Here is a 113630-nt window from a genome sequence, read left to right on the forward strand (position 1 = left end):
GGTGCCCACCGACCCCCTCCGCTGTGCCGGCGCGCTGATCGTCGACGACGACGGCCGCATCTTCGTGCAGCGCCGCGCCCCCGGGCGACGCCTCTTCCCCAACTGCTGGGACATCGCCGGTGGCCACCTGGAGCCGGGGGAGGAGATCGACGACGCGCTGCGCCGGGAGGTCACCGAGGAGACCGGCTGGGCGGTGTCGCACGTGCTGGGCCTGGTCGGCGAATACCGCTACACCGCCGACGACGGGCTGACCCGGGTGGAGACCGACTTCCTGGTCCGGGTGGACGGCGACCTCAGCCGGCCCCGCCTGGAGCCGACCGAGCACACCGAGTTCCGCTGGCTGGCGGAGCGGGACATCGCCCTGCTCGACGAGCACCGCGACGTGAACGACGGGATGATCCGGCGGATCCTGGCGGACGGCTTCGCCGCGCTGCGGTCGATCGGGCTGTAGGGCGATCACGGGCTGCGCCGGGGCCGCCGGGCGGCCGACGATATCCTCGCCTCGTGGAATCGGTCGAGAAGAGGAGCGTGTCGGCATGATCGGGATGGTGCTCGCCGCGGGTGCGGGGCGCCGGCTGCGGCCGTACACGGACACCCTGCCCAAGGCCCTGGTGCCGGTCGACGGGGAGATCACCATCCTCGACATCGCGTTGCGCAACCTCGCCGCGGTGGGGCTGACCGAGGTCGTGATCGTGGTCGGCTACGCGGCCGACGCGGTCCGGCAGCGGCAGGCCGAGCTGGCGGAGAAGTACGGCGTCACGATCACGCTTGTCGACAACGACAAGGCCGAGGAGTGGAACAACGCCTACTCGCTCTGGCTGGCCCGGGAGCACTTCTCCCGGGGCGTGCTGCTTGTCAACGGCGACACCGTGCACCCGGTGAGCGTGGAGAAGACGCTGCTGGCCGAGCGCGGGCCGGGCGTCCTGCTGGCCGTGGACACGCTCAAGCCGCTGGCCGAGGAGGAGATGAAGACCACCTTCGACGCCGCCGGCCAGCTCACCCGGATCACCAAGCTGATGGACCCGGGCGAGGCGTACGGCGAGTACATCGGCGCGACGCTGATCGAGCCGCAGGTGGCCGACGCGCTCGCCGACGCGCTGGAGGCGACGTGGCGGCGCGACCCGAACCTCTACTACGAGGACGGCTACCAGGAGTTCGCCGAGCGCGGCGGCGAGGTGCGGGCGGCACCGATCGGTGACGTCTCCTGGGTCGAGGTCGACAACCACGACGACCTGGCCCGGGCGCGGGAGATCGCGTGCCGCTACTAGCCCGTAGCGTCCTCACCCCGCTGCACATCGACGTGCGGCGGGGCGCGGTGGCGGACCTGGCGGCGATCCTGTCCGACGGCCGGATCTCGGCCGGCGGTGACGTCGCCGTGGTGGTGGGTCCGGGGCAGGGCGAGAAGATCGCCGAGCTGATCCGGCCGTCGCTGCGATCGGCGGACGTGTTCACCGTGGCCGGGGGCACCCTGGACGCCGCCGACGAGCTGGGCGGCAAACTGCGCGCCCGGTCGTACGACGCGGTGGTCGGCATCGGCGGTGGGAAGACCATCGACGTGGCGAAGTACGCGGCGACCCGGCGTGGGCTGCCGATGGTGACGGTGGCGACCGCGCTCGCCAACGACGGGATCGCCTCGCCGGTGGCCAGCCTGATCACCGAGGGCCTCAAGGGCTCCTACGGGGTGCACATCCCGATCGCGGTGATCGTCGACCTGGACTTCGTGGAGGCCGGGCCGGAGCGGCACAACCGGGCCGGCATCGGCGACGTGGTGAGCAACATCAGCGCGCTCGCCGACTGGGAGCTGGCCCGCCAGACACGCGGCGAGCCGGTCGACGGGCTGGCCGCGTCGCTGGCCCGGGCCGGCGCCGAGGCGGTGCTGAACCATCCGGGCGACATGACCGACGACGCCTTCGTCACGGTGTTGGCCGAGGCACTGATCTCCAGCGGCCTGGCGATGGCGGTCTGCGGCACCAGCCGCCCGTCCAGCGGTGGCTGCCACGAGATCATGCACGCGATCGACGCGCTCTTCCCCGGCACCGCCTCGCACGGCGAGCTGGCCGGGCTGGGCGCGTTGTTCTGCACGTTCCTGCGCGGCGACGAGCGCCGGTTCGCCGAGATGTCGGCCTGCCTGGGCCGGCACGGGCTGCCCCGGCTGCCGTCCGAGGTGGAGCTGACCGACCACCAGTTCGTCGAGGCGGTGCAGTTCGCGCCGGCCACCCGACCGGACCGCTACACCATCCTCGAACACCTGGCGATGTCCGCTTCCGAGACCCGGGAGCGGCTGGCAGACTACGCCGGTGCACTCCGCGACCACAGTGGCTGAGCCCCGTCCCACCGTCGCCGACTTCCACCGGGTCAACCGGGGTGGTGGCCTGTTCAGCGAGTCGATCAGCCAGTGGGTCGGGGCGGCGTTCGCGCTCGTCGCCCAGCGGCTGGGGCTGCGCCCGACCGCGTTGACGCTTGCCAACCTGGTGCTGGGGCTGGCCGCCTCGGTCACCGTGGTCGCGCTCGCCGACGACGTGGCCGCCGGCACCGTGCCGGCCTGGGTGGTCGGCCTGGTCGCCCTGGTCGGCTGGCAGATCGCGTACGCGCTGGACTGCGCCGACGGGCAGCTCGCCCGGGTGACCGGTCAGGGCAGCGCGGCGGGCGCCCGGATCGACGTGCTCTGCGACGTGGCCGCCCAGATCGCGTTGGTGACGGCGCTCGGCGCGGTGGCGGTGGCGCAGCGCCCGGCCACGCCGGTGTGGCTGGTGGCGGTGTTCGCCGGCACCTGGATGGTCAACCTGGTGACCTCGGTGATGCAGTCCGGCCCGAACGCCGCGAGCATGGTCACCTCGACGTCGCTCCCGGTCCGGCTGGTGAAGCTGGTCCGCGACTACGGAGCGGTGATCTTCGTGGCCGGTCTGGTGCTGGTGTTCGCGCCCGCGCTGGCGTTCTGGGTGGTGGTGGCGTTCACCGTCGTGAACGGCGGCTTCCTGCTCGCCAGCATCGCCTTCTCCGCCCGCGCCGCGATGTAAGGCGGGGGCCCCGGTTAACGCTTTCGGTAGAGGCGGGGCCCCTTCTTAACACCACCCTGACGGAGTCGCCGGGATCGCTGGCGTGGCAGGCGGCAGGACCCGTCGAGGCCGCTACAAACGGTGTCATGAACGACTCACCGCAGGTACGCCCGCCGCCCCCGCCGCCGAGGTGGCTTAGTCAGCGCGACCCGGACGGCCAACACCCATGACGTTCCACTCGCGGGCCGATTGCGACACGAGTGGAACGTCATGGGTGTCAAAAGCGCGCGGAGACACCCACCGCGTTCCACTCGTGGGCCGACTGGAGCATGAGTGGAACGTCATGGGTGTCTGGAGAGCACAGACCCCGCCGATCGGGGACAGCCTCGTCGGGCAGTGGCTGGCGCCGGGCGGTCAGGTGAGGGCGGCGTAGACGTCCAGGAGGCGCTTGGTGATCACGTCGGGGTGGAACGTGTGCTCGTAGCGGGCGCGGGCCGCCCCCGCCAACGCGGACGCCTCCGCCGAGGCCAGCGGCAGCGCGGCGGCCAGTGCCTCGACCTCCGGCGCCACCACCCAACCGGCCTCGCCGCGCTGCACGCCGGTCGGCAGCGGGACCCGACCGTCGCCGGGCGCGGCGGTGGCCACCTCGGCCGGGCCGGTGCCGGCGGGCTCGCGGGGGGTGTCCGCGCCGACCAGGTACGGGATGCCGCCGAGCGCGGTGCCGAGCACCGGCCGGCCGGCGGCGAGCGCCTCGATGATCACGGTGGGCAGCACGTCGTGCCAGGTGGAGGTGGCGAGCACCACGGCACTGTCGGCGAGCGCGGCGCGTACCCCGGGGCGGTCGAGCTGGCCCAGGTAGAGCACGTCGGGCCGCTCGGCGGCGGCGGCCTCGGCAAGCGGGCGCAACTCGCCGTCGCCGGCGATGCGCAGCGGGCCGAGCGCACCCACCGGGTGCCGCCGCCACGCCGAGAGCAGCAGGTCCAGCCCCTTTTCCGGGCTGAGCCGGCCCATGAACAGGAAACCGTTGCCCGGCGGCGCCGGTGTGCCCGGGTCCGGCACCGCGTTGGGCTTGACCACGATCCGCTCGTCCGGGATGCCGTAGTCCCGCAGGTGGTCGGCGACCGCCGTGGTGAGCGCGATGTAGCGGTCGACCGACCGCCAGGTGGGGCGGTGCACGGCGAGTGTGGTGGCCATCAGCGCGCTCTGCGCCCGGGAGTCGCGGTAGCACCGGTGCACGACCGCCGGCACGCCGAGCGCGCGACCGCGGCAGTCCTGGCAGATCACGCCGTCGCGGAAGTAGAGGCCGGAGGAGCAGACCTGCCGGTAGTTGTGCACCGTCTGCACCACCGGCACGCCCCGTTTGTGCGCGGTCCGCACCACCCAGGGCGAGAGCAGGGGGTACGGGTTGTGCAGGTGCAGCGCGTCCGGCCGGTGCTCGGTGAGCAGGCGGTCGAGGTCGTGTTGGGCCTTCGGGGCCCAGATCGGTGAGATCGGCAGCAGCGCCTTGGCCGCCCTGGACATCGAGGGGATCTCGTCGGAGCTGCGCAGGAACGGCAGCACCTCCACGCCCGCGGCGGTGAGCTGGGCGATCTCCGCGTCGACGATGGTGTTCTCACCGGAGGGCTGCGCTTCCCGGTACCGGTTGTGTGCCACCACGATTCTCACGGGAAAGAAGGCTACCGTTGTCCCGTGCCTGAACTACCGGAGGTGGAAGCGCTCGCCGGTTACCTGCGTGAGCGGGCGGTGGGCCGGCGGGTGGAGCGGTTCGAGGTGGCCGCGATCAACGCGCTGAAGACGTACGATCCGCCGCCGAGCGCGGTCGCGGGCCGGACGGTCACCGGCGCGGGCCGGCACGGGAAGTTCCTGGATGTCCGGTTCGGCGACGACCTGCACCTGGTGGTCCACCTGGCCCGGGCGGGCTGGCTGCACTACCGGGAGGCGTTTCCCTCGGCGGTCCCGCTGCGGCCCGGCAAGGGTCCGATCGCGGTGCGGGTACGCCTCGACGACGGCTCCGGCTTCGACCTGACCGAGGCGGGCACGCAGAAGAAGCTGGCCGCCTACCTGGTCACCGACCCGGCTCAGGTGCCGGGCGTGTCGAAGCTGGGCCCGGACGCGCTGGAGGCCGACCTGCCCACGTTCTGCGAGCGGCTGCGCAGTCGCCGGGGTCAGGTGAAGGGCGTGTTGACCGACCAGGCGGTGCTGGCCGGGGTCGGCAACGCGTACTCGGACGAGATCCTGCACGCGGCGCGGCTCTCCCCGTTCGCGATCACCGACCGGCTCACCGACGACCAGCTCGCCGGCCTGCACGCGGCGACCCGGACGGTGCTCGGCGACGCGGTCCGGCGGTCGATGGGGCAGCGGGCCGCGGAGCTGAAGGGCGAGAAGCGTTCGGGCTTGAAGGTGCACGCCCGGAAGGGACTGCCCTGTCCGGTCTGCGGCGACACGGTGCGGGAGGTGTCGTTCGCCGATTCGAGCCTGCAATACTGCCCGACCTGTCAGACCGGCGGTAAGCCGCTCGCTGACCGAAGGTTGTCCCGCCTCGTACGCTGAGTAACCATCCCGGTTGGTTACTGAGCGGAATCGACCGGGGATCGCGGAAGGTCCCATCCCACGCCTCTACCCGAGCCGTCATCCATCGGTATAGTGGCTCGGTCCCCGGCTTCACATCTGACGCGGAGCCGGCCAGATCTCCGGCGAGCGCGTGGGAGACTGGGACGGTGAGCGACCCGGGTTCTTCACGGCGAGTGAGGGCACGGGTCATGCGGGAGGACATGGGTTGAGGTGACGACAAGCCTCCAGCGCCCGGTAACCGATACAGGCCGGAGCAAGAGCGTGCGGCACGTCGACAGCTTTGAGATCCAGCCGCCGACTCCGCCGTCGCACAACGGCGTACCCCGGTCGGCGTGGGCCCGCGCCCGGCGCCGGGTCTCCCGCTGGCACCGTCCCTACATCGCGGCGCTGCTGCTGCTCGACTTCGGCGCGGCGGCGCTCGCCAGCTTCCTGGCCGTACAGATCTTCGAGCAGGCCAACTCCGGTTTCCGCAACTCGCCCGAGGCGTGGTTCTACACCGTGGCGTTCCTGCTCCTGCCGCTCGGCTGGATGCTGTTCCTGTGGGGCAACCGGGCCTACGACCGGCGCTACCTCGGTCTCGGGCCGGACGAGTTCAAGCGGGTGATCCGCTCCGGTGTGGCGGTGGCCGCCACCGTCTCGTTCCTGGCCTTCGCCACCAAGACGACCCTCTCCCGGTGGACCGTCGGGTTCGCGCTGCTCGGCGCCCTGCTGCTGATCCTGCTCGGCCGGATGATCGCCCGGTCCTGCCTGCACGCCCTGCGCCGCCGGATCGGGCAGGCCGGGCACCGGATGGTGCTCGTCGGCACGCTGCCGGAGTGCCTGGAGGTCTACACCACCGTCACCCGCAACCCCGGCGTCGGCCTGGTGCCGGTGGCCATCCACCTCACCGACGGGTACGCCGCCGCCCGCGGCCTCCAGACCCCGGTCCCGGTGTACGCCGGCCGCGACGTGCTGGCGCTCGTCCGCGAGGTCGGCGGCGACACCATCGCGGTCTGCGGCTCGGCCAGCGCCGAGCCGGGCGAGTTGCGCCGGCTGGCCTGGCAGCTTGAGGGCTCCGGCGTCGACCTGGTGGTCGCGCCCCAGCTCACCGACATCGCCGGCCCCCGGGTGCACATCCGCCCGATCGAGGGCCTGCCGCTGCTGCACGTCGAGGAGCCGACACTCTCCGGGCCGGCGCTGCTGGCCAAGAGCCTGATGGACCGGGCCGCCGCCGGGTTGGGGCTGCTGCTGCTCACCCCGCTCTTCGCCGCGGTCGCGCTGGCCATCCGGATCTCCGACCCCGGGCCGGTGTTCTTCCGGCAGCCGCGGGTCGGGCACGAGGGGCGCACGTTCCGGGTGTGGAAGTTCCGCACCATGTACGTGGACGCGGAGGAGCGACTCGCCGGTCTGGTGGACCGGAACGAGACCGACGGCATGCTGTTCAAGATGAAGCAGGATCCCCGGGTCTTCCCGGTGGGTCGCTTCCTGCGGGCGTCGTCGCTCGACGAGCTGCCCCAGTTGATCAACGTGCTCTGGGGCGAGATGTCGCTCGTCGGGCCGCGCCCGCTGCCCGCCGACGACGGCGACTTCCTGGGCGACGTCCGACGCCGGCTGCTGGTGCGCCCGGGCATGACCGGGCTGTGGCAGGTCTCCGGCCGGTCCGACCTGTCCTGGGACGAGGCGGTCCGGCTCGACCTCTACTACGTCGACAACTGGTCGCTCGCCTACGACCTGAGCATCCTGTGGCGGACCGTCGGGGTGGTGCTGGCGCGCAAGGGCGCGTACTAACCTTCCGGGGTGGGTGGCAACCTCTCGGCGGTCTTCGCCGTCGTCTCGCTGGTCACCGCGTTGGCCGCGGCGCTCTGGGCGGTGCTGCGGCTGCGTGCCCGGCGGGGCATCGCCACCGCGACCCAGCGGGCCACCTACGAGGTGCTGCACACCGCCGGCCTGGCCGCCGAGCCGCTGCGCGCCGGCCTGAGCGCGGCGGACGCGGCGAAGGCCGTACGCCATCTGCGCGCCCTGGTGGGCGCGGCCGGGCTGGCGTTGACGGACCGGGACGCGCTGCTGGCCATCGACGGGCGCGGCGCGCACCACGGCGACCAGTTGGTCGCGGCGGCCCGGCGGGTGGTCGACAGCGGGCGTTCCACCGTGCTGCACGAGTCGGAGCTGCACTGCGACCTGGTCGACTGCCCGGTCCGCGGCGCGGTGGTGGCGCCGTTGGGCGCGGACGGCCGGGTGGTGGGCGCGTTGGTGGCGGTGGCCGACGAGCGGCCGGCGCCGGGCCTGGTGCAGGCGACGCTGGAGACCGCGCACTGGGCGGGTGACCAGCTCGCCCTGGCCGAGCTGGACTCGTCGCGGGAGCGGCTGGCCCGGGCCGAGGTGCGCGCGTTGCGCGCCCAGATCAGCCCGCACTTCATCTACAACGCGCTCACCGCGATCGGCTCGTTCGTCCGGACCGACCCCGACCGGGCGCGGGAGTTGATCCTGGAGTTCGCGGAGTTCACCAGGTACTCGTTCCGGTCGCACGGGGAGTTCACCACGCTCGCCGAGGAGTTGCGGTCGATCGACCGCTATCTGACCATCGAGCGGGCCCGCTTCGGCGAACGGCTCCAGGTGCGCCTGCAGATCGCGCCCGAGGTGCTGCCGGTGACGTTGCCGTTCCTCTGCCTCCAGCCGCTCGTGGAGAACGCGGTCCGGCACGGGTTGTCCCGCAAGCCGGGCACCGGCATGGTGAGCATCGAGGCCCGGGACGCGGGCGCCGAGTGTCACATCACGGTGGAGGACGACGGGGTGGGGATGGATCCGACGACGCTTACCGCGGGTATCGCCGAGGTGTCCGGCGCGGGCAGCGACCCGGCCGAGGACCCGGGGCAGCACGTCGGCCTCTCCAACGTCGACGAGCGGCTGCGGTCGGCCTTCGGGGACCGGTTCGGCCTGGTCGTCGAGACCGGCCTGGGCTCGGGTACGAAGGTCAGCATGCGGGTGCCGAAGTTCCACCCCGGCGTCCGGGTGTCCGCATGACCGTGACCGGTTTCCTCCGGGTGCTGGCGGTGGACGACGAGCCGCCGGCCCTCGACGAGCTGGCCTACCATCTGCGCGCCGATCCCCGGGTGGCCCGGCTGCACACGGCCGGCGACGCGACCGAGGCGCTGCGGGTGCTGCGCGACGACGACGTGGACGTGGTCTTCCTCGACATCCGGATGCCCGGGTTGGACGGCATGGAGTTGGCACGGGTACTGCGCCGGTTCGCCCGACCGCCGGCGATCGTGTTCGTCACCGCGTACGACGACGGCGCGGCGGACGCCTTCGACCTGGGCGCCACGGACTACGTGCGCAAGCCGGTCCGGGCCGAGCGGCTGGCCGAGTCGCTGCGTCGGGTGATCGGCTCGCGGGTGGTGCCGTCGCATCCGGCCGCGCTGGCCCGGGCGGAGGAGGATCCGACCATCCCGATCGAGTTGGCCGGCACCACCCGGATGCTGCCCCGTTCGGCGGTGCGTTGGGTGGAGGCGCAGGGCGACTATGCCCGGCTGCACACCGCGGAGGGTTCACACCTGGTCCGGGTCTCGCTGGCGACGCTCGCGGAGCGCTGGGCGGACGCCGGGTTCGTCCGGGTGCACCGCTCGTACCTGGTGCAGTTGCGGCTGATCGCGGAGTTGCGGCTGGTCAACTCCGGCTACGTAGTGGTGATCGACGAGGCCGAGCTGCCGGTGAGCCGGCGGCACACCCGAGAGTTGAAGGACAAGTTGGTCCGGGCGGCCAAGCAGGACTGGAGCCGCTGAAACCCGACGTACAATGTACGGCAGACCGTACGACAGGGTGGAGGACCGCATGTCCGACGACCACTTCGACGCCGCCGCCGAATTCGACCGCCAGCTCGACCGCCTGGTGCGCCTCGGCTACCCCGCCCTCGCCGGGCAGACCGAGGAGGCGTTCCGCGCCCGGCTCACACCGCTGCGCGACGCGGCGGTCACCGGGGCCGCCGGCCTGACCGGCCCCACCGACGCCCGCATGCCGTTCCTGCTGGTGACCACGCGGGAGCTGGTGCCCGTCCTGGAGCGGATCGCGCTCACCACGCTCGCCGGCAAGCGCAGGCCCGGCGTGCTCGACCGCAACTTCCCCGCCGACGACCTGCCCACCTTCCACCCGATCAAGGAGCTGGAGGTGCCGCCCGGCCCGGCGTACCTGCTTTTCGACGTGGATCGGGGCGAGGAATACCGCGACGTCACGCCGTCCGCCGCGCTCGACGACATGACCGCGCGGGACCGGCTGCCGATCACCATCGACGAGGGCCTGGCCTTCGTCACGCTGCACCCGGAGGCGCTCGCCAGCAACAGGTGCTTCTCGCTCGTCGGCTCCCGCTGCGGCGACAAGCGGGTGCCGGCGCTGTGGATCAGCCAGGGCGCGCCAAAGCTCGGCTGGTGCTGGTTCGGCAACCCGCACACCTGGCTCGGCTCCGCCACCGCCCACCCGGTGCGGGTCGGCCTCGACTGAGCGGTCGCTCAGAAGATGTCGGCGACCGGCAGGACGAGCGGGAACGGGTCGTCGGTGCGGTGGGTGTCGGCGGCGGAGATGACGGCGGACTCGCGGTAGCCGCCGCCGACGTGCTCCAGCACGGTCACGGTCTGCTTGCGCGGCTCCACGAGCCAGTAACGCGGGATGCCTGCCACACCGTATTCGTGGCGCTTGAGCACCAGGTCCCGGCCGGCGTTGCCGGGAGAGACGACCTCGACCACGAGCAGCACGTCGGCCGGGGCGAGCGCCGCCCCGCCCCGGTCCAGAGCGTCCTCGTGGGCGACGAACACGTCGGGCACGAAGTAGGACGAGCGTTTCGCGCTGATCCCGACATCCTGCCCGACGAACAGGCCAGCCGGGGCCTGCCGGTCGAGGAGACGACGGAGACGGTTGGCGATCGCCCCGTGGCGGACGTCCGCGTGCGGAGACACGAGCAGGCTCCCGTCGAAGATCTCGTAATCCTGGCCGTTCTCGGGGAGGTCCTGGAGGTCGTCGACCGTCCAGGCGTCACCGCTGTCGGGCCGTGCCGGGCTGGTCACTGTCACGCCTCCTCTCTATCAGCTCACCCTGACATCCGGCCCGGTCATCCACAACGACATCGCGCTCATCCACCGCGTTGTCCACAGGCACGCGATGTTATCCACAGGTTGTGCACAGGGCCGTCCCGCTGCGCTTGACATTCGCGCCGAGCAGGCGAGACTGCCGGGGATGACCGCAGCCGAGGAACAGCAGCCGGCCGGCCGGCCCGTCGAGGCGGCCCCGGTCCCGGGCCCGCACGCGCCGCAGCGGACCCAGACTGCGCCGCAACGGACCCAGACCCCGCCGCAGCGGACCCGGATCGTGCTGGCCGAGGTCTCCCGGTCGGGCAGCCGGGCCGACCGCACCCGCTCCGAGCTGGCCCAGCAGACCCGGGTCGGCGAGACGCTCGTGCAGGGCCTGATGCGCGCCCAGCTCTCGCTCGCGCTGCGGTTGAGCCTGCTGGTGCTGATCGGGCTGGGCGGCCTGCCCTGGCTGTTCGCCATCGCGCCGACGGTCGGGCGGGTCACCGTGCTCGGGGTCAACCTGCCGTGGCTGCTGCTCGGGGTGGCCGCCTTCCCGTTCCTGATCGTGGTCGGCTGGGCGTACGTGCGGCTGGCGGAACGCAACGAGCAGGACTTCGTCGACCTGGTCCAGCGGCCGGAACGCTGATGACCAACGGGTACGTGGTCCCGGCGATCGTGGCGGTCACCCTGGTCACCGTCGGCATCGGCTTCTACGGGTTGCGGCTGGCCCGGACCACCTCCGACTTCCTGGTCGCCTCCCGGGCGGTCAGCCCGACCTGGAACGCGGCGGCGATCGGCGGGGAATACCTGTCGGCGGCGAGCTTCCTGGGCGTGGCCGGGCTGATCCTCAAGTACGGCGTGGACGTGCTCTGGTATCCGGTCGGCTTCGCCGCCGGCTACCTGGCGTTGCTGCTGTTCGTGGCCGCCCCGCTGCGCCGCTCCGGCGCGTTCACCCTGCCGGACTTCTGCGAGGTGCGGCTCGGGTCGCGCCGGCTCCGCACGATCGCCACCCTCTTCGTGATCTTCATCGGCTGGCTCTACCTGGTGCCGCAGTTGCAGGGCGCCGGGCTGACCCTGGCCACGCTCACCGGCTCGCCGTACGCGATCGGCGCGCTGCTCGTCGCCGTGGTGGTGACCGCGAACGTGGCGCTCGGCGGCATGCGGGCGATCACCTTCGTGCAGGCGTTCCAATACTGGCTGAAGCTGACCGCGCTCGCCGTACCGGCGATCTTCCTGGCGTTGCAGTGGCAGGCCGACGCCCGCCCGGCGGTGACGCCGCCCGACGGGCCGACGTTCCGGACCGCGACCACCGTGGTGGTCGAGCACCGCGCGACGCTCACCCTGCCCGACGGTCACCTCCGGGAGGTACGCCCCGGCGACCGCCTCGACTTCGCCGCCGGCGACCCGGTGCCGGAGGTGTCCGGCGCGGCGATCGGCGCCGCCGAGTGGCTGCTGCCGGACACCGCGGGCGACGACGACCGCAGTCTGTTCGCGACGTACTCGCTGATCCTGGCCACGTTCCTGGGCACCATGGGGTTGCCGCACGTGCTCGTGCGCTTCTACACCAACCCCGACGGGGCCGCCGCCCGGCGCACCACGCTCGTGGTGCTGGCCCTGGTCGGCGTCTTCTACCTGCTGCCCACGATCTACGGGGTGCTGGGCCGGATCTACACGCCGCAACTGCTCGTCACCGGTCAGACCGACGCCGTGGTGGTGCTGCTGCCCGGCGCGGCGCTCGGCGACGGCACCACCGGCCGGCTGCTCGCCGCGCTCGTCGCCGCCGGGGCGTTCGCGGCCTTCCTGTCCACCTCGTCCGGTTTGCTGACAAGCGTGGCCGGGGTGATCTCCACGGACGTGCTCGGCCGCGGCTCGGTACGCGGTTTCCGGCTCGCCACGGTGATCGCCGGCGCGGTGCCGGCGGTGCTCGCGTTGAACGTCTCCGGGCTGGACGTGTCGCAGGTGGTGGGGCTGGCGTTCGCGGTCGCCGCGTCCAGCTTCTGCCCGCTGCTCGTGCTCGGCATCTGGTGGCGCGGCCTGACCGACCTGGGCGCCGCCGCCGGCATGCTCGTCGGCGGCGGCGCGGCGATCGGCGCGGTGCTGCTCACCGTGCTCGGTCCGCCGCTCGCCGGTTGGCCGGCGACGCTCACCACCCAGCCGGCCGCCTGGACGGTGCCGCTGGCGTTCACCGTGATGGTGGTGGTCTCGGTGGCCAGCCGCCGACGCCTCCCCCGCGACGTCGGCCCCACCATGCTCCGCCTCCACACCCCCGAGTCGCTCCGCTTGTAAGGAGGGGGCCCCTATTAACGCCTGCGGTATAGCAGGGGCCCCCGCTTAACACACCTCGGCGTGATCCGTCTCAGGGAGGACGGCAACATCGTCCTCCGGCGGGAGCGCGGGTTGGCCACGGCGGGCTACCGTCGGACCATGACCGATCAGCACCCGGCCCTGCACCTCCGTGGCCTGGCCAAGCGCTTCGACACCAAGGTCGCGGTGGCCGGCGTCGACCTGGCCGTGCCGACCGGCTCGTTCTACGGCCTGCTCGGCCCGAACGGGGCCGGCAAGACCACGACCCTCTCCATGGCCGTCGGCCTGCTGCGGCCCGACGCCGGTGAGGCCCGGGTGCTCGGGTACGACGTCTGGGCCGACCCGGTCCGCGCGAAGAGCCTGCTCGGCGTGATGCCGGACGGCGTACGCCTCTTCGACCGGCTGAGCGGCGCGGAGCTGCTGGCGTACCACGGTCTGTTGCGCGGCATGGACCCGGCGGTGGTCGACCAGCGGGCGGCGGAGCTGCTCGACGTGCTGGCGCTCACCGACGCCGGTCGCACCCTGGTGGTCGACTACTCCGCCGGCATGAAGAAGAAGATCGGCCTGGCCTGCGCGCTGCTGCACGGCCCCCGCCTGCTGGTGCTCGACGAGCCGTTCGAGGCGGTCGACCCGGTCTCGGCGGCGCTGATCCGGGACATCCTGCACCGGTACGTGACCGGCGGCGGCACGGTGGTCTTCTCCAGTCACGTGATGGAGGTCGTCGAGCGGCTCTGCTCGCACGTGGCGATCCTGGCCGACGGCACGATCAAGCGGGTGGGCACGCTCACCGAGGTGCGCGGCGACCGGTCGCTGGAGGAGGTCTTCGTCGAGGTCGTCGGCGGCCGGACCGCGACCGGCGAGGAGCTGTCGTGGCTGTCCCGGTGACCGCACCCGAGCGGCCGGTCCGGACCGTCTCGCCCTGGCACTTCGTCCGGCTGAAGCTGCGGGTGCTCGGCAACAACTTCCGCGGCCAGGCGTGGCGGGTCGCGTTGTTCGTGGTGGGTGTGCTGTTCGCGCTCTGGTTCGCCGGGACCGGATTCTTCCTGCTGGCCGCGCCCGGCCTGACCGGTGAGGACCGGTACGCGCTGATGGCCGCCGCGTTCGGCGGCGGCGTGCTGACGCTCGGCTGGCTGCTGCTGCCGCTCGTCTTCTTCGGCGTGGACGAGACGCTTGATCCGGCCCGGTTCGCGCTGCTGCCGCTATCCCGCCGCACCCTGGTCACCGGCCTGCTCACCGCCGCCCTGGTCAGCGTTCCGGCGCTGGCCACGATGCTCACGGTGGCCGGGTTGGTGGTCACCGCCGGCATGCTGGGCGGCTGGTCCGCCGCGCTCGTCGGCGCGGTCGGCGTGGCCGTCGGGGCGCTCGTGTGCGTGGCCGGGGCCCGCGCGATGACGAGCGCGTTCGCCACCATGTTGCGCTCCCGCCGGGTACGCGACCTGGCCGCCGTGCTGCTCGCGGTGCTGGCCGCCATGCTCGGGCCGTTGCAGTTGTTCGTGGTCGCGGCCGTGCAGCAGGCCGACTGGGACCGGCTGACCGGAGTGGCCCGGGTGATCGGCTGGACGCCGCTCGGGGCGCCGTGGACGGCCGGCGTCGACGTGGCCGAGGGCCGGGCCGCGGCGGCGGTGGTGAAGCTGCTGATCGGCGTGGCGACGATCGGCGTACTCCTGCTCTGGTGGTCGCGGTCGCTGGAGTCGGCGATGGTCGGCGCGGCGAGCGCCGGGCCGGCACGGACCCCGCGCGGCGTGGTCGGCGGCGCGGTCGCGCAGCTCTTCCCCCGCGCGGTCGGCTGGGCCCGGCGGGACCGGTTCGGCGCGCTTGTCGCCCGGGAGTGCCGCTACTGGTGGCGGGACGCCCGGCGGCGGGCCAACCTGATCACTGTCGCCGTGGTCGGCGTGTTCGTGCCGGTGATGGTCAACCTGGGCGGCGCCGGGTTCGTCGTGGAGGGCGGGGCGGCGTTCGGCGAGGCCACCGCCGACTCGTCCCCGGTGCTGGTCAGCATTTCCATGATCTTCGTCGGGGTGCTCGCCTCGGTGACGCTCGCCAACCAGTTCGGCTTCGACGGCAGCGGGTACGCGGCGAACGTGGTCGCGGGCGTGCCGGGCCGGGTGGAGCTGCGCGCCCGGATGGTGGCGTTCTCGCTCTACGTGGTGCCGATCCTCCTCGTGGTCGCGGTCGTGCTGGCGCTCGTGCTCGGCCGGCCGGAATGGCTCGGCGTGATGGCCGGCGGGTTGTTCGGCGCGTACGGCTGCGGGCTGGCGATCAACGGGTTCATCTCGGTGCTCGGCGCCTACTCGCTGCCGGAGACGAGCAACCCGTTCGCCATGAACACCGGGTCGGGGATCGCGAAGAGCCTGCTCGCGCTGCTCTCCATGGTCTCGTCGACGGTGGTCGCGGTGCCGCTGGTGGTGGCCGCCGCCCTGCTCGACGACATCTGGCTCTGGCTGGCGCTGCCGGTCGGCCTGGCGTACGGGTTTGGCGCGGCGATGCTCGGCGCGTACCTGGCCGGGGACGCGCTCGACCGCCGGCAGCCGGAGCTGCTGTCCATGGTCACCCCGAGGCGCTGATGCCTGTCGTCGAAGCGGTCACCACGGTCCCGGTCCCGCCGGAGCTGGCCTTCGCCGTCTCCCAGACCGTCGCCCCGGTGCGCTACCGCTGGGACCCGTTCGTCCGCGAGCAGCATTTCCTCGACGGCGCGACCCGGCCGGGCCGGGGCGTGCAGACCTTCACCCGCTCCCGGCACGGCCTGGCCATGGTCAGCGAGTACGTCTCCTGGTCGCCGCCGACGAACGTGGGCATGAAAATGGTGCGCGGGCCGTGGTTCTTCGAGCGGTTCGGCGGCGGCTGGCGCTTCGCGCCCGGTCCGGAGCCGGGCACCACGGTCGCGACCTGGCGGTACAACTTCCGGTGCCGTCCGGCCCTGCTGCGCCCGGTGGCCGAACGGGTCGGCATCTGGCTGCTCGGTCGGGACATCCGCCGGCGGATCGCCGGTTACGCCGCCGGCTGCACCGACCCCGAGGTGCTGGCCGCCGCCCGCCGCTCGCTCTCTCCCTGAGACGCTCTCCGCCTGACGGTCGTCAGGCGGTGCGGCGCATGGCCGCGTAGACGTGGTGGCCGTCGCCGACGCTGAGCACGTTCACCAGCTCCCAGCCGTAGTTCGACAGGTGCTCGACCGCCTCCATCAGCGGAGGGAAGCCGCTGCTGCCCCACTTGTGCCGAGCGATGATCATCAGGTGCCGGTGCGGGTAGGCGCGCAGGTCGACCTGGCCGCCGAGGATGGCGTCCGCGGTGATGACACGGTCCTGGGCAAGCTTCTGCGGGGGTACGAGGGCCATGCCCCGCAGGGTAGGCGGCTCAGTCGAGCGGTGCCCGGTGGAGGTGCGCGAGCAGGGAGCGCCAAGCGTCCGGGGTGAAGGCGAGGGCCGGGCCGGACGGGTCCTTGCTGTCGCGCACCAGCACCACCCCGGGCTGGTTGCCCGCCACCTCGACACAGTTACCGCCGGAGTCGGTCGATCGGGATGACGTGCGCCAACGGGGCTCGTCGGAGGTCATGGCGTCACCTTCAACTTCCGGACCAGATCCAGGGATGCTCCTGTGGACAGCGATTCGCCGAGGAGGCTATCCCACTTCCGCTCGATCAAGGCGATCGTCTGCGGCTCATCGACGACGTGTCCACGGGCGGCGTTCTCCAGGTAGAGCACCCGCTCCGAGTCCGGCAGCTCGGCAAGCACGAACCCGCCGCCGAGACCGGCGTGCTCGCCGACCGCCAACGGCACCACGTGCAGTCGCACGGCCGGATGCTCGGCCAGCTCCAGTAACCGCGCGAGCTGGCCATCGAGTACCGCCGGCCCACCGACCGGCCGACGAACCGCCGTCTCGTCCAGCAGGAAGACGCAGTGCGGCGGCTCATCGCGGTGCAGTAGTTGCTGGCGCTCCATCCGGAGAGCCACCAGCTCGTCGATCATGGCCGGCGGGTGGAGGCCACCGGTGGAGATGACGGCGCGAGCGTATTCCTCTGTCTGAAGCAGACCCGGAACCAGGCAAGCCTCGAAGGCGCGCAATCTGACCGCCTGCTGCTCGTACCCCCGCCAGGGCACGAACCACGACGGACCGCGCTCCTGATCGGCGGTCTTGAGCAGGCTGGCCAGGAGGCCGCCGGTGCCGAGGGCCTGGTCGGCGGCGATCGCGAACTCCATCGTGGGCCGGCGGCGGCCGGTCTCGATGGCGGCGACCGTCGACGGACTCCACCTGATGGTGGCCGCCAACGCCTCCTGGGACATCTCCGCCCCGGCACGGGCGGCCTTCAACGCCCGGATCCACACCTCGATGTCCATCCTCACCCCGCTGGTAAGTACGCGACTGCGCTCCGTAGTAGCCCCTGGCATCCTCCCCTGCCGGCGCGACCACGTCCAGGGTGGAGACACGCGGCCCGGCCGGTGGAGGCCACGACCCGGCGGCCGGTCCTGCGACGGGTCGCCCCGCCCATCCCCCGGTCGGGGCGACCCCCTTCCCAGGAGGTATCCGATGCGGAGCGAACAAGCAGATCTTGGAGGGAAAGTGCCCCTGGAGGGGCCGAAATCTTCCAAGATCCGGCCGGGACGGGCGCACCGCCGGCCGGGACGGGCGCACCCGCACCTGCCTATGCGGCCGGCGTGGCGGTGTCGGGTGTGCGGGGCGCACTGGCCGTGCCAGCCGGCCCGGCTCGGGCTGCTGCGCGAGTTCCGGGGCGACCGGACGGCGTTGCTGTTCCATCTCGGCACGCTGCTGGCCGAGGCGTACGCGCAGCTCAGCGACGCCACGGACCTGCACGAGCGCTTCCTCGGCTGGGCCCGAACCGCAGGCGGCACAATGTTTCACGTGAATCATGAGCCGGGTGCCGAGATCCACCACACCGATCCGTTCGCGGTGCCGGCCGGGCAACGCTCGCCGGTACGCCGCCTGCGTGGCCGGCTGGCCGCCCCGGTGACGCTCTGGACCGCGCCCGGCCCGGCCGGGCTCACCGTATCCTCCACGCTCGTGGCCGAGGGGGAGCCGGACCGGCTGATCGGCCTGGTCGACCCGGAGTCGGAGCTGTGGGCGGCGGTCGAGGACGCCGGGCGGTTCGCGGTCGCGCCGCTGGGCCCGCGCCACCGGCAGCTCGCCGACCGCTTCGCCGGCCTGTTTCCCGCGCCCGGCGGCCTGTTCGCCCTGGACGCCTGGACCGAGACACCGTACGGCCCGGTGCCGACGGACGCGGGTGGCTGGGCCGGGTGCCGGCTCGACACGGCCCGGGAGTACGGCTGGGGCCTGCTGGTGGAAGCCACCATCGAGACGGTCGACCTGGCCGAGGACACCCCTCCTCTACTGCACTACCGAGGCCGCTACCACGACCTGACCGACTAGACCGCACTGCGTTCCCACGTGGCGATCGCGTCGATCTTGGACTTGTGGCACCTCCGATATCAGACCGAAACCGAAATTTCCTGGCACCACAAGTCCAAGATCGACGAAATGACTGGATCAAGATCCGTCCGCCGCCAAGTTCATGATCAACGCGGGTGGGTGGACCGGTTAGCGGAGTGATCTGGGTCACTGGGCGCAGCGGAAGCGCCGTTGGGCGCACCGGGTGACCGGGACCCGTCCGGGTCTTTCGCGGTGGGTTCGGCGCTCCTAACGTGCGCGGAAATCCCCCCACGCCTGCGAAGGTGGTGATCCACAGATGTCCACGGACACACCCGCGTCCGCACCCTCCGAGTCGACCGCGGAACGGTATCTAGCCGTCCAGCGGTCGGACGAGTTCGCCGGGTTGCGGCGCGCGCTGCGCGGCTTCATCTTCCCGATGACCGTCGCGTTCTTCCTGTGGTACGCGCTCTACGTCATCCTCTCCGCGTACGCGCGGGGTTTCATGGGCACGAAGCTGGTCGGCAACATCAACGTCGCCCTGGTCTTCGGCCTGCTCCAGTTCGTCTCCACGTTCGTCATCGCCTGGTTCTACTCGCGGTTCGCCAACCGGCGGATCGACCCGGTCGCCGACCAGATCCGCGCCGAGATGGGGGAGGTGAACCATGAACACGGTCCTCGCGGCTGAGGCGGGCGGCACCACCGCCCGCAACCTCACCATCACGCTGTTCCTGATCTTCGTGGCGATCACGCTGGCGATCACCGTCTGGGCCAGCCGGCAGACCAAGACCGCCACCGACTTCTACGCCGGTGGCCGCTCGTTCTCCGGCTTCCAGAACGGCATGGCGATCGGCGGCGACTACATGTCGGCGGCGTCCTTCCTGGGCATCGCCGGCATCATCGCCCTCTACGGGTACGACGGCTTCCTGTACTCGATCGGCTTCCTGGTCGCCTGGCTGGTGGCGTTGCTGCTCGTCGCCGAACTGCTACGCAACTCCGGCCGGTACACGATGGCGGACGTGCTGGCGTTCCGGATGCGGCAGCGGCCGGTGCGGACCGCGGCGGCGGTCTCCACCATCACCGTGTCGATCTTCTATCTGCTGGCCCAGATGGTCGGCGCCGGCGCACTGGTGGCCCTGCTGCTCGGCATCAAGCCGGGGACGACGTTCCTCGGCATGGACGCCGACACCGCGAAGGTCGCGACCATCATCATGGTCGGCGCCCTGATGATCATCTACGTCACGGTCGGTGGCATGAAGGGCACCACGTACGTCCAGATCGTCAAGGCGTTCCTGCTGATGACCGGCGCGATCGTGATGACGTTGCTGGTGCTCGCCAAGTACAAGTTCAACCTGTCCTCGCTGCTCGGCGACGCGGCCGACGCCTCGGGCAAGGGGGCGGCCTTCCTCGAACCCGGGTTGCGCTACGGCGTGGAGACACCCGGCGACGCGCTGAAGACGTTCTACAGCAAGATGGACCTGCTCTCGCTCGGCATCGCGCTGGTGCTCGGGACCGCCGGCCTGCCGCACATCCTGATCCGCTTCTACACCGTGCCGACCGCGCGGGCGGCCCGCAAGAGCGTGCTCTGGGCGATCGGCATCATCGGCGCGTTCTACCTGCTCACCCTGGCCCTCGGCTTCGGCGCGGCGGCACTTGTCGGCCGCGAGGCGATCACCGCGCAGGACAAGGCCGGCAACACGGCCGCGCCACAGCTCGCCGAGGCGCTCGGGTTGGACTTCTTCGGCGGGAGCCTGGGCGGCGCGACACTGCTGGCGATCATCGCGGCGGTCGCGTTCGCCACGATCCTCGCCGTGGTGGCGGGGCTGACGTTGGCGTCGTCGTCCAGCCTGGCGCACGACTTCTATGCCAACGTCATCAAGAACGGGCAGACGTCGGAGCGGCAGGAGGTGAACGTCGCCCGGATCTCCGCACTGGTGATCGGCGGGGTCTCGATCCTGTTGTCGATCTTCGCGCAGAGCCTGAACGTGGCGTTCCTGGTCGCGTTGGCGTTCGCGGTCGCCGCGTCCGGCAACCTGCCGGCGATCCTCTACAGCCTGTTCTGGAAGCGGTTCAACACCTCCGGCGCGGTCTGGGCGATCTACGGCGGCCTGCTCGCCGCGGTGGTGCTGGTCTTCTTCTCCCCGGTCGTCTCCGGGGCGCCGACGGCCATGTTCCCCGACCACGACTGGCACTGGTTCCCGCTGTCGAACCCGGGCATCCTCTCGATCCCGTTCGGCTTCCTGTGCGGCTGGCTCGGCACCGTCCTGTCCAAGGAGAGCGACGACGAGAAGTACGCGGAACTGGAGGTGCGCTCCCTCACCGGCGCGGGCGCGCACTGACGGGTAGTTGTTAAGCGGGGCCCCCGCCTCTACCGGAGGCGTTAATAGGGGGCCCCGCCTTACCTGTATAGGGTGGCGGGCATGAACGTCGCTCCCCGGTTTGGGTCCGGGCACCGCATCCTTGTCACCGGCGGTGCCGGCTTCGTCCCGTCCCACCTCGTCGACCGGCTCGTCGAGCGCGGCTGCACGGTGGTGGTGCTGGACAACTTCGTCACCGGTTCCAAGGACAACGTGGCCCACCTGCTGGACGAGCCGACGTTCACGCTCGTCGAGGCGGACATCTCCGACGGCCTGCCCACCCACCACCCGGCGATGACCGAGCGGTTCGACGCGATCCTGCACATGGCGTCCCCGGCCAGCCCGACCGACTTCGAGAAGCTGCCGGTGGAGATCCTCCGGGTGGGCTCGGTGGCCACGCTGGCCCTGCTGGAGCGCGCCACCGACGACGGCGCGCGGTTCCTGATGGCCTCCACCTCCGAGGCGTACGGGGACCCGAAGGAGCACCCGCAGCGCGAGACCTACTGGGGCAACGTCAACCCGATCGGCATCCGGAGCGTCTACGACGAGGCGAAGCGCTTCTCCGAGGCCGCCACCATGGCCTACCACCGCAGTCGCGGCACGGACACCGCGATCGTGCGGATCTTCAACACGTACGGCCCGCGGATGCGCCCGGACGACGGCCGGGCCATCCCGACGTTCATCTCCCAGGCGCTGCGCGGCGAGCCGATCACCGTGCACGGCACCGGCAACCAGACGCGTTCCATCTGCTACGTCGACGATCTGGTGCGGGGCATCCTGCTGCTGCTCGACTCGACGCAGACCGGCCCGATCAACTGCGGCACCGAGCACGAGATGTCGATGCGGCAACTGGCTGAGACGATCGTGTCACTCACCGGAAGCGCCTCCGAGGTGAGTTACATCACTCGTGCCTCGGACGATCCGGAGATGCGCCGCCCCGACCTGACCCTCGCCCGCGAGCTGCTGGGTTACGAGCCGACCGTGGCGCCCGAAGACGGCCTCCGACGCACGATCGAGTATTTCCGTGGGCGGCTAGGGTACTGATCCCCGCTGTCCGCCGGCTGAGTGCCGTGCGCGCCTGAGGACGGCGGTGGACCCGCCGACCTACCCTCGATGACATGTCAGCGACCTCGTCTGCCGGCGCACCCCGCCCCCTGCACCGGGGCGCGGGCCGTGCCCAGGTTCCCGGCTCCGGCCGGGGCGCACCCACGCGCGCCCGCGCTGCGGAAACCCGCTGGTACCCGTCGTACGACGAGGCGCCCCGCTCGGGCGGACGCGGTGGGCCGGGCGGACCGGGCGGGCCGACCGACCCCGGCGGCCCGGGTGGCGGTTCCGGCGGGCCGGGTCGCCGCCGGGGTCCGCGCTGGAAGCGCATCGGCCTGGTGACCGGCGTCGTGGTGCTCGCGCTGGCGCTGCTCGGCGGCGTCGGCGGCTGGCTCTACGCCCGCAACCTCGACGGCGACCTGGCCCGCACCGACCCGTTCTCGGAGATCACCGGCGGGCGGCCGGCCAAGCAGGTCGACGGAGCGTTCAACATCCTGCTCGTGGGCAGTGACTCGCGGGATCCGGACGCCCCGGTCGACGGTGCCGGCAAGTGGCGGGCGGACACCGTGATCGTCATGCACATCCCGGCCGACCACAAGAGCGCCTACCTGGTCTCCATCCCGCGTGACCTGTACGTGCCGATCCCGGAGAAGGCCGACGCCTCCTGCGACTCCGGCTCCCGTAACAAGATCAATGCGGCGTTCGCGTTCGGCGGCCTGCCGCTCGCGGTGCGGACCGTGGAGTGCTTCACCGACGTCCGCATCGATCACGTCATGGCCATCGACTTCGCCGGCTTCAAGGACGTCACCGACGCGCTGGGCGGGGTCGACCTCAAGGTGGACCGGACGATCAAGTCGATCCACAAGCCGTACCGGACGTTCACCAAGGGCGTGAACCACATGGACGGCGCCGAGGCGCTGGACTGGGTCCGGCAGCGCAAGCAGTTCCCGGACGGCGACTTCGCCCGGATGCGCCACCAGCAGGAGTTCCTGAAGGCACTGTTGGACAAGGCGGCGAGCACCGGGACCCTGAGCAACCCGAAAAAGCTGAACGACTTCCTCCGGGCGCTCACCGCCGCCGTCACGGTCGACCAGGGATTCTCGTTGACCGACATGGCGGTGCAGTTCCGCAGCCTGCGCGGTGAGAACCTGACGTTCGTCACCAGCCCGAACCTGGGCGGTCAGACCATCGACGGCCAGTCGGTGGTGGTTTCCGACCGGGAGAAGGCCCTGGCGATGTACCAGGCCATCGCCGGCGACCGGATGGCCGACTGGGTCGGCGCCAACCAGAAGGGCTCGGGCGACAGCGCCGGCGGCTGACGAGACCGGGAGCGGCCTTTCGACCGGCCGCTCAGCCTCGCCCGTTCGGCCATATCTCGGAAACATTGGTCGGGATTGACGGGATTACCCCGCCGCAGAAGGTCGCGAGAACGGGAACAGATACGTAGAGTGGTCCCGCCCCCGATCACCGAGCTGGAGCACGAATGTCGATCCAGACCAGTCGACGCCCGCACTCACCGGCACCCGGTTCAGCCGGGCGGGTCCCTCCGGTCATCCCCACCCAACCCGGCCCCGGCGGTCGCGGTCCCGGCGGAGGTGGCCCCGGTGGTAGTGGCCCCGGCGGCGGGAAGAAGAAGCGCACCAAGCGCAAAGACCCGCTCTGGGCGAAGCTCACGCTGATCCTCGGCGCGGTGCTGATGGTGACCAGCGGCGTGGCGATCGTCGGCAGCAAGGCCGTGATCGGCCAGGCGACGAACAACATCGCCCAGCGCAATCTGCTCGGCGAGGCCGGCAAGAGCGAGGCCGAGGGCGGCAACAGCCTGGACGGCCCGATCGACATGCTGCTGCTCGGGGTGGACGCCCGCGAGCGCTGGGCCGCCGACGACGTCCGTTCGGACACGATCATCATCCTGCACATCCCGGCCAGCCACGACCAGGCGTACCTGATCTCGATCCCCCGGGACACCCAGGCCCGCATCCCGGCGTTCTCGAAGAGCGGCTATCGGGGCGGCACCGAGAAGATCAACGCCGCCTTCTTCCACGGCGCCCAGAACGGCGGCGGCTGGGAGGGGGGTGCCCAGCTGATGGCCAAGACGATCAAGTCGATGACCGGGATCGGCTTCGACGGCGCCGCGATCATCAACTTCGGCGGCTTCAAGAACGTCATCGACGCGCTCGGCACGGTGCGGATCTGCGTCAGCCACGAGGTCCCGTCGCACCACATGTCGATGGTCGAGGGCAAGCCGATGTGGAACGCCGACGCGAAGAAGTCCGGCAAGTCCTACAAGCCGGTGGTGCACAAGAAGGGCTGCAAGGAGATGGAGGGCTGGGAGGCGCTCGACTACTCCCGCCAGCGCTACGGTCTGCCCAACAGCGACTACGACCGGCAGCAGAACCAGCAGCAGCTGATCAAGGCGATGGCCAAGAAGGCCACCGAGGGCGGCATGCTGACCAACCCGATCAAGCTGAACGCGCTGATGAAGGCGGCCGGCAAGGCCTTCGTGCTGGACACCGGCGGCGTGCCGATCGCCGACTTCATCTTCACCCTCAAGAACCTCAACGGGAACGACCTGGTCACCCTGCGCACCAACGGCGGGACGTTCAGCTCGACCGCGGACAACAAGTTCGAGCAGTTCAACGAGACGACCATGGACATGTTCCAGGCGGTCAAGAACGACAAGCTCGCCGACTTCGTCGTGGCAAACCCGGACGTCCTCTCCACTCGTAAGTGACGGAAGCCGGCACCGGCCGGCCGTTCCCCCCGTAGCCTGACGTGAGCAGGTCTCATGTCGTCGCGACGGGGGGATCGTCACGTCCAGGCCAGCACGGAACCGACGCGGGCGGGCCCGACCGGCCCGCTGGCCCCGGTTCCTGCTCGGCGCCGGGCTCGCCCTGGTGCTGCTCGCCACGCTCGGCGTGACCGGCCTGCACTGGCTGACCCACAGGTACGACCGCACGGTCACCAAGGAGCAGCTACTCGACCCCACCGCCCGGAAAAAACGGACGGACCTGGACGGGGCACTCAACTACCTGCTGATCGGCTCCGACCACCGGGCCGGCGCGAGCGCCGCCGACCAGCGCTCGGACACCATCCTGATCGTGCACGTGCCGGCCGGGATGCGGCAGGCGTACCTGATCTCCGTGCCACGCGACCTGCTGGTGGCCATCCCGGCGGCGCCCGGCTTCCCCGGTGGCCAGGACAAGGTCAACGCGGCGTACGAGCACGGCGGCGGTGGCGAGAGCGGGGCGCGGCTGCTCAGCGCCACCCTCGCCCGGCTCACCGGGGTCCGCTTCGACGGCGCGGCGCTCATCGACTTCTCCGGCTTCACGTCTGTGATCGACCAACTCGGCGGCATCCGGATGTGCGTGGACACGCCGGTCCGCTCGATCCACACCGGGACCCGATTCGACCCCGGCTGCCAGCAGATGGACGGGGCCCGGACGCTCGACTACGTGCGTCAGCGCTACGACCTGCCCGAGGGCGACTACGACCGGCAGCGGCACCAGCAGCAGATGCTCCGGGCGGTGCTCGACCGGGCCAACCAGACGCATCTGCGCAACGACCCGGTGAAACTGGACCGGGTCCTGCGCTCGGTCGGCGGGGCGATGACCGTCGACACCAACGGCGTACCCCTGGACGAGCTTGTCTTCGCGCTCCGCGCGCTGCCCGCGGACGCCCTGCGCGGGGTCCGGGTGCCCTCCTACCCGCAGACCATCGACCAGGTGTCGTACGTCGTGTTGGACACCGGCGGCGGCGATCTCTTCACCGCCCTGCGGGACGCCCGGGTGCCGGAGTGGGCCGGCGCGAACCCCCGCTGGGTCAACCGGCTCTGACGCCGACGGGCGACTAGGCTTTGGACCGTGTTCGGAGCCCACCTTCCCAGCGTGCCCGCGTCGGCCGTGCCCGACGACGTCTATCTGCTCGACGTCCGGGAGGACGACGAGTGGGCCGCCGGCCATGCGCCGGCCGCCCACCACCTGCCGATGACCGAGCTGCCGGCCCGGCTCGCCGAGGTGCCCGACGACCGCGAGGTGGCGGTGATCTGCCGCTCGGGCGGCCGTTCCGGGCAGGTGGTCGGATACCTGCTGCGCAACGGCTGGGACGCGGTGCGCAACGTCGAGGGCGGGATGGGCGGATGGGCCGCCGCCGGTCGTCCGGTGGTCACCGACGACGGGCAGCCGGGTCGGGTCCTCTGAGGCACGTCCCGACATGTCCGCCCCCCTGGTCTTCGCCCACCGAGGCTCCTCGTACGACCTGCCGGAGCACACCCTCGCCGCCTACCTGCGCGCCCTCGACGAGGGCGCGGACGGGCTGGAGTGCGACGTCCGGCTGACCCGCGACGGGCACCTGGTCTGCGTGCACGACCGCCGGCTGGACCGGACCAGCAACGGTCACGGGCTGGTCAGCGCGCGTACCCTCGCCGAGTTGGAAGCCCTCGACTTCGGCTCCTGGCACCCGGCCGCGGCGGTGGCCGCCGAGGCCGCGCGCCTCGACGACTCGCACACCCGGCTGCTCACGCTGGCCCGCCTGCTCGACGCGGTGCGGGCCGCCGGGCGGCCGGTCCGGCTGTTGATCGAGACGAAGCACCCGTCGCGCTACCGGGGCGACGTCGAGCGCCGCCTGGTCGACCTGCTGCGCCGGCACGGCCTCGCCGAGCCCGGTCCGGACGAACCGGTCCAGGTGACCGTGATGTCCTTCTCACCGCTTGCCGTACGCCGGGTCCGCGCGCTCGCGCCGGCGCTGCCGACGGTGCTGCTGCTGGAGATGCTGCCGCCCTGGCTGCCGCTGGGCCGGCTGCCCTTCGGCTGCCGGATCGCCGGGCCGGGGGTGGATCTGGTGCGGGCCCGTCCCCATCTCGTCCCCGCGTTGCGTGCCGCCGGCAACTCGGTCTACGTCTGGACCGTGAACGAGCCCGAGGACCTGGAACTTGTGCTGGCCGCCGAGGTGGACGGCGTGATCACGGACCGGCCCGCCCGCGCGTTGACCCGGTTGGGCCGATGATGTCCGTCGATCCGCCTATCGCCCCGTCGACCGACCGGGGGTGTCCCCGGCGCGGCCGGCGGGGCACACTCGGGACATGCCGGAGCGAACCGACTACCCCGCCCTCATCGCCGGCCACACCACAGTGATCAAGATGATCAACTCGGGCGAATCCGGTCTCGCCGTACTCACCCGCCTGCTCCGCGAGGTCCAACCGGCGGTCGGCGCGGCGGGCCTGGTCTTCGTGGAGTTCACCCCGGCGGGCGGGCGGGTGATCGCGGCGACCGGCAGCGCCGAGTTCGTGGTCGGCCGCCCACTGCCGGCCACCGACCCCGCCACCGTCTGCCTGCTGGCCGGTCCGCCGGTGCGGGAGGTCCGGATCGACTCGATCCCGGGCGTGCTCGCCGACGAGATCGCCGGCCGGGGGCTGGGCCGGATGATCGTGGCCCGGGCCGAGATCGGTGGGCTGACCGTCGGCAGCCTGCACGCCCTCTACCCGACGGACGAGCCGCTCGACGCCTCGCAACGCGCCGTCGTCGGATACGTGGCCGCCTGCGTCGCGCACATGTACGGCGACCAGACCGGCCTGCCGGTGCACGGCGACGGTCCGGTCGTGGCCGCGCTCGCCGACGGCCTGGCGGTGGTGGACCGGGACAACCGGGTCCGGCTCTGGAATCCGGCCGCCGCCCAGGTGACCGGCCGCCCGGCGGACGAGGCGCTGAGCCGGTCGTTGCCGTTCCCGCTGCCCCCGTCCGGGCAGGTGCTCGACCACCGGCTGCCGGACGGCCGCTGGCTGCGGATCACCTCCGGCGAGCTGCCCGGCCCGAACGCGCTCCGGGTGGTGACCTTCCGCGACATCACCGACCAGCATCGACGCGACCACGACCGGGACCTCTTCGTCGCGGTCACCAGCCACGAACTGCGCACCCCGGTCACCGTGATCAAGGGCTACGCGGACACGCTCACCGACCACTGGGACTCCCTCAGCGACCACGACCGGCGGGAAGCCGCCCGGATCATCGGGCAGCGCGCCAACGAACTGGCCCGTCTGGTCGACCGACTGCTCACCGCAGCCACCGAAAGCCGTCCCGGCGGCGAACCCGCCGCCCCGTTCGACCTGGTCGACGCGCTCCGAGCGGCGGTGGTCGACCTGCCGGCCGACATCCGGCACCGGATCGTGCTCAACCTCCCCACCGACCTGCCGAAAGCCCTCGGCGACCGGCACAGCCTGGCCACCGTGCTCACCGAACTGGGCACCAACGCCGGGAAATACTCGCTGCCGGACACGCCGATCGAGGTCAGCGCCGACGCGAACGAGCGGACCGTCACGTTCCGCGTCTCCGACCGGGGCATCGGCATCCGGCCGGAGCACGTGGAACGGGCCTTCGACCGGTTCTGGCAGGGCGAGTCCGGCGACCGCCGCCGCTATCCCGGCGCCGGGCTGGGTCTCTATCTCGTCCGGCAGATCGTGGAACAGCAGAATGGATGGGTGTCCCTCCGCCCGAGATCCGGTGGAGGTACGGTCGCGGAGGTGCGGCTGCCCCGGGGGTGAACCGGGCGTCCACGACTGTGGAAGGAACGACGTGTCGACGGGACCGGCTGAACGGTCGTGGTGCGTGGTGGTGCCCCACCACGGGGTCGGCGCGCGCGAGGCGCGGCACCGGCTCGCCGACGAGCTGACCGGCCTCGTACCCCCGGCTCTGCTGGCCGACCTGGTGGCGGTCCTCGCCGAGCTGGTCGGCAACGCGGTCCGGCACGCCGAAGCCCTGCCCGGCGGTGTGGTCCGGGTGGCCTGGCGACTCCGCGTCACCGACCGGGGGCCGAGCGTCCGGCTCCGGGTGACCGACGGCGGTTCCGGTGCCGGCCCGCGGCTCCGGATCGCCGCGCCGGACGCGGTCGACGGGCGCGGGCTGCACATCGTCTCCGGCCTCTCCAGCCGCTGGGGCGTCGAGCGGGACGGCCCGGGGCAGAGCGTGTGGGCGGAGTTCGACCCGGCCGGGTCGCAGCGGCCGGACCTGGTCGCCACCGGCTGACCCGGCCGGGCAGGCGGGTCCGGCCCCCGGGCGCCCCCGCGGGCATCTAGGCTTTCTCGCCGTGAGCAAGCGTCGAAAGAACCAGCGGACCGTCGAAGCCACCCCGAAGCGGGAGAAGGTGCGCGACATCTTCGTCCCCCGACCGTTCGAGGGGCTGGCGGACGAGCCGGAGTGGATCGCCCTGCGCGAGCTGGTGCCGGCCGCGTCCGCGCCGCTGCGGCTGACCCCCGAGCTGGTCGAGGAGCACGGCGACCGGCCGGTCGTCCTGGCCACCGTCCTGCCGATGGCCGCCCCGGCGGTCGCCAAGCCGGACGGGCGGGTCCTCATCGGCCTGCAACGGCACCAGCAGTCCGGCGACGTCTCCCGGGACCTGGCCGACGCGCTGCTCTGCGCGCTGCGTACCGAGCCGGGCGGTCAGGTGAGCGTGCCGCCACTGCCCGGGCCCGGCCCCCGCCTTCAGGACATCCTGGTGGACGGGCCGCTGGAGATCACCATGCACGACGGGTTCGACTTCTGGCTCGACCCGGGCGCCACCGACGACCCGACCGTGCAGGCGTCCCTGGAGCGGGCGAACGCGGCCATCTATCCGACGGTCAAGCTGGACGCGGCGCGGGCGGCGTACTGGTGCCAGGTGCCGGAGAAGGCACACGTGCGCTGGGTGCTGCCGGACGACGAGGACGCCGCGTTGAACGCCCTGGCCCGGCTGGGCGCGGCCGGCGCGCTGACGCTCGGCGACGACACGAAGTTCGCCGGCATGTTCCGCGCGCACGGCCGGCTGGCACCGGTCTGGGACCTGCCGGAGGACACCCCGGCCGCCGAGTGGGAGGGCCCGGTCGCCGAGTTCGCCAAGCGCTACGCGGAGGCGCTCGCGGACTCGGAGCCGCTGGACGGGGACGCCCGCCGCGCCCGCCAGGGCCTCGTCGGCCGCCAGCTCACCCTGCGCTGACCGCCCCGGTGTTAGGCGGGGGCCCCGCTTAACACCGGGTGTTAAGCGGGGGCCCCGCCTCTACCGAAAGCGTTAAGCGGGGCCCCCGCCTTTCTCGCGGACGAGGGGGCAGGACATGCAGCGGGGGCCGCCCCGGCCGGAGCCCAACTCCGAGCCGGCGATGGCGATCACCTCGATGCCGGCGCGCTCCAACTGCGCGTTGGTCTCCACGTTGCGTTCGTAGCCCACGCAGAGGCGTGGCGCGAGGGCGAGCGTGTTGTTGCCGTCGTCCCACTGCTCGCGCTCGGCGGTGACCGGGTCCAGGCCGGTGTCGATCACCCGGAGCTGGTCGAGGTCCATCGCGTCGGCGGCGGCCCGCAGGAACGGGGCCGGGCCGTCGACCCGCGGCTCACCGTCCGCGCCGGCGACCACGGTGTACGCGGACAGCTCGCTGGCGATGTTCGGATACATCAGCACGGCGTCCACGTCGACCATGGTGCAGACCGTGTCCAGGTGCATGGTGGCGCGTTCCTGGGCGATCGGCACCACCAGGATGGTGTGCGCCAGCCCGGCGGCGAAGACCTGCCGGGCCAGCCGTTCCGCGCCGGCCGGGGTGGTGCGTTCGCCGACGCCGACGGCGACCACGCCCGGGGCGAGCAGCAGCACGTCGCCGCCCTCCAGGTGCTCCAGTTCGGGGTGGTAGACGAACTCGGTGCCGGCGAAGCGCGGGTGGTAGCGGTAGATCGCGTCGGTGAGCGTGGTCTCCCGCCGCCGCGCCGGCATGGCCAGGCTGGTGACGCCGACGCGGTCGCCGATCCACACCGACGAGTCGCGGGTGAAGAGCAGGTTGGGCAGCGGGTCGATGACGAAGTCGTGCCGGTCCATCAGGGTCCAGACCAGACCGCCCGGCCGCTCGGCGCCGATCCGCAGTTCCTCGTGCGCGAGACCGGCGACGAACACGTCGGCCAGGGCGGCCGGATCGAGGTACGCCAGGTGGTCGGCGACCCGGGCGCGCAGGGTGTCCCCGAGGCGGCGGGACCGCAGCACCTGCTCGGTCAGCTCGGCCCGGGCGTCGGACACGGCGAGCGTCTCGGCCAGCAGGTCGGCCAGGTAGAGCACTTCCACGCCGCGCGAGCGCAGCGCCGCCGCGAAGGCGTCATGCTCCTCCTGCGCCCGTCCCACCCATGGGATAGCGTCGAAGAGGAGGGAGTCGTTGTTGCGTGGGGTGAGGCGGGCGAGCTCGGGCCCCGGGCGGTGCAGCAGCACCGTGCCGAGCCGGGCCACTTCGCTGTCCACGTAGTGCGTCACCCCCGCAGCCTAGGGCAGGCTTCCGCACCATCCGGAAAAGAAGTGTGAATGAATATGGCATTCATCCACAGTCATTCCGGCGGTCCAACTTGCCGGACCCCCGGGTGTGCAACGTAGGGTAGTGGAGACATAACTTCGAGAGACCTTTTGCCGGAGGTCGCGATGACTGTCTTTCCCGCTCGCCGAGCCGTACCGGGCCGGGCACTGCCGCCCCGCACGGCGCATCCCCGGGTCGAGGCCGCCCCGGCGCTCGAGCCGGCGCGTCCCAGTCCCCTGGAATGGGCCCGCCGCCGTCGCGCCGACCGGGGCGCCCGCCGGTTGGAAGCCGCCGGGGCCCGCGCCCTGGGGCAGCTCGACCACCTGGGGCCCGCCTGGCACGTCATCGAGTGGCCACGGACAGAGCTGGCCGACGCGCTGCTCGACCGCGGCCAGGACGACCGGGCCGGGTTCCTCGCGATCGGGCCGAGCGGGCTCTTCGCGGTCACCATCGCCGACCACGGCCGGGCTCGGGTGCTGGTCGCCGGCGACGTCGTGCAGATCAACGGCAAGCGTCCGCCCTATGTGGCCGACGCGCGCCGCGACGCCAAGCGGGCCAGCAAGGCGCTCTCCGACGCGGTCGGCCTGCCGATTCCGGTGACGCCGGTGCTGACGTTCGTCGGCTCCGGGGTGATCAGCGTCTACGGCCTCCCGAAGGACTGCCTCATGGCCACCCACCGGGAGCTGGACCGGCTGCTCGTGGCCGCCGGCAACCGGATCAGCCCGGTCACCGCGGAAAAGTTGTCCCGGGTCGCCCAGGCGCCGTCGACGTGGTTCAACGGCACGTACCGTCCATCAGCCGACTACCGGTGGTATGACGAGGGCCGAACGGCCGCTGACAAGCGGGCCGCCCGCCGGTAACGTCTCGGACGACGCCACGCGGTCCGCGGCACCGCCCCGACCGGTTCCGTCGTTCCGCGTCGTCGCCGGTCGCCCGCCCCCCGGGGCTCCCGTCGCACCGACGCATGTCCCCCGGTCCCGGCGCCGCCCAGCCTCACGGGTGAGCACCGGTGACCGGAGGCGCAGCGCGGCCGGATGGTCGCTGTGCCGACCGGCTAGCGTGGACAGACCGTCGGTGTACATAGGAGGCGCGGTGGCCCACGTCGAGCTCTCACTCTCGGAAGTGTTCGCGTCCCCGGCCGAGACACCCACCGAGCAGGAGTCCGACAATTTCGCGCAGTGGTCCGGTACGGTTTCCCGGGCCGCCGAACCGTGCCTGTTGATCGACGCCGACACCACCGTGGTGGCGATCTCCTCGTCCGGCTGCGACCTGCTCTGCCTGGGCGCGCCGGAGGACGTGGTCGGCCGCCCGCTGCTGGAGGGCGGCCTGCGCCTGGTCGACTTCACCGCCAGCCCCAGCGAGCTCACCGAGCAGGAGACCGACAAGATCCCGCCGCTGCTCGCGTTGCTCTCCGGTCGACTCGCCCGTGGGCTGCTCCGGGTCCAGGGGCCCGGCTCCGACGCCGGGACGACGGTGGACGCCATCTCCACGCCGGTGCTCACCGGCACCGCGGTGGCCGGCTCGCTCACCTTCTTCTGCGTGCTCTGACCCCGTCGGCGGCATTCCGTCGAGCACCCGGCTTCACCCGGGCGGGCGCGCCTCCTACGATGGGCTCGGCCCCCGGCCATGATGATGCCCCTCGATGTCGAGGACTGCACCGTGCCCCGCACCCCGCCCCACCGCCGTCCCCTCCCGGCGACGCTGCTCGTGCTGCTCGTGCTCACCGCCTGCGGGCAGCCGCCCGAGCTGCGCGAGCCGCCCGCCGCCGGCGGCCCATCCGCCTCGGCGTCGGCGACGCCCACCCCGAGCGCGACCCCGTCGGCGCCGGTCAGCCCCGCCATGCCGGCGCGGCCCGCCCCGACGCCCGACCCGGTCGCCACTCCCTGCCGGGGCAAGCCGTCCGGCGACCGCATCGTCGCGTTGCTGCGCGGCTCCGCCGGGGTGCTGCCGCGAGCGGTCCGGGTCACGGTCCGGACCGGTCCGCTCTGCGCGGAGGGCTGGCAGTACACCGTGCTGGCGGTCCCCGGGCACGAGGAACTCCAGGTGGTCACGCGGGGCCGGTCCGGCACACCGAAACTGGTGACCGCCGGCACCGACGTGTGCGGCGTCGAGGTACGCGCCACCGCGCCCACGGGCATCCGCACCCTGGCCTGCGACGGCACCCCCGGTGCGTAGTGTGGTGGCCATGCCGGGAACACCACCGACCCGCTTCGTCTACCTCGGTCCCGAAGGCACCTTCGCCGAGCAGGCGCTGCGTACCCTGCCCGCCGCCGTACGGGGGGACCGCACGCCGGCCCGCAGCGTCGGCGAGGCGCTCGACGCCGTCCGGGCCGGGGAGGCGGACGCCGCCATGGTGCCACTGGAAAACTCGATCGGCGGCGCGGTCGGGGTGACACTCGACGAACTGGCCGAGGGCGACCCACTGATGATCACCCGGGAGGTGGTCCTGCCGGTGGAGTTCGTGCTCGCCGGCCGCCCCGGCGTCACCCCGGCCGCGGTGCGCAGCGTGGCCGCCCACCCGCAGGCGTCCACCCAGTGCCGCGGCTGGCTCCGGGACCACCTGCCCGACGCCGCCGTGGTCGACGTGCTCTCCAACGGGGCCGCTGCGGCCGGCGCGGCGACCGGCGAGTACGACGCCGCCGTCTGCGCCCCGATCGGCGCCAACCGGCACCGGCTGACCGTGTTCGCCGACAAGATCGCCGACCACCCCGACGCGGTGACCCGGTTCGCGTTGGTGGCCCGCCCCGGGCCGCCCCCGCCGCCGACCGGCGACGACCTCACCTCGCTTGCGGTCTACATCGCGCACGATCGGGTGGGCGCGCTGCTGTCCGTGCTCATGGAGCTGGCCGTACGCGGGGTGAACCTGACCCGGATCGAGTCCCGCCCCACCGGCGAGGCGCTCGGGCGTTACGTGTTCTTCCTGGACTGCACCGGGCACGTCGCCGACGTACGTCTCGGCGAGGCGTTGCGCGGGCTGCGCCGGGTCTGCGCCGACGTGCGTTTCCTCGGCTCGTACCCCCGGCACCGCTGGAGCACGGCGTCGGGTGACCGGCCGACGCCCGCGCCGGCCGGTCTCTCCGACGCCGACTACGCCGACGCGGCGGCCTGGCTGGCCCGGCTGCGCGCCGGCGAGCTGACCTAACCGGGCCGGGTGCGTTCCCCAGGAGCGCACCCGGCCCGGAGCTCACTGCAGCAGGCCGCCGAGCAGGCCGCCCTGCTGTTGCTGCTGGGCCCCGCTGCCCGCCACCGGCGGCTCCTCCGAGGGCTGCACCACGACGAAGCCCTGACCGGCGAAGCTCATCGTGAACGCCTCGCCGGTGCTGCGGCCGAGCAGCGTGCCGAGGCCGAGCTGCTCGGCCCGGTGGTAGCCGGTCTGCAGGTTGGCCGACCAGCAGACCGCCGCCTGCGGGTCGACGTACGTCGGCGCGTCCACGTTCAGCACCACCGGGGTGCCCTTGGTGGTGATGGCGATCCGGCCGTGCCCGCTGAAGACGCAGTTGAACAGGCCCGACGAGGACGCCATGCCCATGCCGCTGACCATCTTGATGTCGTACTGGAGGGTGGAGTCGAAGGCGAGCACGCTGGAACCGTTGATGGACAGCGCGTCGCCGGGCTCCAGGTCGATGATGTGCACGTCCTTGGCCAGCTCGGCGAGGAACACGTCGCCGCGCCCGGAGAGCTTCATCAGCGGCACGCCCTCGCCGGTGAGCCGCTGTTTGATGAACTTGCCGATGCCGCCCGAGCCGAGCGCCTGGAACTGCACCTGGCCCTGGTAGGCGACCATCGACCCGACGCGGGCCATCGCCTCGCCGTTCAGCTCGATCTTCAGCATTTTGGAGTTTTGCAGCCGCATGCCCGGCTGCTGGGACTCCTTCTCGAGGTTTTCCGCGGAGAAGAGGGCGCTGCGCATGGGGTTGTTTCCTCCTGCATCGGGATGTGCCTGATCCGGAGGTTAGGGGACGGGCGCAACCGCGGGGATCGGCCGAGCGGGGCGGGCCGGGGCCCGGTCAGCCCCAACCGAGGGCGTGCAGGCGCTCGTCGTCGATGCCGAAGTGGTGGGCGATCTCGTGCACCACGGTCACCGCGACCTCCTCGACGACGTCGTCGTCGGTGTCACAGATCGCCAGGATCGGGTTGCGGTAGATCAGGATGCGGTCCGGCAGGACGCCGGAGTAGTCCCAGCCGCGCGCGGTGAGCGCATGCCCCTCGTAGAGCCCGAGCAGGTTCTCGCCGGGCGGCGGGTCGTCCTCCACGAGGATGACCACGTTGCTCATCAGGCCGAGCAACTCCTCGGGAACCTCGTCGAGCGCCTCGCCGACCAGTTCCTCGAACCGGTCCCGGCTCATCTCCACGGCCACGTCGCCCATCCTCCCCGCTGCCGCCTCCGCCGCCCACCCCTCGAAGATCCGCGCACTTTCCCGGAAAGAGTGGCCATCGGCGCTTCGATGGGCCCTCTTTCCGGGAAAGTGCGGGCAAGGATGGCCAGGCGCGAGCGTCAGGCCAGGCGGGCGGTAAGCGTGATCTGCGCGCCGGGGGAGAGCAGCCGGGAGATCGGGCAGTTCTCCTTGGCGGCCTCGGCCAGCTTGGTGAACCCGGCCTCGTCGAGCCCGGGTGCCTGGCCGACGGTCTCCAGGTCGATGCGGGTCACGGTCATGCCCGCGTCGGTCTTGTCGAAGTGCACCTTGGCGGTGGTCTCCACCGACGTGTCGGTGGCGCCCGAGTCGGCGAGCTGCTTGGAGAGGGCCATCGAGAAGCAGCTCGCGTGCGCGGCGCCGATCAGCTCCTCGGGGTTCGTGCCCTCGCCCTCCTCGAAGCGCGACGTGAAGGAGTAGTTGCCGGACAGGCCGCCCTTGCCGGTGCGGACGGTGCCGGACCCCTCGGCGAGGTTGCCCTGCCAACGAGCGGATGCGGTACGGATAGGCATGGCACCGACGCTAACCGAAAGCGCGCCGCCCCGCACCGTCCCCCCGGCTCCACACACCCGATGCCGGGCGCCGTCTGTGCCATGATTCGACGCAGGCCCGCGAACGGGAAGGGTGGCCGATGTCGCAGGATCTCCCCATCCCCAGGCAGGACAGCCGCTCCGACGGCACCACGGTCGTCGAGTGGGGCGACACCGACACCGGGTCGGAGCCGTCCGGCCGGGTCGGCCGGACGCTTGCCGGTCTGGGCCGGGACCACCGCCTGCCCCCGGTGCTCGCCGGCCTCGGCGCGGTCGCCGCGCTCGCCTCGCTGATCGGCGAGTGGGTGGTGATCGTCATCCCCGAGGGGTCCCGGGCGGAGAACGCGCCGAACGTGCTGGCCAGCGGCATCTCCGAGACCGGTGGCTTCGGGGTGGCGTACCTGGTGGGCCTGCTCGGGCTGTCGGTCGCCACGGCGCTGGCGCTGCGCGGCGCTCCCCCGGTGCGGCAGCACGCCCGGATCGCCGGGTTGGGCCTCGCCGCCGCGCTGTTCGGCGTGCTTGTCGCGACCGCCTCCTCGCTCCAGCAGATCGCCAAGCGCATTCTCTTCTTCCCCGTCGAGCAGAGCATCCAGGCGGAGCACGGCCGAGGGCTGATCACCGCCTTCCTCGCCGTCGTGCTGCTGGCGGCCACGCTGCACCTGACCGGGCGGGTCGGGGAACGGGCCACCGACCCGGCGGACGACACACCGGCGCACGGTCCGGCCGGCCGGCCCGCCCGGCGACGGGGGCGGACGATCGACGACGACGGGCCACCGGCCCCGGCCGACCTGACGGTGGAGCCGACGACGCCGTTCGCCGGCCCCGACCGCTTGCGCTGAGCGGACCGCCCCACCCGTCCACCGGCCACCGGACCGCCGTCGGGGATTCGCGGCCGATTCGCCGGAACGCCATGGATGACCCCTGCGCGGCGAGATACGGTTGCTGCCCGCCGTCCCATGGTCGCGGCACGAAAGACCTGGTCGGCCGGCGTGACGGCGGCGGGGCGAAGGAGGAACCATGACCCGCCCGGGCCTGCCCAAACTGATCGCCACCGACCTCGACGGCACGCTCGTCCGCAGCGACGACACCGTGTCCGCGTACACCCACGGGGTGCTGGACCGGGTGCGGGCCGCGGGGATCCCGGTGGTCGGCGCCACCGGGCGCGGACCGCGACTGGCCGAACTGAGCCGTAACGACATCCGCGCCGCCGACTTCCTGGTGATGGCCGGCGGCGGTTGGGTGGTCGACCAGAGCGACCCGGCCGGCCCGTCGGTGCTGCGTGACGAGCGTCTCCCCGGCGAAGTGCTCACCCGTCTCCTCGCCGACCTGGAGACCGCCGTGGGCCCGCTCACCGTGATGGTGGAGGCGTCCGGCGAGCACGACGCGCCGCTGTGGGGCGACTACCACCCGAGCTGGCCCTATCCGGAGCGGTTCGAGGCGCGCAGCCGGACGGAATGTCTCGCCTGCGACGTGGTCAAGGCGTTCGTCCGGACCGAGGACCACCACGTCGACGAGCTGCTCGCGGAGGCCCGCCGGATCGTGCCGCCGGAGACGGCCACGCTCACCCAGGCCGGGCTCGGCTTCGTCGAGATCTGCCCGCCCGGGGTGGACAAGGCCACCGGGCTCAGCGTGGTCGCCGACCGGCTCGGCGTCGACCCGGCGGACGTGCTTGTCTTCGGCGACCAACCCAACGACCTGCCGATGTTCGGCTGGGCCGGCTGGGCGCGGGTGGCGGTGGCGAACGCCCACCCCGAGCTGCGCGCCGCCGCCGACGAGATCACCCTGCGCAACGACGACGACGGCGTCGCGGTCTACCTGGACCGACTACTCTCCCGGTGATGGGAGAGCCACCTCGACTCGTCGCCACCGACATCGACGGCACGCTGCTGCGGGACGACCGGACACTCAGCCCGCGGACCGCGGCGGTGCTGACCCGGATCGCCGCCGCCGGCACGCCCGTCGTGCTTGTCACCGGCCGTCCGATCCGCTGGCTCCAACTCGTGTACGACCAGCTCCCCGAGCCGTTGCCGGCGATCTGCGCCAACGGCGCGGTGGTGTACGACCCGGTCGCCGACGAGGTGCTGCGCGCCGACCCGCTCGCCCCGGAGCTGCTGGCCGAGGTGGCCCGGCGGCTGCGGGCCGAGGTGCCCGAGGTGAGCTTCGCGGTGGAGATCGTGGACAGCCGGCAGATGCGACACGAGGCGCACTACCCGCTGCGCTGGGACGCCGACGCGGACGCCATCCGGGCCGTCGAGTCGCCGGAGGAGCTGCTCGCCGCGCCCGCGGTGAAGCTGCTGGCGCGGGCCGGGGAGCAGGATCCGGACGTGTTCGTCCGGGTGGTGGCCGGCGCGCTGGAAGGGCTTGCCGAGGCCACCCACTCGTCCTACAGCGGCCTGATCGAGATCTCCGCCGCCGGTGTGACGAAGGCCGCCGGCCTGGCCTGGTACGCCGCCCGGCTGGGCATCGACGAGCGGGACGTGCTGGCCTTCGGCGACATGCCGAACGACGTGCCGATGCTGACCTGGGCCGGTCGGGCGGTGGCAGTCGCCAACGCCCACCCGGCCGTGCGGGAGATCGCGGACGAGGTGACCGGTGCGAACACCTCCGACGGCGTCGCCGCGTACCTGGAGAAGGTCTTCGGGGTGGACTGACCGGCCGGAGCGCGTCGCGCGCCCCGGCCGGCAGGTCACAGGTACTGGCCGGGAGCGTGGCCCTCGCCGCCGGGCATCCCGGGCATCCCCGGGACCATCCCGCCCGGACCGCCCGGGCCGCTCGGCAGCGCCTGCCGGCCGGAGCGCATCTGCTCCAGTTGGACGCGGGCGGCCATCTGCTGGGCGACAAGCGCGGCCTGGATGCCGTGGAACAGCCCCTCCAGCCAGCCGACCAACTGGGCGTGGGCGATGCGCAACTCACCCTCGCTCGGCGCCTGGTGCTCGGTGAACGGCAGCGAGATCCGCTCCAGTTCCTCACGCAGCTCGGGGGCGAGCCCCTCCTTCAACTCGACGATCGAGCGTTCGTGGATCTCGCGCATCCGGTGCCGGCTGGCGTCGTCGAGCGGGGCGGCCTTCACCTCCTCCAACAACTGCTTGATCATGCTGCCGATCCGCATCACCTTGGCCGGCTGCTCGACCAGACGGGTCGGGTCCTCACCCTTGCCCTCGTCGGTCTGCACCGCGCCGACCGGTCGGCCGTCCGGCCCGACCACCACCACGGTGCCGGGGATGCCATCGTTGCCCTGTTCGTCGTGTCCGCCGGGGTGCGCTTCGGTCATGGCAACCATCTTTACCCACGCCGCCCACGTGCACGCGCGCAGGACCGCGCGGGCTACCGTCGCCGCATGTCCAGCGACCCGCGTGACGTGCTGACCCGGCCGGCTCCGCCGCCGGACGCCACCGTCGCCTACGGCGACCACCCGGACCAGTGCGCCGACCTGCGCCGCCCGGCCGGTGACGGTCCGGCCCGACCGCTTGTGGTCGTGGTGCACGGCGGCTTCTGGCGGGCGGAGTACGACCGCGCCCACACCGGCCCGATGGCCACGGCGCTGGCCGCGCTCGGCCACCCGGTGGCCCAGCTCGAATACCGCCGGACCGGCCAGCCCGGCGGCGGCTGGCCGAACACGCTCACCGACGTACGCGCCGGGGTCGCCGCGCTGCCGGGGCTGGCCGCCGCCGCGCTGCCCGGCCGGGTGGCGCCCGTCCCACCGGTCCTGGTCGGTCACTCGGCCGGCGGTCACCTGGCGCTGTACGTGGCCGCGCACGCACCGGACACGGTCGGCGGCGTGCTCGCGCTGGCCCCGATCGCGGACCTCGCCGAGGCGTACCGGCTGGACCTGGACGGCGGGGCGGTGGCCGCGCTGCTCGGCGGCGGCCCGGCGGACGTCCCGGACCGGTACGCGGCCACGGATCCATCGGCGTTGGTACCGGTCCGGGCACGCACGGTAGTGATGCACGGAACGCTCGACCAGCAGGTTCCGGTGTCGACGAGCCGCTCCTGGGTGGCCGCCGATCGGGCCGCCGGCGGCACCTCCATACTGGTTGAGCTGGCAGAATGCGAGCACTTCGGGCTGATCGCGCCGGACTCGGTCGCATGGCCCCGGGTGGTCGAGGCGTTGCGGTCCCTTCACAGTGATCTTCGGGGCATTGACGCAGCGTCGACGACCAGGTAGAACGCCGATGGGGTGTGCACCATGGCCGCCCCGGCGGGGAGGAAGGTCGGTGGCACAGATGAACCGCAGGCGTGCTCTGCAACTGCTGGGCGCGCTCGGCGTCACCGGGTTCGCGGCCGGCTGCGGCTCCGGCGACGACTCCTCGGAGGAACCGGCGGCCGGCAGCCCGATCAAGATCGGATTGATCGTGCCCGGCAGCGGCCCGAACAAGGCCATCGGCGACGACATCACCAACGGCTTCCAGCTCTTCCTCAGCACGCACGGGCAGCAGCTCGGCGGCCACCCGGTCACGGTGGTGCCGGCCGAGGAGGGCGACAGCGCCGCCACCGGCAAGGCCGCCGTCGACCGCCTCCTGAAGGAGGGTGTGCTCGCGCTCACCGGCGTGGTCAGCCCGACCGTCATGACCGGCATCCGGGACGCCGTCGAGGGGGCCCGGGTGCCGCTGATCGGCTCCAACGCCTCCCCCGCCTCGCTCAAGGGCGTCCTCTACATCTGGCGCACCTCGTACGTGCTGGACGAGCCGGGCGTGGCGCTCGGTGAATACCTGCGCCGGATCCTGGACCCGTCGAGCCGGATCGCCATCTTCGGTACCCAGGGCGCCAGCAGCCGGGACGTCATCGACGGACTGCGGCGCGGCTACGAGCTCGGCCGCCGGCTCACCGAGGAGCCGATCTACACCCCCGACTACGCCAACCCGGGCAAGGGCGTCTACGCCGGGCCGATCCGCAAGGCGCTGGGACGCAAGCCGGACGCGGTCTTCTGCCACTACACCGGCCCGCAGGCCGTGCAGTTCGTCAAGCAGCTCTACGACGGCGGCTACCGGGGGCCCATCTACGCGCCCGGGTTCCTCACCGAGGGCACCGTCCTCGACCAGCTCGACGACGGCGAGAAGGGCCGGGACCGGCGGCTGATCGAGCAGCACGGCATCGAGACCGCGCTCAACTACTCGGCCGACCTCAACAACACCGCGAACCGGGTGTTCGCCTCCGCGTACCGAAAGACGTTCAACACCTCACCGACCACCTACGCGATGGCCTCGTACGACGCCGCGCAGGTGCTGGACAAGGCGATCCGGCTGGTCGACGGCGACCCGAACCCGACGCAGGTCAACCTGGCGCTCGGCAAGATCGGCCAGATCGACAGCCCGCGCGGCTCCTGGCAGTTCAACCAGCCGCGTACGCCCCAGCAGAAGTGGTACCTGCGCAAGGTGCAGCTCGACGGCCGGATGCTCTCCAACGTGGTGATCAACGAGCTGGCCACGCTCGGCTGACGTGACGAGGGGCGGCTCGTTCGTGCCGGAGCCGCCCCTCGTTCCTGCCGGGCCTCAGTGCCGCAGCTCGGCGATGCAGCACTTCACGCTGCCGCCGCCCTTCTTCAGCTCGGCCAGCTCCACCGGGACCGGCTGGTAACCGGCCGCCTTCAACGTGCCGGCCAGCCGGGTGGCCTCGTTGTTCAGCACCACGTTGAGCCCGTCGCTGACCAGGTTCAGGCCGAACGCCAGGGCGTCCTCGTCGTCGGCCACCACCGCGTCCGGGAAGAGCTGGTGCAGCACCCGCTGGCTGGCCGCGGAGAAGGCGCCCGGGTAGTAGACGATGTTCCCGTCGTCGATCGAGGCGAGCGCCACGTCCAGGTGGTAGAAACGCGGGTCGACCAGGCGCAGTGAGACCACCGGCCGGCCGAGCGCCTCCTGCGCCTCGGCGTGCGCGGCCAACTCGGTACGGAAGCCGTGCCCGGCGAGGATCAGCCCGCCGTGCGCGTCCGGCAGGTACGCGAAGTCGCCCTCACCCTCGTTGGTCTCGCTCGGCGCGAGGAACCGCCAGCCCTGCCCCTCGTAGAACTCCCGGTGCGCGGCGGCCTCGGCGGACCGCTGCTCGTGCTTGAACCGGGCGCCGTAGACCGTGCCGTCGACCACGAAGGCGCCGTTGGCCGCGAAGACCATGTCCGGCAGGCCCGCCCCGGGGGTCAGCAGGTGCACCTCGTGACCGAGCCCGAGCAGCGTCTCGCGGAGCCGGTCCCACTGCTTGACCGCCAGGTCCGCGTCGACCGGGGTGGTGACGTCCATCCACGGGTTGATCGCGTACTCGACCGCGAAGTAGTCGGGCGAGCACATGAGATATGTCCGCTTTCGCGAGACTCGCTGCTGGTTCACGGTCACCAAGAGTAGGTAGGTTAGAACTTTGGTAACAGCCACGACCATTGCTTCCCAGAGGCGGAACGTTGCAGATAGACGCGGTAGACCAGCGAATCATTGCGTTGCTCGTGGCGGACGCCCGCGCCTCGTACGCGGACATCGGCGCCCGGGTGTCACTCTCCGCCCCGGCGGTCAAGCGACGGGTCGACCGGCTGCGCGCGACCGGGGTGATCCGCGGCTTCACCGCCGTGGTCGACCCGGCCGCCGTGGGGTGGACCACCGAGGCGTTCGTCGAGCTGTTCTGCGCCGGGCGGACCACGCCGGCGCAGATCGGCGTCGCGGCCCGCCGGCACCCCGAGGTGGTCGGCGCCTACACCGTCTCCGGCGAGGCGGACGCCCTCGTACACCTGCGCGCCGCCGACATCTCCCACCTGGAGGACGCGCTGGAGCGCTTGCGGGCCGAATCGTTCGTCACGTCCTCGCGCAGCACCATCGTGCTGTCCCGGCTGGTCGAATCCCCCGGCGTCGGGCCGTCCACAGGCTGACGCCGGTCCGCCGTCGGCGGACCGGCGTCGTCAGCGGCGGCGCTGTCAGAGGTACATGCCGGTGCGGTGCTCCTGCGCCCGGGCCGGCTTGTCGCCCTCGCCGAAGAAACGCTTACCGCCGAACTCACCGTGCAACCGGTCGTCGAGCTCGTCGGCGAGACCGGTCATCACCTGCACCGCGAGCATCAGGTGGGTGGCCTGGAAGTTGCGGCCGAAGACCGGGACGGACGCCCAGACCGTGTCGTCGGCGCAGTAGAGCCGCCCGATCGGCATCCGGTTGGTCAGCTCGGAGAGCTTCACGTAGAGCCGCTCGGTCGGTTCGACCTCGGTCAACACCGGCGAGAAGACGTCGACGAGCGGCGGATTGTCGCGTACCCGCACGAACACCATGGCCGAACCGGCCCGGATGTTGATGTCACCGTCGGAGTCCACCTGCACCTGGTCGGCGTTCGACTTCAACATCGTCGAGACGACCGTCCGGACCCGCTCCTCCAACGCCAACACGTCGTTCTCGTCCGCCTGGGCGGCCACCGCCGCGGCCAACGCCTCGTCGAGGTCGGCGTCGGAGCCCCGGTCCTGGCCGAACTCGCCCCGCGCGGTGCCCAGCGGTTCCACCGCCAGCGGCTCACCGTCGGCGTCCTGCACCAGGTAGACCAGGAACGCGGGATGCGGGGCGCCGTAGACGTCGCGCAGCGTCCGGGAGAGCACGGCGGACAACCGGGTGGCCTCGTCGACGCCACAGTCCAGGCCGAACTGCTCGCCGGAACCCGCCACCACGCCGGGCGGCGACCAGCCCAGCGCCACCATGTCCGCCACCGCCCCCCGGTCCAGCCGGAACCCCGGCGGAAGCGTGGCGTTGCCGACCGCCCGGGCCGACAGGCCGCCCCCCTCGGCGGCGTCGGCGCTCACCGAATAGACGGCGTCCCCGGTGCCGGAGGCGGTCGGGTCGAGCGTCACCTCCAGGTGCCCACCGGCCGGCAGCCCGCGAAGCTGGTCGGCAAGCGCCCGGGCGAAATCCCGCCATGCCTCCGTCACCTTGGCCCGCAGGTCGGCCGTGGTCGGCTCGTCGAGCAGAATCGACTCGTGCTGCTCCGGCGTGCCGCCGGCAGGCTGGTCGACCGGCGCCGAGGGGTGGTCTGCCGTCATGATCGCCTCCGTCCGTTCCCGCCACCCTACCCAGAGGCACTTGCACCGGACCGGGCTACTTCGCCCCGCCGCTCCCGTCCAACTCCACCGGCCAGGAGCCCGCCAGCGCGCTGAGCCGGGCCGCCGCCGCGGTCGGATCCGCGCCGCGCCCCACGGCCACCCCCAGGAGGTACGCGCTGACCGGCGCGCCCGGCCGGAGCACCTGGTGTGCCACGTCCCGCGCCACGTCGAGCACCGCCGACACCGGCACCTCGGCCGGGTCCAACTCCAACTCGGCACAGGCCGCGGTGACCCAGTCGTCCAACAGCGTCATCTCGTCCACTCCTCGGCCCGGCGTACGTCCTCGTCAGTGTCGCAGTCGAACCAGGGCGGCGGCCCGACGCCGGACCACGTCACCTCGCAGACCGTGACACCGGCAAGCAACCCGCGCACCGGCGCACCGTCGACCGTGCCACCCCGCTCCGCCGCCAGGCGATCGAGGGCCGTACGCAGCGCCGCCAACCGCCACACCCCGCAGAGCTGCTGCCGGCGACCGTCGTCGTCCACATAACAGGCCACCCCCGCGGTCGACCCGTCGAGCGCCAGCCGCAGCTCGGCCACCGCCGCGGCGGTGAGCAGCGGCAGGTCGGCGGCGAGCAGGGCAACCGTCGTCGTCCCGGGCGGCAACAGGGCCAGCCCCGCCGCGGCGGCGGCCACCGGACCTCCACCGGGCGGTTCCTCCCGGGTCACCCGCACTCGCGCAGGCCACGGGTCGGAGCTGCCGGACGCGCCGGAGATTCCCGGCGGGCCGGAGCTGCCGGGCGGGCCGAAGCTGCCGGACGGACCCGCGCTGCCCGGCGGGCCGACCACGATCCGCTCGCTCGCGTCGGTCACCGCGGCCAGCACCCGATGCAGCATCGGCTGGCCGCCGACCGCCCGGGCGGGTTTGTCCGTCCCGCCCATCCGCCGGGCCGCGCCGCCGGCGAGCAGCACCGCCGCGTACCCGGTCATCGCCTCACCCTACTCAGGGACCCACGCTTGGCGAGGCGCGCACAGGCGCCGGGGCCGGTCCGCACGCCGGGCCGGCTCCGGCACCACCTGCCTTGATCGAGTCCCTTGCTCCGGATTGGCGCTGCCCCGCGCCATTTGGCCAACTCTCCTCCGCCGGAGTGGCCGCACCCACGAGCTTGATCGACTCCGTACTGCCGGAGTGACGGCGCCCAGTAGCTTGATCGACTCCATCTCGGCGAAGTGGCGGTATCCAGGACTGCCGGATAGCGCCACTTCGCCGAGATGGTGTGGATCGTCGTTGGCTGAGGCAGGACCGACGGTCGAAAGCGGCAGGTTCTTGGGGCTTCGGCGATGGAGTGGTCTCCCGGTCGCCGATCAGGCCGACGAGTGGAACGCCATGGGTCTCTCCGGCCGCTTTTCACACCCTCCGCGTTCCACTCGTCCCTCGTTTCGCGAAACGGAGTTCAGAAAGCGGAAGCGGAAGGCGGAAGGTGGCGGGCGAAACGGGAGCGGAAGTGCGGCGGGGCAGCAGGGTGAACGTGCGGGCGGGGTGACGTGCGGGAGAGGATGGCCGCATGGGACGGGCGACAGACCGGCGTAGCGTGCTGCGGATCGACCTCGGGGCCACGGGTGACCGCCGGCCCCGGGTCCGCCGGCAGGACACCCTGTCGGTGGAGGAGCCGCTGGAGATCCGGGTCGGACCGCCCGGCCCCGGCCGCCGCCGACCGCTCGCCGTGACCATGCGTACCCCCGGCGACGACCTGGACCTGGCGGTCGGCTTCCTGCTCACCGAAGGGCTGATCCGGTCCGCCGAGGACGTGCACACCGCGCAGCTCTGCGCCGGGGCGGACACGCCCAACACCTACAACGTGGTCGACGTGGTGCTCTCCCCCGGCGTACCGGAGCCGGCCATCGATCCGGCGCGCAACTTCTACACCACCAGTTCGTGCGGGGTGTGCGGCAAGGCAAGCATCGAGTCGGTGCGCACCCGCTCACGGTTCGCCGTCCGGGACGATCCCCTGGAGGTCACCGCCGAACTGCTGGCCGGCCTGCCCGACCGTCTACGCGCAGCACAGCGCGCCTTCGACCGCACCGGTGGTCTACACGCCGCCGGGCTCTTCGACGCCGACGGCGAACTGCTGGTGCTGCGCGAGGACGTAGGTCGGCACAACGCCGTGGACAAGGTGGTCGGGTGGGCGGTCCGGGCGGACCGGCTGCCGCTGGCGGGGCACGTGCTGCTGGTGTCCGGACGGGCCAGCTTCGAGCTCACCCAGAAGGCGTGGATGGCCGGCGTGCCGCTGCTCGCGGCGGTCTCCGCGCCCAGCACACTCGCCACCGAACTGGCCGAGGAAGCCGGCATGACGCTTGTCGGCTTCCTGCGGGGTCCGACCATGAACGTCTACGCCGGGGCCCAGCGCGTGGCAGCTTGACCCGACGCCGGGCCAGCGACGTGAGGGAAGGCCGCTCAGCAACCCGGGAGACGGTCCGCTCAGCGACGCGGGGGGCGACGCCGTCGGCGGCGGAGCACTGATGTGCCGGCGGTGCCGGGCCAGCCGGCCAACTCGGACGGGGACACCCCGCGGCGGAGCGTGTCGTCGAGGAACACCGCGAGCGGGTAGTCGGGGTGCTCGGCGAGGACACGTTCCAGGGCGACCGCGGCCAGTGCGCCGTGCCCGGATCGCCACGCGGCGAACGCGAGCAGGGTGCCGGGCGCCGCGGTCAGATCCGGCTCGGCCCGGCGCAGCACATCCGTCCAGAGGCTGATGTCGGCGTCCCGGCCGTCGGTGCGGGACCATGCGTGATCGCGTACCGCGAGGTCGGTGAGGAGAACGGTCAGCCAGGCCACTTCGTCGTCGTCGAGCCGTTCGCCGCGCCGCTGCCGCCGGAACGCGGACCGCACCGCCGCCGTCCCGGCCGAGCGCACCGCCCTGGCCGTCCCACTCCGATCACCGCCGCCCGAAGCACCACCGGGCGGAGCACCACCAGGCGAGGCACCGTCGAGCGGCTCACCGACGAGCGCGGCGAGTCGACGGCGGGCCCGTGCGGTGGCTCGGCGCATGACGAGTCGGACCGGGCCGGCGTACGGCGACACCTGTGCGGCCAGCGCGGCGCGGTCGGGCAGCGCGACCTGGCCGGCGAAGACGGCTGCCGCGCTGACCTGGCTGGCGGCCGGGTCGTAGGGGGTGCCCTCGGCCGGACAGCAGGCGGGCTCGTCGCAGAGGTAGGACCACCACCGACCGTCGGTGACCCGGAGGACGTCGAGGACGATCAGGCCCGCCTCGTCCAGCGCCTCGCCGACCGCGTCCACGGCGCTGGTGACCCGGGTGGCCGGGCCGTAGCCGATGACCGTCGCGACGTCGGCCTCCTGGCGCGTCACCACGAGCGCCAGGTGCCGGGCCGCCGGACCGGGGTGGGTGCCCGGTTCGGGCAGGTCGCCCCGGGCGGCGAAGACCACGCGCCGGCCCCGCATCGCGACCACGACGACGCTGTCGGTGGGATGGAAGCCCAGCAGGTAGGGCACGGCGGCGACGAGGTCGGCCGGCGAGCGGACGGACAGGCGGGGGCGCTCGGTGGAGTTCATGCCGGCAGCGTGCGTCGTCGACGGGGGCCGCGTCCGACCCTGTGGACGACATGCGGTCCGTCCACAGATACGGAGCGTATCGACCCAGGTGGGGGCCGATCGGCCACCGTCGCGGCACGGCAACACCCGCGGGATGTCCCAGCCACCCGCTACCTTGCGCTCATGGACCTGGCATACCTGCGGGCACATCCGGAGCACCTGCCGACCTTCCTGACCCACCAGCGGATCCGGGAGACCCCGGTCTCCGGCGGCGACATCTGCACCGCTTCCCGGCTCACCCTGGACGACGGGCACTCCGTCTTCGCCAAGAAGTGGCCGGATCGGGCGACGCAGCCGGTGCCCGACGGCTTCTTCGCCGCCGAGGCCGCCGGCCTGCGTTGGCTGCGCGAGGCCGATGCGGTTCCGGTGCCGGAGGTGCTTGTCGCGTTGCCGGAGCTGCTGGCGCTCGACTGGGTGGAGCCGGGCGAGCCGAGCCCGGAGGCGGCGGAGGAGTTCGGCCGCGGGCTGGCCGGGCTGCACCGGGCCGGCGCGCCCGCGTTCGGCGCCGAGTGGACCGGGTTCATCGGCGCGCTGCCACAGGACAACACCGTCGAGCCGGGGCCGTGGCCGGACTGGTTCGCCCGGCGTCGGCTCCTGCCCTACCTGCGCATGTCGGTCGACCGTGGCGCGCTCTCCGGGGAGGCGAAAGCGCTGGTCGAGCAGGTCGTCGACCGGATCGGCGAGTGCGGCGGCGACGAGCCGCCGGCCCGGGTGCACGGCGACCTCTGGCCCGGCAACCTGCTCTGGGGGGCTGACGGCCGGGCCTGGCTGGTCGATCCGGCCGCGCACGGCGGCCACCGCGAGACCGACCTGGCGCAGCTCGCGCTCTTCGGTGGCGCGCCGCTGCTGGATCGGATCCTGGCCGCCTACCGGGAGACCTGGCCGTTGGCCGCCGGTTGGCGCGAGCGGGTGCCGCTGCACCAACTACATCTGCTGCTGGTGCACACCGCGCTCTTCGGACCGGCGTACGCGGACGCGGTGGTTTCCGCCGCCCGCGCGGCGCTGGGGGGCGTCCGACGCGCTACGGTCGGGGGATGACCGCCCCCCGGACGACGGCCGACGGGGTCCTCGCCGACCGGTACGGCCGCGTCGCCCGGGACCTGCGGGTCTCGCTGACCGACAAGTGCAACCTGCGCTGCACCTACTGCATGCCGGCCGAGGGCCTGCCCTGGTTGGCCGGTCCGCAACTGCTGACCGACGAGGAGATCGTCCGGCTGGTCGGTGTCGCGGTGCGCCGGCTCGGCATCACCGAGGTGCGTTTCACCGGCGGCGAGCCGCTGATCCGGCCCGGCCTGCCCGGCATCGTGGCGGCCGTCGCCGGGATGTCACCCCGGCCACGCATCTCGCTGACCACGAACGGCATCGGCCTGGCCCGGCTCGCGCCGGCGCTGCGCGCGGCCGGGCTGGACCGGGTGAACGTCTCGCTGGACACGCTGGACCGGGCCCGCTTCGCCACGTTGACCCGGCGCGACCGGCATGACGACGTGCTCGCCGGGTTGACCGGCGCGGCAGCCGCCGGGCTCACCCCGGTAAAGATCAACACCGTGCTGATGCGCGGCGTCAACGACGACGAGGCGCCGGAGCTGCTCCGGTTCGCCCTGGCGCACGACTACCAGCTCCGGTTCATCGAGCAGATGCCGCTGGACGCCCAGCACGGCTGGGACCGGTCGTCCATGGTCACCGCCGACGAGATCCTGGCCGCCCTGTGCGCCGAGTTCGAGTTGCGTCCCGATCCGGCCGAGCGGGGCGCCGCGCCGGCCGAGACCTGGCTGGTGGACGGCGGGCCGGCCCGGGTCGGGGTGATCGCCAGCGTGACCCGGCCGTTCTGCGGCGACTGCGACCGCACCCGGCTCACCGCCGACGGCCAGGTGCGCAACTGCCTCTTCGCCACCGACGAGTCCGATCTGCGGGCCGCGCTGCGCGCCGGTGCCGACGACGAGGAGATGGCCCGCCGCTGGCGCGCCGCGATGTGGGGCAAGCGGGCCGGACACGGCATCGACGACCCGACGTTCCTCCAACCCGTCCGGCCGATGTCGGCGATCGGAGGGTGACGGTGGAGCTGACCGTCCGCTATTTCGCCGGCGCACGCGCCGCCGCGGGCCGCGCCGAGGAGAGCGCGCCCGCGGGCCGGTCGCTCGACGAGCTTCTCGACGACCTGGCCAGCCGGCACGGCGAGCGCCTGGCGGTGGTGCTCGGGGCGGCGAGTTTCCTGGTCGACGGCGTGGCCTGTCATGATCGTCGGGCGTCGTTGCCGGCCGGGGTGACGGTGGACGTGCTGCCACCCTTCGCGGGCGGCTGAGGGAGGCCGACGTGCTGGCGATGGCGACATTCGTGGGTTTCGTCGTGCTCGTCATCGGTCTGATCCACTTCTACCTGTGGAAGCGGCTGGTCCGGGACACCACCCGTCCGGGCCGGTGGCGCCGGGTCGGGGCGGTGGCGGCGCTTCTGCTCGCCCTGCTGGTGCCGGCGACGCTGGCCGGCACGCGCAACGGCTGGTCCTGGCTGGCCTGGCCGGGCTATCTCTGGCTGGCTCTGATGTTCTACCTGCTGGTGCTGCTGCTGGTGCTGGAGGTGCCGACCGCGGTGGTGCGGCTGGTCATGCGCCGGCGCGCCCGGTCGGTCACCGCCGCGGGTCCGAAACCCGAGCCGGCGCTGGTGGGCACCGGCAACCCCGCCGCGCCCGCCTCGACCGGCGACGCGGCTGACGGGCAGCCCGCCGCGGATGCCGGTGGCGCGCGGTCCACCGGCGACCGGCCGCCGACCCCGGACGCCCGCGGCGCGCGGTCCGTCGACGACATCGACCACGCGCCGCCGGCCGGCGTGGCGGCGGGTCACGACCCTTCCCGCCGGCTGCTGCTCGCGCGCGGTGCGGCGATCTTCGCCGGGCTCACGGCCGCCGGCGTCACCGGGTACGGCGTGCGGACCGCGCTGGGGCCGCCCCGGCTGGACCGGGTCCGGATCCCGCTGGCCAAGCTGCCCCGGAGCATGGACGGGCTACGGATCGCGACCGTCTCCGACATCCACCTCGGGCCGCTGCGTGGCCGGGCGCACACCGAGCGCATCGTCGCCATGATCAACCGCCTGGACGCCGATCTGGTGGCCGTGGTCGGTGACCTGGTCGACGGCACGGTGGCCGAGCTGGGCGGGGCCGCCGCGCCGCTGCGCGACCTGCGCTCCCGATACGGCAGCTTCTTCGTGACCGGAAACCACGAGTACTACTCCGGAGTGGAGGAGTGGGTCCGCGAGGTGGACCGGCTCGGCCTGCGGGTGCTGCAGAACGAGCGGCAGGAGATCCGGGCCCGGGGCGGGGTGCTGGACCTGGCCGGCGTGAACGACGTGACCGCCGCCGGCACCGGGTTGGCCGCGCCGGCCGACTACGCCGCCGCGCTCGGCGACCGCGACCCGAGCCGCCCGGTGGTGCTGTTGGCACACCAGCCGGTGGCCGCGCACGAGGCGGCGACGTTCGGCGTCGACCTCCAGCTCTCCGGGCACACCCACGGCGGTCAGATGGTGCCGTTCAACCTGGCGGTGAAGCTCCAGCAGCCGGTGGTCTCCGGTCTGGGCGAGGTGGACGGCACCAAGGTCTACGTGACCAACGGAGCGGGTTTCTGGGGTCCGCCGGTGCGGGTCGGTGCTCCGCCGCAGGTGACCCTGGTCGAGCTGCGCGCCCCGTAGCGCGAGCAGCGAGTCCCGTAGCCCGCCCGGGTCGCCGTGCCCCGCACCGCATTGCTCAGGTCACGCTTATGCGTGGCGGCGGGCGGGTAGGCGACCGGGCATGACAGGATGCGGCGTGCCTCCGTTCAGCGCCGCACCCCCCGGTGGCCTTCCGCCCTACGTCGCGGATCTGCACATCCACTCGAAATACTCCCGCGCGTGCAGCCGCGATCTGACCCTGCCGAACCTCGGCTGGTGGGCCCGGCGCAAGGGCATCGGGGTGCTCGGCACCGGCGACTTCACCCACCCCGCCTGGTACGACCACCTGCGCGAGACGCTGCACCCGGCCGAGCCCGGCCTCTACCGGCTCGCGCCGGAGGCGGAACGGGACATCGCCCGCCGCTTGCCACCCCGGCTGGCCAGTGCGGCCGAGGCGGACCCGGTCCGGTTCATGCTGAGCGTGGAGATCTCCACCATCTACAAGCGGGACGACCGGACCCGGAAGGTGCACCACCTGATCTACCTGCCCGATCTGGACGCGGTGGGTCGGTTCAACGCCGCGCTGGGCCGGATCGGCAACCTCGGGTCGGACGGCCGGCCGATCCTCGGGTTGGACTCCCGCGACCTGCTGGAGATCACCCTGGAGGCCAGCCCGGACGGCTTCCTGGTGCCGGCGCACATCTGGACGCCCTGGTTCTCCGCGCTCGGCTCGAAGTCGGGCTTCGACGCGATCGCCGACTGCTACGCCGACCTGGCCGACCACATCTTCGCCGTGGAGACCGGGCTCTCCTCCGATCCGGAGATGAACTGGCGGGTGGGCAGCCTGGACCGGTACCGGTTGGTGTCCAACTCGGACGCCCACTCGCCGCCGGCACTGGCCCGGGAGGCGACGGTACTCACCGCGAACCGCGACTACTTCGCGATCCGCGAGGCGCTGCGCACCGGCGACGGGCTGGCCGGCACCGTGGAGTTCTTCCCGGAGGAGGGCAAGTACCACGCCGACGGGCACCGGCTCTGCGGGGTGAACTGGTCGCCGGAGCGGACCCGGCAGGCGGGCGGGCGCTGCCCGGAGTGCGGCAAACCGCTGACCGTGGGCGTGCTCAGCCGGGTCGAGGAGTTGGCCGACCGGCCGGCGGGGCACCGGCCGCCGCACGCCCCCGAGGTGGCCCACCTGGTGCCGCTGGCCGAGATCCTGGGTGAGCTCAACCGGGTGGGTGCACGGTCGAAGAAGGTCGAGGGCAAGCTCAACGAACTGGTCGCGGCGCTCGGCTCGGAGCTGGAGATCCTCACCCGTACCCCGGTTGAGGAGATCGGGCGGGTCGGTGGCGAGCTGCTCGCGGAGGGCATCGGCCGGCTGCGTCGCGGCGAGGTGCGTCGGGTGCCGGGTTACGACGGCGAGTACGGGGTGATCACGCTCTTCGATCCGGCGGAACTGGGCGCCCCCGGGGGCGGGGGTGCGCAGGACGCGCTGTTCGACGTACCCGTGCCCGCGCAGCGGCGGCCCGCGGAGCCGGCGCCGAAGCCGAAGGCCAAGCGCCCGCCGGCGGCCCGGCCGGAGCCGAAGCGGACGCCGCCGCCCACGCCTCCGATCGCGCCGCCGCCCTCACCGCACGAGCCGTTCGAGCCGATGCTGGCCGGCATGGAGGAGGTCGGCACCGGCCTGCTCGACCGGCTGGACGCGATGCAGCGGGTGGCCGCGTCCGCGCCCGGTGGTCCGCTGCTCATCGTGGCCGGTCCGGGCACCGGCAAGACCCGGACGCTCACGCACCGGATCGCCTACCTGTGCGCGGAGCTGAACGTCTTCCCGGACCAGTGCCTGGCGATCACGTTCACCCGGCGGGCGGCCGAGGAGTTGCGGCACCGCCTGGACGGGCTGCTCGGGCCGGTCGCCGAGGACGTCACGGTGGGCACGTTCCACTCGCTCGGTCTGACCATGCTGCGGGAGAACGCCGCGGCGGCCGGGCTGCCGGCGGACTTCCGGATCGCCGACGACGCCGACCGGGCGGCGGCCCGCGCGGAGGCCGGCGACGACGACCAGCGGTATGTGGCGCTGCTGCGCAAGAAGGACCTGGTCGACCTGGACGAGCTGCTCACCCTGCCGGTGGCGCTGCTCAACGGTGACCGGAAGCTGGTGCGGGAATACCGCGAGCGGTGGAAGTGGATCTTCGTCGATGAGTACCAGGACGTCGACGCGGTCCAGTACGACCTGCTGCGCCTGCTCAGCCCGGCCGACGGCAACCTGTGCGCGATCGGCGACCCGGACCAGGCGATCTACTCGTTCCGGGGCGCCGACGTCGGCTACTTCCTGCGCTTCTCGCAGGACTTCACCGACGCCCGGCTGGTCCGGCTGAACCGCAACTACCGCTCCTCCGCGCCGATCCTGGCCGCCGCCGTGCAGGCCATCGCGCCGTCGTCGCTGGTCCGGGGCCGCCGCCTCGACCCGGCCCGGCTCGACCCGGAGGCCCCGCTGGTCGGCCGGTACGCGGCGACCTCGGTGTCCGACGAGGCCGACTTCGTGGTGCGTACCGTCGACGAGCTGGTCGGCGGCCTGTCCCACCGGTCCCTGGACACGGGCCGGATCGACGGGCGCGCCACCTCGCTGTCCTTCTCCGACATCGCCGTGCTCTACCGCACCGACTCGCAGGCCGCACCGATCGTGGACGCGCTGGCCCGGGCGAACATCCCGGTGCAGAAACGCTCGCACGACCGGCTGCGCGACCGTCCGGGTGTGGCCGCCATCGCCCGCGAGCTGCGCCACGCCGGCCTCGACGGACCGCTCGCCGCCCGGGTACGCGAAGCCGGTCGGGTGGTGGCCGAGCGCTTCGCCGTGCCGACGCTCGACGGCTCCGGCGCGGTACGCCCCGAGGACGTCCGCACGGCCGTGGACCTGCTCAGCCCGCTGGCCCGGCGCTGCGACGATGACCTCGAACTGTTTCTCAACCAGCTCGCGACCGGCGCGGAGGTGGACGCGCTCGACCCGCGCGCCGAGGCGGTCACGCTGCTCACGCTGCACGCGGCCAAGGGCCTGGAGTTCCCGGTGGTGTTCCTGGTCGGTGCCGAGGACGGCCTGCTGCCGCTGCGCTGGCCCGGCTTCGAGCCGGACGAGGACGCGGTGGCCGAGGAGCGCCGGCTCTTCTTCGTCGGGCTGACCCGGGCGCAGGACCGGCTCTACGTCAGCCACACCGCCCGCCGCACCCGGCACGGCTCGGAACGTCAGACCCGTCCGACGCCGTTCCTCGACGTGATCGACGCGGGTCTGTTCAACCGGCTCGGCGCCGCCGAGCCTCGCCGCCCCAACAGCCACCAACTCCGCCTGATGTGAAAGGAGGGGCCCCCGGTTAACGCCTCCGGTATAGGAGGGGGCCCCTATTAACAACCGCATGCTCAGGTGAGCACGGCGGCGAGCCAGGCGCCCGCGAGAATCGCCGGGCCGAACGGCAGCGGGGTGTCCCGGCGTACCCGGCCGGCGGCGAGCAGCGCGAGCACCGCCGTCCCGGCGAGCACGTGCGGGAGAAGCAGGCCCAGTCGGAGTGTCGGCCAGCCGAGCCAGCCCAGCGGGAACCCGAGGGCGGCGGCGAGCTTTACGTCGCCGAAGCCGAGTCGGGCGCGCGGCAGCAGCGCGAGCAGCACGTATCCGCACAGGGACAGGCCGGCACCGGCCAGGGCGGTGGCCGCACGGCCCGGCTCGCCGGTCACCGTAGCCGTCCCGACCAGGCCGAGTCCGCCGAGCGCCACCGCGCCGACAAGCGGATCGGGCAGGCGCAGCGCGATCAGGTCGGTCACCGCGAGCACCAGGCCCGCCGCCGCGACCAGCAGGAGCACCGGCAGCGCGGGTTCGGCGCCGTGCGTGACGGCCAGCCCGCCGAACACCACGGCTCCGGTCACCGTCACGCTGCCCCGGCGCGGCGAGGCGTACGCCCGCGTCGACGCGCCGGCCCGGTCGCCGGCCCGTCGCGGAGCCCTTCCCCGGTTGCCGTCGCCCGGAACGGTGCCACCGGAACCAACGCCACCGACCGGCCCCTCGTCCGGAGGAACGCCGACGACGTGGCGGCCGAACGGCACCGCGACCAGACCGGCCAGCGCGCCGAGCAGCACCGCCCCCGCCACCGGAGCCACCGACGCCACGGACACGGGCGGGACGCTACCGCCCGTCCGGCGACACGACCGTCCCGCTTACGGCTGCCGGCGCGGTCCGGCGCGGACGCTCCATACTGACCACCACGGCCACGCCGGCCACGATCACCGCGCCGCCGAGCAACACCTGCGCGGTGACCGGCTCGGCGACGAACAACGCGCCGAGCGCCACCGCGACCACCGGGTTCACATACGCATACGTGGAGACCAGGGAGATCGGCGCGTGGGCGAGCAACCAGACGTACGCGGTGAAGGCGACGAGCGAACCGGCCACCATCAGGTAGGCCAGCGCCGCCCAGGACCGCCCGGTCACCTCGGCGGGGGCGAAGTCGCGCAGCTCGCCGCGGAGGGCCGCGAACGCCGCGAGTCCCACCGCGCCGGCCACCATCTCGTAGACCGTCGCCACGAACGGGTCGGCGGGCATCCGGATCCGCCCGGACAGGTACGAGCCGATCGACCAGCTCGTCGCCGCTACCACCACGGTCAGCGCACCGGCCAACGGCACCCCGTCCACGCCGTCCCGGGGCAGCACCAGCAGGACGAGGCCGGCGAAGCCGAGCGCCACGCCGACGAAGGTCCACGGGCGGGGCCGGTCGCCGCCGGCCGTACGGAGCACCACCACCAGCAGTGGCACGGTGGCCACCAGCAGCGCGGCGACGCCCGAGGGCACCGCGCTCCCGGGCGGGCCCGACTCGGCGAGCACCACCAGGCCGTTGCCCCCGGCCAGCAGCAGCACGCCGACGAGCGCGGCGGCGCCGACCCGACGCACCGGCACGCGGAGGGCTCCCGGCCCGTGCCGCAGCCGAAGCACAAGCGCGAGCACACCGGCCGCGGCGGCGAACCGCATCGCGGCGGAGGTGAGCGGCGGCAACGACTCGACCGCGATCCGAATGCCCAGGTAGGTCGAGCCCCAGAGCAGGTAGACCAGGGCCAGGGCGGTCCAGATCAGAGCGACCGGGGCCGGCGACTTCGAGGTGTCGGTGGCGTCCGTCGCACTTGCGGGGCGTGAGCTCATCAGTGGACCACGCTACGGTGGCCAAGGCGTCGGCGTTGCCCCTCGGTGGCCGGCCTCTCAGCATTGGCGTACGCAGGAGGCGTTCATGTCGAACTTCGGACCACCGGGCAGCGGCGCATCCGAGCCGTGGGGTGGACGACGCCCCGGCGACGAGTATGCGCCCGATTCCCCTTACGGCCCGGTGCCCGGCGGCCAGCAGTACGCGCCGCCCACCGAGCAGTTCAGCCGCGAGCCGTACGGCGGCCCGCCTTCGCAGTACGGGCCGCCGGTCCAGCGTTACGAGCCGGCGCCGGGGTGGCCCGCCGGCCCGCCACCGTCCGCCGCTCCCCACCAGGGATACCCGGCCGATCCCGGGTACGCCGGACAGCCCCCGTACGCCGGACAGCCCCCGTACGCCGGGGGGCAACCCCCGTACCTCGAGCAACCGCCGTACGCAGGCGGGCAGCAGCCGTACGACGAGCCGCCGCGGCGGCGGGGTAAGGGCCTGCTGCTGGTGGTGGTGATCGTGCTGGCGGTGCTGCTGGGCGGCGCCGGAGCATACTGGCTGCTCGGCCGGGACGAGGAGAGCCCGGCGTCCGGGACGACGGCGGCCACCGCGCCGGCGGCGGATCCGAACGCGGCGGATCCCACGGCGGCGGTGACGCCGAGCGACGCGGCGGATGCGACGCCCTCGTCCGCGGCCCCGGCCTCGTCGACCGACCCGCGCTTCGTCAAGGCGGGTCAGTGCGTGGCCAACGAGGGCGGCAGTGGCCAGCCGAAGCTGGTGATCACCGACTGTGCCCCGAAGACCTACGAGGTGCTGCGCCGCGTGGACGGCGCGACGAGCGGCAAGAAGGACGCCGAGGCGAAGTGCGGCAAGGTGACCGGCTACACCGACTGGTACTTCTTCGACAGCGAGTTGGACACGCTCGACTTCGTGCTGTGCCTGAAACGCCGCTGAGGGCAGCGCGCAAGCGGCGACCGGGCCGGTAGGCAAAACTAGGGCTGTCTAGCATCCACGCTAGACAGCCCTAGTTCTGGGTCGAGGCCGACACGCGGTAGCTACCTCTACGCACGTCTAGCCTGTCCGCTAGACAACCCGATACGGTGCGATGCGTGGATCCCGTCCGCAACCCGTACGCCCCGGGCGCCGGCCAGCGCCCGCCCGAACTCGCCGGGCGGGGGCGCGAGCTGGACGTGTTCGACGTGGTCCTGGAGCGCATCGCCCGGGGCCGCCCGGAACGCAGCCTGATGCTCACCGGGCTGCGCGGGGTGGGCAAGACGGTGCTGCTCAACACGCTGCGCTCGGAGGCGATCAACCACCTCTGGGGCACCGGCAAGATCGAGGCCCGGCCGGACCAGTCGCTGCGCCGGCCGATCGCCGCCGCGCTGCACATGGCGGTCCGGGAGCTGGCTCCTCGGCACCGCGCGCCGGACCGGATCGACGCCTTCCTGGGTGTGCTCAAGGCGTTCGCGCAGCGCTCCACGCCGGCCGGGCGGGGCGGCGCGGCACCGAGGCTGCGCGACAGGTGGCAGCCGGGCATCGACGTGCCGGCCGCCAGCGGCCGGGCCGACTCCGGCGACATCGAGATCGACCTGGTGGAGCTGCTCAGCGACGCGGCGGCGGTCGCCACCGACGTGGGCACCGGCATCGCCATCTTCATCGACGAGATGCAGGACGTCGGCGCCGAGGACGTCTCCGCGCTCTGCGCCGCCTGCCACGAGCTGTCCCAGCTCGGCGCGCCGCTCATCGTGGTGGGCGCCGGCCTGCCGCACCTGCCGGCCGTGCTCAGCGCCGCCAAGTCGTACTCCGAACGGCTCTACCGCTACCAGCGCATCGACCGGCTGGACCGGATCGCCGCCGACCAGGCGCTCTGCGCGCCGGCCGAGCGGGAGGAGGTCGAGTACGAGCAGAAGGCCCTCGACCTGCTCTATGAGAAGTCCGGCGGCTACCCGTACTTCGTCCAGGCGTACGGGAAGGCGACCTGGGATCATGCGCCCCGCTCGCCGATCACGGCGGCGGACGTCCGGGTCGCCGCGCCGGAGGCGGAGGCGGAGCTGGCGGTGGGTTTCTTCGGCTCCCGGTTCGAGCGGGCCACCCCGGCCGAACGTGAATACATGCGGGCCATGGCCACGTTGGCGCTGGTCGACGGCGAGGAGAGCGCACGGGACGACATGGACGCCGCGGTGCCCACCGCGGAGATCGCCCGCGCGCTCGGCCGCAAGCCGGCCAGTCTCTCCCCGGCCCGGGACGCGCTGATCAAGAAGGGTCTGATCTATTCCGGCGAGCGGGGGACGGTGGCGTTCACCGTCCCGCACTTCGGCCGCTACCTGCGCACCCAGCCCGCCTGATCGGATGAGGTTCAGACCCGCGACCAGGGCGGCGGGAAGACCACCTCGCCGGCCGGGGGGCAATGGCTCCTCGGCGGTGGACGGCGGCAGCACCAGCGCCTGCCACGGCTCCCCCAGCCCGGACCAGGGGCTGCTCAGGCCCAACCGGTCCGCCGGGCCGAAGCCGAACCGCCGGTAGTACGCCGGGTCGCCCAGCACCACCACCAGCCGCTCGCCCAGCTCGGTGGCGGCATCAAGCGCCGCCTGCACCACCGCCGTGCCGTGCCCGACGCGCTGCCGGTGCCGGGCCACCGCCACCGGCCCGAGTGCCAGCGCCGGCCAGGAGCCGCCGTCGGTGCGTACCCGCACCCGGGTGAGCAGCGCGAAGCCCACCACCTCGCCGCCGTACTCGGCGACCATGGCCAGCTCCGGGATCCACGCGGCGCTGTGCCGCAGCTCCTCGACCAGGCCGACCTCCGGCGGGGTGGACACGTCGGGGCGGGCGAACGCGGCGGCGAGCACCCGGGCCACCGGCGCTTCGTCCGCCGGCTCCTCGGGGCGCAGTCGCAGCGTCGTCACCCGCGCGACCTTACCGAACGCGACCGGTCCATCCGCGACGGTCGCTGAAATCGATACCGGACGGACGTCGATACCTTTCGTGTGTTGCAGGGGTGACCGGGCCTCGGACGGGGTAAGACTGAAGCATGAAGCCCGTGCGCTCCCTCGCCCGAGTCATGTTGAGCGGCATCTTCGTGGTCAGCGGCGCCCGCAACCTGCGCAACCCGGAACGGCTGGTGCCCGCCGCGAAGCCGGTCACCGACAAGGTCACCCCGCTGATCCAGAATCTGCATCCGCGCATCCCGACCGACACCGAGACGCTGATCCGGGCCAACGCGGCCACCCAGTTGGTGGGCGGGTTGATGCTGGCCACCGGCCGGTTCAGCCGCCCGGCCGCGCTCGTCCTCGCCGGCACGCTGCTGCCCACGACGGCCGCGGGTCATCCCTTCTGGAACAACGACGACCCCGCCGCCCGCAACAACAACCAGATCCATTTCCTCAAGAACCTCGGCCTGTTCGGTGGTCTCCTCCTCGCCGCCGCGGACACCGAGGGCAAGCCGGGGCTGCGCTGGCGCGCCGGCCACCGGATCCACCACTCGCGCCGGTCGGTCAAGCGCGCGGTCCGCACCGCCCGCCGGGAGGCGAGAATCGCCGTACGCTCCGCGGCGACCGCCCGCCGGATGCCCGGCTGACGTCCACCCGCACGACACCCACCCCCCGCAAGGCCACCAATCACCTGAACCGTCCGACACCCGTTAACGCGGTGGAAATGTCGCAAACACGTGTGGGATCGGACACGGTCATGTAACGCGGGAGGCAGCATCGTGAGGCGCCGTTCTAGGCTCCGTTCTGGACCTGGACGGGCACGACGACCTTGGTACGGGGGTGGCCACGCCATGCCGACGACAGTCGGTAGACGGACCAACCGCCTCACCCCGACCCCCCGCGTCGTCCTCGGGGTCGACCAGCGGATCGCCGTACGCATCGGCGTCGTGGCCGCGGTCTCGTACGCGGCGTGGATCGCCATCGGCGCCTTCGGCCGGCCGTACAACTTCTTCGACATGAAGATCTATCACGGCGCGGTGCTGTGGTGGGCGGGCGGCAACGAGCTGTACGACTTCGTCGCCCCCTCGACGACGCTCGGGTTCACCTACCCACCCTTCGCCGCCCTGGTCATGCTGCCGATGTCCTGGCTCCCGGTGGACCTCGCCGGCTCGGTCAACGCGCTGGCGAGCATCGGCGCGCTCGCGGTCGTGCTGGCGGCGTTGCTGCGCCCGATCGTGGACCGGCTCGGCTGGTCGCTCTGGTTCACCGTCGGCATCGCCACCCCGCTCGCCGTGGCCATCGAGCCGTCCCGGGAGACGCTCGGCTACGGCCAGGTCAACCTGCTGCTCTTCGCGCTGATCATGGCGGATCTGGTGGGCCTGCGCTGGCGGGCCAAGCGGGGCACCCATCACGAGAGCGCCGAGACGCCGATGGCCCGCTTCGTCTACAGCGGCGCCTGGGCCGGGGTCGGCATCGGGCTCGCCACCGCCGTCAAGCTCACCCCGGCGCTGTTCGTGGGCTATCTGATGCTCACCCGGCAGTGGCGGGCCGCGTGGATCGCGGTCGCCACCACGATCGGGGTGACCCTCGCGACGTTCGGCGCGATCGGCGAGGAGTCCCGCACCTACTTCACCAGCGTGCTGTGGCAGACCGAGCGGGTCGGTGCCGCCGACATGACCGCCAACCAGTCCCTCGCCGGCCTGTTGGCGCGGCTCTACGACTCGATCGAGACGCCCGGGCTGCTCTGGCTCGCCTTCTCGGTGCTGCTGCTGGCGCTGGGCCTGTCCCGGGCGGTCAGCGCCCGGACCGACGGTGACGAGCTGACCGCGTTCACGCTTGTCGGGCTCACCGGCAATGTGATCAGCCCGATCTCCTGGTCGCACCACCTGGTCTGGGTCATCCCGGCGATCATCGTGCTGGCCGACGCCGCGGTACGCCGACGCGACGCCAGCCGCGGCCTGCCCCTGCGCGGCAGCGGGCTACCCTCGGCCAACGGCGTACCCACGCTGCGCCCGCCGATCTGGTATCCGACGCTCACCGGTCTCCGGCACGCGGTCGGCGCGGTCGGGCTCTATCTGCTCTTCCTGATCTCGCCGATCTGGCCGTACGAGCACCAACTCCCCGAGGTGTCCCACTACCAGGACGGCCTGTTCGGCGCGCTGATGGAGAACTCCCTGGCGATCGCGCTGATCGTGCTGGTCGCGGCGTTGCCCTGGCGGCCCGGCGCGGAGCCGGCGTTCTACCCCGACCGGCTGGGCCGCACCACCCAGCTCACCGCCCGGCACTGACCAGCCCGGCTCAGGGGCAGTTCACCCACTCCTCGGTGCCGTCGTCGAAGACCTGCCGCTTCCAGATCGGCAGTCGTGCCTTGACCTCGTCGACCAGCCGGGCGCACGCCGCGAACGCCGCCGCCCGGTGCGCGGTGCTGACCGCCGCGACAAGCGCCACGTCACCGATCTCCAGCGGGCCGATCCGGTGCGACACCGCCACCGCGTGCACCGCGGGATCGTTGGCGATCTCGGCGGCCACCTCGCGCAGCACCGCCTCGGCGGTGGGGTGGCCCTCGTATTCGAGCCGGGTGACCGCCCGCCCGTGGTCGTGGTCGCGGACCACGCCCTGGAAGGAGACCACCGCGCCGGCCCGGCGGTCGGCGACCGCCGCCTCGTGCGCGGCCAGGTCGAGCGGCCGGTCGGTGACCGCACCCAGCACCACGCGCGTCTCGGTCGTCACGGGCGCTCCCCGGAGGTCAGCGGCAGGGGTACGAGCGGCACCCGGTCACCTGCCGCACCGCTGGTGCCGGGGCGGATCACCGCGAAGCCGTCCGCGCCGGCCAGCCCGCGCAGCATCGCCGAACCGACGTGCCGCACCGGGTGCGCGGTGCCGGCGACCCGGTCCCAGCGGACCAGGGCGAGGTGCGTCTGCTCACCCCGCCCGGCGACCGGCTCGGCCAGGGTGACCTGCGGCAACACCGGCATCGCGCGGCCGGTGAGACCGGCGAGCAGGGGAGCGACGAGCGAGACCAGGGCCACCACCGCGGACTGTGGATTACCCGGCAGACCGGCCACGAAGCGCACCCGGCCGTCGGCGTCGGCCATCCGGGCGAGCAGCATCGGGAAGCCGGGGCGCACCGCGACGGTGTTGACCACGTAGTCGGCGCCCAACGCCTCCAGCGCCGGGTGCAGGTGATCGACCGGCCCGTGCATGGTGCCGCCGGTGGTGCAGACCAGGTCGGCGTTGGCGAGCGCGCCACGCAGCGCCGCGACGTGCGCGGGCAGCGTGTCGGCGACGGGCCCGACCACGTCGCCGCCGCGTACCTGACAGCCGTAGCGGCGCAGCCAGGCGGGCACCGAGGGGCCGAGCGCGTCGCGCACCCGACCGGCCCCCGGCGGACCCGAGGTGAGCAACTCGTCGCCGAAGACCAGCAGCGCGGCGCGCGGAGCGCGGCGGACCCGCAGCGTGTCGTGCCCGCAGGAGGCGGCCAGGCCGATCACCGCCGGGTCCACGGGCGTGCCGGCGGGCAGCAACTCCTCGCCGAGGCGGGCCTCCTCGCCCGGCTCACGCCACTCCGGCTGCGGCCGGGGCGTGCCGGCCACCCGGCCGTCCGCCGCCCGGGTCGACTCCTCGATCCGCAGGATCCCGGTGGTGCCGGTGGGAACCATCGCGCCGGTGGCGATCTCCACGGTGGTGCCGTCCGCCGCCAGCGGGGGCGCGGTGTGCCCGGCGAGCACCCGGCCGACCACCTGCCACGGCCCTGCCCCGCGCACCGCCCAGCCGTCCACGCTCGACGTGGGGAACGCCGGCAGGTCGGTGCGCGTGGTCAGCGGCTCGGCCAGGGTGTGCCCGTCGGTGTCGGCAAGCGGCCGGGCGACCGCGGGGAGCGCGGCGGAAAGGCCCACCGCGTACACCCGGGAGCGGGCCTCCTCCCACCCGGCCGGCGGGGGCGTGCCCACGTCGACCGCGGCGGCTTCGGTTTCCGTGCTCATCCGGCGAGCCTAGCGCCGGCGCACCCGGCCCGCGGGCTCAGTGGTCGCCGCCGCGGAGTTGGTCGACCGCGTGCCGCAGGATCGGCCCGAGCACGGCCAGCCCGTCCCGCGCCCCGCCGCGCGAGCCGGGCAGGTTGACCACGAGCATCCGGCCGGTGACCCCGGCCCGGCCCCGGGACAGCGCGGCGGTGGGCACCGCGTCGCGGCTGTGCGCCCGGATCGCCTCGGCGATGCCCGGAATCTCGTAGTCGAGCAGCGCGCCGGTCACCTCGGGGGTGCGGTCGGTCGGCGTGATGCCGGTGCCACCGCTTGTCAGCACCACGTCGACGCCCTCGTCGCGGGCGGCGCGCAGGGCCTCGCCGACCGGGTCGCCGTCGGGCACCACCACCGGCGGGTCGACCGTGCAGCCCAGCTCCGACAGGCCGGCGACGAGCAGCGGACCGCTGGTGTCCGCGTAGACCCCGGCGGCGGCCCGGTTGGAGGCCACGATCACCCGGGCCCGGATCACGGCCGGTCCTCCGGCCGCACCCACTCGCCGGTCTTGCCGCCTTCCTTGCGGAGCACCCGCACGGCGTCCACGGAGGCGGCCGGGTCGACGGCCTTCACCATGTCGACCAGGGCGAGCCCGGCGACGGCCACCGCGGTGAGCGCCTCCATCTCCACGCCGGTGCGGTCGGCCGTCCGGGCGGTGGCGGTGATCTCGACGGTGTCGTCGGTGAGGTGCAGGTCGACGGTGACGCCGTGCACGGCGATCGGGTGGCAGAGCGGGATCAGGTCGGGCGTGCGCTTGGCGCCCATGATGCCGGCGAGCCGCCCGACCGCGAGCGCGTCGCCCTTGGGCAGGCCGTCGCGGCGCAGCAGCTCCATCACCTCGGCGGTGGTGCGGAGCCGGCCGGCGGCGACCGCGAGCCGGCCGGAGACCGGCTTGGCGGAGACGTCGACCATCCGGGCGGCGCCGGCCTGATCGACGTGGGTGAGCTGCGCGGGTTCGGTCACCGCCCGACCCTATCCGCCGGGTACGACGGCGCGCGGCCCGTGCCGTCGGTGGGGAGGGACGCCGCGCCGGTGCCGATGATCTGCACGACGTCCCTCCCACACCTTCCCACCGTCAAGTCGCTGGGGAGGCTCGACGGTGGGGGTCTCTGCGGCCGGGTCCGCCCGTGCGGCGGACCCTCCCCGTTGGCCGACGATGGGACGCTAGCGGGCGCCGCGATAAGAAATCGATAAACAGTCGCCGGCCACTCATCCCTGGAGCAGGGTGCGAACGAGTTGCTGTTCCGGACCGCCCGTCCGTTCGAAGATCGCCAGTGCCCTCCGTCTCAGGCGGCGTGCCTCGTCCGGGTCATTCCCCGTCACCAGGTCACCGAGACGAGCCAGCGCGCGACCCTGTTCCTGTGGATGGGCGATGCGGGTGGCCAGCTTGAGAGCCTGGTCGTGCAACCGGCTCGCTTCCGCCGGGTCTCCCTGCGCTTCGGCTGTCGTACCAAGTTCGTTCAATGCCGCACATTGCGCGTGGCGCTCGCCGTTGTCGAGCGCCAGCCGCAGTGCCGTTTCGTGCTGGTGCCGGGCCGCGTCGAACTGGCGCAGTTCGCGTAGGGCTCTCCCGAGCTCGACTCGCAGTTCCGGTTCCCCGTAGCGATGGCCGGTGCGATCCCGGAGGCGGAGCGAAGCTTCCATTATCCGAATGGCTGGCCCATGATCACCCATTCTCGCCCGCACCATTCCGACGTGCCCGAGAGCGTTGAGGATCTGGAACTGATCAGCCTTGATCCTCGCCAAGAAAAGGTGCAGCCGGTGGAGACCGAGCGCTTCAGCATATCTGCCGACCGCCGCCAGCGCGATGCCGTAGTTCGGCAGTACCAGGTCAGCCGGTACATAACCGTTAGGCAATTCTTCTCGCCGCAACTGAGCGCCGAGCGTCACGGCCGATTCAAGCCGGCCGGTCAACCAGTAGATGACCCCGAGATTCGCCCGGAAGCGAGCCGCTCTCCGCACATTGCCCATCCGCTGATCAAGCCCGACGGCCGATTCCACCAACTTGGTCGCTGCGGGATAGTTTCCGGTTCTGACATGGGCGGACGCGAGATAATTCTGCATCTGGGCAACTGCCTCCAGGTCACCGATACGCCGTGCGGCCACCAGGCCGTGCCGATGAGTCGACAATATGTCATCGAAGTATGTCCTGATGTAGAAAAAGCGCCACAGCGCCCGGGCGAGCCGCCAGGCATACCGATCTCGTTCGGCCCGGGTCGCATAAGCCACCATCGCGGTGAGAGTGGACCGTTCGCGTTCCAGCCACTCGACGTCCGGCTCGATCGCCGTCAGCAGGTCGGGCCGGCGCGGTCGCTCGGCGACCAACGTCTTCAAGTCCAGACGCGCCTCCAGCCCGACCGCCACGGACAGCGCGGCGTGGAGACACAGTTCGAGAAGTCGATCCATGGCCTCAAGCGGGACATGCGCTTCGTCGACAGCCCTCGACAGTTCGGCAGCGTACTCCCGGACGAGGTCGTGAAGCCGGTAACGGTCGTTGGCTCTGTCCTCCAACAGATGACGATCGACCAGATCGTCGAGGATCCGCACGGTGTCGGTCAACGGAAGATCGACCAACGCCGCAGCAGTCGGTGAGCTGAAGTCGTCACCTGGATGCAGGGCAAGCATGCGGAAGGCCCGGCGACTCCGGTCGTCGAGCGGCTCGTAGGAGGTGGCGAATGCCCCGGCCAACGTTCGGTCACCCACCGCCAACTGATCGATCCTGCCGCGTTCACCGGCCAGCCGGGACGCCAGATCCGCCACCCGCCAACTGGTGCGGTGCGCAAGCCGGGCGCCTGCTAGCCGGATGGCGAGGGGAAGATGCCCACACCTCCGAACGACCTCCGCAGCCGCTTCGGGCTCCTCTCCGACACGCTGCGCGCCCGCCGTGGATGCCAGCAGACGCACCGCATCTACCCGGGACAACACATCCAGCGACTCCGGCACCCCGAGTTCGCTGGCGAGCAGCCTCGACCGGGCGGTCACCAGCACCACCGTCCCCGCTCCGCCGGGGAGCAACGGAATCACCTGGTCACTTCTCGCCGCGTTGTCCAGTACGAGCACGACCCGCCGTTGCGCTAGTTCACGGCGCCAGAGCGCGGCCCGCTCCTCGACGTCGATCGGCACGCGTCCGGACGGCACACCGAGTTGCCGCAGCAGGGTCGCCAACGCCGCGGCCGGCTCAAGCGGATCAGCCTCCCCATGTCCTCGAAGATCGATGAACAACTGGCCGTCCGGATGGTCCGCCCGCAACATCTCCGCCAGCCGGACCGCGAGGGTTGTCTTGCCGCAGCCCGCCATCCCATCGATCACCTGGACGACCGCCGCTGGGCCCGATCGCGCGGAAATGCTTCCGAGCAACCTCCGCACCACGCCTTCTCTTCCCACGAAGTCGGTGGTCGGTCGCGGCAACCAGTTGACCGTACGAGTTTTGTCGGCCGTGCTCGGTGGCGTCGGGCGGCCGGCGCTCAGCATTGTCGACCTGGTCTCGATCGCCACCTGGTGGAGTTGGTCCAGCCTCGGCCCGGGCTGGACGCCCATCTCTTCGTCGAGGGCCGCACGGGCGGACCGGTAGATGGCAATCGCTCCGGCGGGATCCTCGTTCGCCAGCAGTGCCCGCATCAGGAGCATCTGAAGGCGTTCCCGTGTGGGGTCGCGAACGGCATGCGGCCGGAGCGCCACGACCGCCCGCTCCGACTGTCCGGTCTGCAGATAAAGCTCGGCCAGGAGGATCAGCGCATCTTCACAGTCCCGCTCGACCGCTTCCCGGCGGGCTGCCAGCGTGCGCCCCAGCGAGAGTCCGGCAAGGAGGGGCCCCGGCCACTCGTCGAGGGCATCGGCAAGCACCGCGATCGCAGACGAACACCGATTCGCGCGTGCCAGGGCGCGCCCCTGCGCGAATCGTTGCTGTGACCGGATCAGGTCAACGGCCTCGGGGAGGACGGAGAGCAGGTAACCGCCCTGTTGTCGAACGATCGTCGCGCCGCCGACCTCCGCGAATGCTCGTCGGAGGTTGGCGGCGTAGGTACGAACGTTGGGGATGGCCGACCGGGGTGGGGCGTCGGGCCACAGCTCGTCCACCATCTCCTCGACAGTCACGAGTCGATTGGCGGCCACCCCCAACATGGCGAGCAGAATCTTCTGCTTTGGTGTACCAAGGGGCAATTCGAGACCGCTGACAAGTGCCTTGATGCCTCCGAGGACCCTGATCTCCACCCGGCTCACCCCCAGGGACTGTGAGATTTGGGTGATCACCAAGCGAAGCCTACCGAACACAGAGAACAGCGCCGCCCTCTACACGAGGTGATCCCGCAACCACCCAAAGTCGCACACATATCGTTCTCGACCGACCTGACAACAGATGGAACCATTCCACCGAGGAACCGCTATCCGCATGCTGTCCACAATGGGTCCGCAGGTAGACCTCGGACGACCTCGACGCGCTCCGCTCAGGCGACCTGGACGGAACGTCACAATACGATCCAGCCTTCACTAATATTGCATATTACGACATTAAATGATGCAATTCGGTGAGTTCCCCCCTTAGGCTCCCTCCAGTCACGCGATCCCCGACCCGGGCGATCCGCGAATCCGTGAGCAAACCGCTCGGACTTCGGTCAGGGCGCTCGAGCTGGGGAGAGTGCAATGCGCGGCAACGAGTGGATGTGACAACGAGATCGAGCCTCCCTGGCCGTACCCCATCTGCGCTACCGTTCGTGCAGCACGGGTCTACCGCGGGAGAGGCATGGACACTCCTGTCCAACGACATGGTCATGAGGCCGACCGACGGCTGAGCAGCTTGGTCGGCCTCATCGCCGTTCTGGCCGTCGTGGTATTCGCGATCTCGCTGGGCTTCACGGCGGAGCAACCTCCGGACTCGGTGAGCGACATCGCCACCATCCTCACGCTCACCTTTTTGGTCGCGGTCGGCACGATGGTGACGGCGAAGGTCCGGATCAGGTCCACCACCCATTCCATCACCTGGAGTGAGACTGCGATCCTGATCGGGCTCGCGCTCGCCCCGCCGCCGTGGGTCGTCCTCTCCACCGCGACCGGCGTCGCGGCGGCCTTCGTGATGCTCCGGCTCTCGGCGATCAAGACCGTTTTCAGTACCGGGAAGAACACCCTGGTCGCCGCGGCTGCCGGCCTCACCCTGACCCAGCTCGAAGGGCACTGGCACCTCCCCGGCGTGCTCGCCCTGATCGGACCCGTCGGCATCGCGTACCTCGTCGCCACGTTCCTGGACGAGGTGATGGCCATACCCGTGATTGCGATTGCCTCCGGCAACCGCATCCGCCGACAGTTCCAGTCCAACTGGGACCTCCGAGCCGTCGGCGTGGTGGTGCGGTTCGTGGTCATCATCTGTACCCTGTTCATCCTTCGCGCCGACCCACGACTGCTGCTCGCCGTGCCGCCCCTAGTGCTCAGCCTGCACCTGGCCTACTCCACACGGATCCGTACCCGCACCGAGCAGCAGGCCTGGCAACGACTCGCCCGCGCCACCGACGCGCTCAACGTGGTCGACCTCGACCAGGTGCTGACCACCGCCGTCACCGAGGCCGCCGAACTCTTCTCCGCCGACGAGGTCGAGATCGAGCTGCGCGAGGGCGGGCGCACCGTCCGCGGTGGCGCCGCCGGGGTCGGATACGACGGGACGACGCCACCGCCCAGCGACACCGACGGCCGGATCGTGCCGGTGTCGCTGGAGGGACACGACCGCGCGGAGGACATCGGCATGCTGCGACTCCGCTTCGCCGGGCCGATCGACCTCTCCGAACGGGAGCAGTACACCCTGCGCACGTTCGCCTCCGCCCTCTGCACCGCGGTCCGCAACGCCCAGGCGTACGCCGAACTCGCCCGGATCGCCGACGACAACGCCTACGCCGCCACCCACGACGCCCTCACCGGCCTGTCCAACCGCCGGCACCTGCTGGACGAGGGCACCGCCCAGCTCACCACCCGGCACGCCGACGGCGTCACCGCCCTCGTGCTGATCGACCTCAACCACTTCAAGGAGGTCAACGACACGCTCGGGCACGGCGCCGGCGACCGGGTGCTGATCCAGGTCGCCGAGCGGCTGCGCGACGCGGCCCGCCCCGACGACCTGGTCGCCCGGCTCGGCGGCGACGAGTTCGCCGTACTCCTGCGCGGCCTGCCCGCCCCGGCGGTCGCCGCGCACCGCGCCGAGGCCCTGCTCGCCGCGCTGCACGACCCGCTCGACCTGGACGGCATGCGGATCAGCGTGGAAGCCAGCGGAGGCATCGCCGTCGTCCCCGCCACCGGCGGCATGACCGAACTCCTCCGCCGCGCCGACGTCGCGATGTACCAGGCCAAGCGCGCCGGCCAACGTGTCGCCACGTACGCGGCGAACCGCGACACCGCCGACCTGCACCGGCTCACCCTCGGCGGGGAACTGCCCCGGGCCGTCGCCGACCACGAGTTCACCGTCAACTTCCAGCCCATCGTCGACCTGGGCAGCGGCAAGGTCATCGGCGCCGAGGCGCTGGCCCGCTGGCACCACCCCACCCACGGCCTGATCGACCCACTGCGCTTCCTCGAAGCGGTCGAACGCTCCGGGCTGCTCCCCGCGTTCGCCGAGGCCATCCTCGACCAGGCCCTGATCGCGGCCGGCTCCTGGCACGACGCCGGATTCGACCTGCCCGTCTCGGTGAACGTGTCACCCCGCAGCCTCCTCGACGCCCGCTTCCCCGGTGCCGTGCTGGCCCGGCTACGCGCCCACGACCTCCCGCCGGACCGGCTCGTGCTGGAACTCACCGAGACCCTCACCCTCAGCCAACTCGACGTGGTCGACCGGGTGCTCAGCCGGCTCCGCGACTCCGGTGTCCGGCTGGCCCTCGACGACTTCGGCACCGGCTACTCGTCGCTCTCGCTGCTCTCCCGCATCCCGGTCCACGAACTCAAGATCGACCGCAGTTTCGTCACCGCCATGGAAACCGCACCCGAGGCCGCCGCCGTGATCCGCTCCACCCTCGACCTCGGCCGCAGCCTCGACCTCACCGTGGTCGCCGAGGGCGTGGAGAGCGAGCCGCAACGCCGCGCGCTCTGGGCACTGGGCTGCGCGGCCGGGCAGGGCCACCTGTTCGCCCGGCCGCTGCCCGCCGGTGCCCTGCTCGCCGCCCTGCACCGCGGCGCCGGCGGCCAGCCCGGCGCGCTCGCCTCACCGCTGCACGACGCCGGCGCCGTCATCCGGCTGCCCGGCCGCCGCGCCGGTGGCGCCCGCACCCGCCCGGCGCCGCCCGCCGCCACCGACGCCCACCAGCCCTGACCAGCCGCACCGACCGGGCCGGGCCGCAACCCGGTCTGCGAGACTGGCCCGCGTGACCGCCCACACCGACCCGGCCACCCCCGCCGCCCGTCGCTGGGCGGCGCTCGACACGGCCGCCGGCGGCCTCGCCCTCGACCTGGGCCTCTACGCCACCGCCACCGCCTTCGCCGCGATCACCGCGGCCACCTCCACGCTGCCACCGCACCGCGCGTGGGGCGCGATCGCCACCATCGGGTACGCCCTCGCCACGCTCGCCGCGACCACCCAGATCCTCGCCCGGCACCGCACCCCCGGCGCCCCCCTCGCCGGGCTGCCCGCCCGCTGGACGGTCACCGCGTTCACCTGGGCCACCACCGCACTGCTGCCGATCGTCACGCAGAGCGTCCAACGGGCCGGCGGACGCGCCGACCGGGCCCAGGAGGAGGTGATCGTCGTCGAACACGCCGGCGCCCGCCTCGCCGAACACGGCACCCCCTACCTCGGACCCGACGCGATCGCCGCCCTGCCACCCGGCGAACAACTCCTCGGCTACACCCCGTACCAGCCGGGCATGGCCCTGTTCGGGCTGCCCCGGGCCGCCGTCGACGCCTGGTGGACGGACGCCCGCGTCTGGTTCGCCGTGGCCACCGTGCTCGCCCTCGCCGCCCTGGTCACCACGCTGCGCGCCACCGCCGCCCCGGCCTCGCCCCGCCGCGCCGCCGCGCTGCTGCGCGCCGTCCAGGCCGCCACCGTCCTGCCCGTCGGTGCGCTCACGCTCGCCACCGGCGGCGACGACCTCCCCGTACTCACGCTCTGCCTGCTCGCCCTCGCCCTCGCCGCCGCCGGCCGGCCCGGCCGCGCCGGCCTCGCGGTCGGCGCCGCCGGCGCGCTGAAACTCTTCGCCTGGCCGGTCGCGGTCGTGCTGATCTGCTGGGCCGCGACCCGGCGGGCCGGGTCCCGGACCGCGCTGGGCGCCCTCGGCCTGCCCGTCCTCGCGCTGCTGCCGGTGCTGCTCGTCGACTCCGACGCCCTGGTCGAGAACGTGCTGCGCTTCCCGCTCGGCCACGGCCTGGTCACCAGCCCCGCCCAGTCCCCGTTCCCCGGTCACCTGATCGCCGAGACGGTCCCCGCCGGCCGTGCCGTCGCCGCCGCCCTGCTCGTCGTGGTCGGCCTGACGATCGCCGTCCGGCTGCTGCGCCGCCCGCCACGGACCGCCGCCGCCACCGCGCTCATCTGCGGGTACGGGCTGCTCGCCGCGATCCTGCTGATGCCCTCCACCCGCTTCGGCTACCTGCTCTACCCGATCGCCCTGCTCGTCACCGCCCCGGCGCTGGCACTCGCGGAGAGCCGGCACGGGCCCGGTATTCCCGGCAACCTCCGGGCGGGAACCGGTCGGAAGGCGTACACCTGAGGGATGACCAGCTACCGCGACCGGGCCGAGGCGGGACGGGACCTCGCCGAACGCCTCACCGATCTCGCCGGCCGGACCGACGTCACCGTCCTCGGCCTGGTCCGCGGCGGCGTCCCCGTCGCCCGGGTGATCGCCGACCGGCTCCAGGCGCCCCTCGACGTGCTCGTCGTCCGCAAGCTCGGCGTGCCCTGGGCGCCCGAGGTGGCGTACGGCGCGCTCGGCCCCGGCGGCGTGCAGGTCCTCAACGACGTGGTCGCCGGCCGGATCAGCGAGAACGACCGCGCCCAGGTGCGCCGCCGCGAGCAGGCCGAACTGGACCGCCGCGAACAGCGCTACCGGAACGGACGGCCGCCACTGGACCTGACCGGCCGCACCGCCGTCATCGTCGACGACGGGCTCGCCACCGGCGCCACCGCCCGAGCCGCCGTGCAGGTCGCCCGCCACCTCGGTGCCGCCCGCGTGCTCGTCGCCGTCCCGGTCGGCTCCGAGCAGGCGTACGAGACGCTCGCCGCCACCGCCGACGCTGTCGTGAGCAGCCAACTCCCGCCCGACTTCGCCGCCGTCGGCGCCTACTACGACGACTTCCACGAGGTCTCCGACGACGAGGTGACGCACGCGCTGACCGCCACCGCGTGAAATCACCCGGTACCGTCGATGTCATGCAGCTCACCTGTCCCAAATGCCGTGGAGACATGCGCCAGTACGAGCGCAGCGGAGTGATCATTGACCAGTGCGGCGAATGCCGTGGCATCTTCCTCGATCGCGGCGAGCTCGAAAAACTGTTCGACGCCGAGGCGAACTGGAACCAGAAGCACGGCGGCGGCCCGCAGGCCGCGCCCACCGCGGCCGGTTATCCGCCGCCCCCGCCCGCCGCCGCGCCGCACCAGCCCGGCTACGGCGCCGTTCCCCCGCCCCCTCCGCCGCCGCCACCCGGTCACGGCTACGCGCAGCCCGCGTACGGCCACGGGCAGCAGCACTACGGTTATCACGGCCACTACCGCAAGAAGAAGAAGCACGGCTTCCTCGGCGAACTCTTCGACTGAAGGTAAGGAGGGGCCCCTTTTTACGCCTACGCGATAGGAAGGGGCCCCGCCTAACCGTGCCGACCCTCGCGCGCCGTGGCAGGCTCACCCACATGAGCCCGATCCGGCCGCACGAGGCGCTGGCCCAGGCGTACGCCGGCATCACCGCCGTTGTCACCCCGCTCGACGACGCCGGCCTGCAACGACCGACCCGCTGCCAGGGCTGGCTCGTCGCCGATCTGCTCTTCCACGTGCTCGGCGACGCCCAACGCGCGCTCGTGGCGCTGGCCAGCCCGGCACCCGGTCCGGCCGACGTGGACGACGTCAGCTACTGGCGCGCGTTCACCCCCGGCGACGACGACGCCGGCGCGAAGCACGCCTGGTGGGCCCGCCGTTCGGCCGCCGCCTTCGACCGGCCCGCAGGCGTGGTCCGGATCTGGAACGACACCGCCCCGGCTGCCGTCCGCGCCGCCGCCGCAGCGGACCCGGAGGGGCACGTGACCACCCAGGGGCACGTGCTGCGCGTACCCGATCTGCTGGCGACCCTGACCACCGAGGCGGTCGTGCACCACCTCGACCTGGTGCTGGACCTGCCGGAAGCGCCGCGGCCGGCGGCCGGCCCGACCCGGGTGGCGGTGACCACGATGGACGGCCTGCTCTGCGACGACGCGGTGCGCCCGGCCGGCTGGGACGACCACGAATATCTGCTGAAGGCCACCGGTCGGGTGCCGCTCACCGTTCGGGACCGGTTCGAGTTGGGTGAGGCCGCGGGCTGGTTCCCACTGCTCGGCTGACCGTCCTGGCCTGACCCCTCCTTGATCAAGGCGGTCGCTCAGACGATGGCCATGTCCACGAATCGCGACAGGTGTAGCTGGGCTGCGACCGTCACCGTATCGGTCGGCCCATTTCTGTGCTTGGCGACGATGAAGTCGGCCTCTCCGGCCCGCGGCGACTCCTTGTCGTAGTAGTCGTCGCGGTGCAAAAGGATAACAACGTCAGCATCTTGCTCAATTGAGCCCGACTCGCGCAAATCGGACAACTGTGGTCGCTTGTCGGTACGCTGCTCCGGACCACGGTTCAGCTGACTCACCGCGATCACCGGGCACTCGACCTCCTTGGCCAGCAGCTTCAGGCCACGGGACAGGTCCGCGACCTCCTGCTGCCGGCTCTCGGTGCGCTTCGGTGAGGTCATGAGCTGGAGGTAGTCGACCACGATCAGCTTCAGGTCGTGCTTCTGCTTGAGCCGGCGTGCCTTGGCCCGGATCTCCATCAGGTTCATGCTCGGCGTGTCGTCGACGAAGAGCGGCGCCTCGCTGATCTCGCCCATGCAGCGGGCCAGCTTGGTCCAGTCGTCGTCGGAGAGCTGCCCACTGCGCAGCACGTGCAGCGGCACCCGCGCCTCGGCCGAGAGCAGTCTCATGACGATCTCGACCTTGCTCATCTCCAGCGAGAAGATGGCCGCGGCCTGGTTGGCGCGAATGGCGGCATTTCGGGCAAAGTCCATGCTGGCCGTGCTGTTGTGGGTTGGGATCATCGACCGGCCAGCAAGATACAAGTGGTCGTCGTTGTCTACGGTCACGCACCGCACCGGAACGCTTGCCACCGGCCGTACGTCCACGATGAAGCGCGAGTGGGAACGCACGTCCGAGGGTGTCCGTCGCCGGGCCAGGTGCGCAGCCCGCTTCCGCTCCAGACGGAAGACCGGGTCCGGGGTGGAGAAGTTCACCGTGTACGCGATCGACGAGTCCTCGGTGCGCCCGCGCACCCTCCGTTTGGCGATTGTGCATCGGTAGCCCAGGCTGACCACGAGTTCCCGAACACCCTCGATCAGGCGCTTCGAGGTGGACGTGTACTGGAGGTTCCCAGCCGGCGCCACCGTACCGTCGGTGTCCATCAGCCCGGCGAGGAGTGCCCGACGCTGGACTTCCGAGGCACGGAGGTAGTCCTGCGGAATGTGCTTGTCGTGGGCCACCCCAAGGTGACGGAGCAGCGCCAGGAACGAACCGCTTCGCTCGTGACACTCGGCGCAGCGTCGCACCGCCGGGTTCTCCCGTAGCGCTCGGGTGGAGCCACCGCAGTCGACGCAGGTGCGGTCCACCGTCCCGGCCACGACGGGCAGCAGGACGGTGTAGACCATTGGTCCGCTCCGTCGCACCTGAAAGCCCTCCCTGGCCACCAGGTCGACCATTTCGGCATCCGCGGTGGTGAAGCGGCTGGTCCCGGTATGCCCGTCGCCGAGCCACACGCCGAGGGCGTACGGCGGAACCGCCAGTTCCCGTCCCGGGAGTTGGAGCGGCGCGCAGGTTTCCACGGCGTGGTTGAGGCGGCGGTCCGCCGTGTCGGTACGCAGCGTGGCAGCGATCTGCGCGGTGGTCACCACTCCGTCGTGCACCATCCGGGCACCGTCGTTGATCTGCCGCTCGGCCCGTTCGCGAAGGCCGGACACGAGTGCACCCGCCGGATAGCCGGGCGCGGTCCAGTTGCGTGCCTTGCCGGCCCGGGTCACCGGCCGGGCGACCCGGGCTTTCGCGCCGACCTGGCGGGCCACCGTGTGCAGCACGTTGCGGAACTCGGGACCGACACGCTCAAGCGTCTCCGCCAGGGTGACCAGGCGGTGCGGCTCGGCGGACACCGTCGCTTCGACCGCACGCACCCTCGACAGCGCCGTATCGGACCAGTGCCGCCGCGGACGCGACTCGGGCTGCCGGCGACTGGCCCGGGTGGTGGTCTTCCAGAGATGTTCGGCGTCCGCCACGATGACCGAGCCGTCGGAGAACTCGACCTCGTAGCAGGGGCGGTCGTGCATCACGTCGAAGACGTTGGTGATCGTGGTCGGGTTGCCGTCGGCCGCGAGCAGTTGGTCGCCGACGCGCACCGCCCCCATGGTGGTCCACCCCTCCGGGGTGGGCAGGGGGGTGTCGAGCGCCAGCGCCTTGCCCAGACCAGGCCGACCGGCCACGATGATCAACTGCCCCGCGTGCAGGCCGTTGAGCAGGCGGTCGAGGTCGGTGAAGCCGGTCGGCACACCGGTCATCACGCCGCCCTGGGCACCGACCGCCTCGATCTCGTCAAGCGTCGGCTGGAGCATGTCGGCCAGGATGGCGAAGTCCTCGCTCACCCGCTTCTCGGTGATCTCGTAGACGGCCTGCTGGGCGAGGTCGACGATGTCGTCGACGTCGCGGCTGCCGCCCTGGCCGGTGCCGTAACCGAGCTGCACGATCCGGGTGCCGGCCTCGACCAGCCGGCGGAGCACGGCCCGCTCGCCGACGATGCGGGCGTAGTAGGCCGCGTTGGCGGCGGTGGGCACGCTGGCGATCAGGGTGTGCAGGTAGGGTGCGCCGCCGATCCGGGCGAGGTCGCCGGCGTCGGCGAGCGCCGCCGCGACCGTGATCGGGTCGGCGGGTTCGCCGCGGCCGTAGATGTCGAGGATCGCGTCGAAGATGGTGGCGTGCACCGGGCGGTAGAAGTCGTTGGTCTTGAGGATCTCCACGACGTCCGCGATGGCGTCCTTGGAGAGCAGCATGCCGCCGAGGACACACTGCTCGGCGGCCACGTCCTGGGGTGGTGTCTTCTCGAAGGACGTGTCCCGCCGTGGCGGCTCGGACGGCTGCCCCCCGGCCCGGTCCGCGCGCGTCTCGTCGGTGACCGACACGGGTTCCCCCCTTGCTGCGTCGGATCGTGTCCAGCTCTATCGCCTGGGTGTGACAACTTTCGCCGACCCTCCGGTCGATCGGGGGTCATCGCCCGGCGGTCGCTGGCCACGATACGGAACCCGAGGTCAGCCACCAACAGGGCCGGTGGACGAGCCTCGGGACAACCTGTGGACGCAGAGGGGTCGGCATGTGCGCAGGGTGTGCACAGGGTGTGGAAAAGTGATGGGGAATTCCGGGCCAATCGCTTCTGAGCTGGGCTTTTCCCATCCCCACCCTGTGGACGGAAGATTTCAGGTCGAGCCTTTGCGCCGTTAGTCCCGTACTATCGCTGCGAACGGCTGCACCTTGACAGCGGATTGCACTTTCGGGTTGAGAGAGGTCACGCTCCGGCCGTGAGACACCGGGACTGGGGAAGCGGGGAGGACAGCCCGCGCGAGCGCCGGCCGAGCGGCTCCTGGGACGATTCCGTCGGTCCGCGCCGGGTCGACTCGTACGTGCCGGAACGCCAGCGCACCCCGAGCCGACGGCGGGCGATCGAGCGTGGCCAGGACGAGCCGGTCGACGCCTATCTTCCGCGTTGGGCGGTGGAGTCGGGGATCAGCCGGGCGGACGGCGGCGGGCGTCACGCCGCGCCGGACGACGACGAGACCGACGTCGAGGCGGAGTCGCCGTCCTCGGGTGGCGGTTGGCGGGGCGACGGCGGGTGGCGCCGGGGCGACGACCGGCGTGAGCTGCGGGCCATCGGGGCCGGGCCGGTCTCGGACCACACCGCCGAGTGGACCATCGACGCCCCGCACGAGCGGGGGTACGTCGGGAGCCGGCGGGCCGAGGCGGAGGACGAGCCGGTGTCGGGGACGGCACCGCGCAGCCGTCCCCGTCGGGCGGCCACCCGGCGGCCTCAGGTGACCTGGTCGGGGCTGCCGGAGGAGGCGGCCTCGGAGGGTGACACCGGCGGGCGGGCGGCCGAGCAGCCGACCCGGCGGAGCCGACGGTCGACGACGAGTTCGTCCTGGCCGCCGCCGGCGGTGGACCCGTGGGATCGGGGCCGTTCGGTCGAGCCGGATCCGTGGGACCGGGGTCGGGCCGTCGAGCCGTCGCCGGTGGAGCAGCCGGCGGTCGACCCGTGGGACGCGTCGGGCGTGCACGCGTGGGGCCGGGCTCCCACCGGCAACCGGTGGGAGCAGGCGGAGCGCGGGTGGGACCGGACGGAGCACACCGGCGAGTGGGACCGGTTCACCGACACCGGGCACCTGGACCGGGTGCGCGACACCGGCGACCGGTATCCGGCGGTCGACCCGTGGGAGCGTACGTCGCCGCCGGTGCGGGAGGGCTGGGCGTCGCCGGAGCAGGTCGAGGAGTTCTGGTCGGGCACCCGGTTGGCGGGGGACGATCCGCGGTGGATGGAGACGCCGACGTCGGCGCCACGGTCGCCGATGGTCGCGTACTCCGCTCCTCGTCCGCAGAGCGCGCCCCGGCGTCGGCCGGCGGCGCCGGTCGGGTCCGGGGCGCCGGCGGGCCGGTGGGGGGCGGGCGCGGTCGGCGGCGGATCGTGGAGCCGGCGGATCGAGGACGACCTGCTGGATCCGGATCCGGGCGGGCCGCTGCGGCCGTTGGTCTACACGGCCGCCTGCTATCTGGTGCCGGCGGTGCTGCTCTTCTTCGGTCTGGTGTTCCTGGACGGGCAGGCCCCCACGGGGTGTGTGACCGACATCAGCGGCGGTGGCTGCGACTCCCCGCGGGCGCACGCGTTCGCGTCGTTGTCGGCGGCGGTGCCGCGGTTCGGGCTGGCGTTGGTGAGCAGCCTCGTGGTCGCGGTGCTGCTGCGTCAGGTCGGGACGACGTGGCGGTCGGCGACGGTGGCGTTGGCGGCGGCCGTGGTGGGTGGTGGACTGTCCACGGTGGTGATCAGCGCGGTGACCGGTCAGGCGATCGGCTGACGCGGACGCGGCGGTCCGGTCCGTCGTCGGGAGCGGAAACGGCCCGCACCGGTTGTCCGGTGCGGGCCGTCCGTGGTGCGGTGTGTCGCGTCAGTCCTTGACCACGTGCAGGTCGAACTTGGCGGTCACCTCGGGGTGCAGCCGGATGCTGACCGGGTAGGCGCCGAGCGACTTGATGTGGCCGGGCGTCTCCAGCCGGCGGCGGTCCAGGGTCGGACCGCCGGCGGCCTTGACGGCGTCGACGATCTCGGCCGGCGTGACCGAGCCGAAGAGTCGACCGCCGTCGCCGGCACGGGCCTTCAGGTTGACCTTCAGGCCCTCGAGCTGGCCCTTGATCTCGTTGGCGTGGTCGAGGTCGCGGACGTCCCGGGCCGAGCGGGCCCGCTTGATGACCGTGACCTGCTTCTCGGCGCCCTTGGTCCAGCCGATCGCGAAGCCCTGCGGCAGCAGGTAGTTACGGCCGAAGCCGTCCTTGACCTCGACGATGTCGCCCGGAGAGCCGAGGCCGGACACCTCCTGAGTGAGGATGATCTTCATGTCCGTCCCCCCTCTCAGCGGGCCGTGGCCGTGTACGGCAGGAGCGCCATCTCGCGGGCGTTCTTGACCGCACGGGCGATCTGCCGCTGCTGCTGCGAGGTAACGCCGGTCACCCGTCGAGCGCGGATCTTGCCGCGGTCGGAGATGAACTTGCGCAGCAGCGCGGTGTCCTTGTAATCGATATAGGTGATCCCGTCCTTGTCGAGCGGGTTCACCTTCTTCTTCGGCTTGCGCAGTGCCGCAGCCTTCGCCATTGCTCTTGCTCCTGGTTTGCGATCGCGGGCGCTCGGCGCCATCAGAACGGGGGCTCCTCGTCGAAGTTTCCGCCGCCCGAACCGGCGCGGGAGGGGGCCGGCGCAGCCGAGGCCCAGGGGTCGTCGAAGTTGCCTCCGCCGCCGCCCTGGCCACCACCGCCACCACCGCCGAAGCCGCCGCCTCCGCCACCGGAGCGGGACATCTTCTGCACCTTCGCCGTGGCGTAGCGCAGGGACGGGCCGATCTCGTCGACCTCCAGCTCGATGACGGTGCGCTTCTCGCCCTCGCGGGTCTCGTACGACCGCTGACGCAGCCGGCCGGACACGATCACCCGGGCGCCGCGTTGCAGCGACTCGGCGACGTTCTCGGCGGCCTGGCGCCAGACCGTGCACGAGAGGAACAGCGGCTCGCCGTCCTTCCACTCGCCGGACGCCTTGTCCATGAACCGGGGCGTGGAAGCGACCCGGAACTTGGCGACCGCCGCGCCGGAGGGGGTGAACCGCAACTCGGGGTCATCGGTCAGGTTGCCGATGACCGTGATGGTGGTGTCTCCTGCCATGACCATCTCCTCGCGCACTCATCGTTGTGCCGTACAGGCTCTCAGAGCCCTCCGACATCGCGGATGAGGCTTGATCCGGACGTGTCGGGTCCTAGATGCTCAGCGCATCTCCGGGCGAATGACCTTGGTGCGCAGCACCGACTCGTTGAGTCGGAGCTGACGATCCAGCTCGGCCACGGCCTCCGGCGTCGCCTGGAGGTCGACGACGGCGTAGATGCCCTCGGCCTTCTTGTTGATCTCGTACGCGAGGCGCCGGCGGCCCCACACGTCGGTCTTCTCCACCGAGCCACCCGCGGTCCGGATCACGTTCAGGTACGTGTCGAGAGACGGGGCGACGGTGCGCTCCTCGAGGCTGGGATCGAGGATCACCATGACTTCATAGTGACGCAAGACGTGCTCACCTCCTGTGGGCTAGGCGGCCACGGTCCTTCCGTGGCAGGAGGTCGTGCGTCGTGGCCCGCCCGATGCCGGGGGGACCCGGCCGGACGCGGACAACCGCACCAGGATAGCCGGTCTGGACGATCATGCCCGGGCCGGTGGCCCGGATGGCCCGGGAGGTGGCGACAGGGGCCCACCGCCGGCATCGCGCCGGGCAGGTGGACCCCTGTCCACGGGGCCGCGGGGCGTCCCGTCCGCATTCCTTGGGTGGGACCTGGGGAGGAACGACCACACCGATGAGGTTGGATCGAGGACGCCCCGCGGAGCTTTATCATGTTGTTACCTGGTCTGACCATACAACGGCTCTCGTCACCACTTGGGGTAAATGCTGGAATTCGTCCAACTAGCCCGCCGAGCCTGGATGACAAGCGGATCCCGCCCCGTCGTGCCGGGCCGCACGGCGGGGCGTCCCGTCTCCGGAGGCCGACGCCTCGCCCGTCCCGTGCTGTGGACCACGTCCGGGTGGAGCGTCGACCTTCGATCCCACCTCGGACAACGACCACCGGGCCGGGTGGTGACGCGGGCCGTCCCCGCGCGTGGCGCGGCGGGTGTCACCGTCGCGACGTAGGCTGCCCTGCATGCGAATCGGAGCCCACGTCGATCCGACCGACCCGCTGGCCGAGGCGAGCGCCCGGGGCGCGGAGGCGGCGCAGTTCTTCCTCGCCGACCCGCAGGGCTGGAAGGCACCGAAGCCGCGAGCGGACGCCGAGCGCCTACGCGCCGCCGACGTCGACCTCTACGTCCACGCGCCCTACGTGATCAACGTGGCCACGCTCAACAACCGGATCCGCATCCCCAGCCGCAAACTGCTCCTCGCCCACGCCACCGCCGCGGCGGCCGTCGGTGCCACCGGGCTGATCGTGCACGGCGGCCACGTCAACGCCGGGGACGACCGCGCCGTCGGCTTCGACAACTGGCGCAAGACATTCGCGTACGCGGCGGACTCCGGCGGCTTCCCGCTGCCGGTCCTGATCGAGAACACCGCCGGTGGTGACAACGCCTGCGCCCGGCACCTGGACGCGCTGGCCCGGCTCTGGGACGCGCTCGGCGGTCACGAGGTCGGGTTCTGCCTCGACACCTGCCACGCGCACGCCGGCGGTGAGGAGCTGCTGGGCCTGGTCGACCGGGTGAAGGCGATCACCGGGCGCATCGACCTGATCCACGCGAACAACTCCAAGGGCGCCTTCAACTCGGGTCAGGACCGGCACGACAACCTCACCGGCGGCACGATCGACCCGGAGTTGCTGGTGGCCGTGATCCGGGCGGCCGGCGCGCCGGTGATCGTCGAGACGCCCGGCGGCGTCGAGGGCCAGAGCGCCGACATCGCGTTCCTACGTGGTCAGTTGGGTGCCACGGCGTGACCAAGGAGCACTCCGGCGCCACCGACCGGTCCGACGCCGCCCCGCGACCGGGGTCCGACGGCAGCCCGACGGACGAGCAGAAGCCGGCGCCGGGCGGGGCCGTCGACAAGCCGCAGGAGACCCGCGCGGACAATCCACCGGCCGACGCCGGAAAGACCACGCCGGCTGCCCCCGCGCGGACCGAAGCCGGGAAGAACGGCCGCACCGAAAAGAGACGCGACGCCGGGAAGAACGGCCGCTCCGGAAAGGGCAACGAGGCCGGGAGGAACGGCCGCGCCGGGAGGAGCCGCGGCGCCGGGAAGAACAGCAAGGTCGGAGCCGGCGACACCGTCGCGGCGGCCGCCGCCACCACGACCGACGACGAGGGCAAGCCCGCCGGCGACCGCGACGAGAACAAGCCCGACGGTACGGACGGCGACCGCGACGAAAGCACAGCCGACGGTACGGACGACGGGCGCGACAAGAGCACGGCCGAGGGTATGGACGACGAGCAGCCGGCGGATCCGTGGACCGCGTTCGGGCCGGCGCCCGAGCCGGTGCTGGGCCGGGCCCGCCGGGCGGGACGCGCGGTGGGCCGGTTCCTGGCGCACGAGTGGACGCTCGCCGCCCTCGCCGCGCTGGTCGTGGCCGCGGCGATGACCTGGCCCACGCTGCGCTACCCGCGCTACACCCTGCCGCAGGACTACTGGGACCCGAGTCTTCAGGCATGGCAGATGGCGTGGTCGGGGCACATCCTGCGGACCGACCCGGCGATGCTGTGGCACTCCAACACGTTCTTCCCGGAGAACTGGAGCTTCGCCTTCTCGGACACGCTGCTCGGTTACGCCCCGGCCGGTTTGATCGGTGTCGGCCCGGAGCACGCCGTACTGCGCTACAACATCATGTTCGTGCTGGCCCACGCGCTCGCCGCGTTCGGGGCGTACGCGCTGGCCCGGCAGCTCGGCGCGGGCCGGATCGGCGGCGCGGTGGCCGGCGCGAGCTTCGCGTACGCGCCGTGGCTGCTGGCGCAGGCCGGGCACCTGCACATCATCTCCAACGGCGGCATCCCGCTGGCGCTGGCCATGCTCGCCCGTGGGCACGGCTGGTCGCTGCGGTACGGCTACCGTCCGCGGCGGCGGCACGCGGGCTGGGCGCTCGCCGGTTGGCTGGTGGCCTCGTGGCAGCTCAGTCTCGGCTTCGGCATCGGGCTGCCGTTCGTCTACCTGCTGGCCGGCGTCGGGCTGGTCACGGTGGTGCTGTGGTTCGTGCGGCGGCGCTCGGTGAAGCGTCCGTTCGGCCGGCGGCTGCTCCTGGCCGACCTGGCCGGTGGGCTCGTCTTCGCGGCGGTGGGCGTCCTGCTGGCGATTCCGTTCTTCACGGTCGCCGAGGCGCATCCGAACGCGGCGCGCTCGCTCGCCGAGATCCAGCTCTACTCGCCGCCGGCCAGCGGCTTCTTCACCGCGCCGGCCGAGTCCCGGGTGTGGGGCGAGCTGCACGAGGGTGCCCGGGCCGTGCTGCCCTGGTCGCCGGAGATGACGCTGCTGCCGGGCTTCGCGCTGTACGCGCTCGCCGCCGGCGGGTTGTTCTTCTCCGTCTGGCGGGTCCGCCACCGGCTCTTCCTGCTCGCCGGGGTGCTGGTGACGATGGCGCTCGCCATGGGCACCGAGTTCTTCGAGGGCCGGTTCACCTACGTGCCGCTCTTCCACTACCTGCCGGGTTGGAATGGTCTGCGTACGCCGGGTCGGATGATGCTCTGGACCACGCTGCTGCTCGGGCTGCTCGCGGCCGGCGCGGTCACCGCGTTCTGCGCGCGGGTGCGCGAGTTGGCCGCGGAGCGGGTCCCGCCGTGGCCCGGCCCGTGGCTGCGGCTGGCCACGTTGCTGCCGCTGCTGCTGGTGCTCGTGGAGGGGTTGAACGTCACCCCGCATCCGGTGGTGCCGCAGCAGCCGGCGGTGATGCGTACCGTCGACGGTCCGATGCTGGTGCTGCCCAGCAGCCCGAACCTGGACCAGCCGGTGATGCTCTGGTCCACCGACCGGTTCCAGCAGATGGTCAACGGTGGCAGTGGTTTCACCCCGGACTCCCAGACCCGCACCCGTGAGGCCACGGTCAGCTTCCCCGACTACGCCAGCATCGACTACCTGCGGCGGATCGGGGTGAGGACCGTGGTGGTCCTCCCCGAGCAGCTCGACGGCACCCCGTGGGAGGGGATGCTCGACCGGCCGGTGGAGGGGCTGGGCGTGACCCGGGAGCAGGTCGACGGCTCGGTGGTCTACCGGTTGTGACGCCGCGTCGACTCAGTCACTCAGACGGACGACCTTGTCCATTCGTCCCGGCCGCCGGTCCAGATCCGCACCGCAGGTCACGTCGACCATCGTGACGCCGGGGTTCGGGCGCACCGCGCCGGCCAGCCGTACGCAGAGCCGGACGTGCACCTCGGCGGCCACGAATCCGCCGCCGCTGCCGACGCCGTCGTACGCGACGTCCACCTCGTACCGGCCGTCCGGGGTGGCCCGGCGGGCGAAGACAGTTCCGTCGCGGTCGGCGGACGCGGCGGCTTCGGCGAGCGCGTCCAGTCGCCCTTCCGGGCCGAGTGCCGCCGTGTCCGCGTCGGCGAGCACGGCGTCGGCGGCGCGATGGGCTAGTGCCGCCCGGGACCGGACCGACTCCGTCGCGGCCTGCGTGGCGGTCCCGTGGGAGTCCACCGCGGAGCATCCCGCGAGGCATAGCAGGGCAACGCCCACGAGGATCGCCGTGCTCCTCGCGGGCGTCACCCGGATGTCTCCGGTCACAGGCCCATCACCACTCCGCGGGACGGCGGGCCGACGTCGACTCAGGCGGGCGCATCGGCCGGGGTGACCGCCACAGGTTCGGCCTGCTGCCGCCTCCGCGTCAACCAGGGCGCGTCGGGCGCGCCGTCGAGCACCCCGCCGTCGGGGTCGTCGGCGTAGGTCTGCCGGACCGCGTCCTCCTCCGGCCGCAGGATGTCCCGGATGATGAAGCCGCAGAGCACCGCCACGGTGATCAGGCGCAGGCTGGAGGCGAGCACGAACACACCCTCGGGGAAGATCGGCCGGGAGGTGGCGGTGCCGAGCAGTTCGCCGTAGAAGGCGGCGAAGTAGCAGACCTCGGCGAACTGCCAGGCCAGGAACGCGCCCCAACGGGGTCGGGCGAGCACCGCGAGCGGCAGCAGCCAGAGCACGAACTGCTGCGACCAGACCTTGCTGAAGATCAGGAAGGCGGCGACCACCAGGAAGGCGAGCGGGGCCAGTCGGGGTCGGCGCGGGGCGAGCAGCGCGAGTGCGGCCACGCCGAGACAGGCCAGCCCGAACAGCAGGTACGACACCCAGTTGAGGGTGGCGATGTTCGCGTTGAGCCATTCGAACGGGCCGAGCTCGCCGGGCGCGGATGGGCTGATCCGGCCGTCCAGGTAGCGGCCGATGTACCAGAGCGTGCCCCAGTCGATGGGGCGGGTGGTGTTCAGGTCGAAGAACCGGCCCCAGCTCTCCCGGTAGGGGATGGCGACCGGCAGGTTGACCGCGACCAGCGCCACCAGCGCGGTGGCGGTGGCGGTGAGCCCGGCCCGCAGTCGACCGGCGCGCAGCGTGAGGACCAGGATCGGCCCGAGCAGGAACAGCGGCCACATCTTCGCCGCGCCGCCGAGCCCGAGCAGCGCGCCCGCCGCGCCGGCCATGAGCAGCTCACGCCGGTCGGTTCGGGTGCGCGCCCAGGCCAGCAGCCCGAACGCGGTGAGGCCGACGGCGAGCAGGTCCCAGTTGACGGTGGCGGTGAGCACCAGCGCCGGGGCGAGGGCGAACAGTGCCGCGTCCCAGGGTCGTCGGCGGCGCAGGTTGAGGATGACCGCGACGGTGGCGACCGCGAGCGCGCCCAGGACCAGCGCGTTGAGGTTGTAGAACCACTGCCCCTGGTTGATGGTCGGCTTGTCCACGCCCAGGGAGTGCACCGGCAGGCCGAGCGCCCCCATGAAGTATCCGGTCAGGACCGGGTATTCCACCGGGTGGTCGGCGTAGGGCACCTTGCCCTCGTTGAGCCCTTCGGCGTAGTAGAGCGCCAGCACGTCGGTGTAGCACATCCGGGTGTACTGGACGTTGTCCTGCCAGGCGCCGTCCTGGCAGGGCGACTTCTGCACCCAGTGCAGGGCGAGCGTGAGGCAGACCAGGGCCAGCACGATCCGCGCGGCGGTCCAGAACCGGCCCTCGCGATCGGCCGGCCGGTCCAGGGCGACGGCGTGGTCACCGAGCGGCCCGCCGATCAGGCCGGACGTGCCTCGCACGAACCAGTCCGAACGGGACGGGTGGTCGGCGGTCGCTCCGGGCCGGGGCGCCTCCCCGGACGCGCCGGGCTCATCGATGCCTGCGGTCGACTGGGTGCTCATGGAGACGCATCCTGCCGTACCCGAGGGCTCGCCGTCCCGCCGCGCGCGGGAAAATTCCGGTACGCGAAACGCGGCGGCGGCCGGACCACTCGGGTCCGGCCGCCGCCGTCAGGTCGTGCGCGCGTCAGTTCGTCTGTCGTTCCGGTGGTGTGCTCGGCAGGATGCCGCCGCCTCGGCCACCGCCACCCGGGCCACCGCCACCGGGGGTACCACCGCCCTGATTGCCACCCTGGTTGCCACCTTGGTTGCCGCCTTGGTTGCCACCCTGATTGCCACCCTGGTTACCGTCGGGGCAGAACAGGCCCAGCGGGTCGCAGTTCTGACCGCCGGGTCCCGGCGGCGGGGGCGGAGGTGCCGGCATCTCACCGTTGCCGGCGTCGTCCTTGCCGATGTTCGCCGCCGGCGGGAAGTCTTCCTTGTCCTTGCCCTTGAGCGCGTCGTTCATGAAGCGCTGGAAGATCTCACCCGGCATCCGGGCGCCGCTGATGTCCGCGCCGCCCTTGGTCTTGATCGCCTTGCGGTCGCCCAGGTTGCCGACCCAGACCGCGGTGGCGAGCTGCGGCGTGTAGCCGATCATCCAGGCGTCGCCGTTGCGGGTGCTGCCGTCGCCGAGTTCCCAGGTGCCGGTCTTCTCGGCGGCCTTGCGACCGTCGTCGAGCCGGCGGTTCACGTGGGCCGGATACTGCTCCAGCACGGAGGTGACGTCGGCGACGATGTCCTTGTCGATCCGCGGCTGCGGCTTGAGCTTCTCGCCGCCGACCGTGTCCCACTTGCCGGTCTGCGGGTTCTGCTTCTGGACCTTCTTGATGAAGTGCGCCTTGTTGTAGACGCCCTGGTTGGCGAACGTGGCGACACCGTTGGCGTGGTCGAGCACGGTGATCGGGTACTGGCCGTAGCCGATCACGTTGAAGAACGGCTCCGGGGCCAGGTCCTTCGGGTCGGCCTTGGTCAGGTCGTACGCCTTGGCCGGGTTGGTGTCGGTGCGCCACATGGTGCTGACGCCGGCCTGCTTGGCCATGTCGAGCACCTTGTCCGCGCCGATCTCCTCGGTGATGTAGTAGAACGGCACGTTCAGCGACTTGAGCGTCGACTGCTCGAGCGTGCAGGAGTCGCCGCAGGAGACCTTGTCGGCGCCGGCGTTGCTCACCTTGAACTCGGTGTCCTTCGGCGTGAACGCCGAGCCCTTCCACCGCGACTTGACCGAGATGCCGGCCTTGAGCGCCGCCGCGAGGGTGTAGATCTTGAAGCTCGAACCCGGCGAGTGACCGCCGCTGACCACGCCGTTGTCGACGTTCTTGCCGGCGTAGTCGGTGCCGGTGCCGTTGTCGCCGCCGTAGTAGGCGCGCACCCCGCCGGTCTTCGGGTCGATCGACACCACGGCGGCCATCAGGTTCTTCGGCTCCCCGTCGAGCGCGGAGCCCTTCCTGGCCCGCTGGGCCGCGTCAAGCACCGCGTCCTGCATCTTCTTGTCGATCGTGGTGGTGATCTTGTAGCCGCCGCGGCTCAACGCCTTCGCGCAGAGCGGCGTGTCGTTCGTCACCTTGGCCTCGTCGTCGGTGCAGAGGTTCATCTCGCGCAGTTCCTGCGAGACGTAGTTGACGACGTTGCCGTACGGCGTGTCGATGCCGAAGCCGCCGGCGCTGTTCTTCGACGGCTTCGCGATGTTCTTCGGGTATTCGGTGGGGTGCTGCGGCATGTTCGGCGCGTCCAGCCACTTCTCGCTGATCATGCCGTTGATGACGTAGTTCCACCGGTCCAGCGCGTCCGTCGGGTTCACCGCCGGGTCGTAGCCCTGGTGCGTGGCGCTCGGCTCGGGCTGCTTGATCAGCGCGGCCAGCACGGCGGCCTCGGCGACGGTCAGCTTGTCGACGTTCTTCTTGAAGTAGGTCTGGGCCGCCGCCTGGATGCCGTACGCGCCGCGCCCGAAGTAGATCACGTTCAGGTAGTGCTGCATGATCGCTTGCTTGTCGTAGCGGTCGTTCAGCTTCGAGGCGAGGATCGCCTCCTTCACCTTGCGGCCGTACGAGTCCTCGTTCAGGTTGTCGAACGCGTTGCGGGCGTACTGCTGGGTGATGGTCGAGGCGCCCTGCTTGTCGCCGCCGCTGAGGTTGTTCCACGCGGCCCGCGCGATGCCCTTGTAGTCGACACCGGAGTGGCGGTAGAAGTTTCGGTCCTCCGCCGCCGCGACCGCGTGCTGGACGTGCTCCGGGATCTGTTGGATGGTGACCAACTGCCGGTTCTGGTCGCCGATCCGGGCGATGGCGGTCTTGCCGGTCGAGTCGTAGACCGTGGTGGACAGCGGCGGGATGGTGTCCTCGGGAAGCACCACCTTTGTGGAATACCAGGTGAAGGTGACCACGCCCATGCCGGCCAGCATGATGAACACGGCGAAACCGGCGATCAGCATGTTGAGCCGCCGGCGCTTCTTCGCCCGCGCCGGGTCCTCACCACGACCGCCGCGACCACCACGGCCGGGGCCGGTCGGGCCACCGGGGCCACCCGGCCCGCCGCCGGAGTAGCCGGGCACACCGGCCCGGGCCACCGCGGCACGACCACCCACCGGCGCGGCGCCGACGCTCGCCCGTCCGGCGCCGACCCGGGCCGCGCCCACGCTCGCCGCGCCCACCGAGGCGCGTCCCGCCGGGCCGGCCGGGGAGACCGGAACCGACGCCCGGCCGGCGCCGGCACGCCCGGCGGCACCGGGCGCCGGGGACACCGGCACCGAGGCGCGGCCGGGCGTGCCGGCGCGGCCCACCGAGGCCGAACCCGAGGCTCCGCGGGGCGCCGGAGGGGCACCGCCGACCGAGGCCCGGCCGCCGGCGCCGCGCGGTGTGACCGAGGCGCGCGCCGCGGCCCCGCCCTCCGGCGCGCCGGACCAGCCGTTCCCTCGCGGGCTCCGCTCGGAGCCCGGGTCGCCGTTCGGGCCCGGGATCTGGGCCCGCCCACGCGAAGAACTGGAATCGCCGTAGTTCATTCCTCACACCCTGCCGGTCGCGGTGGGACGCGGGGGCGTCACCACCGGGTTGCCGTGAGCTGGAACACGGGACGCTACCTGCCGGCCGTGCCGGCGCGTACCCGTCAAATCCGACCTATTCGGATCATTTACGCTTAATGACTGTCGGTCGCGCCGCCCGGGATTCGGGCCGGCGACGATCGGGACAGCCGCGTTCACCGTTGCGCCTCTCGCCTTCGCCGGGGGGTGGAGCCGTCGACGACGGCCGATCCGATCGCGTCCGGCGCCTCGCCCGCGAGACCGTCCCGCCCGAGCAGGAACTGCTCGACCAGGTGGTTCCAGTCGCAGCCGGGGCAGACCTCCACCACGAACACCTGGAACTCACGCAGCGTCATGGCCAGTACGGGCAACTCTGCCCGGGCACGCGCCTGACCCGCCGACTGCTTGAGTTCGTCACCGTAAATGTAGTGGACGTGGATCAGGTTCTCGCTGCGGCAGATGGGGCAGCGGCGGTCGGTCGGCTCGCCGTGGAAGCGGGCGGCGTTTTTCAGGTACGGCGAGGCGTCACAGACGTCGTACGTGCCGATCCGCCCGGCGAGGAGTTCACGCAGCACCGCTCGCTTCTGGAGCGAGTAGTCGACCACCTGGCGCTGCGTACGCATGCCGAGAAGGGTACGCGCTCCGTCGAACCGGGGCGACCATGGTCACGATCGGTGATGATCGCGTCGCGTAACCGGGGGTTTGCCCTGGCTACCCGTCTCCGCTACGGTTCGATGTATCGGCCCGATACATCGCGGCGGTTAGCGCTCCGCGCAGGGGGAAAGAAGGGACGGCGCCCGTGCTTGAGTTCGCCATCCTGGGCCTCCTGCAGGAGGCTCCGATGCACGGCTACGAGCTGCGCAAGGAGTTGACCGCCAAGCTCGGCGCCATCCGGGCGGCGATCAGCTACGGCTCGCTCTACCCGACCCTGCGACGGTTGCAGGCGGCGGGATGGATCACCGAAGCCGCCGAGACACCCGCGACCGCCGAGGAGGTTCCCGCGTTGACCAGCCGACGTGGTCGGGTGGTCTACACCATCACTGCGGAGGGCAAGGAACGCTTCGCCCAGCTCATAGCGCAGGCTGGACCCGAGACGTACGACGACACGGGCTTCGGCGTGCACTTCGCGTTCTTCGCCCGGACCGACCAGGCCACCCGGCTCCGGATCCTGGAAGGTCGCCGTCGCAAGATCGAGGAACGTCGCGAAGGTCTTCGTGACGTGATCGGCCGGGCAGCCGAGCGCCTCGACGCGTACACCCTGGAACTGCAGCGCCACGGGCTCGACGCCTGCGAGCGCGAGGTCCGCTGGCTGGAGGAGCTCATCGCCAACGAGCGCTCCGGCCGGGCCCCGACCACCCCGGAACCCCGGACGGCCGGCGGCCGAGGAGACAACGACAGCCCGCCCACGCCTGGAACGTCCAGGTCAGAGCGGCCGTGATGAAGAAGAAGGAGGCAGACGCTATGGGCTCCGTCCGCGTCGCCATCGTCGGTGTGGGTAACTGCGCCTCGTCCCTCGTGCAGGGCGTGGAGTACTACCGGAACGCCGACCCGACCGACCGCGTCCCGGGTCTCATGCACGTCACCTTCGGCGACTACCACGTATCGGACGTGGAGTTTGTCGCGGCGTTCGACGTGGACGCCAAGAAGGTGGGCATGGACCTCGCGGAGGCGATCGTCGCCAGCGAGAACAACACCATCAAGCTCTGTGACGTGCCGCCCACCGGCGTCAGCGTCCAGCGCGGTCCGACCTTCGACGGTCTGGGCCAGTACTACCGCGAGATCGTCGAGGAGTCGGACGCCGAGCCGGTCGACGTGGCGCAGGCGCTGCGCGACGCGCAGGTCGACGTGGTCGTCTCCTACCTGCCGGTCGGTTCCGAGCAGGCCGACAAGTTCTACGCCCAGGCCGCGATCGACGCCGGTTGCGCGTTCGTGAACGCCCTGCCGGTGTTCATCGCCTCCGACCCGGAGTGGGCGCAGAAGTTCACCGACGCCGGTCTGCCGATCGTCGGCGACGACATCAAGAGCCAGGTCGGTGCCACCATCGTGCACCGCGCGCTGGCGAAGCTCTTCGAGGACCGCGGGGTCGAGCTGCTGCGCACGTACCAGCTCAACTTCGGCGGCAACATGGACTTCATGAACATGCTGGAGCGCAACCGCCTGGTCTCGAAGAAGATCTCGAAGACCCAGTCGGTGACGTCCCAGATCCCGCACGAGATGCAGAAGAGCGACGTGCACATCGGCCCGTCCGACCACGTGCCGTGGCTGGACGACCGCAAGTGGGCGTACATCCGTCTGGAGGGCCGCTCCTTCGGTGACACCCCGCTCAACGCGGAGCTGAAGCTCGAAGTGTGGGACTCGCCGAACTCGGCCGGCGTCATCATCGACGCCGTCCGGGCCGCGAAGATCGCGCTGGACCGGAAGATCGGTGGCCCGATCCTCTCCGCCTCGTCCTACTTCATGAAGAGCCCGCCGGAGCAGTACGCCGACCACGACGCGCACGCCGCCGTCGAGTCCTTCATCAAGGGCGAGGTCGAGCGCTGACGCGCTGACGCCAGCACATCGCGAGGGCCGGGTCCTGACGGACCCGGCCCTCGGTGGTCGTGGTGAGCCCCTCCGGGCGTACGAGGATCGTCCGGCGGTCGACCGCGTCGCCCTTCACGTCGAGCTGGTAGACGTCGAGCCAGCACCAGCCGTCATAGGTGGTCAGGTCGTCGCGTACGCGGATGACCCGCGCCATGATCGGTCGGCTGACGAATTGGACGCTTGCCGCCCGGGTCACGTAGACCACGTCCCCGGCCCGGACCTCGACGCTCATGAGCCGAACCGCCGCCATGCCCTGATCCGGGCACGCGCCACGTGAACGGCGGGACAGAATCCTCCGATGTGACACACGCCGCAACGGCGGTTCCGGTGAAGTTCCAGCACCAGCCAGGCGGCCCGCACCAACGCCGGCGGTCTCCGCCCGGTCACGATTCCGGCCGGTTCTCGTGCAACACCATGCGCGTACCCCTTCGCCCGAAGGGGCGGACGCGCGTCCACCGCCCGCCGCGAGGGGGATTCGCGGCGGGGTCCGCGCGCCCGCCCGGCTCGACGCCGGGATGCGCTGGCTCCTGGCCGTGGCTTCGGGTGCGTTTGTTGTCGCCAGGGCGACAACAAACGCACCCAAAACTGCAAGGTCAGCGCACCACTCGGTCCACAACCGAAGGGGTACGCACCGCGCACGCGCGCCGGTGCCCGCTGGTGGCGGGTACGGCGTGGTAGACAGTCGGGGAGTCGTTCCCCGGGATGCCGTCCATCGCGATGTGTCTCCCGTTCGGCTCGGCAGCGAGTCCTGTTCGATCTTGAGGCGCGTCTGGAGTGAACACATGGCGAGCATCGACGGGTTGACCAGCACGGGCCTGCCGGTCGCCTGGCACGTCAGCACCCGCAGCGGCAGCGGCGGTGGCAACTGCGTCGAAGCCGGTCCGGTGCTCGACGGCAGCGGCCGGTTCGCCGTACGCGACAGCAAGGACCGCAGCGGCCCGACACTGATCTTCTCGGCAGCCGGCTGGACCACCTTCCTCATCGGCCTCCGCACCGACCCGCCGGCCTGATCCGCCGCCTTGCTCACACCGCGGTCACCTTCGGTCGGTGATCAAGCTCTGCCCGCACACCACTCGGGCCCCCCACTGCCCGACGGCCCGCCCGCTCGCGCCCAGGAGGAGCGCGGGTAAGCGGTCAGGACCAGGCGCGTCGCAGCGCCACTCCGGCCTCCAGCTCCAGCAGGGTCACCTTGCGCGGCAGCCCGCCGCCGAAGCCGACCAGCTTGCCGCCCGCGCCGACGATCCGGTGGCAGGGCACGATCACCGGCACCGGATTGCGATTGCACGCCACCCCCACCGCGCGGGCCGCGCCCGGGTCACCGAGCGCCCGCGCCACCTCGCCGTAGGTGGTCGTCTCCCCGTACGGGATGCGGGTCATCTCCCGCCACACCGCCCGCTCGAACTCGGAGCCACGCGGCGCCGACACCGGCACGGTGAACGCGGTCAGCTCACCGGCGAAGTAGGCCCGCAGCTCGGTCACGGCCAGCCGGGCCAGGTCGTCGCCGGGCTCGTCGGCGGCCGACTCCGTCCGGCCGAAGTGCGCGCCGCGCACCGCGTCGGCGTCGGTGCCGACGGAGAACTCCCCGATCGGCGAGTCGAGCACGGTCCAGCGCATGCCGCCCATTGTCGCGCGGCGGGCAACGTTTCTCGCGCACCGGGCGTCTGAGAGACGGAGGTGAACGGTGGCCGAGGTCGACGGGGAGTTCACCGCGTTCGTCAACGAGCGGGGAGCGGCCCTGCTGCGGGTCGCGTACGCGCTGGCCGGCAACCAGCACGCGGCGGAGGACCTGCTGCAGAACGCGCTGGCCAAGGCGTACGCCCGGTGGTCCCGGATCCACGGCGACGCGGAGCCGTACGTGAAACGGATCCTCTACCACGACCAGGTCTCCGGCTGGCGGCGGCGGGCGCGGCGGGCGGAGGTGCCGGTGGCTGACCTGCCGGAGCGGCCGGCCGCCGGTGACGACAGCGACCTGCGGCTGCTGCTGCGGGACGCGCTGCGCGCGTTGCCACCGCGCCAGCGGGCGGTGCTGACGCTGCGCTACCTGGAGGATCTCAGCGTCGAGCAGACCGCCGCGCTGCTCGGCTGCCGTCCGGGCACCGTGGCCAGCCAGAGCGCCAAGGCGCTGGCCCGGCTCCGGCAACTCGTGCCGGCGCTCGACGAGCTGACCACCCCGGCGGAGGTGACCCGATGAGCACGTCCCTGGACGAGACGCTCCGGACGGCCGTACGCGACCTGGCCGCCGATGCCACGCCCGCGCCGGACCTGGCGTGGCGGGCGATCGGCCGGGGTCGCCGGCTGCGTCGCCGGCGGCGGGTCACCACGGCCGCCGCCGCGCTTGTCGCGGTGGTCGCGGTGACCCTGCCGTTCGTGCTGCTGCGTCCCGCCCCCGCCCCGCCGACCACACCGCCGGCCACCGCCACCCCGTCGCCGGTGCTCCGGACCGAACCGGGCGCGGACTGGGCGGACAGCCCGCTGGTGCTGCCCGGCGAGTGGGTGGTCAACCGGGCGCAGGTGACCGGCGGTTCCGGCAGCGGGTTCCTGCTCGACCGGAGGCGCGGGCGATACTTCGTCACCGACCGCTACGACGGCATCTACCCGGCTCCGACCGGCTCCCTCGTCGCGGTCCGGGACGACGACCGCCCCCGGGAGATCGGTCTGTTCGACCTGACCACCGGAAAGACCCGGTGGTACGAGGTGGGTCGCGCGTTGACGGCGCCGAGCTGGTCGCCGGACGGCCGACGGCTGCTGTTCACCACCAGACAGCTCGACCACTTCGGTTTCATCGTGCTCGATCTGGACGGCAGGAAGACGGCCCACCCGGTGGGTCAGCTCGGCTGGCCGTGCGCCGACCTGTGCGAGTTCACCTGGATGCCGGACGGTCGGGCGGTCGCGCTGACGCTGAGCAGGCAGAAGTCGGAGGCGTGGCCCCGGGACCTCGCCAGGGGCGTGCAGCTCTTCTCGGCCGACAACGGGCGGCCCACCCGCCTGATCAGCATGCCGGGCGGGCCGGTCGGCCCGAACGCCTGGTCGCCGGACGGGACGCTCGTCGTCGTGCAGGGCCAGCAGGAACCGCTGCTGGTGGAGACAGCGACCGGCCGGGTGGTGAACCCGCTTCCGAGCGCCGACGTCGCCTGGGTCACCGGCGATCGGCTGCTCTACCGCCTGCCGTACGGGTCGGGTGACTTCGTCCTCGCCGACACCACCGGCCGGGTACTGGTCCGCCAGCCGCTGCCGAGACAACTTGTCGGCCTGGCGGTGACGATCGCGCCGCGCTGAGCGCACACTCAGCCGAAGCTGAACGGCCGCTGGACGCAGTGGATGTTGCACAACCCGGCTACCGTGCAGGTCGTGGCCACAGGGACGCTCATCTTCCTGATCATCGGCGGAGCCGGGGTCGGCGTGCTGACGCTCGCTCTGCTCGGCTCGGGAGTGCTACACCTCGGCCATCCGGACGTCGACGGGCCGGTGTCGCTGGAGGTGGTCGCCGGGTTCACCGGAGCGTTCGGGTTCGGCGCCGCGATCGTCAACGAGATGCTCGGGGCGCGTACCCCCGGAATGATCGCGGCGGCGGCGGCCGGCGGCGCGCTCGCCGCGGTGCCCACCGCGTGGCTGGCGGCCCGGTTGAGCCGCGCGGCCCGCACCATGCGCACCGACCCCACCCCCACCCGGGACCATCTGGCCGGCGCGGTCGGCCTGGTGGTGACCCCGATCCCCGCCAGCGGCTACGGCGAGGTCCGGGTCCGCCTCGCCGGCCAGCCGGTCAAACTCAACGCCCGTGCCGACCGGCCGCTCGCGGTCGGCGCCCGAATCTTCGTGGTCGAAGCCCTGAGCGAGACCAGCGTGCACGTCGAGACCTACTGAAACCCTCAGCACAGACGGGAACCCCCATGCCCCTGCTCGTCGCCATCGGCGGCGCGGTCCTCCTCGCCGTCCTGCTCATCCTCTTCGTGCTCTCCCGGATCAAGGTGGCCGGGCCGAACGAGGCGTTCATCGTCACCGGCCGTAAGGGCCGGACCACCCAGACCGCCGACGGCATCCGGTCCACCGACATGTCCGGGCAGAAGGTCGTGCTCGGCGCCTCGGTGTTCGTGCTGCCGGTGGTGCAGAAACTCCAGTCCCTCGACCTGTCCAGCCGGCGCATCGACGTCGGCATCCGGGGCGCGGTGAGCAAGCAGGGCATCCGCGCCGACCTGCACGGCGTCGCGATCGTCAAGGTCGGCGGCACCGAGGACGCGATCCGGGCCGCCGCCCAGCGCTTCCTGCACCAGCAGGACGAGATCGACAACTTCACCCGGGAGGTGCTGGCCGGCGCGCTGCGCTCGATCGTCGGCCGGCTCACCGTCGAGGAGGTCATCCGGGACCGGGCCGCGTTCGCCAGCGCGGTCGCCGAGGAGGCCGAGCACTCGATGACCAACCAGGGTCTGGTGCTCGACACGTTCCAGCTCCAGGACATCCTGGCCGAAGGGTCGTACCTGGCCGACCTGGGCCGGCCCGAGGCCGCCCGGGTGCTCAAGGACGCGGCCATCGCCGAGGCCCGCGCCCGGCAGGCCGCCGAGCAGGAACGCCTGCTCGCCGAGGAGGCGATCGCCGAGGCGAACCGCAACCTGTCGCTCAAGCAGGCCGGCATCCAGGCCGAGATCGACGCGGCGAAGGCGAAGTCGGCGGCGGCCGGGCCACTCGCCCAGGCCGAGCGGGACCAGGCGATCCTCTCCGAGCAGCAGAAGGTGGCCGAGCGCAACGCCGAGCTGAAGCAGCGTCAGCTCGACACCGAGGTGCGCAAGCCCGCCGACGCGCAGCGGTACAAGGTGGAGCAGGAGGCCGAGGCCAACCGCAACGCGGCGGTGCTGCGTGCCGACGCCGAGCGGCAGGCCACCATCGCCGCCGCCCAGGCCGTCGCCGAGCAGTCCCGGCTCACCGGTGAGGGTGAGCGGGCCCGCCGCGCCGCGCTGGCGGAGGCGAACGCGATCGAGGGCGCCAAGGAAGGTGAGGCGGAGCAGCGCCGGCGTTCCGCGATCGCCGAGGCGGTCGAGCGGGAGGGCCAGGCCGAGGCCGCGGCCATCCTGGCGAAGGGCCAGGCGGAGGCCGACGCGATGGCCCGCAAGGCCGAGGCGTTCGCCGCGTACGGCGAGGCCGCGGTGCTGGACCTGCTGGTCAAGGTGCTGCCCGAGGTGGTCGGCGCGGCCAGCGCCCCGATCGGCGCGATCGACAAGATGACCGTCATCTCCACCGACGGCGCCTCGTCGCTCACCAAGTCGGTGGCCGGCAACGTCGCCCAGGGCCTCCAGCTTGGCAGCGACCTGACCGGCATCGACCTGGCCGGGCTGCTCGCCCGGCTGGGTAGCGCGCACACCAACGGCAAGACCACGGTGGACGGCAGCACGGTCAACCCGTGACGTACGACGGCGCCCGCCGGTTTCCCCTCAGGGGGCCGGCGGGCGCCGCACGTGGTACGGGTCAGAGCGCGGCGAAGATGAACTTCTCGTCGGTGCCCAGGCCCAGGGTCTCGCTGTCCCAGTCGATGGTGCGGCTGGCGATCAGCTCGCCGCCACCGGTGACCGCCTTGCCGTTGGCGTTCGCCCGCAGGTAGACCGAGCCGTCGGCGTTGTAGTCGAGGAAGTCGTAGACCTCCCAGTTGCCGATCTCCGTGCCGCGGGCGATCAGCGGCTTGTTGCCGGCGCTGTCCGCGGTCACGAACTTGCTGTTGACGAGCGCCTTCAGGCTGAAGAAGCCGTCACCGACGCTTACCACCTCGAACTTCTCCCAGGCGCCGACCGTGGCGCTGCGGGCGATCAGCGGCTTGCTGCCGGCGCTCTCCGCCGTCACGTAGTTGCCGTTGGCCACCGCCTTGATGCCGACGACCGGGGCGGGCGCGTCGAAATCGAACTTCTCGGCGGTGCCGATGGCGGTCTTGCTGGCGATCAGCGGCGAGGTGGCGCTCGGCGCGGTCACATACTTGCTGTTGACCGCCGCCTTGAGGCTGACGCTGCCGTCGTTGTTGTCGGCGATCTGGAACTTCTCCCAGGCGCCGATGGTGTCGGCGCGGGCGATCAGCGGCTTGTTGCCGGCGCTGTCCGCGGTCACGAACTTGTTGTTGACGGTGGCGCGCAGCCCGTACAGGCCGTCGCCGGCGTCGACCACGTCGTACTTCTCCCAGGCGCCGACCGAGGTGCCGCGCGCGACGAGCGCCTTGTTGCCGGCGCTGTCCGCGGTGACGTGCAGGCCGTTGATCCGGGCCTTGAGCCCGTACGCGGACCGGACCGTGGCGGGGGCGCCGACGTGCAGGAGCCGGTCGAGCGAGCCTTCGGTGTCGTGCACCGCGCCGCTGACGCCCGTGGTGACGAGCGAGTTGCGCACCTGCTGCGGGGTCCAGGTCGGGTGTGCCTCAAGCGCCAGCGCGGCGGCGCCCGCGACGTGCGGGGATGCCATCGACGTGCCGCTGAACGAGACCGATCCGTTCGTGGTGCCGGCCTTCGCCGACGTGATGGCGGTGCCCGGCGCGAACGTGTCCACGCAACTGCCGTAGTTGGAGAACCACGCCCGGAAGTCGATCTGGTCGGTCGCGCCGACCGTGATGGCGGGCGCCACCCGCCCCGGCGAGACCCCGCAGGCGTCCTGCATGCTGTTGCCGGCCGCGACCGCGTAGGTGGTGCCGAAGGCGATGGACCGGGTCAGGGCGACGTCGACCGCCTCGTCCACGCCGTTGAACCCGAGGCTCATGTTGGCCACGGACGGGCCGGTGGCGTGCTCGGTGACCCACTCGATGCCGGCGACCACCTGCTCGGTGGTGCCGCTGCCCTCGCAGTTGAGCACCCGGACCGCGACGAGCCTGACGTCCTTGGCGACGCCGTACTTCGTGCCGCCGAGCGTGCCGGCCACGTGCGTGCCGTGCCCGTCGCAGTCCTGCGCGACGTCGTCGTCGTCGACCGCGTCGTAGCCGTAGCTGGCCCGCCCGCCGAAGTCCTCGTGGTCGATGTCGATGCCGGTGTCGATGACGTAGGCGGTCACCCCGGCGCCGGTCGCCGGGTAGGTGTACGTGCCGTCGGCCTTCGCGCCGATCTGGTCGATCCGGTCCAGGCCCCAGGGCGCGTCGTCCTGGGTGCCGTTGGCCTGCCAGCGCTGGACCTGCTGGACGAACTCGACGTCCGGGTCCGCGGCCAGGCGCTCGGCCTGCCGGCTGGTCATGCTGGCGGAGTAGCCGTGCAGCGCCTTGCCGAAGACCCGGCGGACGGTGCCGCCGTGCTCACCGGCCAGGGCCGACGCGGCGGACTTCACCCTGGCCGGGCTGGCCTTGCCGTCCTTGAGGACGACGATGTAACGGCCGGGCACCGCCTCGGCCGTGTCGGCGCCCCGGACCGGGGCCCGCTTCGGACCGACCGGGTCGGCCGAGGCGGCGCCGCCGGTGGCGGCGCAGATGATGGAGGTGGCGGAGGTGAGGGCGAGCCCCACCAGCGCGGAGCGGCGCAGCACGCCGTGACGTGACACTGAATAGTCTCCCCGTGTCCAGCGACCGTCCGATGTGGACGGGCGGATGCGATCAGGACAGCCGCACCGGTCGATCCGGTGGGCTGATGATGACCTTCATCATGCGGGAGACATCGACCGACGCGCGTCACCCTTTTGGTCGACACGCCGGCGTATCGTCGTCACGTGCGGTCGAGGATGCCCTCGGCGCGCGCCCAACGCAGCAGTTCCGCCTCGGCCTCGTCGCGGTCCAGCGGCCCGCGCTCCAGGCGCAACTCCTTGAGGTGCTGCCAGGCGCGGCCGACCACCGGCCCCGGCGGTACGCCGAGCAACTCCATGATCGCGTTGCCGTCCAGGTCGGGGCGGACCCGGGCCAGGTCCTCCTCGGCGGCGATCCGGGCGATCCGCTCCTCCAGCGCGTCGTAGTCGGCGGCGAGCTGGGCCGCCTTGCGACGGTTGCGGGTGGTGCAGTCGGATCGGGTCAGCTTGTGCAGCCGGGACAACAGGTCACCGGCGTCGGTGACGTAGCGCCGCACCGCCGAGTCGGTCCACTCGCCCCGGCCGTACCCGTAGAAGCGCAGGTGCAGCCCGACCAGCTTGACCACCTGGGAGGTGACGTCCTTGGGATAGCGCAGCGCCTTCATCCGGGCCTTGGTGAGCCGGGCGCCGACCACCTCGTGGTGGTGGAAGCTGACCCGGCCGTCCGAGCCGACCGCCTTGGTGCCGGGCTTGCCGACGTCGTGCATCAGCGCGGCCATCCGCAGCACGAAGTCGCAGCCCTCCTCCTCCATCGACATGGCGTTGGTGACCACGGTCAGCGTGTGCTCGTAGACGTCCTTGTGCTGGGCGTGCTCGTCGATGGTCAGCTTGAGACCGGTCAGCTCCGGCAGGAAACGCTCGGCCAGGCCGGTGTCGACGAGCAGGCGCAGCCCGGTCACCGGATCGGCCCCGCACAGCAGCTTGGTGAACTCGTCCCGGATCCGCTCGGCGGTGATCCGGTCGAGGTCGCCGGCCATCCGGGCCATCGCGGCGCGGACGTCGGGGTGGACGGCGAAACGGAGCTGGGCGGCGAACCGGGCCGCGCGCAGCATCCGCAGCGGGTCGTCGCGGAACGACTCCTCAGGCGTGCCCGGAGTGCGGATGATCTTCGCGGCGAGGTCGGCCAGGCCGCCGTACGGGTCGGTGAACCGGTGCTCCGGGAGGCTCACCGCCATCGCGTTGACGGTGAAGTCGCGGCGTTTCAGGTCCTCGGTCAGGCTGGTGCCGTACCGCACCACCGGGTTGCGGCTCACCTGGTCGTAGACCTCCGCCCGGAAGGTGGTGATCTCCAGGTTGAGGCCGTCGCGCTGGCAGGCGATGGTGCCGAACTCGCGGCCGGTCTCCCAGATCGACTCGGCCCAGCCCCGGATCACCTTCACCGTCTCGTCCGGGTGGGCGTCGGTGCAGAAGTCGAGGTCGTTGCCGAGCCGGCCGAGCAGCGCGTCCCGGACCGAACCGCCCACCAGGTGCAGTTCGTGACCGGCTCGGGCAAAACGCCGGCCCAGCTCGTCGGCGACCGGGGAGACGCGGAGCAGTTCGGCGACGGCGTTGCGCTGCGCGGCGGTCAGCTCGGGGCGAGCGGCGGCGGAAGCGGCGGCGGAGGCTTCGGACATGGGATCGCCAGCCTATCGGGCGCAGGGTGGATCGACCGCGCCGGGCGCGGGTAACGGGCCGAGGTTGACTAAGGTTCCGGTTGTGCGGGGTCGGCGGGGCCGGGCTCGACGTACCCCTTGGAGGCTGGCAGATGAGCGGCGGCGGGCTCTACCGCAGCGCGAACGCGCACGACGGCGGCCTGCCGCCGGACGACGGCGCCACCTTCATCTCGGCGGAGCCGCTGAACCAGCCGGGCGTCGAGGCGGTCGCGCCACCCCAGGAGGTGGTCGCCGAGACCAGCGCCGCCGCGAACAGCGCGGTGATGGCGATCGGCAGCCTGGTCAGCCGGGGTACGGGCTTTATCCGCAACCTGATGATCGGCGCCGCGCTGGGCGGCGCGCTCGTCGGTGACGCGTTCACCACCGCCCAGTTCCTGCCGAACCAGGTCTACGAGTTCCTGCTCGGCGGGGTGCTCACAAGCGTGCTGATCCCGGTGCTGGTCCGGCGGCGCAAGACCGACCCGGACCGGGGCGAGGCATACTCCCAGCGGCTGCTCACGCTTGCCGTGCTGGCGCTGGCCGCCACCGTGCTGATCGCCCTGGTCGCGGCCCCCGCCCTGACCGCCATCTACGCCGGCGGCAAGGACGAGAACTACCGCGGCCTGGTCACCGGCCTGTCGTACCTGATGCTGCCGATGCTGTTCTTCACCGGCGTGAGCGCGCTGATCGCCGCGGTGCTGAACACCCGTGGGCACTTCGCCGCCCCGATGTGGGCGCCGATCCTGAACAACCTGGTGGTCATCGGCGTCTGCGCGCTCTACATCGCGGTCTTCGGCGCGAAGCTGATCCAGCCCGACGAGATGGGCTGGAGCCGGATCCTGTTGATCGGCGGCGGCATGCTGCTCGGCGTCGCGGTCCAGACCGCCGGCCTGCTGCCCGCGCTGCGCAAGGTCGGTTTCCGGTGGCGGTGGCGGTTCGACTTCCGCACGCTCGGCCTGCGTGAGCTGGCCCGGCTCGGCGGCTGGATGTTCTGCTACGTCGGGGTCAACCAGCTCGGTCTCTTCGTGGTGGTCAACCTGCTCACCCGGGCCGCCGGCGGCGACAACGCCGGCCTGTTGATCTACAACAACGTCTTCCTGCTGCTGATGATGGCGAACGGCATCATCGCGGTGTCGATCATCACCGCGCTGATGCCCCGGATGAGCGCGGCTGCCGCCGAGGGCCGGTTCGGTGACCTCACCGCCGACCTGTCCCGGGGCACCCGGATGGTCACCGCGGTGCTGGCCCCGATCGCGGTCTGCTACGCCGTGCTGGCCGCCCCGATCTCCGTCGTGGTGTTCCGCTACGGCGCCTTCACCGGCGCGAACGCGGTGGCCACCTCGACGGTGCTGCTGGTCGCGGCGCTCGCGCTGGTGCCGTTCGCGGTGAGCCAGCTCTTCACGTTCGCCTTCTACGCGCTGCCGGACACCCGCACCCCCGCGCTGATCAACATCCCGGTGGTGATCCTGCGCGTACTGCTCCAGGTGGGCCTCTTCCTGATCTTCTCGAACACGTTCGCGGCCTCCGGGATGATGCTCGGCAACGCGGTGTCGTACCTGGCCGCGGCGATCATCTCGGCCATGCTGCTGCGGCCCCGGGTGGGCCGCATCGGGCTGGGCCGGATCATGGGCACCCTCGGTCGGGTGGTGGTGGCCGCACTCGGCGCCGCGCTGGCAGGCCTGCTCGTGGTCGCGGTGCTCCCGGGCGACCCGGAGCGGTTGAGCTGGTTCGCCGCCGCGGCCCAGCTCGTGATCGGCGGCGCGGTGATCGGCGGCGTCTACCTCGGGCTGGCCATGCTGCTGCGGATCGGTGAGATCACCGAGGTGGTAGGGATGGTGCGGCGGCGACTCGGGCGCTGAATCCACCGGTGACCGACGGTGAACGAGGATCACCAGGTTGGGGATACGGCTGTGGATAACTCGGGATTCCGCCGTCCAGTGGGCCTCTCGGCCTGTGGATAACCAACCGTACGGACGAGGGTGCCCCGGCCAGGAGGGGGAAACCACGCGCACGCCACACCGGTACGCCCCTGCGCCGATCACTTGCCGTCAACCTCTAGATTGGCGGTGCGTGTCCGCGTGACTGGCTTGTCGCCGGCCGCAGCGGGAAGATGACATGTCGGAGAACCGGGCATCCCGGGTAAGGTCGCTCTCGACGGGTACGTCCGGCGTCGCCGACCGTGCCGGTTCCACCGAAGCCAGAGCGGGAAACACATGCCCAGCAGCACGGGTCCATCGATCGACACGATCACCGAGGGAGGACGGGTGACCCAGGTCGGCGAGGGTCAGGAAGCGGAGGAGACCTCTCCCGCGGTCGTGACCCTCGGTGCTCCCACCGTCGGTGAGCTGCTCGCCGAGCGCTACGAGCTGGTCGAGCACATCAACAACGACAGTGCCGGCCGGCTGGTCTGGCGCGGGGTCGACGTGGTGCTGCGCCGTCCCGTCGCGGTGGTCCTCCGCTACCCGGGTGGTGACTCCGCCACCGAGATGCTCCAGGCCGCCGTCGCGGCGAGCCGGGTCATCCACCCCAACCTGGTCGGCGTCTACGACGCGATCGACGAGGACGACCGGGCGTACGTGGTCCGCGAGTGGGTGGACGGCCAGTCCCTGCGCGAGATGGTGGCCGCCGACGGTCCGCTGGACCCGGCCCGCGCGACCGCGATCGGCAACGCCGTCGCCAGCGCTCTCGCCGCCGTGCACGCCACCGGCATGGTGCACGGCAACCTCCACCCCGGCACCGTCATGATCAGCGACGACGGCCGGGTGGTGGTCGCCGACGCGCGCACCGACGGGGCGGACAGCCAGGAGAACGACCTGCGCGCCGTGGGCGGGGTGCTCTACTTCGCCCTGACCGGCCACTGGCCGCACGGCGAGGCGCCGCTGCACGGCGCCACCGCCGGGCACGGCCGGGCCGCTCTCCCCGACGCGGTCCGGGACGCCGGCGGTGGCATCGCCGCGCCCCGGCAGGTGCGTGCCGGCGTGCCGGCCTATCTCGACGACCTCACCATGGACCTGCTCGACCCGGAGATCGCCCCGCCCTCGTCGGACGTGCTGTCGGCGGAGCTGAGCCGGCTGGACATCCCGGCCGACGAGCAGTTCCTGGAGCAGGCCGGTCCGCTGCGGTTCACCGCCGAGCCCGGCGACGAGCCGTCGCCGCTGGCCGCGGCCGGTGGCCGCAAGGTCGCGTTGGGCATCGCCGGCCTGCTGGCGGTGGCCCTGGTCGGGCTGCTGGTCGGCATCAGTGTGCTCGGTGGTGGTGGCGACGACGACAAGGAGCCGGTGGGCCAGCCGTCCAGCAGCGCTCCCGCCGCCGGTGGCGGCAACACCGAGCCCGCGACGCCGGCCGCCCGCAAGCTCGCCATCCAGGACGTCCGGATCATCGACCCGGACAGCAGCAAGCGGGACGAGCTGAACGGCGTCGAGAAGGTGATCGACGGCGACTCGGACAAGGGTTGGGAGACCGACACCTACAAGACGGCCAAGTTCGGTAACTTCAAGAAGGGCATGGGGATCTGGATCGACCTGGGCGCGCCCCGCACGGTCAAGTCGCTCCAGGCCACCCTGTCGACCTCCGGCGCCTCGGCCGAGTTGCGCGCCGGCGCCAAGGACTTCCCGTCCACGTCCGATGGTGACGACGACCTCGTCGCGGCCTACTCCACCGTGATCGGGCAGCCGTTCGAGGACTCCGGCACCACCATGATCTTCAACGGCTTCGACCCGGCCCAGAAATACCAGTACCTCCTCCTCTGGATCACCGAGCTGCCGAAGAAGGACGACGGCAGCGGCTGGAAGATCGGGGTCCAGGAGATCACGGTCCAGGGCTCGTGAGCCGCACGCCGGCGACCCACGACGGCCCGCCGGCCGGTTCCGACCTGGAACTGCTCCGGGCCCACGTCGCCGGCGACCGGGATGCCTTCAGCGAGCTGTTCCGCAGGCACCGCGACCGGCTCTGGGCGGTGGCCCTGCGGACGATCGGTGACCGCGAGGAGGCCGCCGACGCGCTCCAGGACGCGATGCTGTCGGCGCACCGCGCCGCGGCCCGGTTCCGGGGCGACTCGGCGGTCACCACCTGGCTGCACCGGATCGTGGTGAACGCGTGCCTGGACCGGATGCGGCGACGGCAGACCCACGCCACCGTCCCGCTGCCGGACGGGGTGCACGGCGACGGGGAACGGCACACAGGCGGGGTGGAACCGGCCGCGCCGGCCCAGGACCACGACACCGCGCTCGTGGTCCGGCAGGCGCTCACGGCCCTGCCGGCGGAGCAGCGGGCCGCGCTGGTCCTGGTCGACGTGCAGGGCTATCCGGTGGCCGAGGTGGCCCGGATCCTCGGTGTCGCCGAGGGGACGGTGAAGAGCCGGTGCGCCCGCGGTCGGGCCCGGCTCGCCGTGCTCCTGGGGCATCTGCGCACCGGTTCCGACGACGCCACGGACGTGCCCCGCGTCACCCCGGGGAACCACCGGCCGCCACAGGGCGTCGGATCCTCGTCGGGACGTGCCCGGCCGGACGCCAGCCAGGAGGAGCCGTGAGTTCCCGGGAGTTCAGCGAGGTCGACCACGACCTGCTCGCCGACTATCTCGGCGGGGCGCTGGAGGGCACCCCCGAGCAGGCGACGGTGGCCCGACTGGTCGAGCGGGACCGGGCCTGGGCAGCCGCGTACGCGGACCTGACCCGCGCACTCGACCTGGTGCACGCCGACCTGGCCGGCCTCGCCGGGGCGCCCGCGCCGGAACTGCCGGCGACGGTCGCCGACCGGATCACGGCCGCGCTCGCCGGTGCCGGCCCGGCCGCCGACCACGTTCCCGCCCCGGTGGACCGCGCCGGGACGCGGGTCATCGTGCCGGCGCAACCCGGCCGGACCGGCCGCCCGCCCGGCCCGTCGCCCCGACCCGACGGGCACACCGGGCCGGGGCGACGCTCCCGGCGTTGGGCCCGGCTCGCCGGGCCGGTGGCGCTGGCCGCGGCCTCGGTCGCCGCCGTGGGCCTCGGTGTCGGCCGGCTGGCCGACTCGGGCAGCGACAGCGGCCCCGCCGACCGGGCGGCCGGCGGAGCGGCGCCGATGGCAGCCGCGCCGTACCGGACCACCGGACCGGCCCTACGCAGTGGCGCCGAGTGGACCCCGGAACGCCTCGCCGGTGGCAACCCGCCGAAGGCGAACCGGCCGGAGGTCGCCGGCCCGTCGGATGCGTCGGCGGCCGGCGGCGCGGACGGGCCCCGGACCACCCAGAAATACCGCGTCGGTGAGGTCGGCGGGCTGGACCGGCTCGACCGGCCCGAGGCGCTGGCCGCCTGCCTGACCGCGATCGGCGTCGAGCAGGGCGGCGCTCCGCTCACCGTCGACCTGGTCGACTACGCCCGGTTTCAGGGCCGCCCGGCGCTCGTGGTCACGTTCTCCGACGCCGGTGGCACCCGCTGGGGGTGGGTGAGCGGCCCGGAATGCGGCGTACCCGGGTCCGGCGCGGACACCCGCTTCCGCACGCGGGTAGGGTGAAACCGCGGTCACCGGCTTGTCCCGGCACGTGACGTGACCCACCGGATGACCGGCTCGGGAATCCCCGCTTCGTACGATGACGTTCTGCAGGTCAGTTGTCGGCATCGCTGAGTCGCCGGCGAACACACACTTCGGGAGACGGCAGTGGACGAGGTCCGCAACCTGATCATCATCGGCTCCGGCCCGGCCGGCTACACCGCGGCGGTCTACGCCGCGCGCGCCAACCTCAAGCCGCTGGTGATCGAGGGCGTGCAGTCCGGTGGCGCGCTGATGACCACCACCGAGGTGGAAAACTTCCCCGGCTTCGCGGACGGCATCCTCGGCCCCGAGCTGATGGACAACATGCGCAAGCAGGCCGAGCGGTTCGGTGCCGAGTTCCTCACCGATGACGTGACCCGGGTCGAGCTGAAGGACACCGGCGAGATCGGTTCCGACGCGGTGAGCACCGTCTGGGTGGGCGAGACCGCCTACCGGGCCCGGGCGGTCATCCTCTCCACCGGTTCGGCCTGGCGACCGCTGGGCGTGCCGGGCGAGCAGGAATACCTCGGCCACGGCGTGTCGTCCTGTGCCACCTGTGACGGTTTCTTCTTCCGCAACCAGCACATCGTGGTGGTCGGCGGCGGCGACTCGGCGATGGAGGAGGCGAGCTTCCTCACCCGCTTCGCCGAGTCGGTGACGATCATCCACCGCCGCGACTCGTTCCGGGCCAGCAAGATCATGGCCGAGCGGGCGCTGGGCAACGAGAAGATCAAGGTCGAGTGGAACACCACGGTCGAGGAGATCCTCGGCGAGGACGGCAAGGTCAGTGGCGTACGGGTGCGCGACGTGCACACCGGCGAGACCAAGGTGCTCGACGTCACGGGCGTCTTCGTGGCGATCGGCCACGACCCGCGCAGCGAGCTGTTCCGCGGTCAGGTGGCGCTCGACGACGAGGGGTACGTGCAGGTGCAGGCGCCGAGCACGCGCACCAGCCTGCCCGGGGTCTTCGCCGCCGGTGACGTGGTCGACCACACCTACCGGCAGGCCATCACGGCGGCCGGCACCGGCTGTGCCGCCGCGCTCGACGCCGAGCGTTTCATCGCCACCCTGCAAGGCTGAAAAATCCGGTTCGGAGGAGGGTTCATAGTGGGAGCAACCAAGGCGGTCACGGACGCGAGCTTCGCGGCCGACGTGCTGAAGTCCGACAAGCCGGTTCTGGTCGACTTCTGGGCGGAATGGTGCGGTCCGTGCCGCAAGGTCTCGCCGCTGCTGGAGGAGATCGCGGGCGAGATGAGTGACCAGGTCACCATCGTCAAGCTCAACATCGACGAGAACCCCGAGACCGCACGCGCCTACCGGGTGATGTCCGTGCCGACGCTCACCATCTTCAAGGACGGCGAGCCGGTGCAGTCGATCGCCGGTGCCAAGCCCAAGGGTGAGCTGGTCAAGCTCATCGAGTCGGCGCTCTGAGCCGCGCCCGACACACCGTCGAAGCCCTCGTCACCCCACCGGGTCACGAGGGCTTCGGCGTTCCTGACCTGCGCGAAGACGAACCCGGCGGGTAACCGGTCACGGTACGCTCCGTAGGCGTCCGCCGGAGTGCCGCCTCCGCCGGCGCCCGTCCAGAGGGGGGTCGTCGTGCGTCCGATCCGACCCGGTGACCGAGGCCCCGCGGTGGCCGAGGTCCGCACCGTCCTCGCCGGCCTGGAACTCCTGCCCGCGGACGGCCGCGCCGACGCCTACGACGCCGAGACGGAACGCGCGGTCCGCGCGTTCCAGCAGTCCCGCGGCCTCAGCGTCGACGGGCGCGTCGGTGCGGAGACCTGGCGGGCGCTCGACGCGGCCCGCTGGCGGTTCGGCGCCCGCGCCCTCTACCACGCCGTGCCCGAGCCGCTCACCGGCGAGGACATCCGGTCGCTCCAGGAACGCCTGTTGGAGATGGGGTACGACGTGGGCCGCGCCGACGCCATCTACGGCCTGCGCACCTCCCGCGCGGTGGCCCAGTTCCAGCGCGAGATGGGCCTCAAGCCGGACGGCGCGTGCGGCCCGCACACCGTCAACGCGCTGCGCCGCCTCGGCCGCAAGGTGGTCGGCGGCCGGCCGCAGTGGCTGCGCGAGTCCGACGCCATCCGCCAGGCCGGGCCGACGCTCGTCGGCCGGACCGTGGTGATCGACCCGGGCCACGGCGGCACCGACCCCGGCGTGGTGGTGCCCGACGGGACGCTGCGCTGGAGCGAGGCCGACCTCGTGCACGACCTGGCCAGCCGGTTGGAGGGCCGGCTCGCGGCGGCCGGCGTACGGGTGCAGCTGACCCGGGGTCCCGCGCCCCGGACCTGCCTGCCGGACGCCGACCGGGCCCAGCTCGCCAACTCGCTCGGCGCCGACGTGTTCATCTCCCTGCACACCGACGGGCACGCCAACCCGGCAGCCGACGGGGTCGCCACCTACCACTACGGCACCGACAACGGCGTCACCTCGGCCACCGGGGAACGCCTGGCCGGGCTGGTGCAACGGGAGATCGTGGCCCGCACCGGGCTACGTGACTGCCGCACCCACGCCAAGGCGTGGGACCTGCTCCGGCTCACCCGGATGCCGGCGGTCCGCGTCGAGGTGGGCTACCTGACCTCACCGGACGACCGGAGCCGGCTTGTCGACCCGCGGTTCCGGGACCGGGTCGTCGACGCCATCGTGGCCGCCGTGCAGCGGATGTACCTGCCGATCGAGCGGGACGTGCCGACCGGCTCGATCGACGTGAGCGAGTTGCGGGCGACAGTGGCCGCCGGCACCGTGGTCGACTGAGCCGGTCAGCTCATCGAGCGGGTGGCGGGCGCCGGCCGGACCGGTCGCAGCAGCGTTTCCGGGCTCATCGAGCCGAGGAGCTTCTCCAGCGCGTATTCCACGTCGGACTTCCAGCTCAACGCGGTACGCAACTCCAGCCGCAGGCGCGGGTAACGCGAATGCGGGCGGACGGTCTTGAAGCCCACCGACAGGAAGAAGTCAGCCGGCGCGACGCAGGCCCGGGCCGGCCCCTCCCCGTCGTCGCCGAACTTGGCGTCGCCGAACGCCTCGATCGCCTTGATGCCGCGCTTGGTGAGGTCCCGGGCCACGCCCTGCACCAGCATCCGGCCCAGGCCGCCGTCGGCGAAGGCGGGCACCACGTGCGCCGTCATCAGCAGCGCCGCGTCCGCCGAGACCGGCGACGTGGGAAAGGCCATCGAACGCGGCACGTACGCCGGCGGCGCGTACATGACGAAACCGGCAGGCATCCCGTCGACGTAGATCAGCTTGCCGCAGGAACCCCACTCCAGCAGTGTCTGGGAGACCCAGGCTTCCTTCTCCAGCCCCGGGTCGCCGGCCGCGCAGGCCCGCTCGGCGGAAACCGGATCCAGTTCCCAGTAGACGCACCGCCGACAGGATCGGGGAAGGTCCTCCAGGGTGTCCAGGGTCAGGCTGACCAGACGTCGCGACATGAGCGCACCCCACCCAACAGTCTCGGAGCGCCGGCCACCGCGGTGCCCCGCCGCCCTCGTGCTCCCGACGAGCGATCGTACGCCCCCGCCCGGCGGCGCGGGAGTGGAACGCGCGGACGCCCACGCCACCGGCGGACGGAGGTCCGGGATGTGGACGTGTCCGGATGGCGGGTTCCGTGCCGGTCACCTGCGACTACGATCGACCAATCGGCCGCGCGCCGCCATTGGACGCCGGCATCGCGGGTACCACACCGGGCGGCAGCTCCGCCGACACCCGATCGAGGTGATGTCATGACCGGCACGACGCTCGACGACTACACCGACCGGTACGCCCGGCGTGTCCGCGGGATGACCGCCTCCGAGATCCGGGCCCTGTTCGCCGTCGCCAGCCGGCCGGAGGTCGTCTCGCTCGCCGGCGGAGCCCCCTACATCGCCGCGCTGCCGCTCGACGCGGTGGGCGAGATGCTCGGCCGGCTCGGCGCCGAGCACGGCACCACCACCCTCCAGTACGGCATCGGCCAGGGCACCCCGGAGCTGCGCGAGCGGATCTGCGAGGTGATGTCGCTGTCCGGGATCGACGCCTCCTGCGGCGCCTCCCCGGAGGACGTGGTGGTGACCGTCGGTGGCCAGCAGGCGCTCGACCTGGTGGCCCGGCTCTTCCTCGACCCGGGCGACGTGGTGCTCGCCGAGGGCCCGACGTACGTCGGTGCGCTCGGGGTGTTCCAGGCCGCCCAGGCGCAGGTGGCGCACGTGCCGATGGACGACGACGGCCTCATCCCGGAGGCGCTGGAGGTGGCCATCGCCGACCTGGCGCGCGCCGGCCGGCGGGTGAAGTTCCTCTACACGATCCCGACCTACCAGAACCCCACCGGCGTGACGTTGAGCGAGGAGCGGCGGGAACGGGTGCTCGACATCTGCGAGCGCGCCGGCCTGCTCGTGGTGGAGGACGACCCGTACGGTCAGCTCGGTTTCTCCGGCGAGGCGCCCGTGCCGCTGCGGGCCCGACGGCGCGACGGCGTCTTCTACCTGGGCACGTTCTCCAAGACCTTCGCCCCGGGCCTGCGGGTCGGCTGGATCCTCGCCCCGCACGCGGTCCGCGACAAGCTGGTCATCGCCAGCGAGGCGCAGATCCTCTGCCCGAGCGGCTTCGCGCAGGCCGCCGTCTCCACCTATCTGGGCACCATGCCCTGGCGTGAGCAGCTCAAGACCTACCGGGAGGTCTACCGCGAACGCCGGGACGCGCTGCTCGGCGCGATGGCCGACCTGATGCCGTCCGGCACCACCTGGACCACGCCCGACGGCGGCCTCTTCGTCTGGGCGACCCTGCCCGACGGGCTCGACGCCAAGGCGATGATGCCGCGAGCCATCGCCGCCCGGGTCGCGTACGTGCCGGGCACCGGCTTCTACGCCGACGGGACGGGCACCGGCAACATGCGGCTCAACTTCTCCTTCCCGCCGCCCGAGCGGATCCGGGAGGGCGTCCGCCGGCTGTCCGGGGTGATGGAGCAGGAGATCGCCATGCGGAAGGTCTTCGGGGCGGTCGCCGGCACCGGACCGCGCCGGCGCCAGGGCGGCTCCGACGCGCCCGGCCCCGACTTGGCATGATGCCCGCATGGCCGTCAGCCCTGCCACACCCGTGACCGATCCCGCCGCCGACGAGCTGCACGTGCTGGTACTCGCCGGCGGTCTCTCCTACGAGCGGGACGTGTCGCTCCGCTCCGGTCGCCGCGTACTCGACGCGCTGCGCGCGGTGGGCGTGGAGGCGGAGCTGCGCGACGCCGACATCGCGCTGCTGCCCGCGCTGACCGCCGACCCACCGGACGCGGTGGTGATCGCCCTGCACGGCGCCACCGGCGAGGACGGCTCGCTGCGGGGCGTGCTCGACCTCTGCGACGTGCCCTACGTCGGCTGCGACGCCCGCTCCTCCCGGCTCGCCTGGGACAAGCCGTCGGCCAAGGCCGTGCTGCGCGAGGCCGGCATCCCCACACCCGACTGGGTGGCCCTGCCGCACGACCGCTTCTCCGAGCTGGGCGCGGTCGCCGTCCTGGACCGGATCGTCGACCGCCTCGGCCTGCCACTGATGGTCAAGCCCGCGCAGGGCGGGTCCGGCCTGGGCGCCGCCGTGGTCCGGGAGGCCGCGTCACTGCCGGCCGCCATGGTCGGTTGTTTCGCGTACGACCAGACGGCGCTTGTGGAACGCTACGTGCCCGGGATGGACGTGGCGGTCTCCGTGCTCGACCTGGGCGAGGGCCCCCAGGCCCTGCCCCCGGTCGAGATCGTGCCCCGCAACGGCGTCTACGACTACGCCGCCCGCTACACGGCCGGCCGCACCACCTGGCACGCGCCCGCGCGGCTCGACGACTCGACCACCGCGCGGGTGACCGAGGTGGCGCTCGCCGCACACACCGCGCTCGGCCTGCGCGACGTGTCCCGCGTCGACCTGATCGTCGACGCGGAGGGCAGGCCGCACGTGCTGGAGGTGAACGTCTCTCCCGGGATGACCGAGACCTCGCTGCTGCCGCTCTCCATCCAGGCGGCCGGGCTCGACTTCGGCCGGGTACTCGGCACGTTGGTGAACCGGGCCGCCGCCCGCCGCTCGGCCTGACTCAGCCGGCCCCGCCCGTCCTCAGCCGGCCCCGCCCGGCCCGGACGCCGTGGTGCGCCCGACGGTGTTGGGTGTCGGTGTCGTCCCGTCGTCCTCGCCGGTGGCGCGATCCGCGCTCGTTTCCGCCGCGCTCGTGTCCGCGTCCGCCGCGTCTCGGGCCGCCGGCTCGGCGTCTCGCGCGGGGCCGCCATGGTCGTCCGGATCCGGGAGATCCTCTCCGTCGGCGCCCTCGGCGTCGCCCTCCGCGCGATCGCGGCCGGCGTCGCTCATCGACCCGCTCTCCCCGCCCGCTGCCGTGTCCACCGTCTCGGCCGGATCGGATTCCGGAATCTCGTCCGCTGCCTCGATCACCGAGGCGGCTTCCTCCTCGGCCTCCTCGGCCGCGCCCTCTGACGACGGCGAGGAGAGACTCGACGGCGCCTGCCACTGGATGCGCGGCGGTTCGGCGAGCGGGCGGCCACCGAACTCGGCGAGCCACGCGGCCACCATGGCGAGGTTCTCCCGCCACTGCTCCTCGGAGATCGGCGGCAGGATCGAGTCCCACAGCGACAGGAACGTGCCCCGTAGTTGCAGCCGCCCGTACGGCCGGGCCAGGAACCACATGTGCAGGTGCGCGGAGCCGTCGCCCCACCGGTTGACGTGCACGCGGGCCACGCCGTCCAGCGAGCGGATCGCCCGCTCCAGGCGGACCGTCATCACGCCCAGCTCGGCGGCCAGCAGATTCGGCAGGTCGCCGAGGTCGAGGTGGGAGCGGGACTCCAGGATCAGGACCATCGGCAGCCCGGTGGGCCGGTCCATGGTGCGGACCCGCCAGCGCTCACCGACCCAGATGTACGCCTCGTCGGGCGCATGGCAGGCGGTGCACTCCCGGTCCGCCTCGCCCCGACGGGGAGGTTCGAAAGGTACGGGGTCGTCGAGTTGCTTGACGCGGATATCGCCCTCGAACGGGAAGGAGGGCCACTGGGTGAAGTCCGGGACTGAGGGAGGGGTGTCCTGCACGACGCTGACCCTAACCGAGTTGGCGACGCCTGTCCCTACCCGCGCCCGTCGCGGATCGAACTCGGGGCTGACAATCCACAGCGGTTGTCCACCGAGTTGTCCACAGGGCGCCGAGATCACCAGCACAGCGCGTCATCCACAGCTCAGCAAGGGTTTCCGCGCGGTGTTTCACGTGAAACGGTGCGACCCTGTGGACAACCGCTGTGGATAACTTCCCGGGGTTCCGTGCTCGTCTCTTCTGTCCAACGACCAAAGCACCGGATACGCGCCGGGTCGGTCCGACCTTGTTTCACGTGAAACGCATGGCGGCACGAGGAAGCGTTCACGTCCGTGTCCC

At 72.3% G+C, this 113630-nt stretch carries 107 protein-coding genes and 1 pseudogene; 70 read left to right on the plus strand and 38 right to left on the minus strand.

Annotated elements, in window-relative coordinates:
* Position 1: 1 nt before the first annotated feature.
* The 4 genes from O7619_RS03205 (at position 2) to O7619_RS03220 (ending at position 3017) form a co-directional block, all read left to right on the plus strand.
* On the plus strand, positions 2-451 hold the full coding sequence (locus tag O7619_RS03205) for an NUDIX domain-containing protein (protein WP_282285580.1): 450 nt from the start codon (positions 2-4) through the stop codon (positions 449-451).
* A gap of 85 nt (positions 452-536) precedes the next feature.
* Positions 537-1268 (plus strand): phosphocholine cytidylyltransferase family protein, encoded by a 732-nt coding sequence (locus O7619_RS03210; protein ID WP_282285581.1) that lies wholly within the window; start codon positions 537-539, stop codon positions 1266-1268.
* A complete protein-coding gene (locus O7619_RS03215; RefSeq protein WP_282285582.1) occupies positions 1256-2323 on the plus strand; it encodes an iron-containing alcohol dehydrogenase family protein in 1068 nt (355 codons plus the stop codon). Before O7619_RS03210 ends, O7619_RS03215 begins: the two co-directional genes overlap by 13 nt.
* Complete coding sequence (locus tag O7619_RS03220; RefSeq protein ID WP_282285583.1) at positions 2298-3017, plus strand: CDP-alcohol phosphatidyltransferase family protein; 720 nt, start codon at positions 2298-2300, stop codon at positions 3015-3017. The genes O7619_RS03215 and O7619_RS03220 overlap by 26 nt, the downstream gene beginning before the upstream one ends.
* Before the next feature lie 393 nt (positions 3018-3410).
* Here O7619_RS03220 and O7619_RS03225 read toward each other — a convergent pair whose 3' ends face one another.
* On the minus strand, positions 3411-4661 hold the full coding sequence (locus O7619_RS03225) for a glycosyltransferase (protein WP_282285584.1): 1251 nt from the start codon (positions 4659-4661) through the stop codon (positions 3411-3413).
* 24 nt (positions 4662-4685) lie between these two features.
* Here O7619_RS03225 and O7619_RS03230 point away from each other — a divergent pair, with 24 nt between their 5' ends.
* The 5 genes from O7619_RS03230 to O7619_RS03250 all read left to right on the plus strand — a co-directional run bounded on the left by O7619_RS03230 (position 4686) and on the right by O7619_RS03250 (position 10037).
* Entirely contained in the window at positions 4686-5546 is an 861-nt protein-coding gene (locus tag O7619_RS03230; RefSeq protein WP_282285585.1) for a DNA-formamidopyrimidine glycosylase family protein, read from the plus strand.
* A gap of 282 nt (positions 5547-5828) precedes the next feature.
* Positions 5829-7334 (plus strand): sugar transferase, encoded by a 1506-nt coding sequence (locus O7619_RS03235; protein WP_281585895.1) that lies wholly within the window; start codon positions 5829-5831, stop codon positions 7332-7334.
* Positions 7335-7343: 9 nt separating this feature from the next.
* A complete protein-coding gene (locus tag O7619_RS03240) occupies positions 7344-8567 on the plus strand; it encodes a histidine kinase (RefSeq protein ID WP_282285588.1) in 1224 nt (407 codons plus the stop codon).
* 2 nt (positions 8568-8569) lie between these two features.
* The gene (locus tag O7619_RS03245; RefSeq protein WP_281590616.1) at positions 8570-9325 is read left to right on the plus strand and encodes a LytTR family DNA-binding domain-containing protein; all 756 of its coding nucleotides are present in this window, start codon (positions 8570-8572) and stop codon (positions 9323-9325) included.
* Positions 9326-9374: 49 nt separating this feature from the next.
* Positions 9375-10037: a DUF5701 family protein gene (locus O7619_RS03250; RefSeq protein ID WP_282285589.1), complete on the plus strand. Its 663-nt coding sequence runs from the start codon at positions 9375-9377 to the stop codon at positions 10035-10037.
* Positions 10038-10045: 8 nt separating this feature from the next.
* Here O7619_RS03250 and O7619_RS03255 read toward each other — a convergent pair whose 3' ends face one another.
* Positions 10046-10597 carry a Uma2 family endonuclease gene (locus O7619_RS03255; RefSeq protein WP_282285590.1) on the minus strand — a complete coding sequence of 184 codons (552 nt, stop codon included), beginning with the start codon at positions 10595-10597 and terminating at the stop codon, positions 10046-10048.
* A gap of 169 nt (positions 10598-10766) precedes the next feature.
* Here O7619_RS03255 and O7619_RS03260 point away from each other — a divergent pair, with 169 nt between their 5' ends.
* The 5 genes from O7619_RS03260 (at position 10767) to O7619_RS03280 (ending at position 15956) form a co-directional block, all read left to right on the plus strand.
* Positions 10767-11246, plus strand: coding sequence for a hypothetical protein (locus tag O7619_RS03260; RefSeq protein ID WP_282285591.1), 480 nt, complete (start codon positions 10767-10769; stop codon positions 11244-11246).
* Positions 11246-12886: a cation acetate symporter gene (locus tag O7619_RS03265; RefSeq protein ID WP_282285592.1), complete on the plus strand. Its 1641-nt coding sequence runs from the start codon at positions 11246-11248 to the stop codon at positions 12884-12886. The genes O7619_RS03260 and O7619_RS03265 overlap by 1 nt, the downstream gene beginning before the upstream one ends.
* Positions 12887-13024: 138 nt before the next feature.
* Positions 13025-13789, plus strand: coding sequence for an ABC transporter ATP-binding protein (locus O7619_RS03270; RefSeq protein WP_281585888.1), 765 nt, complete (start codon positions 13025-13027; stop codon positions 13787-13789).
* The gene (locus O7619_RS03275) at positions 13774-15468 is read left to right on the plus strand and encodes an ABC transporter permease (protein WP_282285593.1); all 1695 of its coding nucleotides are present in this window, start codon (positions 13774-13776) and stop codon (positions 15466-15468) included. The genes O7619_RS03270 and O7619_RS03275 overlap by 16 nt, the downstream gene beginning before the upstream one ends.
* Positions 15468-15956 carry an SRPBCC family protein gene (locus O7619_RS03280; protein ID WP_282285594.1) on the plus strand — a complete coding sequence of 163 codons (489 nt, stop codon included), beginning with the start codon at positions 15468-15470 and terminating at the stop codon, positions 15954-15956. Before O7619_RS03275 ends, O7619_RS03280 begins: the two co-directional genes overlap by 1 nt.
* A 22-nt stretch (positions 15957-15978) precedes the next feature.
* On the opposite strand, the gene O7619_RS03285 is transcribed toward O7619_RS03280, so the two are convergent.
* Genes O7619_RS03285 through O7619_RS03295 form a run of 3 tightly spaced genes read right to left on the minus strand, consistent with a single transcriptional unit; the run spans position 15979 to position 17235 of the window.
* On the minus strand, positions 15979-16236 hold the full coding sequence (locus O7619_RS03285) for a hypothetical protein (protein WP_281585885.1): 258 nt from the start codon (positions 16234-16236) through the stop codon (positions 15979-15981).
* Positions 16237-16255: 19 nt separating this feature from the next.
* The gene (locus O7619_RS03290) at positions 16256-16453 is read right to left on the minus strand and encodes a DUF397 domain-containing protein (protein WP_282285595.1); all 198 of its coding nucleotides are present in this window, start codon (positions 16451-16453) and stop codon (positions 16256-16258) included.
* Positions 16450-17235: a helix-turn-helix transcriptional regulator gene (locus tag O7619_RS03295; RefSeq protein WP_282285596.1), complete on the minus strand. Its 786-nt coding sequence runs from the start codon at positions 17233-17235 to the stop codon at positions 16450-16452. The genes O7619_RS03290 and O7619_RS03295 overlap by 4 nt, the downstream gene beginning before the upstream one ends.
* A 307-nt stretch (positions 17236-17542) precedes the next feature.
* Between O7619_RS03295 and O7619_RS03300 the strand changes: the two genes are divergently transcribed.
* The 12 genes from O7619_RS03300 to O7619_RS03355 all read left to right on the plus strand — a co-directional run bounded on the left by O7619_RS03300 (position 17543) and on the right by O7619_RS03355 (position 29640).
* Positions 17543-18283 carry a flavin reductase family protein gene (locus O7619_RS03300; protein ID WP_282285597.1) on the plus strand — a complete coding sequence of 247 codons (741 nt, stop codon included), beginning with the start codon at positions 17543-17545 and terminating at the stop codon, positions 18281-18283.
* Between the two features lie 316 nt (positions 18284-18599).
* Positions 18600-18968 (plus strand): DUF485 domain-containing protein, encoded by a 369-nt coding sequence (locus O7619_RS03305; protein WP_282285598.1) that lies wholly within the window; start codon positions 18600-18602, stop codon positions 18966-18968.
* Positions 18946-20619, plus strand: a complete 1674-nt coding sequence (locus O7619_RS03310; RefSeq protein WP_282285599.1) for a cation acetate symporter — start codon at positions 18946-18948, stop codon at positions 20617-20619. Before O7619_RS03305 ends, O7619_RS03310 begins: the two co-directional genes overlap by 23 nt.
* A gap of 81 nt (positions 20620-20700) precedes the next feature.
* Entirely contained in the window at positions 20701-21681 is a 981-nt protein-coding gene (locus O7619_RS03315) for an NAD-dependent epimerase/dehydratase family protein (RefSeq protein WP_282285600.1), read from the plus strand.
* A 74-nt stretch (positions 21682-21755) separates the two neighbouring features.
* Positions 21756-23000 carry an LCP family protein gene (locus O7619_RS03320; RefSeq protein ID WP_282285601.1) on the plus strand — a complete coding sequence of 415 codons (1245 nt, stop codon included), beginning with the start codon at positions 21756-21758 and terminating at the stop codon, positions 22998-23000.
* 164 nt (positions 23001-23164) lie between these two features.
* Complete coding sequence (locus tag O7619_RS03325; RefSeq protein ID WP_282285602.1) at positions 23165-24412, plus strand: LCP family protein; 1248 nt, start codon at positions 23165-23167, stop codon at positions 24410-24412.
* Between the two features lie 163 nt (positions 24413-24575).
* Entirely contained in the window at positions 24576-25514 is a 939-nt protein-coding gene (locus O7619_RS03330; protein ID WP_282285603.1) for an LCP family protein, read from the plus strand.
* A gap of 27 nt (positions 25515-25541) precedes the next feature.
* A complete protein-coding gene (locus O7619_RS03335) occupies positions 25542-25877 on the plus strand; it encodes a rhodanese-like domain-containing protein (protein ID WP_282285604.1) in 336 nt (111 codons plus the stop codon).
* A gap of 13 nt (positions 25878-25890) precedes the next feature.
* Positions 25891-26682, plus strand: a complete 792-nt coding sequence (locus O7619_RS03340) for a glycerophosphodiester phosphodiesterase family protein (RefSeq protein WP_282285605.1) — start codon at positions 25891-25893, stop codon at positions 26680-26682.
* A gap of 76 nt (positions 26683-26758) precedes the next feature.
* Positions 26759-28213, plus strand: coding sequence for an ATP-binding protein (locus O7619_RS03345; RefSeq protein WP_282285606.1), 1455 nt, complete (start codon positions 26759-26761; stop codon positions 28211-28213).
* A 64-nt stretch (positions 28214-28277) separates the two neighbouring features.
* Positions 28278-28694 carry an ATP-binding protein gene (locus O7619_RS03350; protein WP_282285607.1) on the plus strand — a complete coding sequence of 139 codons (417 nt, stop codon included), beginning with the start codon at positions 28278-28280 and terminating at the stop codon, positions 28692-28694.
* Between the two features lie 61 nt (positions 28695-28755).
* Complete coding sequence (locus O7619_RS03355) at positions 28756-29640, plus strand: DUF5926 family protein (protein WP_282285608.1); 885 nt, start codon at positions 28756-28758, stop codon at positions 29638-29640.
* Between the two features lie 72 nt (positions 29641-29712).
* Here the strand turns inward: O7619_RS03355 and O7619_RS03360 are convergent, their stop codons facing one another.
* Entirely contained in the window at positions 29713-30927 is a 1215-nt protein-coding gene (locus tag O7619_RS03360; RefSeq protein ID WP_282285609.1) for an arginine deiminase, read from the minus strand.
* Positions 30928-31089: 162 nt separating this feature from the next.
* Between O7619_RS03360 and O7619_RS03365 the strand changes: the two genes are divergently transcribed.
* The 4 genes from O7619_RS03365 to pheA all read left to right on the plus strand — a co-directional run bounded on the left by O7619_RS03365 (position 31090) and on the right by pheA (position 34106).
* Positions 31090-31824, plus strand: a complete 735-nt coding sequence (locus O7619_RS03365; RefSeq protein WP_282285610.1) for a hypothetical protein — start codon at positions 31090-31092, stop codon at positions 31822-31824.
* 232 nt (positions 31825-32056) lie between these two features.
* Positions 32057-32512 carry a hypothetical protein gene (locus O7619_RS03370; protein WP_282285612.1) on the plus strand — a complete coding sequence of 152 codons (456 nt, stop codon included), beginning with the start codon at positions 32057-32059 and terminating at the stop codon, positions 32510-32512.
* 84 nt (positions 32513-32596) lie between these two features.
* The gene (locus tag O7619_RS03375; RefSeq protein WP_282288657.1) at positions 32597-33139 is read left to right on the plus strand and encodes a hypothetical protein; all 543 of its coding nucleotides are present in this window, start codon (positions 32597-32599) and stop codon (positions 33137-33139) included.
* Between the two features lie 10 nt (positions 33140-33149).
* Positions 33150-34106 carry a prephenate dehydratase gene (pheA, locus tag O7619_RS03380; protein ID WP_282285614.1) on the plus strand — a complete coding sequence of 319 codons (957 nt, stop codon included), beginning with the start codon at positions 33150-33152 and terminating at the stop codon, positions 34104-34106.
* A gap of 42 nt (positions 34107-34148) precedes the next feature.
* On the opposite strand, the gene O7619_RS03385 is transcribed toward pheA, so the two are convergent.
* The 3 genes from O7619_RS03385 to O7619_RS03395 all read right to left on the minus strand — a co-directional run bounded on the left by O7619_RS03385 (position 34149) and on the right by O7619_RS03395 (position 35888).
* Positions 34149-34874 carry an AIM24 family protein gene (locus O7619_RS03385; protein ID WP_281585866.1) on the minus strand — a complete coding sequence of 242 codons (726 nt, stop codon included), beginning with the start codon at positions 34872-34874 and terminating at the stop codon, positions 34149-34151.
* 97 nt (positions 34875-34971) lie between these two features.
* On the minus strand, positions 34972-35316 hold the full coding sequence (locus tag O7619_RS03390; RefSeq protein ID WP_281590612.1) for a metallopeptidase family protein: 345 nt from the start codon (positions 35314-35316) through the stop codon (positions 34972-34974).
* A gap of 143 nt (positions 35317-35459) precedes the next feature.
* A complete protein-coding gene (locus O7619_RS03395) occupies positions 35460-35888 on the minus strand; it encodes an OsmC family protein (RefSeq protein WP_282285616.1) in 429 nt (142 codons plus the stop codon).
* A gap of 119 nt (positions 35889-36007) precedes the next feature.
* Here O7619_RS03395 and O7619_RS03400 point away from each other — a divergent pair, with 119 nt between their 5' ends.
* From O7619_RS03400 to O7619_RS03410, 3 genes are all read left to right on the plus strand, one after another.
* A complete protein-coding gene (locus tag O7619_RS03400) occupies positions 36008-36745 on the plus strand; it encodes a hypothetical protein (RefSeq protein WP_282285617.1) in 738 nt (245 codons plus the stop codon).
* Positions 36746-36923: 178 nt separating this feature from the next.
* Entirely contained in the window at positions 36924-37745 is an 822-nt protein-coding gene (locus tag O7619_RS03405; RefSeq protein WP_282285618.1) for an HAD family hydrolase, read from the plus strand.
* Positions 37745-38557, plus strand: coding sequence for an HAD family hydrolase (locus O7619_RS03410; protein WP_282285619.1), 813 nt, complete (start codon positions 37745-37747; stop codon positions 38555-38557). The genes O7619_RS03405 and O7619_RS03410 overlap by 1 nt, the downstream gene beginning before the upstream one ends.
* Before the next feature lie 35 nt (positions 38558-38592).
* Here the strand turns inward: O7619_RS03410 and O7619_RS03415 are convergent, their stop codons facing one another.
* Positions 38593-39177 (minus strand): bacterial proteasome activator family protein, encoded by a 585-nt coding sequence (locus O7619_RS03415; protein WP_282285620.1) that lies wholly within the window; start codon positions 39175-39177, stop codon positions 38593-38595.
* A gap of 66 nt (positions 39178-39243) precedes the next feature.
* Between O7619_RS03415 and O7619_RS03420 the strand changes: the two genes are divergently transcribed.
* Positions 39244-40071, plus strand: coding sequence for an alpha/beta hydrolase (locus O7619_RS03420; RefSeq protein ID WP_282285621.1), 828 nt, complete (start codon positions 39244-39246; stop codon positions 40069-40071).
* A 49-nt stretch (positions 40072-40120) separates the two neighbouring features.
* Positions 40121-41341 (plus strand): ABC transporter substrate-binding protein, encoded by a 1221-nt coding sequence (locus O7619_RS03425; RefSeq protein ID WP_282285622.1) that lies wholly within the window; start codon positions 40121-40123, stop codon positions 41339-41341.
* A 54-nt stretch (positions 41342-41395) separates the two neighbouring features.
* On the opposite strand, the gene ddaH is transcribed toward O7619_RS03425, so the two are convergent.
* Positions 41396-42229 carry a dimethylargininase gene (gene ddaH, locus O7619_RS03430; protein ID WP_282285623.1) on the minus strand — a complete coding sequence of 278 codons (834 nt, stop codon included), beginning with the start codon at positions 42227-42229 and terminating at the stop codon, positions 41396-41398.
* 59 nt (positions 42230-42288) lie between these two features.
* On the opposite strand from ddaH, the gene O7619_RS03435 reads away from it, so the two are divergent.
* Positions 42289-42747 (plus strand): Lrp/AsnC family transcriptional regulator, encoded by a 459-nt coding sequence (locus O7619_RS03435; protein ID WP_282285624.1) that lies wholly within the window; start codon positions 42289-42291, stop codon positions 42745-42747.
* A gap of 45 nt (positions 42748-42792) precedes the next feature.
* On the opposite strand, the gene O7619_RS03440 is transcribed toward O7619_RS03435, so the two are convergent.
* The 3 genes from O7619_RS03440 to O7619_RS03450 are packed head-to-tail and all read right to left on the minus strand — an operon-like array spanning position 42793 to position 44883.
* Positions 42793-43893, minus strand: coding sequence for a hypothetical protein (locus tag O7619_RS03440; protein WP_282285626.1), 1101 nt, complete (start codon positions 43891-43893; stop codon positions 42793-42795).
* Positions 43894-43948: 55 nt separating this feature from the next.
* The gene (locus tag O7619_RS03445) at positions 43949-44206 is read right to left on the minus strand and encodes a DUF6457 domain-containing protein (RefSeq protein WP_282285627.1); all 258 of its coding nucleotides are present in this window, start codon (positions 44204-44206) and stop codon (positions 43949-43951) included.
* Positions 44203-44883 (minus strand): NTP transferase domain-containing protein, encoded by a 681-nt coding sequence (locus O7619_RS03450; RefSeq protein WP_282285628.1) that lies wholly within the window; start codon positions 44881-44883, stop codon positions 44203-44205. Before O7619_RS03450 ends, O7619_RS03445 begins: the two co-directional genes overlap by 4 nt.
* A gap of 575 nt (positions 44884-45458) precedes the next feature.
* On the opposite strand from O7619_RS03450, the gene fdhD reads away from it, so the two are divergent.
* On the plus strand, positions 45459-46313 hold the full coding sequence (fdhD, locus tag O7619_RS03455) for a formate dehydrogenase accessory sulfurtransferase FdhD (protein ID WP_282285629.1): 855 nt from the start codon (positions 45459-45461) through the stop codon (positions 46311-46313).
* Positions 46314-46372: 59 nt separating this feature from the next.
* Here the strand turns inward: fdhD and O7619_RS03460 are convergent, their stop codons facing one another.
* Positions 46373-47464, minus strand: a complete 1092-nt coding sequence (locus O7619_RS03460) for a DUF4192 domain-containing protein (protein WP_282285630.1) — start codon at positions 47462-47464, stop codon at positions 46373-46375.
* A gap of 162 nt (positions 47465-47626) precedes the next feature.
* Between O7619_RS03460 and O7619_RS03465 the strand changes: the two genes are divergently transcribed.
* From O7619_RS03465 to O7619_RS03485, 5 genes are all read left to right on the plus strand, one after another.
* The gene (locus O7619_RS03465) at positions 47627-48541 is read left to right on the plus strand and encodes a fructosamine kinase family protein (RefSeq protein ID WP_282285631.1); all 915 of its coding nucleotides are present in this window, start codon (positions 47627-47629) and stop codon (positions 48539-48541) included.
* Positions 48538-49554: a GTP 3',8-cyclase MoaA gene (moaA, locus tag O7619_RS03470; RefSeq protein WP_282285632.1), complete on the plus strand. Its 1017-nt coding sequence runs from the start codon at positions 48538-48540 to the stop codon at positions 49552-49554. Before O7619_RS03465 ends, moaA begins: the two co-directional genes overlap by 4 nt.
* A 2-nt stretch (positions 49555-49556) precedes the next feature.
* A complete protein-coding gene (locus O7619_RS03475) occupies positions 49557-49802 on the plus strand; it encodes a MoaD/ThiS family protein (RefSeq protein ID WP_282285633.1) in 246 nt (81 codons plus the stop codon).
* An 11-nt stretch (positions 49803-49813) separates the two neighbouring features.
* A complete protein-coding gene (locus tag O7619_RS03480; protein WP_282285634.1) occupies positions 49814-51178 on the plus strand; it encodes a metallophosphoesterase in 1365 nt (454 codons plus the stop codon).
* A gap of 115 nt (positions 51179-51293) precedes the next feature.
* On the plus strand, positions 51294-54479 hold the full coding sequence (locus O7619_RS03485; protein WP_282285635.1) for a UvrD-helicase domain-containing protein: 3186 nt from the start codon (positions 51294-51296) through the stop codon (positions 54477-54479).
* A 62-nt stretch (positions 54480-54541) separates the two neighbouring features.
* On the opposite strand, the gene O7619_RS03490 is transcribed toward O7619_RS03485, so the two are convergent.
* Positions 54542-55288, minus strand: a complete 747-nt coding sequence (locus O7619_RS03490; RefSeq protein ID WP_282285636.1) for an A24 family peptidase — start codon at positions 55286-55288, stop codon at positions 54542-54544.
* A 10-nt stretch (positions 55289-55298) separates the two neighbouring features.
* Positions 55299-56306 (minus strand): EamA family transporter, encoded by a 1008-nt coding sequence (locus O7619_RS03495; RefSeq protein ID WP_282285637.1) that lies wholly within the window; start codon positions 56304-56306, stop codon positions 55299-55301.
* 85 nt (positions 56307-56391) lie between these two features.
* Between O7619_RS03495 and O7619_RS03500 the strand changes: the two genes are divergently transcribed.
* Together O7619_RS03500 and O7619_RS03505 are read left to right on the plus strand one after the other, a co-directional pair.
* Positions 56392-57246: a flagellar basal body protein FliL gene (locus O7619_RS03500; protein WP_282285638.1), complete on the plus strand. Its 855-nt coding sequence runs from the start codon at positions 56392-56394 to the stop codon at positions 57244-57246.
* 155 nt (positions 57247-57401) lie between these two features.
* Entirely contained in the window at positions 57402-58637 is a 1236-nt protein-coding gene (locus O7619_RS03505) for an ATP-binding protein (RefSeq protein ID WP_282285639.1), read from the plus strand.
* A gap of 11 nt (positions 58638-58648) precedes the next feature.
* On the opposite strand, the pseudogene O7619_RS03510 reads toward O7619_RS03505, so the two are convergent.
* A pseudogene (locus O7619_RS03510) lies at positions 58649-59195 on the minus strand (N-acetyltransferase).
* Positions 59196-59320: 125 nt separating this feature from the next.
* Between O7619_RS03510 and O7619_RS03515 the strand changes: the two are divergent.
* Positions 59321-59866, plus strand: a complete 546-nt coding sequence (locus O7619_RS03515) for a DoxX family protein (protein ID WP_282285640.1) — start codon at positions 59321-59323, stop codon at positions 59864-59866.
* A 204-nt stretch (positions 59867-60070) separates the two neighbouring features.
* On the plus strand, positions 60071-61507 hold the full coding sequence (locus O7619_RS03520; RefSeq protein ID WP_282285641.1) for a glycosyltransferase 87 family protein: 1437 nt from the start codon (positions 60071-60073) through the stop codon (positions 61505-61507).
* Positions 61508-61517: 10 nt separating this feature from the next.
* On the opposite strand, the gene O7619_RS03525 is transcribed toward O7619_RS03520, so the two are convergent.
* From O7619_RS03525 to O7619_RS03545, 5 genes are all read right to left on the minus strand, one after another.
* Positions 61518-61949, minus strand: a complete 432-nt coding sequence (locus tag O7619_RS03525; protein ID WP_282285642.1) for a molybdenum cofactor biosynthesis protein MoaE — start codon at positions 61947-61949, stop codon at positions 61518-61520.
* Positions 61946-63202, minus strand: a complete 1257-nt coding sequence (locus O7619_RS03530) for a molybdopterin molybdotransferase MoeA (protein WP_282285643.1) — start codon at positions 63200-63202, stop codon at positions 61946-61948. Before O7619_RS03530 ends, O7619_RS03525 begins: the two co-directional genes overlap by 4 nt.
* A gap of 37 nt (positions 63203-63239) precedes the next feature.
* Complete coding sequence (locus O7619_RS03535; protein WP_282285644.1) at positions 63240-63710, minus strand: MogA/MoaB family molybdenum cofactor biosynthesis protein; 471 nt, start codon at positions 63708-63710, stop codon at positions 63240-63242.
* On the minus strand, positions 63707-64198 hold the full coding sequence (moaC, locus tag O7619_RS03540; protein ID WP_282285645.1) for a cyclic pyranopterin monophosphate synthase MoaC: 492 nt from the start codon (positions 64196-64198) through the stop codon (positions 63707-63709). The genes O7619_RS03535 and moaC overlap by 4 nt, the downstream gene beginning before the upstream one ends.
* A gap of 246 nt (positions 64199-64444) precedes the next feature.
* A complete protein-coding gene (locus tag O7619_RS03545; RefSeq protein WP_282285646.1) occupies positions 64445-67486 on the minus strand; it encodes a BTAD domain-containing putative transcriptional regulator in 3042 nt (1013 codons plus the stop codon).
* Positions 67487-67976: 490 nt separating this feature from the next.
* Here O7619_RS03545 and O7619_RS03550 point away from each other — a divergent pair, with 490 nt between their 5' ends.
* The 5 genes from O7619_RS03550 to O7619_RS03570 all read left to right on the plus strand — a co-directional run bounded on the left by O7619_RS03550 (position 67977) and on the right by O7619_RS03570 (position 73723).
* Positions 67977-70517 carry a bifunctional diguanylate cyclase/phosphodiesterase gene (locus O7619_RS03550; RefSeq protein WP_282285647.1) on the plus strand — a complete coding sequence of 847 codons (2541 nt, stop codon included), beginning with the start codon at positions 67977-67979 and terminating at the stop codon, positions 70515-70517.
* A gap of 52 nt (positions 70518-70569) precedes the next feature.
* Positions 70570-71907: a glycosyltransferase 87 family protein gene (locus O7619_RS03555; RefSeq protein ID WP_282285648.1), complete on the plus strand. Its 1338-nt coding sequence runs from the start codon at positions 70570-70572 to the stop codon at positions 71905-71907.
* A 3-nt stretch (positions 71908-71910) separates the two neighbouring features.
* On the plus strand, positions 71911-72543 hold the full coding sequence (locus tag O7619_RS03560) for a phosphoribosyltransferase family protein (RefSeq protein WP_282285650.1): 633 nt from the start codon (positions 71911-71913) through the stop codon (positions 72541-72543).
* Positions 72544-72566: 23 nt separating this feature from the next.
* Positions 72567-72950 carry a zf-TFIIB domain-containing protein gene (locus tag O7619_RS03565; protein WP_282285651.1) on the plus strand — a complete coding sequence of 128 codons (384 nt, stop codon included), beginning with the start codon at positions 72567-72569 and terminating at the stop codon, positions 72948-72950.
* A gap of 92 nt (positions 72951-73042) precedes the next feature.
* On the plus strand, positions 73043-73723 hold the full coding sequence (locus O7619_RS03570) for a maleylpyruvate isomerase N-terminal domain-containing protein (RefSeq protein ID WP_282285652.1): 681 nt from the start codon (positions 73043-73045) through the stop codon (positions 73721-73723).
* A gap of 38 nt (positions 73724-73761) precedes the next feature.
* Here O7619_RS03570 and dnaB read toward each other — a convergent pair whose 3' ends face one another.
* Positions 73762-76581 carry a replicative DNA helicase gene (dnaB, locus tag O7619_RS03575; RefSeq protein WP_282285654.1) on the minus strand — a complete coding sequence of 940 codons (2820 nt, stop codon included), beginning with the start codon at positions 76579-76581 and terminating at the stop codon, positions 73762-73764.
* A gap of 393 nt (positions 76582-76974) precedes the next feature.
* Here dnaB and O7619_RS03580 point away from each other — a divergent pair, with 393 nt between their 5' ends.
* Positions 76975-78519, plus strand: a complete 1545-nt coding sequence (locus tag O7619_RS03580; protein ID WP_282285656.1) for a hypothetical protein — start codon at positions 76975-76977, stop codon at positions 78517-78519.
* Positions 78520-78609: 90 nt separating this feature from the next.
* On the opposite strand, the gene rplI is transcribed toward O7619_RS03580, so the two are convergent.
* The 4 genes from rplI to rpsF form a co-directional block, all read right to left on the minus strand.
* A complete protein-coding gene (gene rplI / locus O7619_RS03585) occupies positions 78610-79056 on the minus strand; it encodes a 50S ribosomal protein L9 (protein WP_281585829.1) in 447 nt (148 codons plus the stop codon).
* Positions 79057-79070: 14 nt separating this feature from the next.
* Entirely contained in the window at positions 79071-79310 is a 240-nt protein-coding gene (rpsR, locus tag O7619_RS03590) for a 30S ribosomal protein S18 (RefSeq protein WP_007073789.1), read from the minus strand.
* A gap of 41 nt (positions 79311-79351) precedes the next feature.
* Positions 79352-79888: a single-stranded DNA-binding protein gene (locus tag O7619_RS03595; protein ID WP_175441301.1), complete on the minus strand. Its 537-nt coding sequence runs from the start codon at positions 79886-79888 to the stop codon at positions 79352-79354.
* Positions 79889-79969: 81 nt separating this feature from the next.
* Entirely contained in the window at positions 79970-80260 is a 291-nt protein-coding gene (rpsF, locus tag O7619_RS03600) for a 30S ribosomal protein S6 (RefSeq protein WP_088643630.1), read from the minus strand.
* A 626-nt stretch (positions 80261-80886) separates the two neighbouring features.
* On the opposite strand from rpsF, the gene O7619_RS03605 reads away from it, so the two are divergent.
* Positions 80887-81669, plus strand: a complete 783-nt coding sequence (locus O7619_RS03605; RefSeq protein WP_282285657.1) for a deoxyribonuclease IV — start codon at positions 80887-80889, stop codon at positions 81667-81669.
* Positions 81666-83933, plus strand: coding sequence for a hypothetical protein (locus O7619_RS03610; RefSeq protein WP_282285658.1), 2268 nt, complete (start codon positions 81666-81668; stop codon positions 83931-83933). Before O7619_RS03605 ends, O7619_RS03610 begins: the two co-directional genes overlap by 4 nt.
* A gap of 12 nt (positions 83934-83945) precedes the next feature.
* Here the strand turns inward: O7619_RS03610 and O7619_RS03615 are convergent, their stop codons facing one another.
* The 4 genes from O7619_RS03615 to O7619_RS03630 all read right to left on the minus strand — a co-directional run bounded on the left by O7619_RS03615 (position 83946) and on the right by O7619_RS03630 (position 89659).
* Positions 83946-84353: a hypothetical protein gene (locus O7619_RS03615; protein WP_282285659.1), complete on the minus strand. Its 408-nt coding sequence runs from the start codon at positions 84351-84353 to the stop codon at positions 83946-83948.
* Between the two features lie 128 nt (positions 84354-84481).
* Entirely contained in the window at positions 84482-86044 is a 1563-nt protein-coding gene (locus tag O7619_RS03620) for a glycosyltransferase 87 family protein (RefSeq protein ID WP_282285660.1), read from the minus strand.
* Positions 86045-86168: 124 nt separating this feature from the next.
* Positions 86169-89018, minus strand: coding sequence for a transglycosylase domain-containing protein (locus O7619_RS03625; protein ID WP_282285661.1), 2850 nt, complete (start codon positions 89016-89018; stop codon positions 86169-86171).
* Between the two features lie 194 nt (positions 89019-89212).
* A complete protein-coding gene (locus tag O7619_RS03630; protein ID WP_282285662.1) occupies positions 89213-89659 on the minus strand; it encodes a DUF5318 domain-containing protein in 447 nt (148 codons plus the stop codon).
* 176 nt (positions 89660-89835) lie between these two features.
* Here O7619_RS03630 and O7619_RS03635 point away from each other — a divergent pair, with 176 nt between their 5' ends.
* Together O7619_RS03635 and O7619_RS03640 are read left to right on the plus strand one after the other, a co-directional pair.
* Positions 89836-90474: a PadR family transcriptional regulator gene (locus tag O7619_RS03635; RefSeq protein ID WP_282285663.1), complete on the plus strand. Its 639-nt coding sequence runs from the start codon at positions 89836-89838 to the stop codon at positions 90472-90474.
* A 23-nt stretch (positions 90475-90497) separates the two neighbouring features.
* Entirely contained in the window at positions 90498-91577 is a 1080-nt protein-coding gene (locus tag O7619_RS03640; protein WP_281585822.1) for an inositol-3-phosphate synthase, read from the plus strand.
* Here the strand turns inward: O7619_RS03640 and O7619_RS03645 are convergent.
* A complete protein-coding gene (locus O7619_RS03645) occupies positions 91555-91851 on the minus strand; it encodes a hypothetical protein (RefSeq protein WP_282285665.1) in 297 nt (98 codons plus the stop codon). The genes O7619_RS03640 and O7619_RS03645 overlap by 23 nt on opposite strands.
* Before the next feature lie 550 nt (positions 91852-92401).
* Here O7619_RS03645 and O7619_RS03650 point away from each other — a divergent pair.
* The gene (locus O7619_RS03650) at positions 92402-92629 is read left to right on the plus strand and encodes a DUF397 domain-containing protein (protein WP_282285666.1); all 228 of its coding nucleotides are present in this window, start codon (positions 92402-92404) and stop codon (positions 92627-92629) included.
* A 124-nt stretch (positions 92630-92753) separates the two neighbouring features.
* Here O7619_RS03650 and O7619_RS03655 read toward each other — a convergent pair whose 3' ends face one another.
* Positions 92754-93233, minus strand: coding sequence for a methylated-DNA--[protein]-cysteine S-methyltransferase (locus O7619_RS03655; protein WP_282285668.1), 480 nt, complete (start codon positions 93231-93233; stop codon positions 92754-92756).
* Between the two features lie 67 nt (positions 93234-93300).
* On the opposite strand from O7619_RS03655, the gene O7619_RS03660 reads away from it, so the two are divergent.
* Genes O7619_RS03660 through O7619_RS03675 form a run of 4 tightly spaced genes read left to right on the plus strand, consistent with a single transcriptional unit; the run spans position 93301 to position 97012 of the window.
* Entirely contained in the window at positions 93301-93810 is a 510-nt protein-coding gene (locus tag O7619_RS03660; RefSeq protein ID WP_282285669.1) for a SigE family RNA polymerase sigma factor, read from the plus strand.
* Complete coding sequence (locus O7619_RS03665) at positions 93807-94895, plus strand: hypothetical protein (RefSeq protein WP_282285670.1); 1089 nt, start codon at positions 93807-93809, stop codon at positions 94893-94895. The genes O7619_RS03660 and O7619_RS03665 overlap by 4 nt, the downstream gene beginning before the upstream one ends.
* A gap of 42 nt (positions 94896-94937) precedes the next feature.
* On the plus strand, positions 94938-95480 hold the full coding sequence (locus tag O7619_RS03670) for a hypothetical protein (protein WP_282285671.1): 543 nt from the start codon (positions 94938-94940) through the stop codon (positions 95478-95480).
* Between the two features lie 26 nt (positions 95481-95506).
* Positions 95507-97012: a flotillin family protein gene (locus O7619_RS03675; protein WP_282285672.1), complete on the plus strand. Its 1506-nt coding sequence runs from the start codon at positions 95507-95509 to the stop codon at positions 97010-97012.
* Between the two features lie 61 nt (positions 97013-97073).
* Here the strand turns inward: O7619_RS03675 and O7619_RS03680 are convergent, their stop codons facing one another.
* Positions 97074-99101: a S8 family serine peptidase gene (locus O7619_RS03680; protein WP_282285673.1), complete on the minus strand. Its 2028-nt coding sequence runs from the start codon at positions 99099-99101 to the stop codon at positions 97074-97076.
* A 161-nt stretch (positions 99102-99262) separates the two neighbouring features.
* On the minus strand, positions 99263-100732 hold the full coding sequence (locus O7619_RS03685) for a CCA tRNA nucleotidyltransferase (RefSeq protein WP_282285674.1): 1470 nt from the start codon (positions 100730-100732) through the stop codon (positions 99263-99265).
* A gap of 131 nt (positions 100733-100863) precedes the next feature.
* Here O7619_RS03685 and murJ point away from each other — a divergent pair, with 131 nt between their 5' ends.
* The 7 genes from murJ (at position 100864) to O7619_RS03720 (ending at position 109018) form a co-directional block, all read left to right on the plus strand.
* The gene (gene murJ / locus O7619_RS03690; protein WP_282285676.1) at positions 100864-102609 is read left to right on the plus strand and encodes a murein biosynthesis integral membrane protein MurJ; all 1746 of its coding nucleotides are present in this window, start codon (positions 100864-100866) and stop codon (positions 102607-102609) included.
* A gap of 354 nt (positions 102610-102963) precedes the next feature.
* On the plus strand, positions 102964-104577 hold the full coding sequence (locus tag O7619_RS03695) for a protein kinase family protein (protein ID WP_282285678.1): 1614 nt from the start codon (positions 102964-102966) through the stop codon (positions 104575-104577).
* Positions 104574-105278: an RNA polymerase sigma factor SigM gene (gene sigM / locus O7619_RS03700; protein ID WP_282285679.1), complete on the plus strand. Its 705-nt coding sequence runs from the start codon at positions 104574-104576 to the stop codon at positions 105276-105278. The genes O7619_RS03695 and sigM overlap by 4 nt, the downstream gene beginning before the upstream one ends.
* The gene (locus O7619_RS03705) at positions 105275-106240 is read left to right on the plus strand and encodes a hypothetical protein (protein WP_282285680.1); all 966 of its coding nucleotides are present in this window, start codon (positions 105275-105277) and stop codon (positions 106238-106240) included. The genes sigM and O7619_RS03705 overlap by 4 nt, the downstream gene beginning before the upstream one ends.
* Positions 106241-106384: 144 nt before the next feature.
* A complete protein-coding gene (gene trxB, locus O7619_RS03710) occupies positions 106385-107338 on the plus strand; it encodes a thioredoxin-disulfide reductase (protein WP_282285681.1) in 954 nt (317 codons plus the stop codon).
* 27 nt (positions 107339-107365) lie between these two features.
* The gene (gene trxA / locus O7619_RS03715; RefSeq protein WP_282285682.1) at positions 107366-107689 is read left to right on the plus strand and encodes a thioredoxin; all 324 of its coding nucleotides are present in this window, start codon (positions 107366-107368) and stop codon (positions 107687-107689) included.
* 168 nt (positions 107690-107857) lie between these two features.
* The gene (locus tag O7619_RS03720; RefSeq protein ID WP_282285683.1) at positions 107858-109018 is read left to right on the plus strand and encodes an N-acetylmuramoyl-L-alanine amidase; all 1161 of its coding nucleotides are present in this window, start codon (positions 107858-107860) and stop codon (positions 109016-109018) included.
* Between the two features lie 5 nt (positions 109019-109023).
* Here O7619_RS03720 and O7619_RS03725 read toward each other — a convergent pair whose 3' ends face one another.
* Entirely contained in the window at positions 109024-109689 is a 666-nt protein-coding gene (locus O7619_RS03725) for a GNAT family N-acetyltransferase (protein ID WP_282285684.1), read from the minus strand.
* A gap of 291 nt (positions 109690-109980) precedes the next feature.
* On the opposite strand from O7619_RS03725, the gene O7619_RS03730 reads away from it, so the two are divergent.
* Together O7619_RS03730 and O7619_RS03735 are read left to right on the plus strand one after the other, a co-directional pair.
* Entirely contained in the window at positions 109981-111294 is a 1314-nt protein-coding gene (locus tag O7619_RS03730) for a PLP-dependent aminotransferase family protein (RefSeq protein WP_282285685.1), read from the plus strand.
* Between the two features lie 7 nt (positions 111295-111301).
* The gene (locus O7619_RS03735; RefSeq protein ID WP_282285686.1) at positions 111302-112294 is read left to right on the plus strand and encodes a D-alanine--D-alanine ligase; all 993 of its coding nucleotides are present in this window, start codon (positions 111302-111304) and stop codon (positions 112292-112294) included.
* A gap of 21 nt (positions 112295-112315) precedes the next feature.
* Here the strand turns inward: O7619_RS03735 and O7619_RS03740 are convergent, their stop codons facing one another.
* Entirely contained in the window at positions 112316-113293 is a 978-nt protein-coding gene (locus tag O7619_RS03740; protein WP_282285688.1) for a hypothetical protein, read from the minus strand.
* Positions 113294-113630 lie beyond the last annotated feature (337 nt).

Source organism: Micromonospora sp. WMMD998, assembly GCF_029581235.1.
In the GTDB taxonomy this organism is placed as follows: domain Bacteria; phylum Actinomycetota; class Actinomycetes; order Mycobacteriales; family Micromonosporaceae; genus Micromonospora.

Excerpts from the sequence above, each read along its gene's own strand:
- O7619_RS03410 (WP_282285619.1), top strand. The coding sequence starts at position 37,745 with ATGGGAGAGCCACCTCGACTCGTCGCCACCGACATCGACGGCACGCTG.
- O7619_RS03340 (WP_282285605.1), top strand. The coding sequence starts at position 25,891 with ATGTCCGCCCCCCTGGTCTTCGCCCACCGAGGCTCCTCGTACGACCTG.
- O7619_RS03365 (WP_282285610.1), top strand. The coding sequence starts at position 31,090 with ATGACTGTCTTTCCCGCTCGCCGAGCCGTACCGGGCCGGGCACTGCCG.
- O7619_RS03550 (WP_282285647.1), top strand. The coding sequence starts at position 67,977 with ATGGACACTCCTGTCCAACGACATGGTCATGAGGCCGACCGACGGCTG.
- O7619_RS03305 (WP_282285598.1), top strand. The coding sequence starts at position 18,600 with ATGTCCACGGACACACCCGCGTCCGCACCCTCCGAGTCGACCGCGGAA.
- rpsR (WP_007073789.1), bottom strand. The coding sequence starts at position 79,310 with ATGGCGAAGGCTGCGGCACTGCGCAAGCCGAAGAAGAAGGTGAACCCG.
- O7619_RS03385 (WP_281585866.1), bottom strand. The coding sequence starts at position 34,874 with ATGCGCAGCGCCCTCTTCTCCGCGGAAAACCTCGAGAAGGAGTCCCAG.
- O7619_RS03460 (WP_282285630.1), bottom strand. The coding sequence starts at position 47,464 with ATGAACTCCACCGAGCGCCCCCGCCTGTCCGTCCGCTCGCCGGCCGAC.
- O7619_RS03250 (WP_282285589.1), top strand. The coding sequence starts at position 9,375 with ATGTCCGACGACCACTTCGACGCCGCCGCCGAATTCGACCGCCAGCTC.
- O7619_RS03625 (WP_282285661.1), bottom strand. The coding sequence starts at position 89,018 with ATGAACTACGGCGATTCCAGTTCTTCGCGTGGGCGGGCCCAGATCCCG.
- O7619_RS03295 (WP_282285596.1), bottom strand. The coding sequence starts at position 17,235 with ATGGACATCGAGGTGTGGATCCGGGCGTTGAAGGCCGCCCGTGCCGGG.
- O7619_RS03725 (WP_282285684.1), bottom strand. The coding sequence starts at position 109,689 with ATGTCGCGACGTCTGGTCAGCCTGACCCTGGACACCCTGGAGGACCTT.
- O7619_RS03310 (WP_282285599.1), top strand. The coding sequence starts at position 18,946 with ATGAACACGGTCCTCGCGGCTGAGGCGGGCGGCACCACCGCCCGCAAC.
- O7619_RS03285 (WP_281585885.1), bottom strand. The coding sequence starts at position 16,236 with ATGGCCCTCGTACCCCCGCAGAAGCTTGCCCAGGACCGTGTCATCACC.
- O7619_RS03375 (WP_282288657.1), top strand. The coding sequence starts at position 32,597 with ATGCCCCTCGATGTCGAGGACTGCACCGTGCCCCGCACCCCGCCCCAC.
- O7619_RS03325 (WP_282285602.1), top strand. The coding sequence starts at position 23,165 with ATGTCGATCCAGACCAGTCGACGCCCGCACTCACCGGCACCCGGTTCA.
- O7619_RS03670 (WP_282285671.1), top strand. The coding sequence starts at position 94,938 with ATGTTGCACAACCCGGCTACCGTGCAGGTCGTGGCCACAGGGACGCTC.
- O7619_RS03420 (WP_282285621.1), top strand. The coding sequence starts at position 39,244 with ATGTCCAGCGACCCGCGTGACGTGCTGACCCGGCCGGCTCCGCCGCCG.
- moaA (WP_282285632.1), top strand. The coding sequence starts at position 48,538 with ATGACCGCCCCCCGGACGACGGCCGACGGGGTCCTCGCCGACCGGTAC.
- O7619_RS03265 (WP_282285592.1), top strand. The coding sequence starts at position 11,246 with ATGACCAACGGGTACGTGGTCCCGGCGATCGTGGCGGTCACCCTGGTC.
- O7619_RS03655 (WP_282285668.1), bottom strand. The coding sequence starts at position 93,233 with ATGCGCTGGACCGTGCTCGACTCGCCGATCGGGGAGTTCTCCGTCGGC.
- pheA (WP_282285614.1), top strand. The coding sequence starts at position 33,150 with ATGCCGGGAACACCACCGACCCGCTTCGTCTACCTCGGTCCCGAAGGC.
- murJ (WP_282285676.1), top strand. The coding sequence starts at position 100,864 with ATGAGCGGCGGCGGGCTCTACCGCAGCGCGAACGCGCACGACGGCGGC.
- O7619_RS03440 (WP_282285626.1), bottom strand. The coding sequence starts at position 43,893 with ATGACGGCAGACCACCCCTCGGCGCCGGTCGACCAGCCTGCCGGCGGC.
- O7619_RS03345 (WP_282285606.1), top strand. The coding sequence starts at position 26,759 with ATGCCGGAGCGAACCGACTACCCCGCCCTCATCGCCGGCCACACCACA.
- O7619_RS03300 (WP_282285597.1), top strand. The coding sequence starts at position 17,543 with ATGCGGCCGGCGTGGCGGTGTCGGGTGTGCGGGGCGCACTGGCCGTGC.
- O7619_RS03315 (WP_282285600.1), top strand. The coding sequence starts at position 20,701 with ATGAACGTCGCTCCCCGGTTTGGGTCCGGGCACCGCATCCTTGTCACC.
- O7619_RS03735 (WP_282285686.1), top strand. The coding sequence starts at position 111,302 with ATGGCCGTCAGCCCTGCCACACCCGTGACCGATCCCGCCGCCGACGAG.
- O7619_RS03395 (WP_282285616.1), bottom strand. The coding sequence starts at position 35,888 with ATGCCTATCCGTACCGCATCCGCTCGTTGGCAGGGCAACCTCGCCGAG.
- O7619_RS03620 (WP_282285660.1), bottom strand. The coding sequence starts at position 86,044 with ATGAGCACCCAGTCGACCGCAGGCATCGATGAGCCCGGCGCGTCCGGG.
- O7619_RS03260 (WP_282285591.1), top strand. The coding sequence starts at position 10,767 with ATGACCGCAGCCGAGGAACAGCAGCCGGCCGGCCGGCCCGTCGAGGCG.
- O7619_RS03650 (WP_282285666.1), top strand. The coding sequence starts at position 92,402 with ATGGCGAGCATCGACGGGTTGACCAGCACGGGCCTGCCGGTCGCCTGG.
- O7619_RS03695 (WP_282285678.1), top strand. The coding sequence starts at position 102,964 with ATGCCCAGCAGCACGGGTCCATCGATCGACACGATCACCGAGGGAGGA.
- O7619_RS03640 (WP_281585822.1), top strand. The coding sequence starts at position 90,498 with ATGGGCTCCGTCCGCGTCGCCATCGTCGGTGTGGGTAACTGCGCCTCG.
- O7619_RS03280 (WP_282285594.1), top strand. The coding sequence starts at position 15,468 with ATGCCTGTCGTCGAAGCGGTCACCACGGTCCCGGTCCCGCCGGAGCTG.
- O7619_RS03685 (WP_282285674.1), bottom strand. The coding sequence starts at position 100,732 with ATGTCCGAAGCCTCCGCCGCCGCTTCCGCCGCCGCTCGCCCCGAGCTG.
- O7619_RS03730 (WP_282285685.1), top strand. The coding sequence starts at position 109,981 with ATGACCGGCACGACGCTCGACGACTACACCGACCGGTACGCCCGGCGT.
- O7619_RS03605 (WP_282285657.1), top strand. The coding sequence starts at position 80,887 with ATGCGAATCGGAGCCCACGTCGATCCGACCGACCCGCTGGCCGAGGCG.
- O7619_RS03415 (WP_282285620.1), bottom strand. The coding sequence starts at position 39,177 with ATGACCGAAGCGCACCCCGGCGGACACGACGAACAGGGCAACGATGGC.
- O7619_RS03270 (WP_281585888.1), top strand. The coding sequence starts at position 13,025 with ATGACCGATCAGCACCCGGCCCTGCACCTCCGTGGCCTGGCCAAGCGC.
- O7619_RS03465 (WP_282285631.1), top strand. The coding sequence starts at position 47,627 with ATGGACCTGGCATACCTGCGGGCACATCCGGAGCACCTGCCGACCTTC.
- O7619_RS03645 (WP_282285665.1), bottom strand. The coding sequence starts at position 91,851 with ATGAGCGTCGAGGTCCGGGCCGGGGACGTGGTCTACGTGACCCGGGCG.
- O7619_RS03500 (WP_282285638.1), top strand. The coding sequence starts at position 56,392 with ATGTCGAACTTCGGACCACCGGGCAGCGGCGCATCCGAGCCGTGGGGT.
- O7619_RS03565 (WP_282285651.1), top strand. The coding sequence starts at position 72,567 with ATGCAGCTCACCTGTCCCAAATGCCGTGGAGACATGCGCCAGTACGAG.
- fdhD (WP_282285629.1), top strand. The coding sequence starts at position 45,459 with ATGGGACGGGCGACAGACCGGCGTAGCGTGCTGCGGATCGACCTCGGG.
- O7619_RS03665 (WP_282285670.1), top strand. The coding sequence starts at position 93,807 with ATGAGCACGTCCCTGGACGAGACGCTCCGGACGGCCGTACGCGACCTG.
- O7619_RS03290 (WP_282285595.1), bottom strand. The coding sequence starts at position 16,453 with ATGACCTCCGACGAGCCCCGTTGGCGCACGTCATCCCGATCGACCGAC.
- O7619_RS03405 (WP_282285618.1), top strand. The coding sequence starts at position 36,924 with ATGACCCGCCCGGGCCTGCCCAAACTGATCGCCACCGACCTCGACGGC.
- O7619_RS03560 (WP_282285650.1), top strand. The coding sequence starts at position 71,911 with ATGACCAGCTACCGCGACCGGGCCGAGGCGGGACGGGACCTCGCCGAA.
- O7619_RS03570 (WP_282285652.1), top strand. The coding sequence starts at position 73,043 with ATGAGCCCGATCCGGCCGCACGAGGCGCTGGCCCAGGCGTACGCCGGC.
- O7619_RS03450 (WP_282285628.1), bottom strand. The coding sequence starts at position 44,883 with ATGACCGGGTACGCGGCGGTGCTGCTCGCCGGCGGCGCGGCCCGGCGG.
- O7619_RS03530 (WP_282285643.1), bottom strand. The coding sequence starts at position 63,202 with ATGAGCACGGAAACCGAAGCCGCCGCGGTCGACGTGGGCACGCCCCCG.
- O7619_RS03445 (WP_282285627.1), bottom strand. The coding sequence starts at position 44,206 with ATGACGCTGTTGGACGACTGGGTCACCGCGGCCTGTGCCGAGTTGGAG.
- O7619_RS03210 (WP_282285581.1), top strand. The coding sequence starts at position 537 with ATGATCGGGATGGTGCTCGCCGCGGGTGCGGGGCGCCGGCTGCGGCCG.
- O7619_RS03630 (WP_282285662.1), bottom strand. The coding sequence starts at position 89,659 with ATGCGTACGCAGCGCCAGGTGGTCGACTACTCGCTCCAGAAGCGAGCG.
- O7619_RS03495 (WP_282285637.1), bottom strand. The coding sequence starts at position 56,306 with ATGAGCTCACGCCCCGCAAGTGCGACGGACGCCACCGACACCTCGAAG.
- O7619_RS03675 (WP_282285672.1), top strand. The coding sequence starts at position 95,507 with ATGCCCCTGCTCGTCGCCATCGGCGGCGCGGTCCTCCTCGCCGTCCTG.
- O7619_RS03320 (WP_282285601.1), top strand. The coding sequence starts at position 21,756 with ATGTCAGCGACCTCGTCTGCCGGCGCACCCCGCCCCCTGCACCGGGGC.
- O7619_RS03515 (WP_282285640.1), top strand. The coding sequence starts at position 59,321 with ATGAAGCCCGTGCGCTCCCTCGCCCGAGTCATGTTGAGCGGCATCTTC.
- O7619_RS03400 (WP_282285617.1), top strand. The coding sequence starts at position 36,008 with ATGTCGCAGGATCTCCCCATCCCCAGGCAGGACAGCCGCTCCGACGGC.
- rplI (WP_281585829.1), bottom strand. The coding sequence starts at position 79,056 with ATGAAGATCATCCTCACTCAGGAGGTGTCCGGCCTCGGCTCTCCGGGC.
- O7619_RS03520 (WP_282285641.1), top strand. The coding sequence starts at position 60,071 with ATGCCGACGACAGTCGGTAGACGGACCAACCGCCTCACCCCGACCCCC.